Origin of the sequence: Clostridium algoriphilum (assembly GCF_020443705.1) — a bacterium.
Classification (GTDB): domain Bacteria; phylum Bacillota; class Clostridia; order Clostridiales; family Clostridiaceae; genus Clostridium_AD; species Clostridium_AD algoriphilum.
Genome location: NZ_JAIZZK010000015.1, coordinates 1 through 100331 on the forward strand (window position 1 = coordinate 1; position 100331 = coordinate 100331).

Sequence of the window (100331 nt, forward strand, 5' to 3'; positions counted from 1 at the left end):
CTTAATATACTATTTAGTGAAGTTTTAAATGAAGGAGCATAGTTTAGGGACTCCGCCCCCAACCCCTAAGAGTTATAATTATAGTCTTCCGAGTAACGAGTAAAACGGACTACCCGAAGGCTGTCCGTTCCTATACAGATCATCAATTGTAACACGAGTTACATCTTAATACTCGACAAAACAATTATTTAACTAGTATATTAGAAAGTAAAAATGTAAATAATATACTGTGATGCAATGATAAGGTAACATCATTTATCAAACTAAAATAATATCTTATTAAAATTACATAACTCAATTATTTTGCCTATAGAGAGAGAATACACAAAATAATTTACACCCTCCATAAAAGCCATAGCCAAAAAACTTAAGGATAGTATTTATGGCCAATTTAGAACGCTTTCCACTTTTTATATCCTTCGTATACTGTCCATTTAAAAGATAGGCATCCATTTTAGTAGCATCGTTATTTGTTAATGTATACGTTGTTCCATAAAAGACACCACTCCATCCTTTTTTAGAAGCTACAGCTGCATTTCTAATTTCGTGAATTACACAGTGTGATATGTATTTGCCTTTCGAGAGATGCCAATTATAGGCCAATTGGAGGAATGGAAGGGTAGCCCGTAGGGAAGGTCCCATGAGGGAATGCGGTAGTAGCAAGCGGAGGTGGGGTGGTTAAATTTAATTATGAGTACAAGCTATAACTCAAATGAAAATTATGGTTTCAGCCGCATATGCTATGCTTCCTATATTTGATAACAATACGCTTGCGATAATACCATATATTGCTAATTTTTTAATTTTATTAAACAATTAAATCTCTCCTTTTTTTTATCTGAATAAATTACTACCCGAATAAATCTCAAAACATTGTGTTTATTTGCATTCGCTTTAACGGGTGCTTGGACTATTAATATAATAGTCAGGAACAACCAATTTTGTGCATCTTTTATTGGGTTAAATCTCGTCCATTCTTATTGAGACAGTATCTTTCATCACAGAAATTTAATTTGTATAATTTTACACATTTCTTAATATAAAAGCGTAGTATATTAATGGGTATAATTAGGAAACACTGTTTACGAAAATAATATTGAAGATCCGAAAAGGATGAGTTTGAGAAATATTATGATAAAGATTAATAAAATTTTTCGAAAGGTACAAAGGGGTGGAAATATGGCTATAATGTTTTTTTTGGGTGGATTAGTGACTGGTTGTTTTTTAAGTGTAGGTATAAAAAAGATTTCCAGGATGGTTGCTTATAAAAAAAACTCTGAAAAATATATTAATATATTGGATTCGAAAACTAGAAATATTATAGTAATTTTAATTAGTGGTTTATTATTTCTAATTTCGTTTTTACAAATAGGCATAAATGTGATTTTTATAAAAGCCTTAGTGTTAAATTCTATTCTGATTGTTGTTTCTTTTATTGATTTGGAGCATCAAATCATTCCCAACAAAATAATTATTTTTACATTAGTATTTGGTATTTTTTTTTCATTTGTTGATGATGTTTCTTTTATGAGTGCAGTAGTTGGAATGATATTTGGAGGGGGAGTGCTTCTTCTCTTAGCACTTGTACCTGGCGTAATGGGTGGTGGAGACATTAAATTAATGTTTGTGCTTGGGATATTCTTAGGAGCAAAAGGAGTTTTATTTGCACTGTTTCTAGCGTTTGCGATAGCCTCTATCATTAGTATATTATTAATGTTATTCAAAATTAAAAAAAGAAGAGATTATATACCTTTTGGTCCGTTTTTAGCGCTAGGGAGCTTTATTGTTTTCAATTTTTTTTAATGTAATAAAGAAAGTGTTAAATATAACTGATTTTTATTTTTAATGAGACTTTAGTATCGAACATATTGTTCTATTTAGAATATAATATACTGAACTTAAAGAAAGAAAAAAAATTAAAATCAAATATAGCAATAAAGGGGGGATAAATTATTATGCTAATGTATTTTATGAATTTTATAGATATTATATTATTTAAAGTTAGAGAAGAAGAAGGACAAGGCATGGTTGAATATGCATTATTGGTTGGGCTTATCGCAGTAGTCGTGATTGGTGTTCTAGTATTACTTGGGCCAGCTATTGCAGCAAAATTCCAATCTATAATTGATGCACTATAGCTCATAGTATGAAACATGCTTTTTAATATAGAGTTGAGAGCTAAGGTTGATTTTTGCGTTTTTGTCTACTAGAAAAAATTCATTCACTTTAACGCTCAACTCTCAAATATAACAGAGGTGTTAAGTATGGAAAGTTTAAGAAATGAAAAAGGACAATCCCTCGTAGAGTTTGCTATTTTGCTGCCTTTATTAATATTACTATTGATGGGGATTTTAGAATTTGGCATAATGCTAAATTCATATCTGACTATTCATAATTCTGCTAGAGAAGGTGCTAGACTTGGTATAGTAGCAGGTTCTGATATAGAGATTAAGGAATTGATTATTAAGATTTCCCCTAATTTAGACACTGAAAATCTAATGGTAAACATAACGCCATTAGAAGGAAGTAGAAGATCTGGTGATACCATTACAGTAGAAGTTATATATAACTATCATGTAACAATTCCTATAATAAGTAATATCATTCATAATGTGGTGGTATTAAAAGCGCAAACATCAATGAGGATGGAATGAGGTGAGTTCAATGTGGAGATTAAATAATAAAGGAAATGTTGCTATTATCTTATGTTTAGTTTTTACAGCACTTTTGGGTTTTACAGCTTATGTAGTGGATATTGGTTTTGTTTATGTAGAAAAAGTGAAATTATCTAATGCTATTGATTCAGCAGTATTAGCAGCTAGCCTGGAATTACCTACAGATGCTACTAAAGCAAGAAATGTTGCTAGAGAATATCTCCAAAAAAACAATGTTGATTCAAGCAAGGTATCAATTATCATAAGTGCTGATAATAAAAGCATACAAATGGATGGCGTAAAAAATGTCAGTCACTTTTTTGCACCTATAATTGGAATAGATAACAGTAATATAAATGCAAGAACAAAAGCAATTATAGGGCCTGTAAAATCAGTAAAAGGTGGCACTAGACCCTTTGCAGTTGAAAAATATGACTTTTCTTATGGGGATGTGGTAACACTTAAAAGGGGTGCTGGAGATGGCTATCATGGAAATTATGGTGCAGTTGCATTGGGAGGAACTGGGGCAAGTGTATTCGAATCAAATTCACTATACGGGTATAGCGGAACCATAACAGTGGGTGATATGATAAATACGGAGACTGGTAACATGGAAGGTGCTGTTAATAAAATTAAAAACTACATTAATTCAGAAAGTAGTAGTTTTGATAATTTTAAAAGAAATTCTATTAGATTATGGACATTGCCTTTAGTAGATTCTTTAAATGTTGATGGAATATTAGTAGTAGGGTTTGGAGAATTTTATGTGGAAAAAATTATAATAAACTCAGGAAAAATTGAAATTCAAGGTCGCTTTATTAGATATGTATTAAATGGTGAAATTGATATGACGCTAAGTGATACTGGAGCCTATGGCGCAAAACTCGTAAAATAAGATTAAAGAATTAGGAGTATGGGTGGTGTTTTATGAAAAATACAGGAAAAAGATTGATTTTAGTATCATTTGTTTTGGCAGTGGTAAGTAGCGTGTTTATTTTTATATATCTAAAACCTATAAAAACACCAAACACAGCGAATAAGGAACGAACTATTTTAGTTGCTATTGAAACAATAGCACCAAGAACGGTAATAGAGAAAAAAATGGTTAAAGAAATTCAAGTACCTGACAATGCAATATTCGCAGATTACATTGTGGATTCTTCTAATATTGTAGGTAAATATACCAAGGAAACTATTTTAAAAGATGAGGGCTTCCATAAAGATAAGTTGCTAAATGAACTTAATAATGAATTGAGTTTAAAAATAGAAGGTAATAATAGAGGGATTTCCATAAATGTAAATGGAAGTACAGGAGTGTCAGATCTTATTAAACAGGGAGATTTTGTTGACATAATTGTGTATTTAACAGAGAAGAAAGATAGTCAAAAAATTATTAGACCGGATTTATCAAAAATCCTTCTTCAAAATATTCAAGTATTAGCAATAGATAAAGTAATTAATAGAGATGACGTACAAAGAGTAGCTGTACCTACTAATTATTTAGTAACATTATCTGTGCCAATTTTTGATATAGAGAAGTTAACATTAGCGGAAGATACTGGTACGTTAAAACTGGTGTTAAGACCTTTAAAACCAGATTATATACACAAAACAGAAGGTGCGACCTGGCAAGATCTAATTTTAGATAATTCTAAAGAAATGAGAAATTTATTTCCAGAATACAAGATTAAACCAGCAAAAGAGAGCAAAGTTATTATAGGCGATTATAAGTATAAAAAATATGTTTATTATAAGATAAAACAAGGTGACACTTTAAGAAAAATAAGTGAAACTTTTTATGGAGACTCAAAAAAATATGTCTTAATAAAACAAGTTAACGGAATTTGGGAGGAAAGTCTAATTAAAGCTGGAACAGGCATTAAAATCCCGGTACTAGAGAAATAGGAGTGATATTATGAGTAAAATTAAAATAATAATTGCAGATGATATAGAGGAAACCAGAAATGTAATTAAAAAAATATTAAACCTAAAGAATGAATTCTTTGAAATTGTTGGTGAAGCAAGCAATGGAGAAGAAGTTTTAAAACTTATTCCTATGGAAAAGCCAGATATCGTTTTAATGGACATTAATATGCCTGTACTTAATGGGCTAGAAACTACAGATAAAATCACAGATTTATTTCCTTTTGTTACAGTAATTATTATGTCTGTTCAAGCTGAAAGTGAATATTTAAAAAAAGCTATGTTCCATGGAGCAAAAGAATATATTATTAAGCCTTTTGACTATGATGTTTTAGTTAATACTATAATTGCTACCTATGAAAAATATAAGGATAGAGTTGTGAATGGGGTTAACTGTGAAAAAGATCAGATTACTACAAAGCAGGGTAATGCAAAAATAATAACCTTTTTCAGTTCAAAAGGCGGAGTAGGAAAATCAGTTTTAGCACTAAATAGTGCTGTGACTTTAAGCCGCGAGTATCATAAGAAAACGTTACTTATAGATTTAGATTTGCAATTTGGGGATATATCAATGTTAGTGAATCAATATGAACAAAAAAACATTCTTGATGTTATAGAGGATGGACAATTAGATTCTTATGAAAATATAAAACCCTACCTATATAAATTTAATGAAAATCTTCATATCATTTTTGCTCCTACGAAGCCTGAAGCTGCAGAGTATATTGGGAAAGATAGTATTGAAAAAATGATGAAAATTCTGAAGAAACAGTATGATCTGATTATCATTGATACAGGCATTAATTTTAATGATAGCACGCTTTATATTTTAGATCTTTCAGAACTAGTGCTATTTATTGCTACTATGGAAATCGTTGCTCTTAAAAATACTAAATTAGGTCTGGGAGTTATGAAATCCCTTGGGTATGATAAAGACAAAGTGAAATTGATTATTAATAATTTTACTACTAAATACGGAATAAGCAAGGCAGAAGTAGAAGAAGCATTTAGAGATGGTGTTTTTGCTATGATTCCAGAAGATCAAAATACAGTTAGTATTTCTGTGAATAAAGGACATCCGTTCTGTAATAGTCCTAAATATGATAAGCTTAAAATTGGAAAAGCTATTGCAATAATGTGTAAAGATTTAGTAATATAGAGGTGATGATATGTCCCTTATAAAGAGATTAGAAGAGGTAAATTTAAATAAAAAATATAAATTTAATGAAAAAGAAGTAGATCCATATTTTGAATTAAAGATAAAAATCCAAAATATGGTAATAGAAGAGTTGGATATAGATTTTAATGATATATCGGACCAAAATGAAAAATTAAGGGAAGAAATAAATTTTATTATTATGAAGCATATTGAACAAGAATCTCTGAACATGACAAGTGATCAAAAGAAAAAAATAAAGGAAGAACTATTGGATGAAATTATTGGATTTGGGCCTATTACGGCCTTGCTTGCTGATAAAAGTGTAACTGAAATTATGGTTAATGGTCCGAATCATGTTTATATTGAACAGGAAGGCAAACTAGTGCTTACAGATGCTAAATTTAAAAATAATAACCATGTGATGCATGTTATTAAAAAAATTGTAGCTCCTATTGGAAGAAGAATAGATGAGAGTTCTCCTATGGTTGATGCAAGATTACCCAATGGTTCTAGAGTAAATGCTATAATCCCACCTTTAGCTATTGACGGGCCTTCAATTACCATTAGAAAATTTGCTGAAGACCCTTTTAAAATAAAAGATTTAATAAATTTCGGAACCTTGAGCTTAAAGATGGCTGAACTCCTTAAATATTGCGTTGAAGGACGTTTGAATATTGTTGTTTCAGGTGGGACTGGTAGTGGAAAAACCACCACTTTAAATGTGCTTTCTTCTTTTATACCTGATACAGAACGTATTGTTACTATTGAAGATGCGGCGGAACTACAACTTTCTCAAATACATGTTGTAAGACTTGAGGCTAGACCTTCTAACATTGAGGGGAAAGGGGAAGTAAGTATAAGAGATTTAGTTAAAAATAGTTTAAGAATGAGACCCGACAGAATAATCATAGGAGAAGTACGTGCAGGAGAAACCTTAGATATGCTTCAAGCTATGAATACTGGTCATGATGGCTCGTTAACAACCGGTCATGCAAACTCTCCAAGAGATATGTTATCTAGACTTGAAACTATGGTGCTTATGTCAGGAATGAATCTACCTATTAAAGCAATTAGAGATCAAATAGCATCAGCTGTTGATTTGATTATCCAACAGTCAAGACTTAAGGATGGTAGTAGACGAATAACCCATATAACAGAAGTCCAAGGTATGGAGGGAGACGTTATAATCCTTCAAGATATTTTTAAGTTTGAACAAAAGGGACTAGATAATAAAGGGAAAGTAAAAGGAGAATATGTATTTGCAGGAGTCATGCCTAAATTTCTTGAAAAATTCAAAGAAAGAGGTATTAATATACCACCGGGCATCTTTTACTAATAATGTCTAACGTCTAATTCTTCACTAAAAATAAAAAGTGGATGTGATGAAAATGATATATATTATAATGTTGCTTATTTTTTTCTTTGTTTGGTCACTGATAAGTGCAATACTACTAACTATATTCTATAAGGAAAAGATCATTGATAAACTAAAATATTATGATAAAGATTATGTAGTAAAAGAAAAAATTGAAAATAACAAAACAAGCCTTTTGAAAATACTATCAAATTTAATACCCAATATTAAATTTAGTAAAAAACATGATAAAAAATTAGAAAGCGAACTAATGAAAAGCGATATTCCTATTACAGTAGAGGAACTATTAGTGATAAAAATGCTTACATCAACTTCATTTGCTTTCTTAACATTTGCACTTTCAAGGAATCTTATTATTGTATTTTTAATGATTGTAATAATTTGGAACATGCCTAAAGTCATTATATCTCATAGAAAAAAAGAAAGAGTTAAAAGCTTTAATGAACAGCTAAATGAAGGTACAATGATCATCTCAAACTCACTTAAAGCAGGTTATTCTTTTTTACAAGCTATAGCAGCAGTAGCTGAAGAAACGAAAGACCCTTTTGCTAAAGAATTTAAGAAACTACTAAAAGAAATGAGTTTAGGCATTTCTGAAGAAATTGCTTTGCATAATATGCTAAATAGAATGGATTCAGAAGATCTTAGACTAATATTAAATGCTATTTTGATCCAAAAGGACATAGGGGGAAACTTATCAGAGATATTGGATAATATCTCTAATACTATAAGGGAGAGACAAAAGATTCAGAATGAACTTAAAACTTTGACGGCACAAGGTAGATTATCTGGAATAATCGTAATGCTTATTCCATTTTTCTTAGGCATTACCATTTATTTGTTTAATAAAGAGTATATGATGCTTTTGTTTACTACACCACTTGGTCTAGGAATGATAATAACAGCATTTTTAAATCAAATATTAGGTTTGATTATGATAAGAAAAATTATTAAAATTGACATGTAGTGAAAATTAAATAATGGTTGAGGTGATAACATTGCTATATATTTTAGTATTTAGCTGTTTTATAGTTATCTTTATGTTTTCTTATGGAACTATGCTTATTCTAAGTAAAGGTAAGCTAACTATTAGATACAGAATAAATCAAATAAAAAATATCGGTACTGATACTAGCTTAGATATTGATAAAATGTCTTTCTCACAAAGAGCGCTTACACCTATTTATGAAAGAATAAGCAAATTTATATTAAAAGCAACGCCAAGACGCAAAATTATTTTGCTTAAGAAAAAATTAGAAAAGGCAGGATTATTAAAAAGCAACATCCAAGTAAATTGGCTATATACTAGAATTATGATTATGCTGATTTTTTCAATTTTATTCGCGTTATTAATCTATATAATCGAAGCTGATTTTCTTGAATCACTTATCTTTGCATTGCTAATAATGCTACTTATTAGCACCTGCTTTAATTTCTACCTTTCAAAAAGAATAAATACAAGAAAAAAAATGATTGTAAAGGAATTACCCTATACACTAGATTTAATAACGGTAAGTGTTGAAGCTGGATTGTCTTTTGACGGTGCCATGGCAAGGGTGATTGCAAATATAAGTGGAGAATTATGTGATGAATTTGCAAAAACTCTCAAAGAAATACGTATGGGGATACAAAGAAAAGTAGCACTTAAAAATATGAATGAGCGATGTGACGTAAAGGAACTATCTATGCTACTTACATCTTTAATTCAAGCTGATGCTTTAGGGGTTGGCCTTGCACATGTGTTAAGAATTGAGTCCGTGGGTCTCAGAGAACATAGAAAGCAAGTGGCAAGAGAGAAGGCTATGAAAGCACCTATAAAGATGTTATTTCCACTTATATTTTTTATTTTTCCATCAATATTCATTATAATTTTAGGCCCAGCTCTTATCAAAATTTTCAAGATACTCTAGAGGTGATGGTATGATTAAAGTTTTAAAATACAATAGTGAAGCTATAATTAATGTATTTATAGCTGATTCTTTTTCTAAAAGGCTGTTTGGGTATATGTTTAGAAAGGAACCTCATCATGATGCTATTCTGTTAAAACCCTGTGATAGCATCCATACATTTTTTATGAAATTTAACATTGATGTTTTGTTTCTGAATGAGCACATGCAGATTATTAAAAAAATAGAAAGTTTAAGACCAGGACAAGTTGTTACTAAGGTAAGGGGAGCTAAGATAGTCATAGAATCTAAAGAAGGTGTATTTAATAATATTAAAGAAGGACATAGACTTGATATATAAAGGTAAATTGTAAGCTATAAGTATATTTTAAAAGTATTTAATATGATAGACACAATTCTATTGTTCAAAAAATTTGCTTGAAAGCAAAAACCAACATGAGCAGAAATAAAGAATTAAGTAAAATCAGAAATTAAGAACCTATGTGAAAGAGCTCTAATCCTCCACGGAAGATTGTTTTATGAATTATTTTGCTAGATTAGCTAAAACACCTATATAAATTAAATAAAACTCTATCTACAAATTAACCTTATTCCCATACATTACATTCTAAACTTGCTTGAAAATGTTGATGTATGGGATTTTTATTTATCTTTAAAAAAGTTAAATATATTACTACTTATATATAAGATATTTTGCAAGGATATCTTTATTAATTACTTCCATTTTCTTTTTAATTTAAAAAGTTCCTGAAGATATCCCCATACGGAAACTGGCGACATAATCATCTGATAACATAATACGAATATTATAAGTCCTAATAAATTTTTTCTAACTCTCAAATTTAAATTCTTAAACACATGCTCTTGATATTTATAAAGTATGCCATAACTTATAAAGGTTAATGGAGGAACCAGTAATGTCATAGGACCTACTATCCAATATACACCAAACAAAGCCAAGAGTAGGCCTTGAAGCCAACAAAATGTATAGACAAAATCAAGGTATATCAAATTTACACTTGTCAAATACTTAATATAGATTTTAGGTTGTTTCCATGGTTGTATTTTTTTTAACGCCTCAATCATGCCTCTTGCCCATTTTGAACGTTGGCTTGAAAAAGAATATAATTTGGTGGGAACATCAGTAAAGGCTTCTTAGAATTTATTATTTAATGTTTGTTGTTGCTCTTGGCTTAATGTATTTATATCTATAGCAGTATAAATAAGTTGCAGAATAATACCTGGAATTATATAAATAAGCATAGGGCACCATTACAGTGGCACATAAGAGTTGATGTATGTTATAAGATTTTTTGAATGATCTTTTGCTAACTTCACAGTAGCTCCCTCACCTCTTTAATATATAGTTTTATTTGATAAGTTGGTATATTATTTTCTTTTGCAAAACAAACTATCTTTTCTTTATTTTTTTTTTCAATGGTAGAGTTAGTTCAATTTTAAAAAAGGATGTTTCTAGTTAAGTAATAAAAACCTTTACAGAAGAATAATATTGTTGAGAGGTGAAAAAATGATAATTGACAATGAAAGAGAATTTGATACTGCTAGAGATGAATTAATTTGGACTAAAATTATTAGTATTTTCCCGTTAGCTACAAATAACACTAAAAGTACACATTTAGTAAAATATTATAAAACGGAATGTGATAATGAATATTATATATTTGAGTACATTGTAGCTGACAATAATGATTGTTTTGTAAATGATTATAATGGGTATCAATGGAGTGAAATGATAAAACAAATCAATTTTTCAGACCATTGTTTCATCTATTCTCAGAGCATTGTTGATAAGAATTATTTTGGATTAGTTATAATGGGAAGCTCACTTAAGATGTATACACAAGATTACAAAAATGAACAAGAAACAAGAATATATGAGTTAGAGCATCGCAAATGATGTTTTCTCTTTGTAAAAATAGTAAATTATAAAATGGTTTTTAATTTAAATTAAATACTTTTTAAAGGCTACCAATCAATTTGGTAGCCTTATTTATTAAATTGAATGTAGCATTTTGGGCTGTAGCCCCTTTTATTTAAGTAGTTACTGGTAAAATAATAATAATCCACAAATCGTAAAAGATGGACCAAGAATTTATACTATTATAATGCTTTTGTATATAACATTCTCAATATTACTTGTCCACCACATATTAACAATTCAGGGATGGCTTATCAACCATGAATCAATGAACCTTGGACTGCAAATAAAAGGTAAATCTAATAAGGATCCTAAATGAAAAGTAGATATCCGATTGTAATACAGGTGAATTGGCAATTCAATTCCGGGGTTCAAATTCATTTTTCTCCCCAATACCAAAGACTTCATGCAGATTCTAAGGAATCTTATATTGTTTTATAATGTGAACTTGTGAAATATAAGGATATTTTACTCTTATATGTAAAATAAAAAGGAGAACAATAGATCGGAGTAGAAATATGGTAGTGTGGTATTTTAGAAGTATTTATATATTATATCTACAATTAGAAGTTGGAAAAATGAATATTTAATTGATAAGTGTAAGGAATGTAAGAGATATTATAAAATCATATTTTATAAAAATTCCTCTCTGCTAAAGAATAAAGGAGAGATGTGGAACTTTTTTAAAAACCCCATCAAACCTTTATTTATCAGCATTATTTATCTTTAACACTGTTGACGTATAAGCAGGAGTAGATTAAAATTATTGTTGATTAAGGGAACTAGAATCATACGCACTATTTTATAGAATGTTAAGTATAAATATAGAAATATCAACGGGCTGAGATATGGTATGTAGGTTAAATACTAAAGTTGAGTTTTATGGTGGCAATGCCACCCGTTTGCCACCGTTACACAAAATATTATTAGATACAATTAGTTAATATAAAAGCATTGATTAAAAGATACATAAAATTCAATGATGTGGTGTAAATTCCGACCATTTTCCACCGGTCCATAAAATATGATTAGATATAATTAAATAATTTTAGTGCTTAAAAATTATTTTATACCTCATATATGGTATTATATCAATGCTCACAGAGTGTTATAAAATATATATAGATAAGATAAAATACAAAGTATAGACACACCCCTCATATTGAGACGATTGTAGATATAGTCAAGGTAAATCAATAGGCTCAAGGGTTTAGATGTTTGAAACTTAATCAGATTACGAATTCTTCCGACTGTTACTCAAGTTCGTCGGAAACAAGTATATAAACTTTGAATTGTCCATTTGCCACCGTAAATTACCTTATGGTGGCAATTTTATTATGTCGAAGACGATTTTGAATATCTTTTCAAATAGTTTTATAATGAAATTGGTGCGATCTAACCTTCTACATTTAAAAACTATCCCAACAATTTATTTAAAGGAAAACTTTACCTCTTATCACAAACGTAAGAGGCGGCGTAATATTGTAAGGAAGGTATTAATATGAGACTTATAGAAACACATATTAAATTTTGTATTCAAGCCATATTATTCCCCTCGGAGAGCGCATCTTTAAGCAGTAAAGTATAATATGTTATACTTTAAGTAAAGTATGGAGGGATTAAATATGAAATATTCAACAATACCCAAAATAATTAGCATCCCATTATTAAAGTTAGATGGAGAAAATAATTTATCAAATAATGAATATAAAATACATAAAGAACTTATAAAAAAAGTAATTAATGGAGAATTAACTACTAAACAAATAAGAGAAGTATTAAATAAAAAACAAAAATATAAGAAAAATTGAACTATTTAGTGCAAAAATTTAAGCTCAGTGAGGTTAAAGGAATGCAGACATAGGAGCCACCAAGCGCTCAAACTTGATATATCAGGCTCTACAGTGATGTAAAACCTGTTATTTTTTTTATTTTAACACTCTTTTAACACATAAGTTTCAGATAGGTTTAGAATGTTATAACACGTTATGCCCTTGCAAGGTTAATATTAATAAGGTACAGCATAAAGGTATAATTTGTTGTTGGTAAATCATTGAAAATTTAAAATATAAACTAGAAGATTAGAGCTATTATATACTGCAAAGCAAAGGTTAATAAAATCCGATAAAGTGCTTACAAAAACTAAAACAGATCTTTATTGTATAACCAATCCTTAAAAAATACCCCTAGATATTCTTTATTATTAGATATACCATTATCAAGTTCGGTTAGAACCGATTTTATTTTAGCATCAAGTTCTTTAACATTTGCAGCATATATATCTTGCAAGTCATTTTTGAGAATTTACTCTGATTCAAGGTCTATTAAGGTGTACTATCAGTATAAATGTAACTATTTTTATCTGTAATAATTTTAATTATAATATTTCCTCTGTGATTATATTGGTAATTATTAGCACTCTTACTCATTACACTAATAGTAAATTTGGTTCTCTTCAGATATATAAACAATCCATTTTACTAAAGAAATTTTACTATAATTACAGTGGTTTATATCTTATAGATGATTTTAAATCAATGCTTTCAGGATATTATAAAATATATTTAGATAAGCTAAAATACGAGGTATAAACAAACCACTCATATTGAGACGATAGTTAATTTAACCAAGTGATATCAACAGATTTATCGAATTTATAAACTTTAAATTGTCCATTTGCCACCGTAAATTATTTTATGGTGGCAATTTTATTATGTCCAAGACGATTTTCATTAAAAAAATTGCATTAATTGATGGCATAAGAATTGTTCTATTGGTACTTGTAATGTATAAAATATAATAAATTTTTAATTAATATGATTTGTAGATAAGGCGTTTGTTTAGAGTATACCGTAGACGAACGCGAACTAATAGCCTTCAAAGTGGCATTATATGGTGGTGTTTTTATAAAACTCTAATTAATTTATAACTATATTTATAGAATGGCGAGCTCCTTTTCTTTGAGAATAGGATTTCGTTTAAAGATTGTCATATTTTATTTCAAAGGAGATTAGCATGAGCATTAGAGAAAAAAATAAAAAATATTATCGGGATAAAATTCTAGCGACTTCAAAAGAGGTTTTCACATCCCAAGGTTTTGAAAACACCACAATTGAACAAATTGCCGAAAAAGCCGGAATTGGCATTGGTACTGCCTATAATTACTTTAAGTCTAAAGAAGAATTATTTATTCTTTCAATGGCTGAAGACGTAGCAACCAATATAGAAGATAGTTTGGAAGATTTTGAATATACAGAAAGCGATGTATCTGAAATTGTTGCCGAAGCCATATTGAAACATATCAGAAAAATGAATTGGATCAATAAAAAAATCTGGAAAGTAGCTTTCTCAATTATTCTTGGTAGTATGAAATCAGACAAAATGCCTATCAAAGAAGTATTGAGAGCAGACTTCAAAACAATGGATAAAATTAGGGATTTAATCAATCAACTTAAAGTAAAAAATTTACTTACCACTGAATTTGATACAACTACTGCCATAGATTTAATTTTTGGTGCTTTATTTTTACAAATGTCAATGTATGTATATACCGATGATTCAACCTTTGAACAAACTTGCGAAAGGATCAAGACTGACATCCGATTTGTTTTCGATGGAAAAGAACTATAGCTTGGAGTGATTTTCAAAAGAAGGAGTGGGGATATAAAATGTTTATTGAAATAAAAAATGTAAACAAGTCTTATAATACCGGGAAGATATCTTTAGATGCATTAAAAAATGTAAACTTAACAATGAATGAAGGACAAATTGGTGTAATACTTGGTCCTTCAGGTTCGGGTAAATCTACTCTACTAAATATAATCGGTGGAATAGACCATATAGACAGCGGAAATGTTATTGTTGATGGAGTGGATATTGTTAAGTTAAATGATAACAAACTTACTCAATACAGGAGAAATTCAGTTGGGTTTATATTTCAATTTTATAATCTGGTGCCAAATCTTACAGTTTATGAAAATGTAGAAGTGGCTGCCAACATAAGTAAAGATCCTATTAATATAGATGAAGTTTTAAATTCAGTTGGCATGAGTGAATATAAGCATAGGTTTCCAAGAGAATTAAGCGGTGGTCAACAGCAAAGAGTGTCTATTGCAAGAGCAATAGTTAAAAAACCTAAGCTCTTATTATGTGATGAACCTACTGGTGCATTGGATTATAATGCAGCTAAGGAAATTTTAAAACTAATTACACAAGTAAATAAGGAATTCGCTACTACAGTAATTATTATAACCCATAATACCGCAATTAGTGGAATAGCTAATAGAATAATAAAGCTTAGAAGTGGTGAAATAAGTGAAAATGAAGTTAATGAAAATGTATTATCAGCTGAAGGGATTGAATGGTAATGGTTATAAATAAAATGATTAAAAGAACTATATTCCAATACAAGTCTCAATATATAGGTTCAATAATTTTAATAATAATTAGTTGCATGATTTATAGCTCTTTTAACATAGCTATGACAGATGTACAGGATAATCTTAATACATTCAGGATTAATAATAAATTGGAAGATGCAAGTTTTATAATACAAAATCCAATAACAAATATAAATGAACTGGAGAAAAAGTATGATTTGACATTAGAAGAAAGGAAATCAATAGATTATATTAATGAAGATAAATCAGTACTAAGAATATTGGCAAGCACGGATAAAATAGATAAATATGCAGTTATAAGTGGTAAGCCTATTATAGGAGAAAATGAAATATTAATAGATAAAGCATATGCTAGTGCTCATTCATTAGCTATTAATACTGAGTTAAACATTAATAACACTGCTTTTAAAATAGTTGGTTATATGAGTACACCGGATTATGTTTATCCTTTAAAGTCTGAAAGTGATATGCTGAAAAATCCCAAAAACTTTGGAGTAGCAGTGCTATCTAAAAAAGATATTAATAAAATTTGTAAGGGTCTTACATTCTATAGTGTTAAATTCAACAAAAATAATATAAGTGAATTTAAAAGTGATTTAAGTCTTGATAATATACTAATTCAATGGATAAATAAAAAAGATAATAACCGAATTTCTTTTATAGATGGGGATATGAAGGGAGGAGTTATGATTGGCAAAGTAATGCCCATTGCTATTTTTATCCTAACTTGCATACTTATATCTGTTGTGCTATCAAGGTTACTTAAAAGAGAATATTTGGTGATAGGAACTTTATATGCTATAGGAAATACAAAAAAAGAGTTAGTAAAGCATTATCTTAAATACCCGATAGTAATTTCATTAATAGGAAGTGTCACAGGGACAGCAATAGGCAGTTTACTTGTAAAACCATTGCTCTCTACAGTTGCGAAATATTACAATCTCCTTTTAGTAATTGTTAATTCCGATATTAAATATACAATTTTAAGCCTCATACTTCCATTTATATTTTTAATTCCAGTAACTTACCTTGTAATAAACAAAGCTCTTAAATTATCACCTTTACAGCTAATGAGAGGCGGAAATAATAAAACAAAAGTAAACTTTATTGAAAGAAAGCTTAATGTAGATAGGTTTAATTTCAATACAAAGTTTAAAATAAGAGAGTTATGCAGAAGTTTACCTAGAGCAGTTCTCATGATTTTAGGTGTAACCTTTGCCTCTATGCTACTTTTAATTGGTTTTGCAACAAAGGACTCAATGGATTATATGGTAACTAATAGTTATTCAGATATTTATAAGTATAATTATGAATACACCTTTAATGCACTTCAAGTCGGAGAAGTGGACACGGGTGAGAGGAGATCCTTATCAAGTTTTACTAGCAAAATAAATAATAAGGATGAAGATTTCATTATTTATGGAGTGGAAAAAGATTCAAAACTAATTAATTTAGTAGATAAAAATAATGATGTCATAGGATTCGACAAGGTCATCATAACTAAATCCATGAGTGATAGATATGATATAAAAGTAGGTCAAAGTATAAAGGTAAAAAACAAATTGAATTCAAAGGAATTTATCGTAAAAGTAGGTGAGATTGCAAAGGTCTACACTGGAAATATAATATATATGCCACTAAGTGAATTCAATAAGTCAAATGGATATCCGGAAAATAGTTATTTACAAATAGACTCTGCTGATAAATTAAATATTCAGGCGGATAAGCTTATATCTGAGGTAAGTAAGCAAGATATAATTGATGGGTATAATACAATGCTTATGCCTATGAAATACATGATTGGTGGAATTGCAGTTATGGCATTTATTATCGGTCTTATAGTGATTTACGTAGTGACCTCACTTGTAATCGAGGAGAATAAAGCCAATATCTCTATGTTTAAAATTTTGGGGTATAAAAAGAAAGAGATTTATTCTTTAATACTCAGTAGCAATATCATACTTGTCATATTTGGATATATAATATCAATACCTTTAATAATAATGTCAGTAGCAAGTCTTTTTAACGTAATGACAAAGGACATGAATATAACTATTCCCTCTAAATTGAATATTAGTAGTATCCTTATTAGTTTTGTGATTATTATTATAACCTATGAAATATCTAAGTCTTTAAATAAGAGTAAGGTAATGAAGATATCTATGGCAGATAGCTTAAAGGAAAAGAGAGAGTAACTTATAAAAGAAAAAAGAGGTAAATGTAATGAAAATATTAATCTTATATTTTAGTGGAACTGGTAACACGGAGTTTGTAGCTCAATATATAAAAAAACATTTAAGTTGTGATATGTTTGATATAGAGCTTTTCCCATTGGAATTATTTAAGAGTGAAAATATATCAAAATATGATGCTTTGATTTTTGGATTTCCAGTCTATGCATGTGATATACCAGTGTTTATACAGGAATATTTAAAGTATATACCAACTACAAAAACAAAATCAGTTTTCATATTTTGCACAAAAGCTCTTTCTAGTGGAACCTCATTAAAACATGCTATTGAGATATTTAAAAAAGCTGGATATAATCCACTTGGATATGCCGATGTAAAAATGCCAGGATCAGATGGATTAGCCTTTCTAAAGAAAGATTCTTCTATGGCACATAAAATTATAAATATAGATTTTTCAACACTTGAAGGGGTAGATATTCTGGTAAATAGAATAAAAGAAGTAACAAAGTACTTAGAAAATGATGAAGTGGAACGATTTTGTTTAAATGTGAATTCGAACATAGCTAATTCTTTTTTTAGTAGTATTCTGAAAAAGGCATTTATAGTTATGGAGGGATGGTTAAAAAGAAAGTTTTGGGCTGATAGGAATTGTATTAAATGCAAAAAATGCGAAAGGATATGTCCTGCTAATAATATTAAAGTAAATGATAAGGTAAGCTTTGGCAGCAATTGCTATCTTTGTATGAGATGTGTACATCAATGCCCCATGGAAGCTATTCAAATAGGTAAAAAAACAGTTGGTAAATTTAGATGGAGAGGGCCTTTAGGTACATATAATCCAAAACAATAGAGGGTATCAGAGTGGAGACTATAATACTAAATATATTAATAATTTCATGACTCATAATAAAAAATAGACTACCTTCTAGTAGTCTATTTTGGTTTTATTAACTGTTCAATTTCTTGTTTCTCATGCTTGATTTTGTAGAAGCAAGAGAAATTATTGCAATAATACCTATGATTACAAGTAGCCCTATGCGATGGGTTGGATTAAATGTCACTCCAATTAAAGTAAGTATTATAAGTAAAATGCCTAAATATGAACTGTATGGTGCAAACAACATTTTAAATTGTTTTCCTTCGGTGGTACTCTTGATAGAATAATATTTTCGGTTTTTTATTTGTGAAGCTAAAATAATAATCCAATTACTAATCAATAATACACCTGCTGAAGTGGTTAAATATTCGTAAATGGTGTCTGGTAATACAAAAGATAATAGGATGGTTAAAAGTAGACCACTGGTTCCTATTAAAAGTGCGATGACGTTTACACCTCTTTTATTTCTTTTCAATGCGATTTTTGGTGCCTCATGATCCTTTGCAAGGGATAATAATACATTGGTTATTGCAAAAAGTGCACCCACAAAAGTAGAAAATGCGGCGCTTACAATAATAATATTAAAGATCGAACCTATATAAGGCACATGAAATGCTGAAAGTGCTGTAATGAAAGGACTCTTACTTGCCTGAATTTGCTGCCAATGCGCCATTTTAAAAATCATCACAATGGAGGTAATATATAAAAACATTAAAGCCAGCATAAGCGCATTAATAGCTTTAGTAAAGGATTTGCTTTGCTTTAATTCTTTAGAAGCAGCGCCTACCACTGCTACACCAGCGTATGGAAACAGTGCGAAAATCATTGAAGACCATAGTCCTTTTATGCCTTTTGGAAACCAATTAAGAGTTGACAAGGAAATCACTGATGCTCCGGCAACTGACCCCTTAGGAGATGCATACCCAAGGATAAACAATATGCCAAAAATGATAAACAAAGCAAGAGCATTAATTTTTACAATGGCAAAGAATGATTCAATTTCTCCAAAATCCTTCACTCCGAGCAAGTTAATACCGAGTCCTAAGCAGGAGTATATAACAGAAAATGTCCATAACGGAATCTGTGGAAACCAATAGCGTGAAAACACAGATAAGGCAGTTACTTCACTAGACATAATCAATACCCCTGCAATCCAAAACATCCAACCACTAATAAACCCGATACTGTCTCCAAAAGCTCTTCTAGCATAATCCCTAAAAGACCCTGGTTCTAAATCATTAATTTTCATTTCTGCCAGTGAGGTAAAGGCTATATAGGATATTAGTCCAGCAATTAAAAACGCAATAATTACAGAAGGACCAGTTAAACTAATTGCCACACTTGTTCCTAAAAAGAAACCTGCTCCAACGATTGAGCCAATTCCGATGAGACTTAGTTGCCACCAAGTTATTCCTATCTCGCCACTCCGCTTCTTTTCCTTATGATGTTCTGCTACCTGTAATACAACCTTTTCATCATTCATTCTATATCTCCATCCTTTCAATGTCATTGGGGCGCTGGTTATTGCAGTAGGTTAAAAGGAACCCTTGCAGAACTTAATAGCCCTACAAAGGTTTATTTTGCTTCCTCAAGCCGGTGTTGCAATAGGGCTCGCCACTATCGCAATGATAGTAGTACCGGATTATATGAGTTAATTGGACCAGTTGTTACGAAGTTAGTGCTGAAAAAGGCTGAAGAAATAGGGGCAGCGCCAACATTTACAAAACCAACGTTAAGGAATTAAAGGATATGAAATACCAAAAACAACTGTTTCTGGCGCCTTTGTAAAAAAATAAAACAAGAGCATTTATTTACACTACTCTTGTTGATGAACAATATAAGAAAACTGTGAATCATCACTTCTTAGCCTATTTGTATCACATCAACAGGAGCTAAAGAATGACCTAAAGCTAACTAATATCAATACTTATACTAATCAAACATATGTAATGAAAAGGTGTTAATCATCAATCTTAAGAAAAAGAAAAAAGGCATTGCTGCCTTTTGTGTTGGTGTACAATTTAAGAATATTGTAATATAATTCTATTTTTATTAGATGTTATTAATTTTTTATAGCAACATATAATTTTTTAAAACTATCTATGGTAGCAAGGTAAATGTTTGCTATATCATCTACATTATACATGGCAAGATTATTCATAAGCCATTCTTTATCTACTCCTGATTTAATTAAATTTTCTTCAAATAATTTTCCATCATTAATAATAACCAAAGGTAATTCTACTGGTTTAGCTAATAAATTTAAGTCTGTTGGAGTAACTGATCTATGAGCTTCTTTTTTTATAGTACTAAAATGGCCATTAGGTTCTAGAATTACATATTTAACTTCTGACATATTGAAAATGTTCTTAAGCCTTAATTCACTCATGAGCAAATCTACATTTATGAAGTGTTTTTTCAAATTCTTTCTTATTATCTTCCCATCATCTATTAAAATTACGGGTTTGCCATTAAAGAATAAAGATAAAGTTCTATTTTTAAAAGAAATAAAACTGAACATATAATGCCAAAAGAACAAGGTTAACAATGGAACAACTATATATGTAAAGGAGACCTCTCCATCTAATAATGGTGCAACGGTAAGAGCTCCAAGTGTCCATACCAATGCGAAATCATATGCAGTAAGCTGAGCTATGGTTCTTTTTGACACGTACCTTCCTACAAAAAAAGCTATTATACCTACTATAAAGGTTCTTATGATATATCCCATTAGTGAAATATCTTTAATAACACCGAAAACCATAAGTATAAACTCCTTCCTATTGACTTATATATAATTTTTTTTCTGTAGTTAAAAGTCCTAAATAAATATCATTTATATTATCAACATTATTAGCTTTAAGTTCCTTATAAATCCAATCATAATTTAATCTATTCCTTTTAAGAATCTTTTCATCTATTATTCCTTTATAAATAAGAATTTGGGATAAAATATCTTGTGAAGGTTCTATTACCATGTCTATTTTAGTTATAGGAAGATTATTATTATTTACAGCAACACTAAAATCACCTGTGGATTCAGCAATTAAATACTCTACTTTTTCAATATTAGTTGCATCCTTTTGTCTTAATATTGAAATCAAATTATCAAGGGTTAACTTTGCTTTTGAAAGATTATTCTTTATCAGCTTTCCATTCTTAACTAGTATGATAGGTTTTTGGGAAACTATAGATGGAACTTTAAAATACAAATATGAAATAAATAAATTAATTAAAGTGTATACTACAATTATAGGTATTGCATCTATTAATCTTGATTTAGGATTGACCATACGAGAAGCAGCAATGTGACTAATACCTGCAGCCATTAAAAAGTTGTATGAAGTTAATATACCGGGCTGACGAAACCCCATAACCTTAGTCGAACCAAATAACATAAAGTATAAAATGGATGCTCTAATAAATAATTCAAGTATATTTAATGTTTCTCCTTTAAAGAAAATATTATATATATTCATAAAATCACCTCTTTAGTAAATTAATAAGAAGATAAGCTTAATGTTTTTTATTTACCTTATCTTCTTATATAAAATTTTATTTTACATCATACATTCCATGGCTATTCATATAATTAAAGAGTTCTTGACCATGCCTTTGTTCATCTTGTTGAAGATGTTGCATTGCTTGCCTAACTATTGGCTCAGCAGATTCAAAAATATCAATATCATAAGTACCTGAAACATATTTTTCTGTGGATAATAAGTCGGTACAAAGTATTTTATCATGTTGATTATTCATAGCTCTTTGGGGAGTACTTTGAGTGACCGGTTGTTGAGTTTGATTGTGACTTAAATTTGGTTGTTGTCCTTGAAGCATTTCATTAATAATATTCTGGTGGTGTTGTTCTTCACCAGAAAGTTTAGTAAAAAGTTGCTTCAATTGTGCATCTGCTGCTTGCTGGGAATAATCTTTGTATTTTTCAACACAAACTTCCTCTTGAATCTTTCCATCTTCTAAAAACATTCTTTCTTTTTGACTAAGTTGTATTTGCATATTAATATCACCTCTAATGTTTAATTTGACCAAGAAATACTTAAATTATGTATAATTAAAACTATATTTTTAAATAATAAATTTTTAAATAATAAATTTTAAATAATCTACACATACTAATGTTATATTTTGAAGGAGGTACTCAATATGGCTACAGTAAATAAAATTGAAGAAGCTTTAACAAGTGCTCAAGCATTAACTACTCAATTAAAGACATTCTCAATGGATACAAACGATCAACAAGCAAAACAAAGTTTTAAACAACTAGCGCAAACAACTGAAAATATAGCACAGACACTTGAGAGTAGACTTAATTTTGTTAAATCAGAGGAACCACAATATAGAGAATAATATGAACCAACATCGGAGGGAGCTACAAAGGTTAAGCAATTTAAGTTGAATAGTTGAATTTTATGGTGGCAATGCCACCCATTTGCCACCGTTACATAAAATATGATACAATTGGTTAAAATAAAAGCATAAAAATTATTTTGTATCTGATAGATGATTTTAAATCAATGCTTATAGGATATTATAAAATATATTTAGATAAGCTATAATAAGAGATTTAAACAAACCCCTCACATTGAGACTATTGTAGACATAATCAAGGTAAATCGGTAGGTTCAAGGGTTTAGATGTTTAAAACTTAATCAGATTATGAATTTTTCCGACAGTTACTCAAGCTCGTCGGAAAGTATCAGTACATGAATTCTTAAACGAATAAGCAATGAGTAATTGGAAAGATATTACGAAATTAAAATCAGTTAAAGAATACTTAAGAACCATCTGAGCTCCAGATGGTTCTTTCTTTTGGTTCAATATAATTAAAAATACATTGAATGTACATTTCCGACTTATCTATACTACATCACATAGAAATGGCTTAGACAATTGATTTTAATGTTGTTTATATATAAACAATGTAGGGTCTCTATTTATGAGAAAACTGTTCCAAAGTGTGGTAAATTATGATAATATTACATAAAGGGTTACGACGCAGTTGTCTAACATTCGTAAGCTACGTCACAACTGTAAAATTATTTGAAGTAAAGAAAATTTATATTTGACGAGGAGAAATGAAATGCTAAATACAAGGAAAAGTTACAATATATTATTTGTTATATGTACTTATAGTTTGTTTTGGATTTCTATTATGTTGATGGGTGGTACGATATTTATTTTTGGAGAAAAGGCACCAATGGATGCGTTAATGACGTTCAGTTCGTGGACTCCTACAATTGTTTTAATGGTGCTGTTTAAAAAACTTGTTCCTAATACAGCCAGAAAAGACTTTTTTAAAAAACTATTTAGCCCTCACATTAATGGGTGGATGCTACTGACAGTCACTGTAATTCAATTATTAGTATTCATATTGGGTACTTGTATCGTATCATTTCAAAAAGAAATTTCAGTGCTAAGTCTGCTAAATTTATCACTTCCAATGGTTTTATATAGCTTATTTATCAGCTTGATACAAGGAGCTACAGGAGAAGAATCCTGCTGGCGAGGATATCTTTTTCCAGTCATGGCAAAGAAGTCAGGGGTCATCAAAGGTTCTATATTATTGGGACTGATATGGGTCTTTTGGCATACACCTTTATGGTTTTTGTCGTCAGGATACACTGGATTAGATTTGGTTACATATATTACAGCTTTTCTTGTCACTGTTGTTTCTACGTCGGTGATAATTGGTATTTGCTATAATTATAATAGAAATCTTATCGTTCCAATGTGGATACATTTGATGATGAATTTTTCTCTTTCATTGTATGGAGGAAATCTACTCAATTTGTTAATTTACCTTTCACCACTGTATGCGCTCACAGCTTTTGGATTTTGCTTGTGGCATAAGAAAATCTCACAAAAATTCAATAACGATGTGATTTCGGAAAGAATGAGTGAGTAGGGTTATGAACATTATCCTTTGTAAATTAACTATAAAGTTAAGACGCACTCTTCAAAAAGTTTGTCATAAACAAATCTAATAAACTGGACAGGTTATGTCTATAATGGGAAGTTGGAAAAATAAATATTTAATTGATGAGTGTAGGGGAAAAGAATAACAGAGATATGTCGAATATGAAAAATATTTGTTTGCAATAAAGGTAATGAAGATGTTTATAAATAAATAGATAGTAAAGAACTTTGAGAATAATATCTCAGAGTTCTTTACTATTTAATACAAATTTTGAAGGGCAATTGTCAGCCTTTCTTTTAAATAAATGTCACTATCCTCATTTTTTCATCTTTTTTATAATTGTTATTTAAGAATAATTCAATGTCTTTTGCCATGACAGGTCCATAAACAACCTTGAAGCCCGATTCTTGTTTCACCATAAGGGCACTGACTCCCGGAGCTCCAAGCTGTGGAAGGATCAATGTGTTGCGATTGACAATATCTTTTAGATTTACAGCTTTTACTTTTTCAACAATCTCGGCAGTACTGAATTTCCCCATAGCCGCTGCACACCAGACATTGATTCCTTTCGTATCCAGAATCATTATCCAGCATTGCATGTTCCCAAGCTCTTTACGGACAGTATCAAATGTAAGCTTATAATTTGCTATTACCAAAACCGGTGAATTCTCATCAGGATTTCCAACACAGTACAGACCCGGTTCTACTCGACAATTACCACCAAAATTTATCAGACGGGTTTTTATATTGGCGATAATCTCCTTTTTATGAAGCTTGGTTGCTATAACAGGGATTTTGCCCGCTCCAGTTTCCTTAAATCCAGTTATCCAGTATTCGCTTCTGATTATTGTTGTTTGTTTTGTATTAGTCATTGGTTTGTCTTTATACATCATTTCCTTAAATGCTTGAAAAATATCAAAGGTTAAAAGACTCATTGTTTCCATAGTGGGGCTGTAATGTCAACAGTAGGCATTGGACCAAAGCTGGTCACTGAAATTGAGATGTACAAACCTGGACAAGATTCTGTTTCAAAGGATGAAGGTGGGTGAGTTGAATGTAGCCAAAAGGTTGATGTCAAGCGTCGTGAAAAGTAATAAAAACTTTGCTGATGTTGTAGTTTATGATGCTCTTGCCAGTAATATTAGTCTATGTTAAAGTTATTAAAAGCTATATAAATAGAATTGATGTTAGATATCCTATAAGCGAAGAAGTCCAACGTGGTTTATTTGCCACAATTAATATACAGAATAGGAAAAATACTCAATCACTTGCTAAACATCTGAATACTATGAAAGTGATGAAAAGTAACTTTATAAAAAAGAGCAAGTTTAAAAGGCAGTATAAATTTAAAAGGATGGTGTATTAAATGTTAAATAAACGTAGTATAGTAAAAAAACCACAGCAAGAAGAGGAAGTTCACGAAAATATAACATCAGAAGAAACAAGGGTAACAATAACACCAAAAATGATAAAAAAACTATTAGATCAGTCTATAATAGGCCAAGAAGGGGCTAAAATAGAGTTATCTATAGAATTACATAATCATATGATCAGGATTGCAACTGGTATAGATTTAGAAAAGCATAATATATTACTAACTGGACCAACAGGTACTGGAAAAACTTTACTAGCCAAAAAATTATCAGATATTGCCCAAGTACCATTTGTTATTGGTGATGCTACAAGTTTGACCGAGGCTGGATATGTTGGTGATGATATTGAGAGTATGATATATTCACTTTTAGTAAGGGCAGACGGTGATATTGAACTTGCCCAGAAAGGAATTATATTTATTGATGAACTTGATAAGATAGCCAAAAAGGGTGAGACCATGACTATTACAAGAGATGTATCAGGTGAAGGAGTTCAGCAAGGTTTATTGAAGATGGTTGAAGGTGGTATTGTTAGAGTACCAGAAGGTGGAGGTCGTAAAAATCCCACAAGTAAAATGATTGAGATAAATACAACTAATATTTTATTTATTGCAGGTGGATCTTTTGATGGTATTGAAACTATTGTCGAAAATCGTCTTAAATTCAGTCCAAATAATAGATTAAAACAGTTTAGTAAGCCAGGAATTGTTAGATCAGTAGGTTTTGATGTATCTAACACTGCAGAATCAACTGTAAAGAATTATGAAAAAGACTACAAATATACAAAGTATCTTAGATCAAACATAATTAAAAAAGATTTGCAGGAGTTTGGATTAATTCCAGAGTTACTTGGTAGATTTCAAGTATTATCAAATTTAGATCCATTATCAAGAGATAATCTTATTGAGGTACTTAAGCTTGATACTAGTGTATTTGAACAGTATAGAAAGATATTTGCTTATTTGGGTAAAAATCTTGAGTTTAACAATAATTGCTTTGAAGCAATTGCTGATATAGCTATTGAAGAAAAGATGGGTGCTAGAGGATTAGTTAGTATTGTTTCAAGAGTTTTAAGAGATTTAAGATTTGATGCTCCTTCCGAAGACACTAAAGATTACTATGTAGACAAAGACTATATACTTAATGTTTATGCTAAGACAAATAAAGATTTGCCTATAATAACTGACATAGAATGCAAAGTAGAATCATAAGTAGCAGGTGAACCATTATAAGACTCACGGAAAAGGGCAAAATAATATTTCGTGAAGAGAAACAGGAGCAGATATCTAAAAATTATAATATCTAGAACCGATACCGTATGTCATCTATAAAATAGCCCTAAAGAAATGGTGGATAGATTAGTATAAAATTTATCCGCCATCTCTTTATTCTTTTTATCTATAATTATAAAGTACGTTATTTATCTTAAAAACGAACTTTGGCTATATATCTAGCTTTCATGGTATCGCTAAATAATATACGAACTCTACGTTGATGTAATATGAACTTTTACCGTTTTTTCATTCATATTATGATGGTTCTGACTCTTGGATAATTTATTGCCATTAAATGACTATGTGCAAATGACTATGTGCAAATGAATATTTTTAATAAAAATACTATGTAAAGTCAATGGGCTGTTCGATCACTTATTTATTCAGCTGTTAGACTATTTTTATATTTTTTAACTCATGTTAAGGTTAATTAGTAAGACGGGATGTGGCCTCTAAGTAAAATTCATTTTATTAAAAAAATATAAAAGGAAGTGTTTTCTATGTTAGAAGAAACATTATTTACGAGTGAAAGAGCTAAAGAGATTGGTGAAAGTATTGGAATTAATTGGACAAAATTTAATGTAGAACAGTTCAGAATGGGATTGGTGGTTGAGCTTGAACATGGAAAGATATCTCCAGATACAAATGTTTCAGATAATGACCCATTAATTACAGCAAAAATTGCGCTTGCACATTTGGAAGAATTTCCTGACTATTATACTAGACTAGAAAAGATGGAAAATAAAGCTGAAAAATATTGGGATAATCATAATTCCTTAAATGACAAACAAGAAAGTGACGTAAATAGTAAAAATATTTATACTGGGGACAATGATGAGGAGGTTTTAAATTGTGAAGGGAAACCTTGCAATTTTGTATACGATGATGTAAAAGGACAAGAAAAAGAGGATTAGTTAGTTAATGCGTATATTAAAATATAAAATTTTGGAGGTATAATTATGATTAAACTTAAAGAAGTCTATAAATGCGAAATTTGTGGTAATATCGTAGAAGTTTTACATTCAGGTGATGGAGTTTTAGTTTGTTGCGGACAGCCAATGACATTACAAGTTGAAAATACAGTGGATGCAGCAAAAGAAAAGCATGTGCCAGTTATTGAAAAGGTTAAAGGTGGAGTTCTTGTTAAAGTTGGTGCTGTTGAACATCCAATGTTAGAAACGCATTATATTGAATGGATAGAAGTTCAAACCGCAAATAAACTATATAGAAAATATTTAAACCCTGGCGAAATACCTCAAGCTCTATTTATTATAAATGAAGAAGTTTTAAGTGTACGAGAATATTGTAATATTCACAGATTATGGAAACATAGTTTGTAAATTAATTTGATTTATAACGCTTCATGTAGAATGCGGTCATATCGATAAACTGATGTGACTGCTATTTTTTATATTTCTTATATATAATTAATGGTAAAGATAGTATAATTAACTAAATATTTATGTCGTACTCGTACAAAACAACGAACTAAAAATTATTTATATTAGTCGGAGGAAATGATAATGAGCTTTGTTTCAATTAATGAATATATCAACAGTTTAGATGAAAATGCAAAAAAGTATGGTTTTGACTTTGAAAATTTTATGAACACTGAATTCCCTCAGATTGTTCCTAAAATTTGTTTTGCAATGCCAATGTGGTGGGCTGGCCCCAAAATGTATAACGGTTATGTTGCAGTTTCAGCAGCGAAAAAGCATTATTCTATACATTTTCATGACGAAAATTATCTTTACAAGCTGAAAGAGGCGTTGCCAAATTGTACCTTCGGGAAAAGATGCATTAATGTTAAGTATGGTGACGAACATGCTATTTCTATTGTGAAGCAGGCCGTAAGTCAATATTTGAATAACATATTATGAGCATAATCTATTATCGTACTTCTGGCTTGAAGGTGGAGGACGGTACGGTGCACCTTTAAATATATCTTATAAAACAGTGAAGCTCGGAAATAAAGGATTGCTACCTAAACTATCTTTTATAAAGTATACATTTAACATGATTAAAACAATTTTTGGGGTATTAGATATAAACCCATATAGGTCATATTTAAATATGAATATATACGCTATTAAAATTAGTTAATATTCAATATAATTATGTTGGGACGGGAACAGCAGAATAAGATTAAGAATGGGGTGATTCTAATTGAAAATACTAATTATTAATGGAAGTCCACATAAAGGGAATACATGGGTGCTTGTGGAAGTAATAAAAAAACGCATGCAAGAACTTTCAGATAGCGAGATAGCTTTTGACGAGGTACATTTGATGGAAGTAGGACTCCCATTATGCATCGGATGTAGTTCATGTTTAATTAGAGGAAATAAAAATTGCCCTCATCATTTTGAAGTCCAAAAACTTATTGATAAAATTGATCAAAATGATGCGACAATTATAGCGAGTCCTTGCTACGCCAATCATGTTTCGGCATTAATGAAGAACTTTATAGACCATTTGGCATATAACATTCATAGGCCAAAATTTTTCAGTAAGAAAATGTTAGCAGTATCCACAGCCGGTGGGAAGGGCTCTAAAATCTGTACCAAGTACTTACGGGAAACATTTATGTGTTGGGGATTTAATCGTGGATATGAGCTTCCGGTCATATCGAATAGCTACGGAGGATATGAACCTCCTCAGAAAGTGGTTGTAAAATGTGAAAGGATGGCAGAAAAATTCTACATAGATGTTGCTGGTGGGAAGTTGTACTCGCCAACATTGGTAAATTTATTAGTTTATAATCTTTTTCGTGGGATGAGCCATGCTGGAGCTGCAGGTGAGTTTTATGACAATGAGTATTGGAAAAATACCGGGCTGGTTTATGTTGCATATGCCACAGAAACACCCCTTCCTTTGTACAAACGTTTTTTGGGGAATACCATATATTTCTTTGCGAAGCAAATGGGAGGGAATACAAAAATCACATATAGAAAGTGAGCATAATTTTTAATAAAATTACTACACATTCTTTATATATTATACATCAGCACAAAAGGCAGCAATGTCTTTTTCCTTTTTCTTAGATTGATGATAAACTCCTTTTCAATAGATATATTGGATTACCTATGTATTGATATTAATTAGCTTTAGGCTATTTTTTAATTCCTGTTGGTGTGATTCAGAGAAATGTTGGCGAGACCCCTTATAGTTGTATTGTTCAGAACTCCACAGTTAATAGAATATGCAAAGAAACAAAAACAATTAAATTTCAAGTCCGATATTTTTCAGTTAGGATTAGTTTTTGCAGTAATTCTTACTAATAATAATCCACTTATACCAACGGATAATGTACTATCGACCATCGCACTTAATCCAGTAAAGGTTATCCCCATAAAGTACGGAGATGAGATAGTTTAAATAATAAATAACATGATAAGCTTAGAAGAAGAAAATCAAATGCTAATTGATGAAATTGCTAAAAAGTTTAATGATATATATATAAAAGTAATTCAAGAAAATAGCACAATAAATATAAAACTTTATCCCTAAAAAAATATTACGGTTTATTCAGTGTCAGAAAATACACTTGAATATAGTATGAATTATTAGTCCAAGCTTACAAGTCCCATTTAGAATCTTTCTAAATGGGACTTAATTTTTATTTTACTTTATTGGATTTTATATATTTCTTCAAATCATTTTTTATAATTATATAGTAACTAGGAACTGCGTACAATAATATACCTATTTTTAAAACTTCAGGAACATAGCTTCCAAATAACACATCTAATCCATCACCGAAGTAGTATGCACCAAGTCCAATTAAAAATAGATTTAGCGTATAGAATACTACGTTTATATTTAGAGTAGAAAGTCCTCTAGATGCTACATAAACAATTAAAGCTGCGCACACTAACCCGAGTGCGGTTGAACCTGCTAGTAGTAATGGTGAAACTGCTGAGCTAGTTAAAATAAATAATGTTACTTCTAACAATTCTCTAAAAACTGTTATAGCGGCAAGAATAAATACTCCCTTTTGACTTAATGAAATAAATTGTTGATTTGGAACAGTGTCAAAAGATTTATTTTTCCTTAAAAGCACTACACTGTATAATATTAATCCAGCTAATAATATCCCAAGGAGTCCATCAAATAGTTCTCCTGCAGGACCGTTTAATAAAGCAACTTGTGAGAATATTATAGAGCCGGTTATAACTGCAATAACCATTCCCAGAGCACTACCTAGCAATGCACTCTTAGTCATCCCATATAGCTTATTTCTGTTAAAAAAAACTACTAGAGGAATTATAACCAAGAAAATTTCGATACCTTCCCTTAAACTTATTATAAAAGGTGTAAACATTGTTAATCACCCCCTAGTCTCAAATTGTAAGCTTCTGTAGATTATATAATATGATGAATTAAACATTTGGTGTATTTATGCATATACTTTTCATTTAGAATTCAGTTAAAAATAGAATCATATGTTATAAATGGGCTTATTATGAAATGTAATGTAATTGTGAGTTTTAAGAAAAGAGTGGAAATTATGAATATGCAAATAGAATTTATTAGAAATAAATTAGAAAATTTAATAGCGGTTACTGATAGCATTATTCAATATTATTCATGTAAAGTTGAAATACAAATAATAGACACTTCAAAATATAAATATATAGAGCTACAAATGGGTTGAAATTGATAAAAATTAAAAATTAAAATAAAAAATACTGCACTAAGTGAAAATCTCGTGCAGTATTTTTCTAATTAGCTCGTTATTTTTAATAATAAAGGATGGAGATATCTTAATAATAGGCTATTTTGCAAATATTATTCACTTAATTTAGTAAATAAAGGATCTCATTGAAGCAGAGAGCGAATGTTTTAAATAGGACAATACAATTGCACCTTTAAAATTAAAGTGCCGTAAACTAAGTATGAGAGGGAAACATGAAATAATTACTCTATTACTGCTAAAATAGGAACATATTTAAATAAATTCATGATTACTAAATTGTGAAGTATAACTATTAGTCAGAATTATTACGGTGGCAATGCCACCCATTTGCCACCGTTGCATAAAATATTATGAGATACAATTAGTTAAGTTTAGACCCATAAAATTATTATCTACCTGATAGATGCTTTCAAATCAATGCTTTCAGGATAGTATATAATATATATAGATAAGCTAAAATACTAGATATATACAAACCCCTCATATTGAGACTATTGTTGATATAGTTAAGGTAAATCAATAGGTTAAACAAGTTATAGATTTTTGAGTATGTCTAATTGCCACCGTAAATTATTTTACGGTGGCAATTATATTTTCAAATATATCAACACTATCATTTCTTGTCTAATTGTTTTATTTACCAAGTCTACACAATCCCAAGTTAATCCGCATACCTCAGATGATCTCATACCGGTATTAAAAGCAATTTGCAAAGGGATATAAAAGGAAGTGGTGTTGTTGAACCTAGTATCTCAATCTACCTTTCTAGTGGCAAAATATAGGATCCTGTTCCACCTGAAATATTAACAACTTTATAACCTTCATCTGATAATTCCTTACAAGCTCTTTCACTTCTTGAACCCGATTGACAAATTATATGATATTCATTTGATTTATTAATATATTTTCGGGGATTAGCTAAAATCGTACCCAGTGATATATTTTTAGCTGTTGGTACATGACCACCTTCATACTCATAACCCTCTCTAACATCTATTAAATTAATCTTTCCTAGTTTACCATCCAAATCATGAACACTTATTGTATTATATTTTTTGAAAATCGAAAACATTTTAACCCTCCTAAAATCTATCTTCTAGTGGATTAGTAATTTCTTATACAGTAGTATAATTTATAAATATATATTGTATTTATTAAATCCTAATGTTATTATATACCCACCGGGGGTATAATGGCAATGAACTAAATACAACTAAAGCCATGATAAATAATGAAAAGCTATATGCTGAGCTAATTGTGGAAAGATATACGGTAACAAATAAATATTAAAATATGAATAATATAGGTATGAGAGAAATTAATTTATATAAGGAGGTAACAAATGGGAAAACCATCAAGAGAATCTGAACTAACGCTTGGCCAGGTGATGCTTCCTACTCATTCTAATGTAGCAGGTAATGTATTCGGTGGAGAAATCTTAAAAATTATGGATTCGGTTGCTTATGCAGTTGCAATGAAGCATTCAGAAAGTAATGTGGTTACTGCAAGAATTGATGAAATTATGTTTCATAAACCAATTTTTATAGGTTCGGTAGTAAAGTGTAATGGAAAAGTTGTATTTACGGGTAAAAGCTCTATTGAAGTCTATATTACTGTAGACGTGGATGATATACAAAACAGAAAATCATGTGGTAGGGCTCTTTCTGCTTACTTTACTATGGTAGCAGTTGATGAGAATAATAAACCGAAAATTATACCACAGTTAGAATTAATAGATGAAGAAGAAAAAATAGAATTTGAAAAAGGCAAAGAGCGATATGAAAAAAGAAAGTTAAACAAAAAACAAACCGCAGAGGAACGTTTAATATTAAACATTCGCTTACAGCCATCGAATGAATGTTCTGACTATTAGAAAAAAATAAAATAGACCTAATTGCCACCCTTAATTACATTTGGGTGGCAATTTTACTATGTCCAAGTCGATACAATTCCAAGTTAATTCGCATACCTCAGAGGCCCTCATTGCAGTATTGAAAGCAATTTGTACATAAGTCATTGGATTCTCTTTTAATATAAGCTATTCCTTTATATCTAATTTGTTTTTTTTGTTTTATATGATCTTTATAAATAGCTAAAAACACTCTATGATATTTAATTTAAATTAAATGCATTAGATTTTGACATATTAGTTAAACTACGATAGAAAACAATTAATAAATGTAGAGGAGGTTTATATGACTGTTAGCTCTAAAGTAAAACAAACAATAGCAAGCCTTAAGAGGTACAGGGGGCAGTTCATCTAGGGTTACCCCTTTTGATTTTATTTCTTATGTTGTTATTTCTATTATAGCTACTTTAATTTCATTAAATATCATTACCAATATTTACTTTGGACTAACTGCACTTGCTGTCTGGTCATTGATGCCAATTGTTTTAGATTATGCCTCAATGAGAAGTAAATGGATTTACAACATAATAAATGGTAAGGAAAGAGTATTAATTAAAAATGGTAAGGTTATGGAAGATAATTTAGCTAAAGAAAAAATGACTGGTCAAGAGTTTCTACAAGAGCTACGTTCTCAAAAATCATTTAATTTGGCGGATGTTGAATTTGCTGTTATGGAGACAACAGGAGATATAAATGTTAGTTTAAAAGCTGATAAAAAACCCGTTACCTCTTATGATTTAGGAATAAAAGTTGCGTCTAAAAGCGAGCCACAGACAGTTATTTTAGATGGAAACATATTACGTGAAGGACTTACTAATAGTGGATTAAATCAACGCTGGCTTAAAACTGAGTTAGAAAACAAAGGAGTAGCGCTTGAAAATGTTTTTATTGGTCAAGTAGATTCTTCAGGTGATTTATATGTGGACCTATTTGATGATTTAGTGCAGGTCCCGAAATCTCAGGTTAAAGAAATGCTATATGCCAGTATTGAGAAAAGCCAGGCTGACCTTATGTCATTTGCTTTAGAAACAGAAAATAAAGAAGCAAAATCTATGTACTTAAAAGATGCTGATAATTTAGAAAATATCATGAAAAAATTAGAACCATACTTATTACGTTAGAAGGTGAAATAATGTCTAATATGAAAAAGAAAAAACTAACCCCAGCTCAACTTAAATATGGTAAATTAGTTAAAGGTATAGAACCTAAAAGGCCTATCCTAAAAAACTGTATTAAAGCATTCTTTGTTGGCGGTATAATATGCACTATTGGGCAATGCTTACAGTGGGTATTTATTAACTACTTTAACTTTAATGAAAAAACAGCAGTTGGTCCAACTTCAGTAGTTTTAATATTTTTTGCAGCTTTGTTTACTGGACTTGGAATTTACGATCATCTTGGTCAATGGGCTGGAGCTGGTAGCGCTGTTCCAATTACAGGTTTTGCTAATTCAATAGCTTCTGCTGCAATTGAGCATAAAAGCGAAGGATATGTGCTTGGGGTAGCTGGAAATATGTTTAGACTCGCTGGGGCAATCATTGTTTATGGAGTTTTTTCTGCTTTTGTAGTTGCTACGATAAAAATTACACTAAAATGGTTGGGGGCGATGTAGATGCTTAAAGGACATCAAACATGGATTTTCGATTCTAAACCTACAATATTAGGTTCTGCAGCCGTCGGTGGTCCTTTTGAAGGTAACGGTGCTTTAGCTGATGACTTTGATATAATTCATGAGGATTTATGGGTTGGACAGGATAGCTTTGAAAAGGCAGAAAAGGTTCTACTTGAACATGCTTGCGCTAGAGCTATAAAAAAATCAGGTATAAAAAATGAAGATATTAATTTTTTTATAAGTGGAGACTTAATGAATCAGATTACCTCTAGTAGCTTTACTGCACGAACTTTAGGAATACCTTTTTTAGGAATTTTCGGTGCATGTTCGAGTTCAATGGAAGGTTTAGCTATGGCTGCTCAATTGGTAGACAGTAAGTCAGCTGATTATGTTATAGCATCTGCTAGTAGCCATAATGCCGCTGCAGAAAAACAATATAGATATCCTACAGAGTATGGTGGTCAAAAGCCTCCTACTGCTCAATGGACAGTAACTGGTGCTGGAGCTGCGGTGGTTGGCAAAGAAGGGCCGGGACCTAAAATTACGTCGGCTACAATAGGAAGGGTAATTGATATGGGTATTTCAGACCCATTTAACATGGGTGCGGCTATGGCGCCAGCGGCTGTAGATACCATTGAAGCACATTTTAGGGATTTAAATATTGATGCCTCCTATTATGACCTTATCGCTACTGGTGATTTAGGGAAGGTAGGACATGAAATTGCTATTAGTTTATTAAAAAATCACGGTATAGAAATACCATCAGATAAATTTACAGACTGTGGACTTCTAATATATAAAAAAGATCAACCAGTTTTTTCTGGTGGTAGTGGGTGTGGATGTTCAGCTACTGTAACTTATGGGCATTTTCTTAACCGTATGCGACGTGGGGAATTAAAGAGAATACTAATTGTTGCAACTGGCGCTTTAATGTCTCCAATATCCTATCAACAAAAGGAAAGCATACCTTGCATTGCTCATGCAGTTTCAATAGAAATGTAAAAAAGAGGTGTGAGTTTATTTATGGAAAAATTTATTTTAGCATTTGTAATAGGTGGTCTGATTTGTGTGCTTGGGCAGCTTATAATGGATATTTTAAAAATTACTCCTGCACATACTACCTGTACATTAGTTGTAATTGGAGCAATTTTAGGAGGAATGGGTTTATATGATCCTCTAGTAAAAATTGCAGGTGCAGGCGCGTTTGTACCTATAAGCAGCTTTGGGAATACTCTTGTAGCAGGGGCTCTAATTGATGCTGAGCAAACAGGATTTATAGGCATATTTACTGGTATTTTTAAGACAGCAAGTGCAGGTATTTCTGCTGCTATGATCTTTGGATTTATTGGTGCTATAATATTTAAACCTAAAGGTTAAATATATTTGAAGGGAGGTGAAAACTATGACTGTAGGAACTCAAATGCAACAAGCACTTGCTGGAATGCAAAGCGCGTCTGCTACAATGAAGACTTTTTCTCTAGAAACAGAGGATGAACAAGCAAAAAGTGATTTCGAACAAATCGCAGAACAACTTGATTCTACAATAGACGTTTTAAAGGGAAGACAGAAATATATTCAGAAACAAGAACCTCAATATAAATAGTATTAATTAATTTTTAATTGTTATTAAGGATAACAATATTAATGCTAATTAAATAATAAATATGGTTAAAGAATCACATTAAAAAGGGTGTATATCATAAACAACCTTTTTAATGTAATTCTTTAACGTTAATATGTAATGCGATAACCATAAACTAAGAGTCATTACAATAAAAATGGTGATATAAAGAAAAAAATATAATTACATATATAAAGGGGAGGATTTAGTGAAAAACGAGGAAAGTATAAAGGTTATTCCTTTAGGAGGCCTTGGGGAAATAGGTAAGAATATAACAGCTATTGAGTACGATGATGAAATCATTGTTATAGACTGTGGTTTATCATTTCCTGATGAGGAAATGTATGGTGTAGATTTGGTAATTCCAGATATAACTTATTTAAAAAATAATGCAGAAAAAGTAAAAGGCGTTTTTTTAACTCATGGGCATGAAGATCATATAGGAGCATTGCCATACATTCTAAAACAATTGAATGTACCTATTTATGGTACTAAGCTAACCTTAGGAATAATTGAAAATAAACTAAAAGAGAACAATATGCTTTTAGACTGTGAGCTTCACAGTGTAAATGCTGGAGACATAATAGAACTACAAAATCTTAAAATTGAATTCATAAGAGTTACTCACAGCATAGCGGACTCCTGTGCTATTGCAATACACTCACCATTGGGGGTTATAGTACATACTGGTGACTTCAAAATTGATTTTACCCCTATAGATGGATTAGTCATGGATTTAGAACGTATCTCAAATTTAGGTAAAGAGGGCGTAATGCTTCTTATGGCGGATAGCACAAATGTGGAACGGGAAGGGCATACTATTTCAGAAAAAGCTATTGGAAAGACTCTAACTAGAATACTTTCTAGTGCGCAAGGAAGAGTTATTGTAGCCACGTTTGCTTCAAACATCCATAGAGTGCAGCAGATTGCAGATGCCTCTGTAATGTATGGTAGGAAAATTGTTTTTAGTGGAAGGAGTATGGAGAACATATCACAAGTAGCTATGGACCTGGGATATCTTCATATACCAGAAGATCACATTATAAGTATGGATGATATGCGAAATTACTCAAATAAAGACATTACAATAATAACTACTGGAAGTCAGGGTGAACCTATGGCAGGCCTTGCTAGAATAGCTTTTGCCACTCATAGAAAAATTTTCATAGAACCAGAGGACTTGTATGTTATTTCTGCATCTCCAATTCCAGGCAATGAGAAGCTTATATCTAGGGTAATAAATGAGTTATTCAAAAAAGGAGCAGAGGTAATTTATAAGGATTTGGAAGAAGTGCATGTATCCGGTCATGCATATCAAGAAGAATTAAAATTAATTCATGCATTAGTTCATCCTAAATATTTTATGCCAGTTCATGGCGAATACAGACATTTGAGGCAGCATGCTAAATTGGCAGAAAAATTAGGTATGCAAGGCAAAGATATATTTACTATGGAAACAGGTCAGGTTTTAGAACTTACCAAGGAGGAAGCTAAAGTCACAGGACGGGTACAGACTGGATCTGTATTTGTAGATGGACTTGGTGTTGGGGATGTTGGAAGCGTAGTTCTTAGGGATAGAAAACACTTAGCAGAAGATGGCATGCTCACTGTAGTGGTTACATTAGAGCGGGAATCTTATAGTATTATTGTAGGACCAGATATAATAACTCGCGGATTTATATATGCAAAGGAATCAGATGCATTGATTAATGAAGTAAAGGAGATTGCAAGGATTGAACTTAATAAGTGCTTAGATAAAAAAATTATTGAATGGTATGTATTAAAATCTAAAATGAAAAAATCCATGGAAAGATATTTATATGAAAAAACAAAGCGTAGACCAATTATCCTTCCAATTATCATGGAAATATAACAACACTTAAGAAGGTTTTAAATCTAAACTAATAGTAATTATTCATAGAAAACAAAGAACTAACAAAATATAACGATATTTTGTTAGTTCTTTGTTTTTGTTGTTTTATAAAAGGGTAAATATAGTAGCACGAATAATATATTAATACAAATAATAAATAGAGGTACATATACAAAGGGATTAGTAGGTATTTGATTTAATAAAGGGAAATTAGGTTTACACCTTAGATAACTGTAGTTTGATTTAAGTAAATAATTTGTAGGTATAGTGATAATAAAATATATAATTGTCCATTTGAATGTCCGCTTTAATGAAGTTAAGTTTGGGGTGTAATTATGAACAAACATCATGAAAAATATGGATATAACAATACCGCCATGGCATATGAAAAATTGAATAAATACATAGTGTGGAAAAGTATATATAGAAGTGTCATTAAAAAATAAGGCGATACCAGCACCACCTAAGCCCCAAAAATAAACTATATCAAATATATTGTGGCTTTTAGTTATAATCATTAATATGCATAAGATTATTGATAACCTACATAGATATAGTGGTAAACATTCTCTTAAAGTTAATAAGCTATTATCTATATACCAATAATATAAAGAAACTTGATTAACAATTAACGTTGTTCCTAAAATATAAGAATAAATTTTTTCTTTTTTATCATCTTTTAACTTATACTTCAAAATATATGTTAGATAAATTAAGAATGCAATAATAATTAAACTTATAATATGGGCTGTAGGAAAATGTTTTTGAGCAACGCTAGTATAATCAGCTCTCCAGTAACTATAAAAAAATTTCAAAATACTCACCTCATATATATTTTTTAAGTTTATGGGGAATATTATTCACAAATATTTAAAAAACAAAAGATAGAAATTTGATAGAACCAAGGCTTGAGTTTCCTTAGTTCTATTTTTAGTGTGCCCTGAATGGGTATTTACTCTTCGGTGAAAGTAATGTTGCTCATTAATCTTATGTTTTTTAAGTAGGAGACATCACTTGCTTTTCTAAATGCAGAGTTTGACGAAAGTTGCGAGTGAATTATTGTGCTAAAAACACTATAATTAAAAGTAGTTATGGATATTTGTAGAAATATAACTGTATTAAAGATCAGATAGAGTGATCTAATGGTTAGTATTATGATTAAAGCCATTATTTAAATAATTATAAAAAAGGAGATATGCATTATGAAAAATATAATGCCAAATATAAGTATGCATTATAAGAATGATAGTGTTGATAAAAATAAATATATAGGGCAACATGATTTAGAAAAAAAGTTAAATGAAAGAATTATTCAACTTGAAGAGGAGTTACAGTATACCAAGGAATGCCTCCAAACATCAAATGAGGAACATCTTGTTTACAATGAAGAACTACAGAGTATAAACGAAGAATATCAAGCAGTAAATGATGAATTACTAAAAATCAACACCCAGTATCAATATAAAAATCAAGAACTGGCTGATCTATACGATGATATGACAAACTATTTAGACAGTGCAGATATTGGAACCATTTTTCTTGATGAAAATCTTTGTATAAGAAAGTTTACACCGAGTATTACTAAAGAGATAAACCTTAAGGAGCAGGATATTGGGCGTCCTATGAATCACATATCCAATAACCTGATAAATGATGACTTAAATATGGGTGCAAGCGAGGTATTGAACAGTCATATGTCGTATGAGAAGGAAATTCAAAGTAAAAATGGAAGATGGTATTTATTGAAATGCGAGCCATACTGTACAGTTGAGAATTTAATTAAGGGAGTCGTATTATCTCTTGTGGATATAACCAGAAGTAAGCATGCTGAAATAGAGATGGTTAGGAGCAAGGAGAGGTACGAGCAGTTGGTTGAAAATTCTCCTTATTCCATCTATATCATACAGAATGGCAAGTTCTACTTTTCGAATTCAGCAGGAATAAAATTACTGAAAGCAAAAGATCTGAATGAATTAATGTTTATACAGTATGCGTATTATTTTAATATTGATGAAGAAGAACTAATCGATAATGGTGTTAATAGCATTCAAATGCATGAAAAAACTATCATACCAAAAGAGGATAGAATTATTCTGCCCGATGGGACTGTACTCTTAGTAGAAATATCAGCAATGCCACTTCTCTTTGATGGGAGTGCAGCAAAATTATTATTAGTAAGGGACACTTCTTTTCGGATAAAAGAAAGGCTTTTAGAAGAAGAAAATAAAAAAAACAAGAGGTTATTAGATGAAACTATTTTATCAGAAACTTTAAAGACGGAGTTTTTCAGTAACCTTTCCCATGAACTAAGAACGCCCTTAAATGTAATTTTATCTGCCTTGCAGCTTTTGGATACATATGCAAGCGGCAGTGATGTTAATGATAAAGAAATAAAATTTAAAAAGTATAGTAACATAATGAAACAGAATTGTTACAGACAATTAAGACTTGTTAATAATATGATTGATATTACAAAACTTGATGCGGGTTTTTTTGAGTTAACTCTACAGAACTGTAATATCATAAATATTGTTGAGAGTGTTACTATGTCAGTAGCCGAATATATCAAATCTAAATCCATTGAATTGATTTTTGATACTGATATAGAGGAGTGTATAATACCCTGCGATCCAGAAAAGATTGAAAGAGTGATACTAAATTTACTTGCTAATTCAATAAAGTTCACAAAACCAGGCGGAAATATAACAGTAAATATGTATGATAAAGGAGAAAATATTATAATATCAATAAAAGATACAGGTATAGGCATTCCAAACGATAAGTTAGATATTATTTTCGATAGATTTAGACAGGTAGATAGGTCACTTACACGAAACCAGGAGGGCAGTGGGATTGGATTGTCAATAGTAAAATCCCTTGTTGAGCTACATGGGGGTAAAATTTCTGTATTGAGTGAATACGGCAAAGGAACAGAGTTTATAATTGTGTTTCCAGTAATAGTACTGCCAGAAGAGAACGACATATGTGAAGTATTTGAAGCTGAGTCACAAGAAAGAATTGAGAGAATACATATTGAGTTTTCGGATATCTATTCCTTAAATTAGATAGACTCACATATATGTATATGTCATAGTTAAAATAAATTAATAAAAAATAATATAGGAAATTAAAAACTATTATACTCCGTTTATAAATATTTTGTTATAATAAGAAGATAAAATGATGTGTAATTCAATTTGTGAATGGAGGAATATAATGAAGGGGAATAAGAACCTTGACATAAACATAAGGACTAAAAATTCTGGGGGCAATGCTTCTAAAACGGATACCGCAAAAACGGACTTTTCAATCGTTGGCATAGGCGCCTCCGCAGGAGGGTTGGAGGCTCTGTCAGCTTTCCTTCGTAATGTGCCTGAAGATAGCGGCTTGGCTTTTGTTATCGTTCAGCATATGGAGAAGAATAGTAAGCATATTTTGGTGGAGTTACTTCAGAAGGATACTAGTATGAAAGTTGTACAGGCCTATGAGAACATATCTGTTGAGCCTGGTTGCGTATATGTAATTCCGCCAAACAAGAATATGTCTATTAAGCATAATATTATACACCTTTTTGATTTTATTGCGCCCCACGCTCTGCGTATGCCCATAGACTTCTTTTTTTGTTCCCTGGCGAAGGATAAACAGGAGAGGAGTATTGGCGTCATACTTTCAGGTATGGGAAGCGACGGTACAGCAGGACTCAGAGAAATTAAAGAAAAAGGAGGAGGTGTCTTTATCCAGGAACCGTCCTCTTCTAAATATGAAGACATGCCTATTAGTGCCATTGAGGCAGGTTTAGCAGACGTTATATCCACCGTAGAGACTATGCCTTCAAAGATTATTTCCTATCTTGAGCATAAGCCCCATATGGTTATGACTGACAAGGAACATCCAGATAAACTCATGAATTACTTCGACAATATTATAGTCCTGTTACGAAAACATACAGGTCATGATTTTTCTTCATATAAAAAAAACACTATACAACGTAGGATTGAGAGGTGTATGGGTATTCATAAAATTGATGATATAGCCACCTACGCCAGTTTTTTGAAGGGGAATCCTCAGGAACTGAATTTGTTATTTAAGGAGTTTTTAATTGGGGTTACCAGTTTCTTTCGCGAACCGATGGAGTGGAAATTGCTAAGGGACAAAGTTATACCGTCACTCTTAGATTTACGGTCGACAACTGATACGGTTCGAGTTTGGATATCTGCCTGTTCCACCGGCGAAGAGGCTTACTCCTTAGCGATTGTATTCAAAGATGTGATGGACCAATTAAAGCCTTCCAAAGACTTTTCTATTCAGATTTTTGCTACTGATTTGGACAATGAAGCTATTGATAAAGCCCGGGAGGGCATTTTCTCGGTTAATATAGCAAAAGATATGTCGGCCGAGCGCCTGAATAAGTATTTCGTTAAGGTGGATCGGGGTTATCAGGTTGTCAAGGATATTCGGGACATGGTCATCTTTGCTCAACAAAACATGATTAAGGATCCACCATTTACAAAAATTGATATAATGGTCTGTCGGAACCTGCTTATCTACCTGACACCAGAAATCCAGAAAAAGCTCATTCCTCTTTTTCATTACAGTCTTAATAGTGACGGATTTTTGTTTTTAGGAAGTGCAGAGTCAGTCGGAAACTTTACCGATCTTTTTAAACCACTTAATCTTAAATCGCGAATTTATCAGAGGCTCCGGCCTTTAATTCAGAAGGAGCCTATAGAATTCCCCAACTCCTTTGCACCGTATCAGCCTGAAGTGAACCAGCCGTCGGATGATGTTCAGAACATGCAGTCGCTGGCGGATAAACTGATTTTGCAATATTATTCGCCGGCCACAGTGCTCGTCAATGGTAAAGGTGATATCATCTACATTACCGGGCGAACGGGTAAGTACCTGGAACCGGCTGCCGGTAAGGTTAATTGGAATATTTTTGCCATGGCCCGTGAAGGGCTAAACTATAAACTGAATGACACTTTCTACAAGGCTGTTCGGCAAAAAGAGGTGGTTACTTCCAAGGATGCTATTGTGCTAAACGAAGGTGGATCGCTGATGGTTAATATCTCAGTCAATCCGCTCAAAGAGCCGGAGGCGCTGCGAGAGATGGTAATGATTATTTTTACCGACGTGATCACCCCTAAGGTAAGCAAAACAATAAACATAACTGGACAAATCCCTGCCAGTAATAAGCGGGAGGAGGAACTGGAGCGAGAACTACTACAAACTCGCCAAATGTGGCAAGTTGCCGGTGCAGAAATGCAGATATCCCAAGAAGAATTCAAATCCAGCAATGAGGAATTGCAGTCATGCAACGAAGAACTCCAGTCGACAAACGAGGAATTGACCACAACCAAGGAAGAAGTACAGTCCTCAAATGAAGAGCTAAAGACGATCAATTTCGAACTACAGGTCAAGTTAGACGACCTGTCACTAGTCACAAGCGATATGAAGAATCTAATGGACAGCACGAAGATTGCCACCTTATTTTTGGATAACACGTTGCTCGTTAAACGCTTCACAAACCAAATGACTGTAATCTCTAGGTTGATTTCGAGTGACGTGGGTCGACCAATCACTGATATTGCATCAGATCTAATTTATCCTGAATTGACAGAGGATATTAGGGATGTGCAACGTACGCTGATTACTGTTGAAAAACAGGTTATGTCTCGCAATGGGAGTTGGTTTAATGCTCGCATTCTGCCTTACCACACGTTAGAGGACAAAATAGATGGTGTGGTCATCACTTTTATAGATATCACTAAATCCAAAGAGCTAGAGGCAGAGATCAACAAGTCAGAATTAGATTTAAAACAACGCATTGTAGATAAAGATAAAGAGCTATTATTGGTAAATAAAAGGTTGCTTGATGAAGTAGAGCAAGGTCATAGGGAAGTCGCTGCGTCGTTAGATCAGGAGTAGTAAGTTATAAGTATTTCATCCCTCAAGGTATATGTAAAAGGTATTCTACACATACTAATGAAAATATTTACAATGAGGGGTGAAAGTATTGGGTCTAGGTTCATTAATAAAGAAAGTTAAGAAGAGAGAAGACGTTATAGATATCCAGGAGGCATTTAATATATATAGTCTTCTAAGAGCAAGATATGTTAGTACTCAAACAGTTCAATTATTTAAGAACTTTGTTCATGACGTAGGTTGGGAAATAATCCTAAATAAATTTCAAAATAATTTTGAAAATCAAATAGATAATTTAGAGAAATTAGGCGAAAAATTTCGTATCATAATGCCAAACAGACCTCCGGTGGACGTCAAGTTTGCAACCCGTCTTAATGGTGTAACAGATGATTATATATATAAAAAGATATACCATGACCTTGTAGCGCAGCTGATGTCTCTTAACCATGCAGTTCGTTCAACCAGTACGAATGATAATTTAAGACATATTATCATACAAGATTTAATAGGTCATTTTGAGGACTTTGATACTCTTTATAAGTTTGGTAAATTGAAAGGTTGGGAAGAGACGTATCCTACTTACAAGACTGCTATTAGTCAGGAAGAAGAACAGCTTTCCACGTCAGAAGCGTTTCATATTTGGGATCATATTGTTATGAGATATGAACAAATTGAACTTATAGGTATATTCTCAAGTTTTGCTCATGATACTGAGTTTAAAGTAATACTTCAACATGGGTTATATATTTATAACAAGCAGGTTAAAAAGCTTGAACAGTTAGCACTAAAGCTTAATATACCGCTGCCGAACAGATCGGCACTACCAGTAACGGCTCCCATCGATCCTGAAATGATTACGGATAAGTTTATGTACCGAATTATTTTAAGCTGGGAATTAGCCTCCTTAGACGCTCATGTCAGAGCAACCATTGAGACAATTAGGAACGAGCCATTGCGTAAGTTATGGAGCGGGCTCCTTAATTCAGAGTTAGAGTATTACGATAAATATCTGAAGTATGGAAAGATGAAAGGTTGGACAAGAGTAGTCCCAATTTATGGGGAGCCAGTGACATAAATTGAGAAAAAACTATATGCACAATTAATGACTACATAAAGAATGTCTATGCCATACATAACAAGCCTAAGAGAGAAATATGATAGAACTAAGGAGTGAATTTCCTTAGTTCTATTTTTACGCTTTTTCACTGCGGGTTATGGGACGGTAAATAATAAAAGGAAAATATATTTTAAATATAATAAATATTACTAATGTATATTAAATTTTGTTATAATGTAATAAATTTAAAATTAGTAAACATATATATAATATAATTTTGGACAAAAATGCGAGTGTGATTTCAATGAATAATATTATAAAATTTTATGATGAATATTATGAAGACAGTAGACTTACGAAGAATAGTGCAAAAAAAGTTAAATTCAGTGTAATGTTAAACCGTTTAATTAGGGTGAGGAGAATGATATGGAAATATTAATTACTAATAGATTGAACATAAGACTGTGGAGAGAAACTGATAGCAACGATTTATATGAATATGCCAAAAGTGAATTAGTGGGGCCTAATGCTGGTTGGCCACCACATAAAAATGAGCAAGAAAGCAAAGATATAATAAAAATGTTCACAAAAAATAATGATACATATGCTATTGTTTTAAAAGCAGAAAATAAAGTTATAGGTAGTATAGGACTTCATGATAGAAAACCTGATATAACTCTTTCTAACTTAAAACAAAAAGAAATAGGCTACGTTTTAAACCCTAAATATTGGGGTAATGGATTTATGCCTGAGGCGGTAGAGTGTTTAATTAATTATGGATTTAATGAATTAAACCTAGATTTAATTTGGTGTGGACATTATGATTTTAATAATAATTCTAAAAGAGTAATTGAAAAATGTAAATTTAAATATAGGTTGCAAAAAAAGGAGAATGTAAAGTTATTAGATAACAAAGAAGTTACCACCTTATATTATAATATTTTTAAATCATAATATTAATTTGATTATTCAGCAAGATTATAAATTCTAGATATTGTAAAGCAAAAGTAGAATATAATAAAAATTATTAAAGTTAGGCAGAAGATAATATACAGTATAAGTGCGGTATGATGGAATCATACAGTAATATAAAAGAAAAACTATTATATAGTTTGAAGGAGAACTAAGATGAAATTTACAAAAGCAACTGAAAAAGATGTTAACAGTATAATGAATATTATTGAGCAGGCACAAGCTTACTTTAAGGAACATGCAATCAATCAATGGCAGGATAATTACCCTAACCTTGAAACAGTAAAGAATGATATTACTAATGAAAATGGATACGTTTTGTTAAAAGATAATGATGTAGTCGGTACTGTAGTAGTTACATTTGACGGAGATAAAAACTATGAATTTATTTATAATGGTAAATGGACCAGCAATGATAAATATGCAGTAATTCATAGAATGGCTATTGAATCCAAATGTAAAGGAATAGGATTATCATCTGTGATTATTAAAAACATAGAAAGAATTTGTTTGGATATGAGCATACATAGTATAAGAATTGACACACATAAAGAAAATATATCTATGCAGAAGTTATTGCAGAAAAATGGTTTTAAGTATTGTGGAATAATTTATTTAGAAGACAAAAGTAAAAGAATTGCTTTTGAGAGAATGCTATAAAAATATCGAAATATCAAGGCACTTGAATTTCAAAAATTATATGATAGCACATTCTGAAGAAGCAAGGAGATACAGTGAGTTAAAAAGACAACTGGCTATTGAGTTTACGCATGATAATGAAGGTTACTGCAATGGTAAAGATGCTTTTATAAAAGATATTGATATAAAAGCTGAAAGGTGGGCAAAGAAATAATGTTTTAGTATTTACAGATAGTGAGGTACAATAGTAAGCTACTATAAATAATGATCTGGATTTAATGATATAGAACCAAATACCTTTTTTATGATGAGAAAATTAATTATTCTTTATTTCTAATGAGTGCAAGGAAGTATACAAATACTTAGTTGAGCATTAGTACGAAGTAACTTATAGGGGAGATCAAATATGATGAAAAATGTACAAGCAGTATTTATGGATCGAGATGGTACTATGGGGGGAAACAATTGTGTAACATACCCTGATAAGTTTGTTTTATATCATTTCACGGATAAAGCTATAAAAATGTTAAAAAGTAATGGAATTAGAGTACTTGCATTCACAAATCAACCAGGTATATCAGTTGGAGAAGCTACAGAAGAAGATTTTATAGAGGAGTTAACAGGGTTTGGAATTGAGAAAGTTTACTTATGTCCTCATACACCCAATGATAGTTGTAAATGTAGGAAGCCTGAGCCGGGATTGTTATTGAAGGCACAAAAAGATTATGGGCTAGACCTTACAAGTTGTATTGTAATTGGTGATAGATGGAGTGATATGATTGCGGCAGAAAGAGTTAGTATGGGGAAAATACTTGTATTAACTGGAGCAGGGAATGAAACATTTGCGAAATATAGAGATAAGTGGCCAGAAAAGAAGCCAGATTATGTAGCAAATAATGTTTTGGAGGCTGTTGAATGGATTTTATCTACACTACAGTAATTATTTATAGAGGAGACAATTAAATGAGCATAGTATGTATAGGAGATAGCTTAACATTTGGATATGGGGTTAATGATTCAGATAACTGGGTTAGTATAGTTTCTGAAAGGGTTAAAAATAAAATTATTAATAAAGGTGTACCAGGAGATACAACAAGAGGAATGAAAGAAAGATTTATAAATGATGTTGTTAATTATAAGCCATCAAAGGTTTTAATTATGGGAGGAACGAATGATATATTTACAAATACAAGTATGATTACTATTTTAAATAATATAAAAAACATGGTAGAAGTATGTGAAACAAATAATATTGTTCCAATAATATTAACACCATTGCCTGTTAAAGAGAACCTTTATATAAAGCTAATGTTTGTAGATATGAATTATAAAAAGGTTAATGAGCGTCTAGTAGAGTTACGCAAATTATTGCTTCAGTATGGAAAGGATAAAAATATTAATTCTATCGATTTAGGCAACCTTTTACCTAAGAATATAAACTTAGAAGAATACTTTTTAGAAGATGGAATACATGTATCAAAAGAAATTCATAAAGAAATGGCTGAAATAATATATAAAGGCATGTTATCATTATAGTTAATGAACAGATGCAAATAGTATTACAGAAAAATTACTTTTACATTCTAATATAACTTAATAAGATATGGATCATAAGAAAGATGGTATATCTATTTAAAAAGCCTATAATTAATATAGGGTGTCCAGAATTGATATTATCTGAATATTAAGATATAATACTTAATATGAAATAATATAAAGTATTATATTCAAAATGTAGAATTCGTATAGGGTTAACTAAAAGCAATTTTTTTTAAAAGTGTGTTTCTATCGTATTTTTATCGAATATTTTTAATTATAAATGAAACCGTTTTAGAAATGTTGTAGCTTTAGAATATTACTATTCACATGAAGTAATAAATCAGATAATAATTCAGAAAAAATACATCATACATATAGATATTAAAGATTCATAAAATATTAGGAAATTTATAACTATCATTATTATAAAACAAAGCAATAAACAAGTTAGGGGGATATTATGAATATATGTATAGTAGAGAAAAGTAAAAATGAACTTAAGCTTATGAAGCCATTTTGGATATTGCTTAATTCTATCCGTTTTAATAAATCAATCTACTTTAAGAAGGATTATGAGGAACTTAAATTTGAAAAAAGAATGGAAATTATTTATGAAAAGGCACAGAAAGGTAAAATAAAATTTAATATGCTATTAGATAATAATAACGGAAAATACATAGGATATTCTTTAAGTTCAATAGAAAATAATTTAGGTGAAATAGAGTCTATTTATATAGATGTTAAGTATCGTAGGATTGGTTTAGGTGGTAAAATCATGAGGGATGCTTTAAATTGGTTTGAAGTAAATTCAATAACAGATATTCAAATGAATGTAGTTTATGCAAATGTTGAAGCATTGCTTTTTTATGAACGTTATGGATTTTATATAGGAAATTATATTTTGAAAAGGAAATCATATTTAAATCATAAATCATAAATTCTAATTATAATGATAAGTAATTATTCAAGATAGGTTAAAATAATACTTTAGATAATTTAGAATTAATATGTTAATATTTACCGGGAAATAAGTGCAAAATTATAATGAAAATTGTAATTCACAAAATAGGTTTATTGTTATATAATTAAAAAGATGACATAGTACATGGAGCGAAGAGTTGTAGAAGCTATAATATAGTTTCTATTTTTTTGCATATTACATAGAGTGAAAATAAGATAGCCTATACTATTTTTCAATATTGTAGCAAGTAAATCGTTAAATAAAAAAGCTACAGTGGAGAAACAAAGTGAAATAGAGACAAGCATTAGACTAACAATAATTATTTTAAGAATTTAATAATTTAGTTAAAAAATGTACCCTTTTTTATTTGAGTAGCATATAAAGTAGTATAAAATCAAAAAAGGAGGGTACGTGATGGTAGAGATAATTATACAATATGTATTAATTGTGCTTTTAGTAACAGGCCTTGGTTATTTAGCTTATTTGTTAAAAGAGAAAGACATAAATATTAAGGATGACTATTTTGGGTTTGCTTATGTAATACTTGGTTCATTATCTTCTAGTGAATCTACGCCTGAAAATGCAAAGATAATTCTTAGAATCGTTTCAAAAGCAGTGCAATATGTAGAAACTAACTATAAAAATAGCGAGAATACCCTTAAAGAAGAAGAAGCTATTAAAATATCAAAAGATGCTGTTAGTACATTAAGTTTTAAAAGTAATATAGATAATGAGAGCCTAAAATATCTAATAAGAGTAGCTGCGGCATTATTGCCACCAACTAATAAAAAAAAGATTGAGTGATTTGACACTAAAAACAGAGCCGATTACAGTGTTGGCCGGCAGGAAAGGTCTATTTTGCCGGTTAATATTTATATAGCATATTGGGTAAAATTAATATGAATAAGTTGAAATTTGCTAAAAAACAGAAACGAATGTTCTGATTTTTTATTTATTTCGCTTTACCTTTTGCAAAGAAACATATAAAATAGCAAATGTATGATAAAATTTTACTGGAGGATTTTTATGAGTTTTGATAATGAAGAAATTCAAACATATGATGTAACGGACTTAACTTCTCTAGAAAAGCTAGAGCCTGTACGAATAAGGCCTGGTATGTACATAGGGTCCACAGGAAGCAAAGGCCTGCATCATTGTATATGGGAGATTTTAGATAATTCCATAGATGAAATAGCTAATGGCTATGGCGATAAAGCTGAAATAATATTAAATAAAGATAAAAGTGTTACTATTATTGATAATGGTAGAGGAATTCCTACAGGAATACACCCAATTAAAAATAAATCTGGTGTGGAAATGGTATTCACTGAACTTCATACTGGTGGAAAGTTTAATAATAAGAATTATAAGACTTCAGGAGGGCTTCATGGTGTTGGAGCAGCTGTTGTAAATGCATTATCAGAATGGTTACTAGTCGAGATAAAACAAAAGGGGAAAATTTTCACTCAAAGATTTGAATATGCCTATGATAAAGAGCTTAAAAGACTTATGCCAGGTACACCAGTTGGCAAGCTTGAGATAGTTGGAGAAACAAAACAAACGGGTAGTAAGGTTACTTTTATGCCTGATAAAAATGTGTTCACTACTTTGGAATTTAGTTCTGATTTTATTGATGAAAGATTACAAGAATTGGCGTTCCAAAATAAAGGAATTACTTTGGTTTTTGATGATAGAAGAAAAGAAGGAAATGTCCCAAAGGAGTATCACTCTGAACGTGGCCTTCTAGATTTTATAGATTATCTAAATGAGAGCAAAACACTTCTTCACAAAGAGCCTATATTCTATCAAGGTGAAAAAGAAATAAATGGATTACAATTATTTGGAGAAGTATGTATGCAATTTACTGACTCTACAACAGAATACATTGCAAGCTATGTTAACAATATACCTACTACAGAATCAGGGACTCACGAAACAGGATTTAAAACAGGGATGACAAGGGCTTTTAAAGAAGGGGCTAGAAAGCTTAATCTTTTAAAAGAGAAAGATAAGGAATTTGAAGGTGACGATTTAAGAGAAGGAATGACTGCAATAGTTAGAATTAAAATAAGTAATCCAATCTTTGAAGGGCAAACTAAAAGTAAGCTAGGTAATAATGAGGCTTATAGCATAATGAATGAATTGAGTTATGTGAAAATACTAGAATGGATAGAAGACAATAAAGAAATGGCTACAAACATTATAAATAATGCCGTTTCTGCTGCTTCAAGGCGAGATAAAATAAAAAAAATCAATGAAGCCGAAAGAAAAAAGATAGGTAAAGGAGCTTCTCCTCTTGCTGGGAAAATTGCAGTATGTACTCTTAAAAATTCAGAGTTTACAGAGTTCATAGTGGTTGAGGGAGATTCGGCTGGTGGAAGTGCAAAACAAGCTAGGGATAGAAGGTTTCAAGCTATAATGCCATCAAAGGGCAAAATTATGAATACAGAAAAACAAAAGCTTGAGAATGTATTAGCTAGTGAAGAACTTAAAATATTTAACACTGCAATTGGAACAGGAGTTTTAGATAACTACAATGAGAAAAGTTTAAAATATGGTAAGATAATTATTTTAAGTGATGCAGATGTTGATGGATATCATATTAGGACATTATGGATGACTTATATTTATAGATATATGAGGCAGTTGATTGCAAACGGTCATCTTTACATGGGAATGCCTCCACTTTATAAGGTTTATAAGCAAACTAAAAATGGAGAAGTGGCAAAGTATGCATATAGTGATGAGCAATTAGAGAAGACTAAAAAAGAAATTGGAAAAGGTGCTTTTATTCAAAGGTATAAAGGTCTTGGAGAAATGAATCCAGATCAACTTTGGGAAACTACACTAAACCCTAATACCAGAACCTTGCAGCAAGTGACTATAGAGGATGCAGCAAAGGCAGAGAAGATGGTTTCACTTCTAATGGGGGATGTGGTTGCACCTAGAAAAAGTTACATGTATAAATATGCAGAGTTTTAAGGAGGTTTTATTAAATGGCAAAAGTAATTGACATACCTAAAGATAATAATATAATAATGACACCAATTGAAGAAGCAATGCCAGATAACTACCTTCCTTATGCTGTGGAGGTTGCAAGAGAAAGGGCACTGCCAGACGTAAGAGATGGTCTAAAACCAGTACATAGAAGAATTCTTTATGGTGCATATATGCTAAAAGCATTTCCGGACAAGCCATATTTTAAGTCAGCAAGAATTGTAGGAGATATTCTTGGTAAGTACCATCCACATGGAGATAGCTCTGTTTATGGTGCAATGGTTATCTTAGCACAGTCTTTTGCAACAAGAAAACCATTGATAGATGGCCATGGAAATTGGGGAAGTCAAGATGGAGATAACGCAGCTGCTATGCGTTATACTGAAGCAAGACTTTCTCCTATTGCTCTTGAAATGATAAGAGATATTGATAAAGGCGTCGTGGAAATGGTAGATAATTATTCGGACACAGAGAAGGAACCATCGGTTTTGCCATCAAGATATCCAAATCTACTGGTAAACGGAACCTTTGGTATAGCGGTCGGAATAGCAACAAATATACCACCACATAATCTAGGAGAAGTAATTGATGGATTTCTAGCTTATGCTGACAATAAAGAAATTACAACAAAACAACTTATGAAATATATTAAAGGACCAGATTTACCAACCGGTGGTGTATTAATAGGTAAAAATGCAATAGAAACTGCCTATGAAACTGGAGAAGGTAGGGTAACTCTGCGCTCTAAAATGAAGATAGAAATGCTAGAAACTGGACGCCTTGGCATAGTAATTACAGAGTTTCCATATAGAAAAAATAAGGCAAAATTACTTCAATCTATTTCTGATATGACGGCCGAGAAAAAACATTTAAGAGCCTTAGAGTCTATTATAGATATAAGAGACGAATCAGATAGAAGTGGACTTAGATCGGTTATTGAATTTAAAAAATCCACGGATAAGGATACTGCAACAAAGGTATTAAAATATTTAATGATGAAAACAGAGCTTCAATGTAATGTAGCTTTTAACATGGTAGCTTTAGCAAATGGTAAACCTCAAACTATGGGGCTTAAAACTATATTAATGCATTACTTAAATCATCAAAAGGATGTTGTAACCAAAAGAACTCAAAGGGAACTAGATGTTGCAGAAAATAGATTTCATATTGTAGAAGGATTTATTAAAGCGATTGATGTAATGGATGAAATTATTATAACTATTAGAAAATCAAAGTCTAAAAAAGATGCTGGGCAAAATCTTATAGCCCAATTTAATTTTACAGAAATTCAAACAGAGGCAATACTTGAACTTATGTTATATAGGCTAACAGGACTCGAAATAAAGATATTCACAAAAGAATATAAAAAATTAGAAATACTAATTAGGGGGTATAAAAAAATTCTTGGAAGTGAGCATGAACTTCTTAAAGTAATAAAATCTGAAATACTCGAGATAAAAGAAAAATATGATGATCCAAGAAGAACGGAAATTATAGAAGATGATAGTCAAGCAAAAATAGATGTGGAAGATATAATAGTTTCGGAAGACATTATGATAACTTTATCTAACGAGGGTTATATAAAGCGTGTCCCTATGAAATCTTATAATAGATCTAACATTAACATAGATGATATAGAGTATAGAGAAGGCGACTTTAATACATATTTGCTTCATACAAATACTAAGGATTCATTAATGATATTTACTGATATTGGAAATGTATATCAATTAAGAGGAGACTTAGTGCCAGAATATAAGTGGAGAGAAAAGGGCGAAAGACTAGATGCTCTTATGAGAGGTATAGATCTAACAAAAGAAAAAATAGTGGCTACTTTGTTACTAGGAGATTTATCTAATAATAAGGAATTTATATTCTTTACGAGTAAAGGAAATATAAAGAAAACACACCTCGATAAATTTATTACAAACTATAATAGATTAACTGCTTTAAAATTAAGAGAAAACGAAAAGTTACTTGACGTTAGGTTAAATGATAAGGAAAGGCAAGAAGCATTTTTAAAGATTTTTACTAAGGAAGGCCTTGAATTTTCTGTAGAAGAACCAGTACTTGAGGCTGTAGATAGAAATATTGTCGGAACTCAGCTATTTAATCTCACCCTTAATGATGAGGTTACTGGATTAGAATTTGCCGAAGGATATGATTACAAAGAGTTTAATATTAGTGTAAATACTAAAGGTATCATAAAAATATCTGGGAAAAAAGTAAATTCTCGCGTTAGTACATATACTAAATCCACATCTATGCTGCTTATTTTTACGCAACATGGATTAGTTCATAAATTACCTGGTTATATGGTTCAGAATGTCAATAAGAAAGGTACATGTATTAATACATTGCTAGATGATTTTAATCTTAATGATAAAATAGTTGAAATTATATCTGTTGACGATTTCAATGAAGAGAGTAGTATTTATTTCTTTACATCAAAAGGATTTACAAAGCGATTAAAACTTTCTCAATTAGACGGAGACTTCTGCTGGACTTTAGCTTATAAACTTAAAAGTGAAGATGATAAGTTAAACTTTGTAAAAATCAACAGGGATAATGTGGATAAAGATGCATTAATTATTACAAAAAAGGCTATGTGTATAAGGTTTAATGCAAGTACTATTAAGTTTATGGGAAAAGGTGCATCAGGGGTAACCGGAATAAGCTTAAAAGAAAATGATGAAGTTATATTCGTAAGTATGGTAGAGGTAAAAATAAAAACTAAAGAAGATTCTAATAAAGCCAATTCTGCGATTAATGAGAATATAAGTTTAACAGTCAGTTCATCAAAAGGTGAAATAAAGACTATTGAATTAGATGACATAAATGTTCAAAATAGAGCAGGTAAGGGTAAAAGCTTAGCAACTTCACTACAAGATGATTATGTGGAGAATGTTATAATAAAGTAAAAATAAAAAAGACATAGACTAAAAATTAAATAAAACTTAATTTTAGTGTGTCTTCTTTTTATTAAAAATAAAAAATTTATTGACTAAAAATCCAAGTATGCCTAAAACAATGGAATTTATTATCATGGATATGTTGAGCCATAGGTGATTTAAATTCATTATATGTCTTTGGTTATGAATAAGATGATTATGCATAAGATGGATTAAAGGATTTCTACTTGTTAACAGAACCAATAATAAGCTATTCAAAATCATAGTGAAAAATAATACAGAGGCATATTGCAAATAAGCTCCTTTAGGAGAAGTTTCTCTAAAGGTGAATTTCTTATTTAAGTTATAACCACAGACAGAATAAATTGAAAATGCTATCATATTAAAGAAAAATAAAGTTATTCCATGAGTTATGCCAGTGGTATATGACAAAATGTTTAATATTGAAATTTCTATTAGAGTATTGGAAGCACCAACTACACTATACTTAACAAATTGAGCTAAGGACTGTTTTTTTTTATTTTTATTATTCATAAAATTTCATTCTTAAATAAAATATGTTTAAGAAATTAGTCACCAACCTTTCCCTAAAAGTATATTAAAATTTGTCAACATGTAATAGTGTACAACAAAATAAAATAAAATAATACAAAAATATTTCCATCTATTATAGTATATTTGTATATATTGTTATAAAAAAATATAAGAATTATGCGATGAAGATTGTAGTAGCTAGAAAGTAATTTGATATAATATGAATTCGAAGGTGATTATATGGAAAAAATAATATTGGAAAATGGGATAAAGTTATTATATAAAAAATCAGAAAATAATCTGACTTCTTTTACCATAGGGTTTAATGCAGGTGCAAATCAAGAGGATAACGAACATCTAGGAATTGCTCATGCAGTGGAACATATGATTTTTAAGGGTACAACTTCCCGTAGTGAGTACGAGATAAATAAGTTATGTGATGAAACCTTTGGTTTTTGTAATGCGATGACAAACTATCCCTACGTAGTATACTATGGCACCACTTTAGATGAAGAGTTCGAAAAGGGGTTTGAAATTTATGCGGATATTCTTCTAAACCCAATTTTTCCTGAACAAGGATTCAAGGAGGAAATAGATGTGATCGACGCTGAACTTAAAGAATGGAAAGATGATTTATATCAGTTTTGCGAAGATTCCATGTTTTATAATGCGTTTGATAAGAGAAGATTAAAGAACTTAATTATAGGTACGCAAGAAAGCATCCATGATATTACAATAAAACAGATAAAAAACTTTTATGAGCAAAATTATACTTCAAATAATTGCGTAATAAGTGTAGTGTCGTCTATGAGCCTACAGAAGATTTTAGATATAGTGGAAAAACATATGGGTAACTTTAATACTAAATTAATCAATAACAGTAAGAATATTCAAGAAATAAAAGAATATACATATGAATATAATAAACCTGGCACATATTATGAATATAGAGATGACTTGCAAGGTGCTAAAATTCAATATTGTTTTACAATACATGATTTAAGCAGGAGAGAGATAAGCGCTTTAAAACTATTTAACTTAGTTTTCGGAGATGGAACAAGTAGTATATTGTTTGATGAAATTAGAACTAAGAGGGGACTTGTCTATGATATAGGAAGTTTTATTAAAAATGAAACAGGAATTAAACTTTTTACTATATCCCTTGGAACTTCATATGAGAATGTTTACAAAACTATAGAAATCATTGATAATGAAATAGAAAAAGTTAAAGAACTCAAGAGTTTTTTTGATCAAAAGAGTATTTTAAAATTATGTAAAAGTTACAAATTGAGAAGAATGATAGCACTCGAGAAATCAATACAGACTAGCATGAGTTTATGTGTATATGAAATCATGTATTACGATGGTGAAAGTATTTTTTCGGAATTTGATGGAATGAAAAACATTACAGAGGAAGAAATAATGAAAGTAGTAAACAAAGTTTTAGTGAATGCTACAATACAAGTATTGATGCCAAATGCAGGAAGTAGGAGATAGATATGGAGAAAAAGTGGTTACTAAGAAATACCTCTAAAGATATTTGTTCTTTAGCAAAAAACTCAGGTGTAAGTGAGGTTATAGCTAAGATTTTAATTAATAGAGGATTTGATAATGCATTAGATATTAAAAAATTTATGAGAGCTAGTATAGATGATTTATATGATCCATTTTTGATGAAAGATATGGAAAAAGCTACAAGTTTAATCCAATTAGCTATTGAAAATAAAGAAAAAATCGTAGTATATGGAGATTACGATGCAGATGGAGTAACTAGCACTGTTATAATGTATAAGGCATTAAAGATATGCGGTGCGAATGTAGAATACTATGTCCCAGATAGAGAACATGAAGGTTATGGCATAAATAGTGATAGGATAAGGAAATTAAATGAAGCTGGGTTTCAAGTTGTTTTAACTTGCGATAATGGAATTGCTGCTATGCAGCAGGTTACATTAGCAAAAGAATTAGGGATGACTGTTATAATAACTGACCACCATGAACTCCAATTTGTAGAAGATAGTGAAGGGGTTAGAACTTTTAAAATACCTTCAGCAGATGCAGTAATTAATCCGAAACAAAAAGCATGTAATTATCCCTTTAAGCAATTATGTGGTGCAGGTATTGCTTTTAAGTTTGTACAAGCACTATACATGAAATGTGGAATCAAAAATGAAAACGTCAAGGAATTTTTAGAAATAGCAGGAATAGGTACTATTTGCGACGTAGTGGATTTAGTTGACGAGAACAGAATAATTGCTAAAAATGCATTAGAGATGTTAACCAACACAAAAAATCTTGGCTTAAAATGTCTAAAGGAAATATTAAGCATTAATGATAAAGAGATAAAGTGCTATCATGTTGGCTTTCAGATTGGGCCATGCATAAATGCTACCGGAAGGTTAGAATCTGCAGCTATATCGGTTGAATTGCTTCTATGTGAGGATGAGAATAGAGCAAAGGAACTAGCCAAAATATTATTTGAACTTAATAAGAAAAGACAAGAGATGACTACTGAAAATGTGGAAGAGGTAATAGAGGTAATACAAAATTCTACTTTTAAAAATGATAAAGTATTGGTAATCTATAAAGATACTATTCATGAGAGTATAGCAGGAATCGTAGCAGGACGCGTTAGAGAAACTTTTAATGTGCCAACAATAATATTAACTAAAGGAAAAGAGAACCCAAAAGGTTCAGCAAGATCTATTAACGAATATAATTTATTTGAAGAATTAATAAAATGTAGAGAGTTACTCGAAAAATTTGGAGGTCATCCAATGGCTGCTGGTCTTTCTATAAAAGAAGAAAATATAGAAAAGTTAAGGCTAAAATTAAACAGCATCTGCAGCTTAACCGATGATGATATTAAGCCGAAAGTAAGAATAGATCAGCGAATGCAACTAAATAAGATAAATTATGAAATGATTTATGAGCTCGAATTGTTAGAGCCCTTTGGTAAAGGTAATTCAACTCCATTACTTGCAGAAAAGAATATCTCAATTTTAAAAATAGATATTTTGGGGAAAAATGCTAATACATTAAAGATAAAATGCATGATGCCTGGAGTAAGTAAAACGATTGATGGAATTTGTTTTAACAGAGTTGATGAATTTATTGAAATGCTTAACGATAAATATGGTGAAGATCATATGAATTATATTGAGAATCCACGAGGATTAAAATTAGATTTAATTTTTTCGCCTCAGATTAATGAATATAATGGACGTAAATCCATCCAATTAAAAATCTTAGAATTCAAGCTTAGCTAAGTTAAAGGCACATAGACTTATATCTATGTGCCTCTATTTATATCATTTTCGTATTATAAATTTCTTTCATATTGTTCTACCATTTTTTTTACCATTTGCCCACCAACAGAACCACATTGTCTTGAAGTCAAGTTACCATTGTAATCTGTGAAAGGTACTCCTAATTCTTTTGCAGTCTCCATCTTAAATGAATATAATCCTGCTTTTGCTCCAGGTACTAATTGTCTGTTTGCCATTTGTCAATCACTCCTTCTATAATTTATTTTGGTATGATAGTATTTTGTGCAGATATTTTAATTATATAACAGCAAATTAGAGGGAAATAAGACAAGTAAAACATTTTAAATTACTAACTTCCATCATATGAAAGGTTTCAATGAAATTCATACTAATTACATAAATTAAAAAGAGTTTTATTATTTTTTTATAAAACCATGATTAAAAAATACTTATATGGAATAAAAAAATCATAAAGTAAAGAGGTATATGTCTCGCATATACCTCTTTACAAAATTTAAATTTAAAATTATAAGTTTTTCTCGTATTGTTCTACCATTTTCTTTGTCATCTGTCCGCCAACTGATCCGTTTTGTCTAGATGTAAGATCGCCGTTATAACCATCTTTTAAATCTACTCCAACTTCTTGAGCTGCTTCCATTTTAAATTTGTTTAGTCCTGCTCTTGCTTCTGGTACTAATGTTCTATTTCTGCTTGTCATAATAAATCACTCCTTCTTTAATTTATTTATACTACGATAGTATTTTGTGCAGATATTAAAAATATATAACTGAATATTGGAGGATAATAAGGAAAGAATATCATTTTAATTATAAATTTTTCTCGTACTGTTCTACCATTTTTTTTGTCATCTGTCCGCCAACTGATCCATTTTGTCTTGAAGTAAGATCGCCATTGTAACCATCTTTTAAATCTACTCCAACTTCTTTAGCAGCTTCCATTTTGAATTTGTTTAATCCTGCTCTTGCCTCTGGTACTAATGTTCTGTTTCTATTTGTCATTATAATTACCTCCTTTTTTGTAGATTATTTGTTACTAGTAGTTTAACCGTATAATTCTTTATTATTTTAGTGAATTGAAGGGTAGTTTTGAAAATTATATAGTCTTTAGAAGATTATGGAGAATTTAATTTTTTGTTAAATGACGAACTTTTCACGTTCATTAGTATATAATGATGTAGAATATATTGAGTAAAGCTGTTTTTAAAAGGAGTGTTAATGTGGGAAAACACAAAATAATAATGACTGGTGGAGGTTCAGCGGGGCATGTAACACCAAATCTTGCGCTTGTACCAAAACTTAAAAGTTTGGATTATGAAATAGAATACATTGGAACAAAAGAAGGAATTGAGAGAAAGATAATAGAGGGCGAGAATATAAAATATTTTCCTATATCCAGTGGAAAATTACGAAGATATTTTGATGTAAAAAATTTTACAGACCCTTTAAAAGTAATTAAAGGTATTTTTGACGCAAAAAAAATTATAAAAAGACAAAAACCTGATATAGTTTTTTCTAAAGGGGGGTTTGTTTCCGTACCTGTAGTGCTTGCTGCATTTTTTAGTAGAGTGCCAGTGATTGCTCATGAATGTGATATTACTCCAGGACTTGCTAATAAATTAGCAGCTCCTTATTGTACAAAGGTATGCGTAACTTTTCCAGAAGCATTAAAAGAAATAAAAAATGGAAAAGGAGTTGTAACAGGTAATCCTATAAGACGCGAACTATTTGAAGGAAGTAAAACAAAAGCATATGAAATATGTGGTTTTAAAAATAAAAAACCAGTATTAATGATAATAGGTGGAAGTTTAGGATCTAAAGTTATAAATGAAGTTATAAGAGCAAAACTTGAAAAATTAGTTTTAGAGTATAATATTATTCATATTTGTGGTAGTAATAATATTGATAAATCACTTCTGGATAAAAATGGTTATAAACAATTTGAATATACAAAAGATGAATTACCTCATTTATTGGCAAGTGCGGATATTGTGGTGTCTAGGGCAGGAGCAAATGTAATTTTTGAACTTTTAGCACTAAAAAAACCAAATTTGTTAATTCCATTATCAGCTAAAGCCAGTCGTGGTGATCAAATACTTAATGCAAAATCATTTGAAAAAAGTGGATATAGTATGGTTATTCAAGATGAGGAGCTAACTCCTGATAATTTAGAAACAAAAATTAAAGAATTGTACACCGATAGATATAAATATATTGAAAATATGAACAAAAATAACACAGAAAAAAGCATTGATTTAATAGTAGATTTAATAGAAAAATATAGGAAAAGATAAAGAAATTTAAATTTTTTATCTTTATATTTTTTTATTATAATAATACAAAATATTACATTTTAAGTTAAGATTATATAAATTTTTATTAAAAAGATATATTTTTCCTTATTAAAGGTGTAAACTAGGACTATAAAAATATATTTTTAATCATAATAATAGTAGCATAAAATTAAAAACTTAATTAATAATATACATTATTTATAATAAAAAACTTGAATATATATAGTTTTGATGTATAATTAAAATGTAACTATAACTATCTATTAATAGAGAAAGTATGAGGTGATGGCAATGAAAAAATTGACAATAATTTATTTGAGTAATGGTGGAAATGTTGAAGTTTTAGCTAATCACATAGCTAAAGGTGCAAAAGATGCAGGTGCTGAAGTACTAATTAAATTAGTTAGTGAAGCAACTATGGAAGATGTAACTGGTGCAGATGCAGTTGCGTTTGGAAGTCCATCGATGGATAATAATAGAATTGATCAAAAAGAAATGCAGCCTTTTATCGACAAATTTAAGTTAGCTCCTGTTAATAATAAAACCACAGGTTTATTTGGTTCTTATGGATGGGATAATGGAGAATTTATGAACAAATGGATTAGTCTAATGAAAGAATACGAGTTCAATGTTACACAAAATCTAACTGTTAATGAGGCTCCTTCTAATGAACAATTAGCTGAAGCTGAAAAAATGGGAAAAAGTTTAGTTAAATAACTTTCAATTACAATTACATAGATTATAAAGTCTATGATGACTAGCTAACGCTGAAAGGTGTTAGCTAGTTTTGTATAATAATTATAAGATAGTTACTGGTATTATTAGGAGTTATTGTTTTTAATTGTAGAGTTATTTTTATTGAAATACTCTTGTTTACAATTTAAATAAAAACTTGGGACATATTTTTATAATAAGAATAAAGAAAGAAGGCCTATTAAATGAGAAAAATGAAAACTATGGATGGAAACACAGCAGCAGCACACGTCGCGTATGCATACACAGACGTTGCAGCAATTTACCCAATAACACCATCTTCAACAATGGCAGAGTATTGCGATGAATTGGCAGCTAAAGGAACAAAGAATGTATTTGGTCAAAAAGTTAAACTTATGGAAATGCAATCAGAAGCAGGAGCTGCAGGAGCTGTACATGGTTCACTTCAAACAGGAGCTTTAACTACGACATTTACATCTTCACAAGGTTTACTTTTAATGATTCCAAACATGTATAAAATAGCAGGAGAATTATTACCAGGAGTATTACATGTAGCAGCTAGATCACTTGCTACTCACGCTCTAAATATTTTTGGAGATCATCAAGATGTAATGGCTACAAGACAAACAGGATTTGCTTTACTTGCATCTGGTAGTGTACAGGAAGTAATGGATCTTTCACCAGTTGCTCATTTAGCAGCAATTGAGGGAAAAATTCCTTTTGTAAACTTCTTTGACGGATTTAGAACTTCTCATGAAATACAAAAAATTCAAGCATGGGATTATGAAACTCTAGGATCTCTTGTAAATCAAGAATCAGTAGAAGCATTTAGAAGTCATGCAATGAACCCAGAACACCCAGTAACTCGTGGAACAGCACAAAACCCAGATATATATTTCCAAGGAAGAGAAGCTCAAAACAAATTTTATGATGCTCTTCCAGAAAAAGTTGAAACATATATGGGAAAAATAAACTCATTAATTGGAACAGACTACCACTTATTTAATTACTATGGTGCAGCAGATGCAGATAGAGTAATAATAGCAATGGGATCAGTTTGTGATACAGTTGAAGAAACTATAGATTATTTAAATGCAAAGGGAGAAAAAGTTGGAGTACTTAAAGTTCATCTTTACAGACCATTCTCATTAGACCATTTCTTTAAATACATACCTGCTACAGTTAAGAAAATAGCAGTACTTGATAGAACAAAAGAATCAGGATCTAATGGAGAACCATTATACCAAGATGTCAGAAATGCTTATTTTGATATAGAAAACAGACCAGCTATAATTGGCGGAAGATATGGTTTAGGTTCAAAAGATACTACACCAGCTCAAATTGTTGCTGTATATGATAATTTAAAAGCAAAAACTCCTAAAAATGGATTTACTATAGGAATAGTAGATGATGTTACTAATTTATCACTTCCAATGGGAGAAGAAATAACAACAACTCCTGAAGGAACTAAAGAATGTAAATTCTGGGGACTTGGATCAGATGGTACTGTTGGAGCTAACAAGAGTGCTATTAAAATCATAGGTAACCATACAGAAATGTATGCTCAAGCATACTTTGCATATGATTCTAAAAAATCAGGTGGAATAACAGTTTCTCACTTAAGATTTGGTAAGAAAGCTATAAAATCACCTTATTTAATTAGTTCTGCAGATTATGTTGCTTGTGGTAACCAATCTTATGTAACTAAATATGATGTTGTAAAAGGGATTAAAGATAATGGAACATTCTTATTAAATTGTATATGGAATATGGATGAACTAGAAGAACATTTACCAGCTTCCATGAAGAGATATATTGCTAATCACAATGTTAACTTCAATACAATTAACGCAGTTGCAATTGCTTCTAAAATAGGTCTTGGCGGAAGAGTTAACATGATTATGCAATCTGCTTTCTTTAAACTCGCAAACATTATACCAGTAGAAGATGCAGTTAAATATCTTAAAGCAGCTGTTATTACTTCTTATGGTAAAAAAGGCGAAAAAGTTATCAATATGAATAATGCTGCAATTGATGAAGGTGTTGAATCAGTTGTTAAAATCAATGTTCCAGAAAGCTGGAAAACAATTGAAGATGCAAAAGTTACAGAAGATTCTAGACCAGATTTCATTAAAAATATAGCTGATGTAATGAACAGACAAGAAGGAGACTCTTTACCTGTTAGTGCATTTGCTGGAATAGAAGATGGATCTTTAGTGTCAGGAACAGCTGCATTCGAAAAAAGAGGAATTGCTGTTAATGTACCAGAATGGCAAGTAGATAAATGTATACAATGTAATCAATGTGCATTTGTATGTCCACACGCTGTAATAAGACCTTTCTTAACAAATGAAGAAGATCTTAAAAATGCTCCAAAAACTTATGAAAGTAAAAAAGCTATAGGTAAGGGACTGGAAGGTCAAACTTTTTCAATAGGTATAAGTAACGAAGATTGTACTGGTTGTGGTAACTGTGCAGAAGTATGCCCAGCTAAAGAAAAAGCTTTAATCATGAAACCTTATGCATCTCAAGAAGCTAAAATACCAAACTGGAAGTTTAATATAAACTTACCTAAAAAAGAAAATCCATTAGGAACATCAACTGTTAAGGGAAGCCAATTTGAGCAACCATTAATGGAATTCAGTGGAGCTTGTGCTGGATGTGGAGAAACACCATATTCTAGACTTATTACTCAATTATTTGGAGATAGAATGTTAATTGCTAACGCTACAGGATGTACTTCAATCTGGGGCGGAAGTTCACCAGCTTCACCTTATACAGTTAATAAATGTGGTAAGGGACCAGCTTGGGCTAACTCATTATTCGAAGATAATGCTGAATTTGGATTTGGTATGTTCCTTGGAACTACTCAATTAAGAGATAAAGTTGAAATACTTGCTAAACAGGCATTAACAATGAATACAAGCGAAGTATTAAAAACAGCTATGAATGAATGGATTGAAAACAAAAATGATGGAGAAGGATCAAAAACTGCTACATCTAAATTGTTACCATTATTAACTGCTGAAAAAGATAATAACGAAGCTTTAAAAGAAATATTTAGTAAAAGAGATCATTTAGTTAAAAAATCTCAATGGGTATTTGGTGGAGATGGCTGGGCTTATGATATCGGATATGGCGGAGTTGATCATATATTAGCATCTGGTGAAGATGTAAATGTATTTGTATTTGATACAGAAGTATATTCAAATACTGGTGGTCAGGCTTCAAAATCTACTCCAACTTCTGCTGTAGCAAAATTTGCAGCAACAGGAAAGAGAACTAAGAAAAAAGATCTTGGAATGATGGCAATGACTTACGGATATGTTTATGTTGCTCAAATAGCAATGGGTGCTGATAAAGCTCAAACTCTAAAAGCTATAAAAGAAGCAGAGGCATATAAAGGACCATCACTTATAATGGCTTATGCACCATGTATTAATCATGGTCTTAGAGTTGGAATGGGTTGTACACAACTTGAAACTAAGAAGGCTGTTGAGTGCGGATACTGGGCTAATTACAGATTTAATCCAGACTTAAAAGAAGCAGGAAAGAATCCATTTATATTAGATTCTAAAGAACCAACTGCTTCATTTAGAGATTACTTAATGGGTGAAGTAAGATATTCTTCACTTGCTAAAGTATTACCAGAACTTGCAGAAGAACTATATGTTAAAACAGAAAATGATGCTAAAGAAAGATTAGCTGGTTACAAAAAACTTGCTAGTGAAAAATAGTATTTAGAATTAAAAAGTAAAAGGAAGATGGATTAATTTTCATCTTCCTTTTACTTTACAATAACTTAATAAAAAAAATGCAAAAAAGACTTTTAATATTATATGATTTAGGGTAGAATTAAACTATACTGAAAGTAGGAGGTACTACATTATGAATGAAGAGAAAAAAGCATCTTGCGGATGTGGAGGTCATGAACATGACCAAGTAAATGAAGGTTGCGGATGCGGTGGCCATGAACATGATGAAAAGAAAGAAAGCTGCGGTTGTGGATGTGAAGGTAATGAAAATGAACACGAACATGAAGGCTGTGGATGTGGTTGTGAAGAAGGCGAAGCTTTAACAGTAGATTTAGAAGATGAAAATGGGAACGTTGTTCCTTGCGAGATAGTAGATGGATTTACTTATAAAGAAAACGAATATGCACTAGTTCAAAATCCTGAGGATGATTCAATTTACCTTTTTAAAGTAATTGGAGACGACGAAACAGGCGAATTAGTTATTCCCGAAGATAAAGAATTTGCAGAAGTAACTGCATATTACGAAGAATTAATCAAAAGCGAGAAATAATGCTAAAAAAGAGTCGTTGCTAATGCATCGGCTCTTTTTAATTTTATATAGCATTAATAGTCACCCTGTGGTAATAATATTAATAGGAAATAATGGAGGTTAAGTGATGACAGAAAAATTAGCTATTTTTGATATAGATTACACTTTAACAAAGCGAGAGACTTTAGTAGAGTTTTATTTTTTTATGATGAAAAAGAATCCACATTACATAAAATATTTACCTAAAAGTATATTTTCATCTATCTTTTACGTTTTTAAGATATATGATGCATCACAAGCAAAGAAAACTTTTATAAGATTTATTGATGGTATAGAGGAAAACGATATGAAACAAATAGTCAAAGAATTTTATGAAAAACGATTAAGTAAAATATTATATAAAGATGCTATTGATATGATAAAGAAAATGAAAAAGGAAGGTTATAAAATTTATCTAATTTCAGCTTCCGCTGAATTCTATTTAAGTGAGTTTTATAATATAAAAGAAGTAGATAAAATAATAGGAACTCGTTTTATTAAGGAAAATGGGTTGCATAGAAATAAAATGCTAGGTGAAAATTGTAAAGGTGAAGAAAAAGTAAAAAGACTAAAAGAAGTCTTAAAGAAAGGAAACATAGAAGTGGATTTTGAGAATTCATATATGTTTTCAGATTCTCTATCAGACTTACCTCTTTTTAACTTAGTAGGGCATCCTTACTTAGTAAATTTTAAAAAAACACATGATAAGATTGAAATTTTAAAATGGAAGTAGTAGAAAAATAAAGAGGGGGATATTATGGATAAGTGTGTAAATGCATTTTTTTTACATCAAGATGAAATTAAAGTAAGCGAAGAATTTGAAACTTACAACACAAGTGAAGGGAAATCATTATATGAAGTTATAAGGATAAGTGATGGAATTCCTATTTTTCTTATGGATCACTTAGAACGTCTTCAAAATTCTGCGAGTATTATGAAATATAATATAAGTATTACAAAAAATGAAATTATAAATAGAATTCTTAAACTAATAGAGAAAAATAATGTGCAGGTTGGAAACTTAAAATTAGTTTTTAATTATAGTAGGAGTGATGAGAGTAAAGCAACTACTAATGCTATAAACGAACGGTTTTTAGCTTACTTTATACCACATAAATATCCTTCAGATCAGCAATATGCAGAAGGAGTAAAAACTATTATTTATCACGGAGAGCGTTGTAATCCAAATGCTAAAGTTATTAATAATAGCTTTAGAGAAAAAGTAAATGAGCAAATCAATAATAATAACGTATATGAAGCAATTTTAGTGGATAATGATGGATTTATTACTGAAGGAAGTAAATCTAATATTTTTATGGTTAAGGGATCTACAGTTGTAACCTCAAGCGTTATTAATGTATTGCCAGGTATTACAAGACAGTTCATTATAAAAACTTGTGAAAAGCTAAATATAAAGTTTGAAGAAAAAAATATTCAGGAAAAAGATCTTAAATTCTACGATGGTTTGTTTATTTCAGGAACTTCACCCAATGTATTACCAATAAAAAGTGTTAATGAAGTTTCTTTTAATTCATCAAAAAATTCAATAATAAATTCAATAATGGAAGGATTCAATGTTGAATTAAAAGATAACAAACAGAAATTTGTAAAGTATCTTGAAAATAATACGATAAATAGATTAAACGAATGATTTGTAAAAGATAGAATAGATAAGTTATGTGATCATTTCCCTTTAGAAAGAGGTGGTAAGAGTGGAAGGTAAGGTGTGCACCCTAAAATTCGAAGGAACTAATGTTCAAGAATGTTTGAAGAGTGCAAGTGTAAGTTTATGTATATCTGAAGAAAAAATTAAGTTCTTAGTATTAGAAGAAAAAAAAGGATTGTTTAAGAAACATGCTATAATTTCTACCGATGTTGTAGAAGTTTTAAATAATGAGTATGTTCTTAAAGATGAATATATTTTAAAAGATGACATTAGTACTGAGACTCTAGAAGTAGAAATACAAAATGAATTAGATGGAAGTATAGAAATTAAGCAGGGCAAAATTGTAATTAAAAATCCATGCGTGGGTGGAAAACCAGCAATACTTTTTACAAATAAAAATGCTACATTAACTGTAAACGATGAAAAAGTTAGTTTAAGTGCAACTGTATATGAGGAAAGTATTATTGATGTTTCTTTTAGGGAGGATGAAGCTAAAAGGTATATTACTTTAAGAACAAGTTCAGATAAAATGGAAGCATATATTAATATTAAATATGAACCTACTACTACTTATAAACTAAAAGATTGTAAGCCTAAAAATTCAGCTCTAATAGAGCTTGAAGTTAAAGAAGAAAAAATGCCTCCAAAGTTTACGGAACTTGAAATTAATAAAGAGTTATTAAATAATAATATTAAATATGGCATATTAAAGATGAATGTTATGAAATGTGCAAAAACTTATGAAATGAGAGAATTACTTATTGCAAGTGGAAAGAAAAATATAGAGGCAATAAATGATAGATTAGAAATAAAATACAATATCGATGATCATCAAAAGAACAAGGAGTATGATGATGAACAGGTTATAGATTATAAAGCTATAGGTTCGGTCCAAGGAGTAGAAGAAGGACGAGTTCTAGCTATTAATTATATGGGCAAAAATGGGATTGATGGAATAGATATAACAGGTAAGAATATAGTAACAAAAATAGCAAGAAGAGTAATATTAGGTATAGGAGAAGGTTGCAAAATTGAAAATGGAAACACAGTTGTTGCAACTACTAAGGGTAGGCCTTCATCAAGAGGAAGCACTTTTTTCGTTTATAAAACTCACAAAATAACTGGGGATGTAGACTTAAAAACAGGTAATATTCAATTTGTGGGAGATATAATTATAAGCGGAAATGTGAACGAGGGCATGAAAGTAGAAGCAGGTAATTCTATTTTAGTTAAAAACAACGTGGCAGAAGCAGAAATTACTGCCAGTGGTGACATTGTGATTAAGGGGAATGTAATTCATTCAGGCGTCTCAGCTGGAAAAGAGGATGTAGTAATTTTAGAGTATTTAAGTAATTTAAAGAGCATGAAAATTGATCTCTCTAAATTAATAGAATCGATTACACAACTTAAAGAAATGAACCTTATAAAAAGAGGTACAAGCGATGGTGAGCTTGTTAAAATCTTACTTGAAACTAAATTTAAAAAACTCCGCAAAACATCGATTGATATAGCTAAGAAAATACTGCAAAAGCAAGATGCAGAAGATGAATTATTATTTATTATTAAAAATAAAATACTTAATGTTGGTTCATCAAACATAAAGGACTACATTGAGCTTAATGATGCAATTATACTTATTGATAATAAAATATTAGTATTAGATATGGATCTAACTCTTCCTGTAAATGTAATGTTAGATTATTGTCAAGATTCAGTAATTAAGAGTTCAGGGAATGTTATTCTTACTGGTAAAGGTGAATATGTATCACAAATAGTCGCAACTGATAGTATAATATTTCTAAAAGATAAAAGTTTAGCTCGTGGCGGAGTATTGAAAGCAGGTAAAGAAATTAAATGCAAAATAGTTGGAGGACTCGGAGGAGTATCAACTAAACTTATAGTAGAAAAACATGGCCAAATATGGGCAGACATTGCTTATCAAAATACTAGTTTTATTATAGGGGATAGAGAATACGTTATTGATGTTCTAAGCAAAAATGTTCATGCGTATATAGATGAAGCTAGAGAATTTATTGTTGATAAATTACAATTGTAGGAGGAACACATTATGAAGGAACAAGATATTAAAATATTGGTTTTTAAAATAAGTGATGAGTATTATGCCACTAATATCATTGAAGTTGAAAGAATATTGGGATATGAAAAGACAACTAAAATTCCTGATTCACCAGAATTTGTTGAAGGCGTTATAAATTATGAAAATAACATTCTACCAATTATATCACTCTCAAAAATATTTAAGTTACCTTCATCTGTTGTTGGAGAAGAGTCTAAGATAATAGTAGCAAAGCAAAATAATGGTAAAATAGGCATAATAGTTGATTTTGTGTCAGAGGTGAAGGATATACAGACAAATAACATAGAAGAATCACCAAAGATAATTAGAGGAATATCAAAAAGATATATAAAAGGTCTTATCAAAATTGATGGTAAAATAATTATATACTTGAATATTTCAGCTATATTGACAGATAAAGAACAAAACCAAATATAATAAAATAAGGTGTGATTATGGAATATATTGAAATAAAAGTAGGAATTGCAGATTTAAATGTAGCGTTTTCTCCAGATAAATTGATTACTGTGGGACTTGGATCTTGTGTGGGCATTGCAATTTATGACAGATGTATAGGATTTGGAGGATTGGCACATATAATGCTTCCAGATAGCAATCAATTTAATAAAGTAACTAACGTAGTTAAGTTCGCAGATTTAGCTATACCATTATTAGTTGAAGATATGATAAAAAAGGGCGCAAAATTAAGAAACATGAAGGCTAAAATAGCAGGAGGAGCATCAATGTTTAACTTCTCAGATAAAAGCATAGTGATGGACATTGGAAACCGAAATAGTATAGCGGTAAAAAATGCTCTAAAAATCCTGTCTATTCCGATAGTTGCAGAGGACATTGGCGGTAATAAAGGTAGAACATTGATATTTGATACAACTAGTGGGGTACTGTCTATTAGAACTGTAGGTATGGGGATTACGGATATTTAGAAATACCACAACGCTTAAGGGGTGATATGTAGTGCTAGAAAAAATTAAAGTGATTGTAGTAGATGATTCAGCATTAATGAGGAAGATTATTTCTGATATTATTAATTCACAATCAGCAATGGAAGTTATAGATACAGCAAAAAATGGAGAAGAACTATTAGTTAAAATATCGCGAAATAAACCTGATATAATTACCTTAGATATTGAAATGCCTAAAATGAATGGCATGGAAACTTTAAAGCAGTTAAAAAGAATGAATATATGTATACCAGTTATAATGCTAAGCAGCATTTCAAAATCAGGAACAGAATCAACTATGGAATGTCTTGAATTAGGAGCTTTCGATTTTATAGCAAAACCATCTGGAGCAATATCACTAGGCCTTAATAAAGTCAAAGATGAATTAATTCAGAAAATCAAACTGGCTTTTATGCAAAACAGAAGCATGACTAGATTAACACCTGAAAAAAACTCAAGAGTAGTGAGAGAAATAACTAATAAGATAACACCAAGAGCAGGAAATGTACAAGGTAGAAGCATAGAGGCTGTGGTTATTGGCGCATCAACTGGGGGTCCCAAAGCGTTATACCAGGTGATAACAGCTCTGCCCAGTGATATAGGGGTACCTGTTTTAGTAGTGCAACACATGCCCGTAGGTTTTACAAAGGCCTTTGCAGAAAGACTTAATACAAACAGTAAAATAAAGGTTGTAGAAGCTAGTGATGGTGATTCAATCCAAAAGAATGTAGTTTATATTGCCCCTGGTGGATATCATATGGAAATAACAAGTAACAAGAAAATACATCTAAATACTGAACCTACTATTTGGGGAGTGAGGCCTGCAGTAGACAAACTATTTGTATCTGCAATTAAAGTTTATGGAGCTAATCTGTTAAGTGTTATACTTACTGGAATGGGCCGCGATGGTGCTAAAGGTACAGCAGCTATTAAGGATAATGGAGGGATTACTATGGCTGAACATGAATCTACCTGTGTAATATATGGCATGCCAAAGGCTGCTTTTGAAACAGGTAAAGTAGATGAAATTGTTCCCCTACAAAATGTTGCACAAGAAATCAAGAAATTTGTGATGGGGAGATGAGTAAACGCTAATGGATTTAATATATTTTCAGCAGTGGGTTTTAAAAGAATATAATATAGATTTGTCAGCTTATAAATCTAATCAATTGCATAGAAGAATTTTAAGTTTAATGTCAAGAGTTGAGGTTAATTCTGTAGAGGAGTATATTAAGTTACTAAAAAAAGATCCTGCCCAAAAGCAGAAATTTTTAGACTTTATTACTATAAATGTAACAGAATTTTTTAGAAATCCTGAAATATTCGATGAATTATCGAAAAAAATTAAATCTGAACTTCCATATAATCAAGGACTTAAAATTTGGAGCGCAGCATGTTCTATTGGAGCTGAACCTTATTCCTTAGCCATGATTATGGATAACCTAAATTCAAGAGCAAATCATAAGATTATAGCTACAGACTTAGATAGTACAATACTTCAAAAGGCAAAAAATGGTGAATATGTTTTATCCGAAGTTAAAAATGTACCAAGACAATTTTTACAAAAATATTTTGAGGTAATTGGCGATAAATACTTAATTGATTCTAAAATTAAAAAAATAGTAGAGTTTAAGAAACATGATCTTATTTTAGATAATTATGAAAGTAATTTTGATTTAGTAGTTTGTCGGAATGTAGTTATTTATTTTAATCAAGATGTTAAGGATAAAATATATAAAAAAATGGCAGCATCATTAAAAAAAGGTGGATTATTGTTTGTAGGCGCCACCGAAAGTATATATAACTATAAAGAGTATGGATTTGAAAAGGCATCTACATTTATTTATAAAAAAATATAAGGTGGATAACAATTAAGGCGGAGGGGAATAAAATGGATACATCACAATATATGTCAATGTTCTTAGAAGAGTCTATGGAAAATTTACAGACACTGAATGAATCACTTCTTGAGCTTGAACAAAGACCTGAAGATATAGATAAGTTAAATGAAATATTTAGGGTAGCTCATACCATAAAGGGAATGGCTGCAACTATGGGATTCAGTCAAATGGCTGAATTAACACATAAAATGGAAGACATTTTGTCTGAATTTCGTGAGGGTAAACTTAAAGTAACAGAAAAGGTTGTAACTGTTTTATTCAGATGTCTAGATACTCTAGAAAGAATGGTAAATAACATATCAGAAGAGAATTCTGAAGAATTTCCAATTGATGATATATTACATGATTTGCATTCCATGGCTGAGGTCGGTCATAATCCTGAAGCCTACGAAAAAGATAGTAACACAAGTGAAGAAATCAATTATAATATTAATGAAAAAATTATGCTTAATGAATATGACATTAATGTTGTTAAACAAGCCATTGATAAAATGTTTAATGCATATGAGATAAAAATTGAACTAAGTGAAAACACACTTCTTAAGGCAGCAAGAGCATTTCTTATTTTTAAGAGTCTAGAAGAATGTGGTGAAATAATTAAATCCATACCAGGACCCGAAGACTTAGAAAGTGAGAATTTTGAATTCAAAATAAATTTGGTTTATATCACGAATAAAGAAAAAGCTGAAGTTATTGATATGCTTATAAATATATCTGAAGTAAAAGAAGTAACTGTAGAACCAGTTGATGTTAAAAATAATCTAGACAACTTAACAGAAAAATTAGGAGACTTTAAGGAAATAGAAAAATCTCCTGAAGTTAAAGCAAAAGTTGCTAAAAAGAATGATTCAGCAGATATTAATAAAGAAGCAGTAGTTCATAAAAAAGCTCATCAATCTGTGAGAGTTGATTTAGAGAGATTAGATAAATTTATGAATATGGTTTCAGAACTTGTAATTCATAGAACAAGACTTGAACAAATTAGTAGTGTTCATAAATTAACTGATTTAAATGAAACATTAGAACAAGTAGCTAGAGCAACCTCAGAACTGCAAGAATTAGTAATGAAGATTAGAATGCTTCCACTCGAAGTAGTATTTAATAGATTCCCAAGGATGATAAGAGATCTATCAAAGGAACTTGATAAAGAAATGGAGCTTATAATTCAAGGACAAGAGACAGAAATTGATAGGACTGTAATAGATGAAATAGGTGAACCACTACTTCATTTGCTTCGTAATGCAGCAGATCATGGTATTGAACCTAGTGAAGTGAGAATTGCTAAAGGGAAAAGCCCTATTGGTAAAATCAAACTTATAGCTTATGCTGAAGGTACTAAAGCTATTATAAAAGTGATAGACGACGGAGTAGGTTTAGATGTTGAAAGAATTAAGGTAAAAGCTAATGAAGTTGGCATTAATACTGAAGGAATGACAGATTCAGATGTAAAGAATTTAATATTCGCACAAGGATTTAGCACTAATGAGAAAGTAACAGATATTTCTGGACGTGGAGTTGGCATGGATGTTGTTAAAACTAAAATTGCTGCACTTGGTGGAACAGTAGATGCTATAAGTGAAATTGACAAAGGTACATCTTTTATTATAACATTACCATTGACACTTCAAATTATCCAAGCATTATTAGTTAAAATAGGTGATGAAACTATGGCTATTTCTTTAGGCTATATTGATAGAGTAATAGACTACAAAGCCGAATTAATAAAGAAAACAAATAATAAAGAGGTTATTGTTTACAATGACAGTATAATTCCACTAGTAAGAGTTAATAAAAGAATGCAAATAGAAACAAGCGAGATTGCGAAGAAATACATTGTAATTGTAAAAGTCGGAGAGAAAATAGTAGGACTTTTAGTAGATTCGCTGCTAGGACAACAAGAAATTGTTATAAAGCCCCTAGGAAAAACACTACAAGGATTAAAAGAATATATAGGAGCAACTATATTAGGAGATGGCTTAGTTACATTGATACTGGACGTTGCTGCTTTAGTGTAAGGAGAGTATAATATGGATTATTCTGAGCTTAGTTCTATTCAATTAGATGTATTACAAGAAGTAGGCAATATTGGTGCAGGAAATGCAGCTACTGCATTATCAGAGTTATTAAATGAAAAAGTAGATATGTCCGTGCCAGCAGTAAACATTATTCCCTTTGATGATATCTTTTCTGAAATAGGAGTTGAGAAAGTAGTAGTTGGTGTTATTGTACGAGTAATTGGAGATATACCAGGCAATATACTTTTCACCTTAGATAAAGACGTTGCAATAAATATTATTTCAAGTCTTTTAGGTGAGGAGCAGCAGCAGATAACAGAACTTGGAAACTCAGCATTATGTGAAATAGGAAATATTATTTCAAGTTCCTTCATCAATGCAATAGCAAAACTCACGAATCTTACAGTTAGGCCTTCTGTGCCAGCTGTTGCACTAGACATGATGGGTGCAATATTATCAACAACTTTTATTGAATCAGGTCAATTTGATGAAAATGTACTTGATTTAGAAACAAGTTTTTTACAGGAAAATGCAAAAATAAGTGGGCATTTCTATTATATACCAATGCCTGGATCACTTGAGAAGATATTAAATTCATTAGGGGTAAATTAATTGGAGGTTATATTAAATGGCTAGAGTACTAATTGTTGATGACGCGGCATTTATGAGAATGATGATAAAAGATATATTAGAAAAAAATGGATATGAAGTTGTGGGTGAAGCAAGTAATGGAGCAAAAGGTGTAGAGTTATATAAAGTAGAAAGACCAGATATTGTTACAATGGATATTACTATGCCTGAGATGGATGGAATTGAAGCTGTTAAAGCAATCAGAAGTTTTGACCCTGCTGCTAAAATAATTATGTGTAGCGCTATGGGTCAGCAGACAATGGTTATGGATGCAATAAGGGCTGGTGCAAAAGATTTTGTTGTTAAGCCATTCCAATCAGATAGAGTACTTGAATCAATAAAAAAAGTTTTAGGTTAGGAGGAGTATGTTATGCAAGTAGTTGTATTTAAAGTTAATGAAGAACAGTTTGCAGTTGAAGCATCAAAAGTTCAAAGCATTAATGATATGATGGAAATAACAAAAGTACCTAAGTCTGAGGAATATATAAAGGGCTTAATTAATCTAAGAGGAAATATAATTTCTCTCTTAGATATAAATCTTCTTTTAGATATTGATAAAGGTACTGAATCCCAAGAAAATATAATTATATTAAATCTACAAGAAGAGTCTGTTGGAGTAACTGTAGACCAAGTTGATGAAGTTTTAGAAATTGAAGAAGATTTGATTGAAAAACTTGAAACTGATAGAAATAAAGCCTATATTAAAGGGGTTATAAACTTTAAAGATAGAATAGTTACATTAATTGATATTGCTAAACTTATTGAAAATTAATTGGATACGCTGTGAAATGCAATTTTAGTAATCATACCATGCACAGAGAGATGAGGTTAGAATATGGCAGAGGTATTATCGCAAAGTGATATAGATTCACTTTTATCTGCCTTATCATCTGGGAAAATAGAACCTGATGAAATCCCAGTTGAAGAGGAAAAGCATAAAATTAAATTATACGATTTTAAGAGTCCGCAAAAGTTTTCAAAGGATCATTTGAGAGCCCTTGAACTCATTCATGATAATTATGCAAGATTGATGTCGAGTTATTTATCTGCACAGCTAGGAAGTAATATAAAAGTACAGGTGGAAACTACTGAGCAAATAACTTATGATGAATTTATTCATTCAATTCCTAATTCCACCATTTTAACTATATTTAAAATGCCACCTTTAAGCGGTTCTATATTATTTGAGACTAATCCACAGTTCTCTTTTCAAATATTAGATATACTTTTAGGAGGAATGGGAAGTAGAACGGTTAAAATTAAAGAATTTTCTGAGATAGATAAAAATATCTTAAGAAGTGTTAATGAGGGGCTTTTAGCTAATCTAAAAACTGCTTGGCAGGATGTCCTAGAAGTTGAACCAGAGATTTTGGCACTCGAGACTAACCCTGCACTTAATCAAACATTAGCTCCAAATGAACCAGTTGCCTTAATTACTTTTTCGGTAGAAATGAATAATAGCAGTACGTTTGTGAATATTTGTATACCTTATCTAAGTATTGAAAAAGTAATGGATAAGCTAGTGGTTCAATATTGGTTTAGAGATAATGACGAAGAGATTGTAAGTGATTCTAGAAATAAATTAAAGGATAGATTAAATATAGTAAGCGTTCCTTTAACAGGAGTGCTCGGAAGTACAAATATTACTGTAAATGAATTTCTACAACTAACTGAAGGGGATGTAATAACACTCGATAATTTAAGTGATAGCCCAGTTAAAGTATTTGTGGAAGGGCAGTTGTGTTATACTGGAAAACCTGGTAGCATAGGTAAAAAAAGGGGAATTCAGATACTAGATATAATAGATAAGGATGTGGAAAATTATGAGTAACGGCTTTCTTTCACAAGAAGAAATCGACGCTCTCTTAAATGGAGATGGAATTAGCGCAGATAATGACGTAAGTGCAGGCCAAGACATTAGATCTAAGCTTATACAAGAATTTGAGTTAAGTGATAGTGATAAAGATTTGCTAGGGGAAGTTGGAAATATTTCTATGGGTTCAGCATCAACAGCTCTTTCCACAATAGTTGGTCAACCAGTGAATATTGCAACGCCAGTAGTTACGATAAGTACACTAAGAAAATTAAGCAGTACATTTGCAGTTCCAAACATTGCTTTAGACGTGAAATTCACAAGTGGTATTTCAGGTGGCAACCTATTAGTAATGAAGAATACTGATGCAGCGGTTATAGCTAGTTTAATGATGGGTGGAGATGGCAATATAGAAGGAAAGCAAGAGCTTTCAGAAATTGAAATTAGTGCTGTATCAGAGGCTATGAATCAGATGATTGGATCTGCTGCAACATCTATGGCAACAATGTTTGCAAGGGAAGTAAACATATCACCACCTCAGTCAAAAATATGGGATGATAGTACTTCACCTTTAAGTGATAGTATAGATGAGAACGAGCAAGTTGTTCAAGTAGCGTTTAGAATGACTATTGGTGATTTAATTGATAGTGTTATAATGCAAATACTCCCTATACAAACTGCTAAAAAGATAGTATCTATAATGATGGGAACAGAAGAAATTATAGAAACTCCCAAAGTAGCTACTGTGAAAGTACCAGAAGCAAAACCGGCAAATACTGATAAAGGACCACAATATGCACCGATTAATGAAAAGGTAGAAGCGGAACCTGAGTATTACTCAAAACCAATTGATAGGCCAGAGCCACAAGTCGATGTTCGTAAGGCATCTTTTCAGCCGCTAACAAAGTCTCCAGTTTATAATAGTCCTAGAAATATTGATTTAATATTAGATGTCCCACTTGAAATTTCTGTAGTACTTGGAAAAACTAAAAAGAACATTAGGGATATATTAAATTTGGGAACTGGATCTTTAATTGAACTCGATAAACTAGCAGAAGAGCCAGTAGATATATTAGTAAACGGAAAAAAAGTAGCATACGGCGAAGTAGTAGTTGTAGATGAGAATTTTGGTGTTAGAATAACTAGTATAATTAGTGGAGAAGATAGGGTCAAAACTTTATCAGAATAATATGATTTACGTAAGAAGCGAAAAGGGATAAATTGCATTTATCACTCTTGTTGAGGAATAACTTTTCTTTATCCCTCTTGATTGAGGAATAAAGAAAACTTATTCCTTTTTTGTTTACTCTCTAAACTTTAGAGAATTATATACGATAATACTAATAGATGAATAAAATCGAGGCTTAAAGATAAAAAGGCTAGGGGTGGATATAAATGAAAATAGATGGAGTAAAACATAATGTGATTATGTATAAAAAAAACACAGTTAAAATAGAACCAAAGGTTAATGCTGTAAAAAAAGATACTGTAGAGTTATCGCGTGAAGGAAAAAAATTAAGTGAATTATCATTAAATGACAATTCAGTTAATTCTAAAGAAAAGATTGAAGCTATTAAAAATAAAGTACTACAGGGTACTTACAAGGTCGATTCAAAATTAACAGCTAAGAGAATTATTGATATTATGAAAGGAAGAGATGTTTAGTTATGATCGAAGAGCTAAATATGGTTATGGTGCAGGAAACAGACACCTTGAAGAATCTTTTACTTGAACTTGAAGAGCAACACAGATGCATAATTGTTAATGATATTTTTGGATTGGAATCTTGTGTAAATAAAGTCAAAATAGCTAATAAAAATATAGCATATATGGAAGTCGAAAGGCGAAAACTTACTGAAAATAGACCTATGATGGAGATAATTGACGAAGCAAAAGATGCAGAACTTTTAAATAATTATCATAAAATAAAGCAGTTATTACACGAGGTTGTACTGCAAAAGGATACAAATGAGTTGCTTTTAAGACAAGGACTTAGTTTTACAAATAGGATACTAAATGTATTAAACCCAGCAAAAGAAACAGCAACTTACAATTCATATGGTAAAGTAAAAAATAGTATGAGGTGAATGAAATGTCGGGATTATTTTCAACTTTTAATATAGCTACAAGAGGTATGAGTGCTCAACAAAAGGCTCTTGATGTAACTAGTCACAATATAGCTAATGCTAATACAGATGGATATTCAAGGCAAAAGGCTAATTTAGAGACTACAAGACCATTTGATATGCCATCTATGAACAATGCTATGGGATCAGGACAATTAGGTACTGGTGTTCAGGTTTCTTCTATAACAAGAATCAGAGATAGTTATTTAGATTACCAGGTAAGAACGCAAAATGGAACTAAGGGGTCATCCGAGGGGCGTGAAAAATTTCTAACAGAAATTGAGGGTGTTTTTAATGAACTGAGCGGTACGGGAATATCAACATTAGTTGATAATGTCTTTAACTCTTGGCAAGCACTTTCAGGAAGTCCTGAAGTTGCAAGTACAAGAAACGTAGTAGCACAGCAATCCAAAGCATTAACTGATCAGTTAAATAGTACCTATAATCAGTTAGTAAAATTAAAAGGGAACAGTCAAGATGTAATTAAGCAGGATGTAGTGGATGTAAATAATATGCTTAATCAAATAAATGAATTAAATAAACAGGTTATAGGCGTAAAAGTCGGTGGAAATGAACCTAATGATTTAATGGATAAAAGGGATTTACTAATAGATCAGCTAAGTGTAAAATTTGGTATTACAATTGATAAAAAATCCTTATCAGGAGAGGACCTTAAACCGACTGATATTGGAGACATGACGAATGCATATCTTGTAAAATCTGATCCTAATGATAAAGTAAGCAGATTTTCTTATGTTAATAGTATAGTTCCCAAAGCTGTACCACCAGCATCAACTGTTCAAAAACCAGGTGATGCTGGAAGTTATGATGTAACTTACTATAAAAATGGAGATACGTCAACGGATGCAAATAAAGTAACTATTACTATGGATTTAACAAGTGCTCAATACACAAGTTTAGATCAAAGCAGAGTTCTTTGGGCAGATAGCGACGGTAATGCTATTAAAACAGACGGTAGTTTAATTGTAGCTGGTGATGCATTTAATGATTTGGCACTATTTATTCCAAAAACGGGAGAACTAAATGGATATATGTCTGTACAAGCGGATATAGATGTGTATATAGATCAGCTAAATAGTTTAGCAAAGGGTATTGCATTTTCAGTCAATGCGGTAGAAAGTGGTGAAAGTGACGCAAGTAATGATACACTTGAATTTTTTGTTAACGGTGAGGATAAGACTAAAGAGCAAGATATAACGGCAGGAAACATTACAGTTAATCAAGATATAATTAATGATGTTATGAAAATAAAGGTTGGAGTAAATGATACTACAGGATCAACTGATGGAAATAGAGCATTGGCTATTGCTGATCTTAGGGATGTGAAATTAGATATTCAAAGTATAAAACCCACAACTACGAGGGCCGAATTTTTATCCGGGAAATTCAATGTTGATGCAACTTTAGGAGTTAGTACAATTAGTTCATCTTCAAATGGAATGACTATTGGAGGTTATTTTACAAATACAGTAAATGATTTAGCTGTTAAGACACAAACGGCAACAAGAAATGTAACGAACAATGAATCACTACTGGCAAGTTTAGAAGAGTCAAGAAGCTCCATTTCAGGTGTATCATTAGACGAGGAAATGGCTAATATGATTCAATATCAACATGCTTATCAAGCTAATGCTAAGATTATTTCAACTGTTGATGAACTCTTAGATTTAATTATTAATGGATTAAAAAAATAAATACAATTTTTATGTGTTAATAAAGGGGTGAGAATATGAGAATAACAAATAAAATGCTTTCAAATAATTTTTTAAATGATATGAGAACAAACCTAAGTAATTTAAACACTATCCAAGGTCAAATCACTTCTGGTAAACAAGTAAGAAAACCTTCGGATGACCCTGCGAAAGCTTCTAAAATAATGCAAATAAATTCTGATATAGGTGCAAATAAACAATATAACACTAATATCAAGAACACAACTAATTGGCTTGATGTAACAGATACATCATTAGGGCAGGTAGGAGATGCGGTTTCTAAAATTCAAGATCTTCTACAAAGTGCTGGAAATGGTGGGTATACTAGTGATGAATTGACATCTATTAAAGATGTAATAAATCAAAAGGTTGGTGAACTTTCTCAAATACTTAACACAAGTTTTGATGGTAAATATATATTTGGAGGAACAAGTGGAACAAGTAAACCTGCGGATACAAAGATTGTAGGTAAAAATACTGAATTGACTATGGCGTCGAGTCAAGGATCTAACAAGTTATTAGTAGAAGTATCCCAAGGTGTAACTATGGATTATAACATTACAGCATCGCAAGTTATAAATTATGGAACGGGTGATAATAATCTTATGAAACTACTTTCCAATATTACTAGTCATCTTGATTCTGGTGATACAACTGCTTTGACAACTACGGATTTAACAGGTATTAAAGATGCTATGACTAATGTATTAAGTTTACGTTCAGAGGTTGGAGCTAAGCAAAATAGAATGGAAAGCGCTCAAGCAAGAAATGAAGATCAAAATTATAATATGACAGAAATACTGTCCACAACACAGGACATAGATATTACAGAAAAAGCAATGGAGTATGCTACTATGCAAACTGTATATACTGCATCGCTACAAACTAGTGCTAAAGTACTTCAGCCTACGTTACTTGATTATTTATAATAGAAATTAGAGTTAAAAGTCAAATGATTATAAAGAAAATGATTATTACTAAAGGAGTTGATTTGTAATATGGAGCTAGTCACTAAGTACCATGGAGTTAGAGAATATAGTGATGATGATGTTATAGTGTTTAAAAAAGGCCTACCGGGATTTACGGAATTAAAAAAATTTATAATCTTCCCACTAGAAAGTAATGAAGTTTTTAGTATATTATACTCAATCGAAAATATTGAAGTTGGTTTAGTTATGGTATCTCCATATACCGTAAATCGAGATTATGAATTTAAAATACCGGACGCTTTTGTGTTAGAACTTGAGATAGATAAGCCGGAAGAAGTGTTAGTATTAACCACAGTAACTTTAAGTTCAAGTATTGAGAATATGACTACTAATTTAAAAGCTCCAATCATTATTAATATAAAAGAAAAATTGGGTCAACAATTAATATTAGATAATGATAAATACAAAATAAAAGAACCTCTATTTAACGACATTTCAGAAGGAAAGTCCTCCACCAATATAAGTAGTGGGCACATATTATAATAAGGAGAAAACTTTAGTGGGTGTGTAAACCTCCTTCTGAAGTCGTTAATATTGCAGCTTCGAAGAAGATGATTAAGGATAGTAACAATTAATAAGTGTTATTTATTCCAGAAAGAAGCAAGGGGGAGGTCTAAATGTTAGTAATAGGTAGAAAAAAAGGTGAATCCCTATTAATAGGTGATGATGTAGAAATAACTATAATTAAGGTTGAAAATGGATCTGTAAAAATTGCTATAAATGCACCAAGGGAAATCAGTATTTTAAGGAAAGAACTCTACAAGGAAGTCACAGATGAAAACCAAAGAGCTATGGTTTTTGATGCATCGGCTTTAGAAAAATTAAAGAAATAAATTGGAGGGAAATCATGGAGATTGGTGGTAATTATAATAATAAAACCACAGATTTAGTTAAATCTTATAAAGTTTCTGAAAATGACAAGGTTTCAAAGCCTACTGAAAGCAATAATCCAGTAGACGAAAAAGAAAATAGTGAGATAGAAATTAAAAATGCAGTAAGTAAAATAAATAAAATCTTAGAGGGGGAAGGTACCCACCTTCTATATGAAAAACATGATGTTCTTAACCAAATGATTATAAGGGTCGTTGATAACAATACAAATGAGGTAATAGAAGAAATTCCCTCAAAAAAAATATTAGATATGGTAGCTAAAATGTGCAAAATGGCTGGTATTTTAGTGAATAAAAAGGCTTAACCTTTTGAAAAAAGGATTAACCTTTATTATTAAAAGCCGTAACCCACTAGGATAAAGAGGGGAGGATAATTATGGAATTTAAATTAAACAAAATTGATGTTGAAATACGACAGAGAGTTAAGGATACAACAAAATCGGGTGTAGTTCATAGAAAAGATTCAATAACAGTAAACAAAGACAGAGATGCTAAAGATAATTCGAAGACTTACGAAGAATTTAAGGGAAGGATTAAAAAATATAAGAAAAAGCATAAAATAACTGTGGGAGCATTTAAAAATGTTCAATATGAGGTAGAGGTTTTTAAAGAGACTTTAGAAAAAGAGCAAAAAAAAATTGGCGATTTTATAGATATTAAAAAGTAGAGGTGGGGAAATATGGCAATGAACGCTTATGGAAATGCATTTAACACTTATAAAAGTAATAGCGTAAATTTCGCATCGAAGGATCAATTACTTTTGATGTTAGTAGAAGGAGCTGCAAAATTTTCAAAAATAGGTAGACAGGCCATAATAGACAAAGATGTTAAAAAGGCTCATGAAAACATTGTAAAGGCTCAAAATATATTTTATGAGTTAATGGCAACTTTGGATGTGGCAAAGGGCGGCGAATGGGCACAAAGTTTAATGAAGGTTTATGAGTTTATAACACGCAGGCTTACAGATGCTAACATTAAGAAGAGCGAAGAAATTATGAAAGAGGTAATCCCGCTGATTGAAGAGGTTAGAGACACTTGGAACGAAGCTTATAAGAAATCCAAAGGTGGAAAATAAACTAGGTGGTGATTATAAATGACAAGTATTTATCCGAGTAGTACTAGCACAAGTAGCGCTGCTTCAAGTGCTAAGTTATTAAGAATATCGGGTATGGCATCTGGTATTGATACAGATGCAGTAGTTAAGTCTATGGTTTCAAACTATCAAGCGAAGATAGATAAAGCAAATGGAGCCAAGCAGACATTACAATGGCAGCAGGAAGGGTATAGAGAGATTATTAAAGGCATAAAAGGACTACAGGATTATTTTGATCCACTTTCAACTAAATATATGTTATCTGGTAAATCTTTTAACATTAATACGGCTGCAAGTGATAATTCTTCTATAGTTTCAGCAACATCAGGATCAACAGCTAAGTCTGGAACTTATAAGGTGAATGTAAGTAAGCTGGCAGAGCAGGCGAAGATTGAAGGAGATTCTAACAATTCACTTGTAACGGTAACGGATTTATCAAAGTGGAAGATTGGTGAAAAATTAGATTTTGGAGTAATAAATGGAAGTATAATTTTAAGTGAAACTTCTAGTTCAATGTCTGATTTAGTAGTTGACATAAATAAACAAATTGCTAATTCTAGCAGCTTAAATGGTAAAATTTCAGCCTCTTATATAAATGATGGAACTACTACTAATTATATTAAGTTTACAAAAGCCACGTCTACAGCAGATGACATTGTATTGAGTTCTACAGGTGCAACTACTATTTCTGATATCACGAGCTTTGCTAGTGATTTAACCATTAATAGTGGAATATCTTCAAGTTCCTTATTAAATAGTTTAGGATTTGCGAATGGACCTATTGATTTTAAACTGATTAATGGTACTACTTCTTCGGATGTTAAATTGACAGTTGATGCTTCATCCACAGTTCAGGATTTAATGGATCAAGTTAATAGTGTAACTGGTGGTGAAATAGCAATGAATGTAGATGATACTACAGGTAAAATCTCATTTCAATCAAAAAAATACGGATCTATTTCAAGTATTAAGATAACCGATGTAAGTGCAAGTAATAACGTAATAAGTAAATTTAATATATTAACGACTACTAATACAGGTAAAGATGCAATAGTAGCTATTACTGCTCCAGGACAATCTCTAGCTACAACCACAACTCAAAGCTCAAATAAATTTACAACTAATGGAGTTGATTATAATCTTGTTAGCACAGGTATTGCTAATTTAACTGTTAGTAGTAATTCGGATACGGTTGTTACTAATATGAAAAAATTCGTCGAGGATTATAATACCATAATATCAACAATTAATACAAAATTAACAGAAAAAAAAGATAAGGATTATGCTCCATTAACTGATGAACAAAGAACCAGTATGAGTGAGACTCAAATTACTACATGGGAAACTAAAGCAAAGGTCGGAATTCTTAGAAAAGATGATTATTTAAGTAGTTTATTGACGCAACTAAGAGGAACACTTTATTCACCTGTATATAGTAGTTATGATAGTACAAGTACTGGCACTGGAAAAGTATCCTTAAGTTTTGGTAGTTTCGGTACTGGATCTATAGGTATAGAAACATCAGAAGATGTTACAGATGGTGGTAAGCTTGTGATTAAAGATGAAGTGAAATTAAAGAATGCAATTGAAAATAACATGGATGACTTTAAAAAGTTATTTATTGGAACTTCTAGTAGTGATTTAGACACAAATAAAGCTTATATAGGCTCAAAACAATATAACGAAGATGGAATATTTAAAAGAATGGACAACATAATGAGAGATTATGTTGCATCACCTGGACTAGGTAAAGATGGTACTTATACCTTAAGTGGATATATGAATATATTCATAAATAAACAATATGATTTCAGTAGTTCTGGTTCAGCAGGTAAAAATACACTACCTGACCAAGTATATAGTAAAACTCTAAGTGTTACTAAATTTCAGACTCAACTTGCAAATGCGCAAACTAGGTATTATGCTAAATTCACTGCACTAGAAAAGGCTATGAGTACTTTGAATTCACAACAGAGTGCACTCACATCTATGTTAGGAACAAGCTCATAGAAGTAATTAATAATTTATAATAATTATTGTCAATTTTTAAATTAAAATAGAGTGGGTGATAAATTGAATTTAGAAGAAGATTTCATTAAATACAAAGATATCACTTTGATTATTATTGAAATAGTTAAAGCAGAGGAATACGAAAAGCTAGATGATATTTTTCAACAAAGGCAATTAATTTTAGATGATATGAATAAAATTAATTCTTCTAAAGAAGAATTTAAAAAAATTTATTTACAATATGAAATAGAAAATTTTGAAAAAAAATTAGCTGCTCAAATGAGAGGTAAAAAAGAAAATCTATTAAAAAAAATGAAAGAAAACGAAAAAAGACAAGTAGGAATGGCGGGTTATAATAATATATCTGCTAAAGCGATATTTTTAAGCAAAGAAATTTAATAAAGAAACCATTCATCTAAAATATATTTCAAAAAAGGTATAAAGTTATTATTTATTGTAGCGATATATATATTAGAAACAAAAATAAAAACGAATAAACTTTGAAATTAAATAATTGAGGTTAGAAGGTTGCCCAACTGTCGCAAGTCAACTTGGTGTTGAAAAGGCAATGAAAGCCTTGATATCACAGGATGATGAAATTCTGCAAAGAAGCAACAATGACAAGCTGAAAAGTAACAGTTCAACAATTTAGTTAGTATGGCTCGCAACGAGCTTAACTATAAATATCAAATAGAGGACAAGGATGTCCTACTAAAAATTCAAGGAGGAATATATAATGATAATTAATCACAATTTAGGTGCAATGAACGCTAACAGAAACATGGGTATTAATGCAGCCAATGCTAACAAATCAATGGAAAAACTTTCTTCAGGTTTAAGAATTAACAAGGCAGGAGACGATGCGGCAGGTCTTGCTATATCAGAAAAAATGAGAGGGCAAATCAGAGGTTTAGACCAAGCTGGGGCTAATGCTCAAGATGGTATTTCAATGGTTCAAACAGCAGAGGGTGCTTTAAGCGAAACTCATAGCATACTTCAAAGAATGAGAGAGCTTGCAGTTCAGTCAGGTAGTGATACTAACGTTGGTGTTGACCGTACCGAAATCCAAAAGGAAATGAACCAGTTATCATCAGAAATAAACAGAATTGGTAATACTACAGAGTTCAATACTCAAAAAGTATTGGCAGGGGATGGTAAAGTTAATTTAGCTGAGACTGCAAAGACTACAAATGCTAGCTTAACTGGTGGAGCTGTAAATACTACGCAAGCAACTCAGACAGCAACACTTACTGCTGCTGCAATAAATGGAAGTACACAAGAATTCACGTTAAATGGTCAAAAGATAACTCTTACTTTTGCAACTAACCCAGGTGTACTTGCTGACGAAAATACATTAGATGGTAAATCTTCTAATGTTACAGGCACTAGTGCTACAATATATCTAAATAATGCTTCAGCAACTGCTCCTGTTGGGGATTCAGCTACTACAGCAGCAGCAGCAATAACAGCCGCTTTAAAAGAAGTAATAGCTAAAAATGATTCATTAAAAGGAAACTTCACCTCTAGTTCACTTGCAGGTGCAATAACAGTAGCTGCCACTGCTACTGGATTGGCTAAAGGAGCTGATGGTAACATTGCTGTATCAGCTGGTACTATTGCTGGTGGAGCAACTGGAGCCGCTTCAGTAGGAGTAACTACAGCAGTAAAAGCAGCGGTAGCTGACGTAGTTGATTTCAGCGGAGTTACAACTTCAGCAACAGCATTGGCTTTTGCTGGTAAAGGATTTACAGTTGGAGACAAACAGATAGAATTCTACAATGCTGATAAAGGAGCATACACAGGAACTGCAATAGGTGTTAATATCAGTGGAGTTACAAGTGGCCAAGGCATGATAGATGCTGTAGTTGCTCAAGCAGGCCCTGAGGTAAGTGATGTAGTATTCTCAGAAGGAACAGCAGATAAGCTTACAGCAACAGCAACTGTTGGTGGCACAGCAGGAAACAGTATTCGTGTAACTGATGGTGGAGTTCAAAAGAGTTTTGAAGCAACATTACAAGTAGGAGCAAATCAAGGACAACAATTCAAGATTGATGTTAATGATATGAGAGCAGCAGCAATAACTGTTACTTCTACAGCTGGTGGAACAGATGCAGCTACTGGAGCAAAATATACTGCTTCAAATTCTGTAACAAATGGTACAGATTCAACAACAAGAGAAGCTGCTCTTGATGTATCAACTGCTACAAATGCAACAAATGCAGTAAAAACTTTAAATAATGCAATTGAAAAAGTTTCATCAGAAAGAAGTAAACTAGGTGCATTCCAAAACAGATTAGAGCACACAATAGCTAATTTAGGAACTTCGAGCGAAAACTTAACTTCAGCTGAGGCAAGAATTAGAGACGTAGACATGGCTAGAGAAATGTCTACATTCTCAAAAAACAACATTCTTAATCAAGCTGCTCAAGCTATGCTTGCTCAAGCTAACCAACAACCACAACAAGTTCTTGCATTATTACGATAATTGAAGAACTTATAAATTAAAATTAAGGAGTCAGGGTGAAAACTCTGGCTCTTTTCTCTAATCTGATATATTATCGGGAGGGATATTTTCATGGAAGAAAGCGATACGAAAAATCTAGTGGAATTAATGAAGTATAAAGATTTAATTGATACTGTGATAGAGGGGTTTAATTATGTAAATAGTAAACTTAAAGTTGGGGAATTTAACAAAAGCATTGAAATCTTCGCTGAAATGATTACAGGGATTAATGCTGTAGTAAGTGGGCTTGGGAATAAAATGAATGCAAACTCACAGGGAATGAAAGAGCATAAAGATAAAATAAATGAGTATTTAGAATTGCTTGTTTCAGCTTACGAACAAAGAGATACTAACAAAATAATGTTTGTTATAGATACAATGGTAATACCATGTATGAAAGAAATACAAAATTATTGTTATTAAATTGGAGGTGATTATATGGATATAGCAGCACTATCAATGGTAATGAGTCAATCAAGAGTACAACAAGATGCTGGTATAGCAGTAATGAAGATGGCTATGGATATAGGGAAACAAAATGCTACTCAGATGACAGATATGATGAAGAATATCTCAGTAGACCCTAATGTAGGTCAGAACTTGGATACTTGGGCATAGAAATGAATGAAAAGGAGAACTAAAGAAAGAGTTGCAGTGGGTACCGTATATACAGAAGATGCTGGGCATTATTTAGAAGGAAACCTACTGCAAATAAAACAGATATCATAACAAGCTAAACAGGCTCATCCAACTAGAGTAACTTCGACCTGTGAAAAATAGTAGATAGGAGGTAATCATATGGAAATAGCACCACTATCAATGGTAATGAATCAATCAAAGGTTCAGAAACGCGATGATATTGTAGCAGGGGAGACGGCTATGGATACAGTGAAAGAAAATGTTAACACAATGATAGAAAAAATACATAATATTTCAATAGATCCGAATATCGGACGGAACTTAGATGTAATTGCAGATAAGCAGATGGATAAGAAGGAAGAACTACATAAACAGTTGCAACAGGAAATGAAGTGGGCGCAGGACAGACAGAAGATGCTTAACGTCAAAGAGGTAAAGCTACTACAAATGAGAGAGATAGCGGAACAGGGTAAGCAAGCAGCAGTTACTCCACAAGAACTAAAAAAGTTGGATGATAGGCTAGACAAATTGGCAGCACAGGTAAGTGCAATAGATAGTGAAAGTAGAAGAACAAAAGATGGGAAAAAATTGGAATGAGCATCAGTGGCTATATAATTAGCTGCTGGTGCTTATTTGCTATAGTGGGTATATTGTTGGGCAAAAAACTTTTATAAAAATTTATATAAAGTTATTAACTCTTTAAACGAAGTATTAAGAGAGATAATAAATTAAACATATCAAAGTAGATAGTAATAAAAAAACTTTAACGGAGTTGATTTTATGATAGTAAATAAGAATATAGCATCTTTAAATATATATAGGGAGTATAGTAAAAATATTACTAAGCAGAGTTCGGCCTTACAGCGAATATCTTCGGGAATTAAAATAAATAGTGCAAAAGATAATCCTAATGCAATTGCTCAAAGTGAGAGATTTCAAATGCAGATAAGAGGGCTTCAAATGGCGGGTCAGAATACTCAAGATGGGGTTAGCATGCTTCAGACTGCAGATGGTGGTGCTGGAGAGATTACAAGTAGCTTGCAGAGGGTTAGGGAGTTATTAGTACAAGCCGGAGGAACTACAACTGATTCTGATAAAGAAGTCATTCAAAAGGAAATAAACCAAATGTTAGATGGAGCAGATGATATGGCAAATAATACTGAGTTTAATGGAGTTAAGCTTTTAGCGGGTGGAGCAAACGATGGCAGTGTTAATATAGAAATGCTTACAGGTGCTAATGTGGGAGAAAAAATTGATATACCAAAATTCAATTTAACTACAAAAGGGTTAAACCTAAAGAGCGAAGACGGTGTAGTCAATGTAGATATCAATAATATAGATAATTCTCTAAAACTTGTAGACAGTGCTCTTCATGACATTACGGGTGCGAGAAGCAAAATTGGAGCCTTAGAGAATCGGTTTGAAAGTACCTACAATTCTACAATGGAAATATCAGAAAAAGTAGAATTCGCTGATAGTGGAATAAGAGATTCCGATTTGGCTGAGGAAATGATGGAATATTCTAAGGATGATATTCTTATACAAGCTGGAAATGCAATGATGGCCCAATCAAACAAATTGCCACAGGATGCATTAAGAATACTAGAAAATGTTAGAAGTAGATAAGGAACTCAGTTTTTGAGTTCTTTATCTACTTTTTGTTAGACACATTTTTAAGACTAAATCATAAAATATACTAGAGACATTAATTGCTTTGTATTACCATGGAATAATTTAATAAATTGATAGACAAAATACAACAATAATGTATAATATGTAAACAAGTCATGAACATCATACTATTTACTAGTAAACAAACATAACATTAAGAATAGTCATTATAACAGTGGATTATGGTACTTTAATTTAAAAATTCATTATGCTAACAAAAATTAACATGAAAAAAATATTCACTAAGATATATAAATAGTATATAATAATATCTATACAATGGAATATATTAGTTAGAGCGATAAAATTTTGATTTTATGTCTAATTGATACATTGAGGGAGATGATGAATGTGAATGTAACTGGGACTTCCGGCGACGATACTTACAGCTTATTGAAAAAGAGTATGGAAGCTTCTGCACTAAGAAGTAAAGTTAGTGCAAATAACATTGCAAATATTAATACGAAAAACTATAAAGGTCTCTATGTTACATTTGAGGATACCTTAAATGACAGCATGGCTGCAGATACAATGAAAACTGATGATAGTAAACATATACAAGCGACTAATAGCAATGGAGAAATAACAGTGAACAGAGATGAGAGTACTAGCGCGAGACAGGATGGTAATAACGTAGATATAGATCTTGAAATGACTAATCAAGCAGCGAACACTTTAATGTATGATGCTCTGGTTACTCAAGTTAATAGTAAAATTTCACTTACAAGTTATACCATAGGGGGAGGGAGATAGTATATAATGAATGATGCATTTATGGGAATGAGAATAAGTTCTAGTGGATTAACAGCAGAAAGACTAAGAATGGATACAATATCTTCAAATGTAGCAAATGCAACTACTACTAGGGGAGAAAATGGACAACCGTACATAAGAAAAATAGCTGTATTTCAAGAAAATTTACAACAAGAAATAGATAAAACTACTGGTACATACAAAACAAGTTTCAAAGGTGTTAAGGCTGTTGGCATTGTGAATGATACTTCACCTTTAAGGCGTGTTTATGATCCAACACATCCAGATGCAGATAAAGACGGATATGTTACTATGCCTAATGTAAATATTATGAATGAAATGGCGGATATGATTGCTTCTACAAGAGCATATGAGGCAAATGTAAGTGCTATGACTGCTGAGAAAAGTATGTTTTCTAAAGCTTTAGAAATAGGTAAATAGGAGAGTGTTTTATGATTATTAATACAAATGTCAACAGTGCAACAATACCTAATGAAGTTAAAACAAATGCTGTAACAGGGGGCGATAAGAGCACTAGTTTTTTAGATACTTTAAAAGAAAAATTAGATGAGGTTAATACTAAACAAATAGAAGCAGATGATATTACTCAAAAGTTTATAAAGGGTGATGAAACAGACGTACAGAAGGTTATGTTATCTACAGCAGAAGCTAAACTGTCTTTAGAAACGGCAGTACAAATTAGAAATAAACTTGTAGATGCTTATAATTCATTCAATAGTATGCAGATATAAGGAAGGGAGCTAGCTAGATATGAATAAGCTTCTTGAGATGAAAAATAAGCTATTGCAAGGCTGGGGTAGTTTAAGTAAAAATAAAAAAATTGCCTATAGTATACTTGCGGGAGTAATTATAATAGCTCTTACATCTTTTTTAGTATCAGCATCTACAACTAAATATGATGTGTTGTTTTCAAATTTATCAACAGAGGATTCTGGTGCAATGCTTGCAAAATTAAAAACAGATAAAGTTAGTTATAAGGTAAGTGGTAACAATATATTAGTACCTAAAGCACAAATTGATTCACTTAGAATGCAACTTATGTCAGAAGTTAATCTTACTGAGGGAAGTAAGGGTTTTGAACTTTTTGATACCAGTAAAATGGCGCCCACTGATACAGAAACTAAAATTATGTACCAAAGAGCATTATCTGGTGAGATTGAAAGAGCTATTAAGTCTTTCCCAGAAGTAGAAGGAGCTAAGGTTAATTTGGTTTTACCAGAAAGTACCGCTTTTGTTAAAGAAATGGACCCAGCTACAGCATCCGTTGTATTAAAACTTAAATCAGGTACTAAAATGAATGATGAACAGGTAAAGGCAATAGTTGCATTGTTAACTGGAGCAGTTCAGAATCTTCCGAAAGAAAATGTGAGTATAGTCTCTGATGACTTCAAACTTTTAACTGAGGGATTATATGATAAGGAAAAAGATACTATAACTGATTCTACTGATGAGCAACAAGCATTAAAAGCACAAGTAGAAAAGGCTTTTGAAGATAAAATAATGAAGGTACTCGAGCCTGTATATAAAGATGGCGTAAAAGTCTCTGTTAATTCAGAACTTGATTTTGATGCACTTACAAGGAACTCTACTACTTATGGTACAAAGGGAATAGTTGTAAGTTCACACGATATTGAGACATGGAACGGAGGTGCTAGCACTGGGTTATCCACTAGTCCTGTAGATGCAGCTACGCAAAATACTTCACCTACAAATACTAAAGATGGAACTATTGTGAACAAAGAAAGTACAAAAAATTATGATATTTCAAAAACAGATGATGTTATAACGAAGGCACCTGGAGCAATTAAAAAACTAACTACTTCAGTTGTACTAGATGGTAATTTGGATCAAGCAACTAAAACTTCCGTAAATAATTTAGTTGCGCAGGCTACGGGATACTCTGGAGCTAGAGGAGACACAATAAGTGTAGAAGGTTTGTATTTTAATACTGATGCTAAAAAAGCAGCTCAGCAAGCACTTCTTGACATAGCAAATGCCGACAAAGCAGCTGCAGCGAAAGTACTGTATACTCGCATTGCATATGGAGTATTAGCTATAATAGCATTTATTCTACTGTTCGTTGTAATTCGTAGGACTAGTAAGAAGACAGAAACAATATCAGAAGGATTTGATAAGATGATTGAAGATAACATTGTTCCAAAAAAGCCAGAACAATTTCCACCTATTGAATTTGAAACTAAAACTAAAAAAGTCCATATAGAAAATGAAGTTAAGAAGTATGCCGCAGAAAAACCAGAACAAGTTGCGGATATAATTAAGTCCTGGCTAACAGATGATGAGAGGTGATAAATAGTGGCTAAAAGTGAAAAGCTTACAGGGATTCAGAAATCAGCTATATTATTTATTACCTTAGGCCCGGATGCTTCAGCGGCTATATTGAAGAAATTACCAGAAAGAGATATTCAAAAGATAATATATGAAATTGCTAATATAACTTCAGTTAAGGCTGACCAAAAACAAGCAATTTTAGACGAATTTATGGAAATGAACAAAGCAAAGGATTTTCTTTTAGAAGGTGGAATGGAATACGCAAAGAATTTGCTCTCAAAAGCACTTGGTGCACAGAGGGCTAAGGGAATACTTGACAAGGTTATGGAAGAAACACAACGATATAGACCTTTCTCCATTTTAAGGAAAGCAGATGCAAATCAACTTTTAAATGTTATTGTTAATGAACATCCACAAACAATTGCGCTTATTATGTGTTATATGCAGGCTGATAAAGCTGCTCAGATAATGGCTGCTTTGCCATTGGATTTGCAAAGTGAAGTATCTTTTAGAATCGCAACTATGAGCAATATTTCTCCAATGGTTATTAGAGAAATAGAAAAAGTTTTAAATGGAAAATTATCCTCTGTTATTAGAACTGATACCACTGTAGTTGGTGGAATTGACTCTCTTGTGGGTATTCTAAACCAAGTAGATAGAACAACAGAAAAGAATATAACAGAGGGCCTTGAAAGAGAAGATGTAGAACTTGCAGAAAAAATTAAAAATTCTATGTTTGTATTTGAAGATATTATCACATTGGATGATGTTTCTATACAAAGATTTTTGAGAGAAATAGATGTTAAGGATTTATCACTTGCATTAAAGGGGTGTTCAGAAGAAGTTCAAAATATTATATTTAAAAATCAATCTAAGAGAGCAGCAGCATCACTTAAAGAAGACATGGAGTTCCTTGGGCCAGTTAGGCTTGTGGATGTTGAGAAATCACAACAAAAAATTGTTGGTATTTTAAGGCGTTTAGATGAGGCTGGTGAGATTGTAATTTCAAGGGGTGGTGAGAATGCAATTGTCCTTTAATGTTATAAAAAATTCAAGAGTTATAGAGCAGGGAGATAAGAAGATTGACACCCAGCTAATTGAAGTTCCTGTGGTTGTATCCATGGATGAGCATTATGGCATTAGTAATTCTAATATGGAAAGCTATGAAACCATTGCATGTAATATATTAGATGGAGCAAAGCGAAAAAGCGAAGCAATTATATCAAAAGCTTACATTGATGCAGAAGAGGCAAAAGCACAAGCAGTTAAAGAAGGATACGAGAAGGGCAGCAAAGAAGGTTATGAAACTGCTTATAATGAAGCTCTTAGTGGGGCAAGGGATGATGCAAAGCAAATGAGAGAACAGGCTGACTCCATACTTGTGGCTGCAAAAGTTGAGTACAATGATTATTTAGTAGAAAAAGAAAAGCATATAAAAGCATTAATTGTAAGTATAGCTGAAAGCATATTAAAAAAAGAAGTAAAACAAACAGATGCACTAAATGAAATGATATTTAATACTATAAAAGCGGAAAGAGATATAAAATTTTTTATTATAAAAAGCAATAATACCCATTTTAATATGATAAAGAGTCAAATTGAAATATGGAAAAGTAAATTTGCGTTCCAAGGCGACATATTTGTAATAGAAGACAACTTTTTAGATGATGGAATAGCTGTTATTGAAAAGGAAACAGGTAAAAGTATTGTAAGTATAGATTATGGGATAGAAAAGATAGTGGAAATATTTAAGGAAGAGCAAATATAAATAAAGAAAGGGCCGAAAATATTATGATAGGTCTAAATTTTGAGTATTTAATGAGTAAAATTACAGATATTAATTACACTTATTCAGAAGGTGCGGTAAAAAATGTTATAGGACTTACTATTGAAGTTCAAGGAATAACAGCTTTTGTTGGTGAAGTGTGTAATATTTATAATAAATTAAACGAAGAAATTCCTTGTGAAGTTGTTGGATTTCGTGATAAAGATGTAATCTTAATGCCACTTGGAGAACTAGTAGGCATATCACCGGGGTGTAGAGTAGTACCAACAGGAAGCCCATTAAATGTTAAATGCTCTGATGATTTGTTTGGAAAAGTTCTAGACGGTTTGGGTAATCCACTAAATGGTGGAGAAATAACAAGCTATACAACTTATTCACTAAATGCATCTCCACCAGATCCTTTAAAGAGACGTAGGATAACAGAAATTTTGCCTACAGGAATAAGAGCAATAGATGGTTTTTTAACTTGCGGTGAAGGTCAAAGAGTTGGTATCTTTGCAGGCAGTGGAGTAGGGAAGAGTACAACTCTTGGAATGCTTGCAAGAGGAGCAAAAGCAGATGTAAATGTTATTGCGCTTATCGGAGAAAGAGGACGTGAGGTACGCGACTTTCTTGAAAAGGATCTAGGAGAAGATGGAATGAAAAAGTCTATTATTGTATGTGCAACTTCTGACAAACCAGCACTAGTAAGATTAAAGGGTGCATTTACAGCTACGGCTATTGCGGAATACTTTAGAGATCAAGGGAAAAAAGTAATCTTAATGATGGATTCAGTAACTAGATTCGCTATGGCACAGAGGGAAATAGGGCTTGCTATTGGTGAACCACCAGCTAGTAAAGGATATACTCCATCAGTGTTTGCAATGTTACCTAAATTAATGGAGAGAAGTGGGATGTCAGATAAGGGATCTATTACAGCTTTTTATACGGTTCTTGTAGATGGTGATGACTTTAATGAACCAATAGCCGATGCAGTTCGTGGAATACTAGATGGGCACATAGTTTTGTCTAGATCTCTTGCTGCAAAAAATCATTATCCTGCTATTGATGTCCTTAGTAGCGTTAGTAGATTAATGCCAGAAATTACTACGGTAGAGCATAAACAAGCTGCATCTTTAGCAAGGGATTTAATGGCAACTTATAAAGATTCTGAAGACTTAATAAATATAGGTGCCTACGTAAAAGGTAGCAATTATAAAATTGATAATGCAATTAAGTACAATGATAGTATAGAAGCTTACTTAAAGCAGGGTATGAAGGATAATACTGACTTTAATGATAGTTTAGATATGCTAAAAAACATGTTCAATTAAAGGTTCTTGGGAGGGGTTATTGATTGGCCGATGTATACAAGTTTAGATTACAAAAGCTTCTTGATATTAGAAAAGATTATGAAGAAAAAAGTAAAATACTATTCAAAGAAGCGCAAAGAGAAAAAGATCTGGTAGAAAACGAGCTAAATAAATTAAAAGAAAAATATAAGGATCATAAAAATATAGATGCATATGAATCAATAGTTCAACAGAAAATAAAACAAAATTATTTAAATGCTCTAAATTATGCAATTGATAAGAATACAATAGTACTTGAAGATAAAGCCAAGATATTAGAGCAAAGAAGACAAGAATTGAAAAAGTGCCAAGTTGAAAAAAAGACTGTTGAAATTTTAAGGGAAAAGCAGAAGATTGCATTTCTAAAAGAACAAAATTTAATAGAACAAAAAGCTAATGATGAGTTTGCACTTTTTGCTTTTATTAGAAATAACTATAAGTAAAGGAGGTGAAAAAAAATGAATGTAAATGTTAATACAATTAATTCTCCAACTATTAAGAAAAATCATACTACAAAACAATCAAATGAAAAAGTAGAATTTAAAAAGTTTTTAGACAACAATCAATTGAATTCAAAGAATTTTATAAGTGCAAATATCTATAGAAGTTATACTGAAAACCAGAATTCAAATGGAACGAATACTAAAAATCCTGACAAATCAATAAACGAAAATCAGAGCGATAATGCTGAGAAAATAACTGATAAGTCGTTAAATGAATTCGTAGACACAGATAAATCTACCAAGGAAATGTTTCAAATTGAGCAATTATTACAATCCTTGAAATCTATAATTGAAAGTGTAGACGACACAACGGTTACTAATAATGTTGATCCACCAAAAATACTTGATGTACTACAGAAACTAACTACTCAAGTTAATGAGGTAAAGGGATATTTTAGCTTATTAAAAGTAGTTAATAAAAAAAATACATCAGAACAATTGGTAGGGAATGATAAATCTACTGAAAAAGTGGCACAAATTCAGCAAGTATTACAATCTTTGAGCTTTATGCTTGAAAGTGTAGAAAGAGCAACCACCACTAATAATGGCAAAAATGAAATTAATTCAATTAGCTTAGAACAATTGGTAGGAGTAGAAAAATTAGCACCTGAGACGAAAACCTTGCTAAAAAATAACCTTAATGAAATAGTAGATTTAATTGAAAAATCAAAAGGTAATAATGTTGTTCCACCAAAAATACTTGATGTATTAAAGAAGCTGACTACTCAAGTTAATGAGGTAAAGGGAGATTTTAGCTTATTAAAAGTAGTTAATGAAAAACCCATAGTGGAAGATAAACCCTCTGTAGATTTGAATAAATCTTTAGATAACAATAAATTAAGATCCAAGGTAATAAATTTTGTTGAGTTAGATGTTGACTCACTAAAACAAAATACAGATAAACCGTCAGAACAATTGGTAGGGAATGATAAATCTACTGAAAAAGTGGCACAAATTCAGCAAGTATTACAATCTTTGAGCTTTATGCTTGAAAGTGTAGAAAGAGCAACCACCACTAATAATGGCAAAAATGGAATTAATTCAATTAGCTTAGAACAATTGGTAGGAGTAGAAAAATTAGCACCTGAGACGCAAACCTTGCTAAAAAACAACCTTAATGAAATAGTAGATTTAATTGAAAAATCAAAAGGTAATAATGTTGTTCCACCAAAAATACTTGATGTATTAAAGAAGCTGACTACTCAAGTTAATGAGGTAAAGGGAGATTTTAGCTTATTAAAAGTAGTTAATGAAAAACCCATAGTGGAAGATAAACCCTCTGTAGATTTGAATAAATCTTTAGATAACAATAAATTAAGATCCAAGGTAATAAATTTTGTCGAGGTAGCTGTTGACTCACTAAAACAAAATACAGAGAAACCGTCAGAACAATTGGTAGGGAATGATAAATCTACTGAAAAAGTGGCACAGATTCAGCAAGTATTACAATCTTTGAGCTTTATGCTAGAAAGTGTAGAAAGAGCAACCACCACTAATAATGGCAAAAATGAACTTGATTCTATTAACTTGGAACAATTGGTAGGAGTAGAAAAATTACAACCTGAGACGAAAACCTTGCTAAAAAATAACCTTAATGAAATAGTAGATTTAATTGAAAAATCAAAAGGTAATAATGTTGATCCACCAAAAATACTTGATGTATTAAAGAAGCTGACTACTCAAGTTAATGAGGTAAAGGGAGATTTTAGCTTATTAAAAGTAGTTAATGAAAAACCCATAGTGGAAGATAAACCCTCTGTAGATTTGAATAAATCTTTAGATAACAATAAATTAAGATCCAAGGTAATAAATTTTGTTGAGTTAGCTGTTGACTCACTAAAACAAAATACAGATAAACCGTCAGAACAATTGGTAGGGAATGATAAATCTACTGAAAAAGTGGCACAGATTCAGCAAGTATTACAATCTTTGAGCTTTATGCTAGAAAGTGTAGAAAGAGCAACCACCACTAATAATGGCAAAAATGAACTTGATTCTATTAACTTGGAACAATTGGTAGGAGTAGAAAAATTACAACCTGAGACGAAAACCTTG

General features: G+C 31.2%; 103 protein-coding genes and 1 pseudogene. 89 read left to right on the forward strand and 15 right to left on the reverse strand.

Annotation, left to right across the window (positions count from 1 at the left end):
- Positions 1-294: 294 nt before the first annotated feature.
- On the reverse strand, positions 295-603 hold the full coding sequence (locus LGK95_RS11815) for a hypothetical protein (RefSeq protein ID WP_226124994.1): 309 nt from the start codon (positions 601-603) through the stop codon (positions 295-297).
- A 576-nt stretch (positions 604-1179) separates the two neighbouring features.
- Here LGK95_RS11815 and LGK95_RS11820 point away from each other — a divergent pair.
- From LGK95_RS11820 to LGK95_RS11875, 12 genes are all read left to right on the forward strand, one after another.
- Positions 1180-1803 (forward strand): prepilin peptidase, encoded by a 624-nt coding sequence (locus LGK95_RS11820; RefSeq protein ID WP_226124995.1) that lies wholly within the window; start codon positions 1180-1182, stop codon positions 1801-1803.
- 152 nt (positions 1804-1955) lie between these two features.
- Positions 1956-2138: a Flp family type IVb pilin gene (locus tag LGK95_RS11825; RefSeq protein ID WP_319001923.1), complete on the forward strand. Its 183-nt coding sequence runs from the start codon at positions 1956-1958 to the stop codon at positions 2136-2138.
- Between the two features lie 126 nt (positions 2139-2264).
- A complete protein-coding gene (locus LGK95_RS11830; protein WP_226124996.1) occupies positions 2265-2654 on the forward strand; it encodes a TadE/TadG family type IV pilus assembly protein in 390 nt (129 codons plus the stop codon).
- Positions 2655-2664: 10 nt separating this feature from the next.
- Entirely contained in the window at positions 2665-3549 is an 885-nt protein-coding gene (locus tag LGK95_RS11835; RefSeq protein WP_226125093.1) for a pilus assembly protein TadG-related protein, read from the forward strand.
- Between the two features lie 32 nt (positions 3550-3581).
- Positions 3582-4559 (forward strand): Flp pilus assembly protein CpaB, encoded by a 978-nt coding sequence (gene cpaB / locus LGK95_RS11840; RefSeq protein WP_226124997.1) that lies wholly within the window; start codon positions 3582-3584, stop codon positions 4557-4559.
- A gap of 10 nt (positions 4560-4569) precedes the next feature.
- Positions 4570-5736: a response regulator gene (locus LGK95_RS11845; RefSeq protein ID WP_226124998.1), complete on the forward strand. Its 1167-nt coding sequence runs from the start codon at positions 4570-4572 to the stop codon at positions 5734-5736.
- Positions 5737-5746: 10 nt separating this feature from the next.
- Positions 5747-7072, forward strand: coding sequence for a CpaF family protein (locus LGK95_RS11850; RefSeq protein WP_226124999.1), 1326 nt, complete (start codon positions 5747-5749; stop codon positions 7070-7072).
- 52 nt (positions 7073-7124) lie between these two features.
- On the forward strand, positions 7125-8078 hold the full coding sequence (locus tag LGK95_RS11855; RefSeq protein ID WP_226125000.1) for a type II secretion system F family protein: 954 nt from the start codon (positions 7125-7127) through the stop codon (positions 8076-8078).
- 31 nt (positions 8079-8109) lie between these two features.
- On the forward strand, positions 8110-9021 hold the full coding sequence (locus LGK95_RS11860; RefSeq protein WP_226125001.1) for a type II secretion system F family protein: 912 nt from the start codon (positions 8110-8112) through the stop codon (positions 9019-9021).
- Between the two features lie 10 nt (positions 9022-9031).
- A complete protein-coding gene (locus tag LGK95_RS11865; RefSeq protein WP_226125002.1) occupies positions 9032-9358 on the forward strand; it encodes a DUF192 domain-containing protein in 327 nt (108 codons plus the stop codon).
- Between the two features lie 1188 nt (positions 9359-10546).
- Entirely contained in the window at positions 10547-10936 is a 390-nt protein-coding gene (locus LGK95_RS11870; RefSeq protein WP_226125003.1) for a hypothetical protein, read from the forward strand.
- A 1646-nt stretch (positions 10937-12582) separates the two neighbouring features.
- The gene (locus tag LGK95_RS11875; protein WP_226125004.1) at positions 12583-12768 is read left to right on the forward strand and encodes a hypothetical protein; all 186 of its coding nucleotides are present in this window, start codon (positions 12583-12585) and stop codon (positions 12766-12768) included.
- Between the two features lie 331 nt (positions 12769-13099).
- On the opposite strand, the gene LGK95_RS11880 is transcribed toward LGK95_RS11875, so the two are convergent.
- On the reverse strand, positions 13100-13246 hold the full coding sequence (locus LGK95_RS11880; protein ID WP_226125005.1) for a hypothetical protein: 147 nt from the start codon (positions 13244-13246) through the stop codon (positions 13100-13102).
- Positions 13247-13972: 726 nt separating this feature from the next.
- On the opposite strand from LGK95_RS11880, the gene LGK95_RS11885 reads away from it, so the two are divergent.
- From LGK95_RS11885 to LGK95_RS11900, 4 genes are read left to right on the forward strand one after another with little or no spacing between them, the layout of a single operon-like run.
- Entirely contained in the window at positions 13973-14587 is a 615-nt protein-coding gene (locus LGK95_RS11885) for a TetR/AcrR family transcriptional regulator (protein ID WP_226125006.1), read from the forward strand.
- A 38-nt stretch (positions 14588-14625) separates the two neighbouring features.
- Entirely contained in the window at positions 14626-15324 is a 699-nt protein-coding gene (locus LGK95_RS11890) for an ABC transporter ATP-binding protein (RefSeq protein ID WP_226125007.1), read from the forward strand.
- Positions 15318-17552, forward strand: coding sequence for an ABC transporter permease (locus LGK95_RS11895; protein WP_226125008.1), 2235 nt, complete (start codon positions 15318-15320; stop codon positions 17550-17552). The genes LGK95_RS11890 and LGK95_RS11895 overlap by 7 nt, the downstream gene beginning before the upstream one ends.
- A gap of 28 nt (positions 17553-17580) precedes the next feature.
- Positions 17581-18399, forward strand: coding sequence for an EFR1 family ferrodoxin (locus LGK95_RS11900; RefSeq protein WP_226125009.1), 819 nt, complete (start codon positions 17581-17583; stop codon positions 18397-18399).
- A 97-nt stretch (positions 18400-18496) separates the two neighbouring features.
- On the opposite strand, the gene LGK95_RS11905 is transcribed toward LGK95_RS11900, so the two are convergent.
- From LGK95_RS11905 to LGK95_RS11920, 4 genes are all read right to left on the reverse strand, one after another.
- Positions 18497-19909, reverse strand: coding sequence for an amino acid permease (locus LGK95_RS11905; protein ID WP_226125010.1), 1413 nt, complete (start codon positions 19907-19909; stop codon positions 18497-18499).
- Positions 19910-20488: 579 nt separating this feature from the next.
- Positions 20489-21190, reverse strand: coding sequence for a YetF domain-containing protein (locus tag LGK95_RS11910; protein ID WP_226125011.1), 702 nt, complete (start codon positions 21188-21190; stop codon positions 20489-20491).
- Between the two features lie 16 nt (positions 21191-21206).
- Positions 21207-21905 (reverse strand): YetF domain-containing protein, encoded by a 699-nt coding sequence (locus LGK95_RS11915; protein ID WP_226125012.1) that lies wholly within the window; start codon positions 21903-21905, stop codon positions 21207-21209.
- Between the two features lie 76 nt (positions 21906-21981).
- Positions 21982-22440, reverse strand: a complete 459-nt coding sequence (locus LGK95_RS11920; RefSeq protein WP_226125013.1) for a spore coat protein — start codon at positions 22438-22440, stop codon at positions 21982-21984.
- Positions 22441-22587: 147 nt separating this feature from the next.
- On the opposite strand from LGK95_RS11920, the gene LGK95_RS11925 reads away from it, so the two are divergent.
- Complete coding sequence (locus LGK95_RS11925; RefSeq protein WP_226125014.1) at positions 22588-22791, forward strand: DUF1657 domain-containing protein; 204 nt, start codon at positions 22588-22590, stop codon at positions 22789-22791.
- Positions 22792-23524: 733 nt separating this feature from the next.
- A complete protein-coding gene (locus LGK95_RS11930) occupies positions 23525-24349 on the forward strand; it encodes a CPBP family intramembrane glutamic endopeptidase (protein ID WP_226125015.1) in 825 nt (274 codons plus the stop codon).
- A 308-nt stretch (positions 24350-24657) separates the two neighbouring features.
- Here the strand turns inward: LGK95_RS11930 and LGK95_RS11935 are convergent, their stop codons facing one another.
- Positions 24658-25305: a hypothetical protein gene (locus tag LGK95_RS11935; RefSeq protein ID WP_226125016.1), complete on the reverse strand. Its 648-nt coding sequence runs from the start codon at positions 25303-25305 to the stop codon at positions 24658-24660.
- A 422-nt stretch (positions 25306-25727) separates the two neighbouring features.
- Here LGK95_RS11935 and clpX point away from each other — a divergent pair, with 422 nt between their 5' ends.
- The 6 genes from clpX (at position 25728) to LGK95_RS11965 (ending at position 30386) form a co-directional block, all read left to right on the forward strand.
- Positions 25728-26945, forward strand: coding sequence for an ATP-dependent Clp protease ATP-binding subunit ClpX (gene clpX, locus LGK95_RS11940; protein ID WP_226125017.1), 1218 nt, complete (start codon positions 25728-25730; stop codon positions 26943-26945).
- Positions 26946-27508: 563 nt separating this feature from the next.
- Complete coding sequence (locus LGK95_RS11945; protein ID WP_226125018.1) at positions 27509-27922, forward strand: DUF5661 family protein; 414 nt, start codon at positions 27509-27511, stop codon at positions 27920-27922.
- Positions 27923-27967: 45 nt separating this feature from the next.
- A complete protein-coding gene (locus LGK95_RS11950) occupies positions 27968-28348 on the forward strand; it encodes a desulfoferrodoxin (protein ID WP_226125019.1) in 381 nt (126 codons plus the stop codon).
- 183 nt (positions 28349-28531) lie between these two features.
- Positions 28532-28888 (forward strand): DUF1801 domain-containing protein, encoded by a 357-nt coding sequence (locus LGK95_RS11955; RefSeq protein ID WP_226125020.1) that lies wholly within the window; start codon positions 28532-28534, stop codon positions 28886-28888.
- A gap of 286 nt (positions 28889-29174) precedes the next feature.
- Complete coding sequence (locus LGK95_RS11960; RefSeq protein ID WP_226125021.1) at positions 29175-29966, forward strand: NAD(P)H-dependent oxidoreductase; 792 nt, start codon at positions 29175-29177, stop codon at positions 29964-29966.
- Positions 29967-30155: 189 nt separating this feature from the next.
- Complete coding sequence (locus LGK95_RS11965) at positions 30156-30386, forward strand: hypothetical protein (RefSeq protein ID WP_226125022.1); 231 nt, start codon at positions 30156-30158, stop codon at positions 30384-30386.
- 241 nt (positions 30387-30627) lie between these two features.
- Here the strand turns inward: LGK95_RS11965 and LGK95_RS11970 are convergent, their stop codons facing one another.
- Positions 30628-31332 carry an FTR1 family protein gene (locus tag LGK95_RS11970; RefSeq protein WP_226125023.1) on the reverse strand — a complete coding sequence of 235 codons (705 nt, stop codon included), beginning with the start codon at positions 31330-31332 and terminating at the stop codon, positions 30628-30630.
- A gap of 141 nt (positions 31333-31473) precedes the next feature.
- Between LGK95_RS11970 and LGK95_RS11975 the strand changes: the two genes are divergently transcribed.
- Positions 31474-31665, forward strand: coding sequence for a hypothetical protein (locus LGK95_RS11975; RefSeq protein ID WP_226125024.1), 192 nt, complete (start codon positions 31474-31476; stop codon positions 31663-31665).
- Positions 31666-32312: 647 nt separating this feature from the next.
- Here the strand turns inward: LGK95_RS11975 and LGK95_RS11980 are convergent.
- Positions 32313-32453: pseudogene (locus tag LGK95_RS11980) on the reverse strand (tyrosine-type recombinase/integrase); the annotation flags it as partial.
- A gap of 11 nt (positions 32454-32464) precedes the next feature.
- Complete coding sequence (locus LGK95_RS11985; RefSeq protein ID WP_226125025.1) at positions 32465-32779, reverse strand: rhodanese-like domain-containing protein; 315 nt, start codon at positions 32777-32779, stop codon at positions 32465-32467.
- 270 nt (positions 32780-33049) lie between these two features.
- Between LGK95_RS11985 and LGK95_RS11990 the strand changes: the two genes are divergently transcribed.
- From LGK95_RS11990 to LGK95_RS12020, 7 genes are all read left to right on the forward strand, one after another.
- Positions 33050-33580, forward strand: coding sequence for an acyl-CoA thioesterase (locus LGK95_RS11990; RefSeq protein WP_226125026.1), 531 nt, complete (start codon positions 33050-33052; stop codon positions 33578-33580).
- A 410-nt stretch (positions 33581-33990) separates the two neighbouring features.
- Complete coding sequence (locus LGK95_RS11995) at positions 33991-34737, forward strand: DUF421 domain-containing protein (protein ID WP_226125094.1); 747 nt, start codon at positions 33991-33993, stop codon at positions 34735-34737.
- An 11-nt stretch (positions 34738-34748) separates the two neighbouring features.
- Complete coding sequence (gene spoVAC, locus LGK95_RS12000) at positions 34749-35228, forward strand: stage V sporulation protein AC (RefSeq protein WP_226125027.1); 480 nt, start codon at positions 34749-34751, stop codon at positions 35226-35228.
- A complete protein-coding gene (gene spoVAD, locus LGK95_RS12005) occupies positions 35229-36230 on the forward strand; it encodes a stage V sporulation protein AD (protein ID WP_226125028.1) in 1002 nt (333 codons plus the stop codon).
- 21 nt (positions 36231-36251) lie between these two features.
- The gene (spoVAE, locus tag LGK95_RS12010; protein WP_226125029.1) at positions 36252-36605 is read left to right on the forward strand and encodes a stage V sporulation protein AE; all 354 of its coding nucleotides are present in this window, start codon (positions 36252-36254) and stop codon (positions 36603-36605) included.
- A gap of 25 nt (positions 36606-36630) precedes the next feature.
- Positions 36631-36831: a DUF1657 domain-containing protein gene (locus LGK95_RS12015; protein ID WP_226125030.1), complete on the forward strand. Its 201-nt coding sequence runs from the start codon at positions 36631-36633 to the stop codon at positions 36829-36831.
- A 226-nt stretch (positions 36832-37057) separates the two neighbouring features.
- A complete protein-coding gene (locus LGK95_RS12020; protein WP_226125031.1) occupies positions 37058-38722 on the forward strand; it encodes a ribonuclease J in 1665 nt (554 codons plus the stop codon).
- 83 nt (positions 38723-38805) lie between these two features.
- On the opposite strand, the gene LGK95_RS12025 is transcribed toward LGK95_RS12020, so the two are convergent.
- Positions 38806-39546: a YwaF family protein gene (locus tag LGK95_RS12025; RefSeq protein WP_226125032.1), complete on the reverse strand. Its 741-nt coding sequence runs from the start codon at positions 39544-39546 to the stop codon at positions 38806-38808.
- Positions 39547-39924: 378 nt separating this feature from the next.
- On the opposite strand from LGK95_RS12025, the gene LGK95_RS12030 reads away from it, so the two are divergent.
- The 12 genes from LGK95_RS12030 (at position 39925) to LGK95_RS12085 (ending at position 55733) form a co-directional block, all read left to right on the forward strand.
- Positions 39925-41787, forward strand: coding sequence for a sensor histidine kinase (locus LGK95_RS12030; protein WP_226125033.1), 1863 nt, complete (start codon positions 39925-39927; stop codon positions 41785-41787).
- 151 nt (positions 41788-41938) lie between these two features.
- Positions 41939-44650 carry a chemotaxis protein CheB gene (locus tag LGK95_RS12035; protein WP_226125034.1) on the forward strand — a complete coding sequence of 904 codons (2712 nt, stop codon included), beginning with the start codon at positions 41939-41941 and terminating at the stop codon, positions 44648-44650.
- A gap of 88 nt (positions 44651-44738) precedes the next feature.
- Positions 44739-45722 carry a DUF3231 family protein gene (locus LGK95_RS12040; protein ID WP_226125035.1) on the forward strand — a complete coding sequence of 328 codons (984 nt, stop codon included), beginning with the start codon at positions 44739-44741 and terminating at the stop codon, positions 45720-45722.
- A gap of 408 nt (positions 45723-46130) precedes the next feature.
- Positions 46131-46658 (forward strand): GNAT family N-acetyltransferase, encoded by a 528-nt coding sequence (locus tag LGK95_RS12045; RefSeq protein ID WP_226125036.1) that lies wholly within the window; start codon positions 46131-46133, stop codon positions 46656-46658.
- Positions 46659-46832: 174 nt separating this feature from the next.
- A complete protein-coding gene (locus tag LGK95_RS12050; protein WP_226125037.1) occupies positions 46833-47336 on the forward strand; it encodes a GNAT family N-acetyltransferase in 504 nt (167 codons plus the stop codon).
- Entirely contained in the window at positions 47320-47529 is a 210-nt protein-coding gene (locus LGK95_RS12055; RefSeq protein WP_226125038.1) for a GrpB family protein, read from the forward strand. The genes LGK95_RS12050 and LGK95_RS12055 overlap by 17 nt, the downstream gene beginning before the upstream one ends.
- A 192-nt stretch (positions 47530-47721) precedes the next feature.
- Positions 47722-48255 carry an HAD-IIIA family hydrolase gene (locus tag LGK95_RS12060; RefSeq protein ID WP_226125039.1) on the forward strand — a complete coding sequence of 178 codons (534 nt, stop codon included), beginning with the start codon at positions 47722-47724 and terminating at the stop codon, positions 48253-48255.
- Positions 48256-48278: 23 nt separating this feature from the next.
- Positions 48279-48851 carry a GDSL-type esterase/lipase family protein gene (locus tag LGK95_RS12065; RefSeq protein ID WP_226125040.1) on the forward strand — a complete coding sequence of 191 codons (573 nt, stop codon included), beginning with the start codon at positions 48279-48281 and terminating at the stop codon, positions 48849-48851.
- A 463-nt stretch (positions 48852-49314) separates the two neighbouring features.
- Entirely contained in the window at positions 49315-49791 is a 477-nt protein-coding gene (locus tag LGK95_RS12070; protein WP_226125041.1) for a GNAT family N-acetyltransferase, read from the forward strand.
- 438 nt (positions 49792-50229) lie between these two features.
- Complete coding sequence (locus LGK95_RS12075; protein ID WP_226125042.1) at positions 50230-50619, forward strand: hypothetical protein; 390 nt, start codon at positions 50230-50232, stop codon at positions 50617-50619.
- 222 nt (positions 50620-50841) lie between these two features.
- Positions 50842-52797: a DNA gyrase/topoisomerase IV subunit B gene (locus tag LGK95_RS12080; protein WP_226125043.1), complete on the forward strand. Its 1956-nt coding sequence runs from the start codon at positions 50842-50844 to the stop codon at positions 52795-52797.
- Between the two features lie 14 nt (positions 52798-52811).
- The gene (locus tag LGK95_RS12085; RefSeq protein WP_226125044.1) at positions 52812-55733 is read left to right on the forward strand and encodes a DNA topoisomerase IV subunit A; all 2922 of its coding nucleotides are present in this window, start codon (positions 52812-52814) and stop codon (positions 55731-55733) included.
- 42 nt (positions 55734-55775) lie between these two features.
- Here LGK95_RS12085 and LGK95_RS12090 read toward each other — a convergent pair whose 3' ends face one another.
- Positions 55776-56258, reverse strand: a complete 483-nt coding sequence (locus LGK95_RS12090) for a GtrA family protein (RefSeq protein ID WP_226125045.1) — start codon at positions 56256-56258, stop codon at positions 55776-55778.
- Positions 56259-56498: 240 nt separating this feature from the next.
- Between LGK95_RS12090 and LGK95_RS12095 the strand changes: the two genes are divergently transcribed.
- Both LGK95_RS12095 and recJ read left to right on the forward strand, forming a co-directional pair.
- Positions 56499-57755 (forward strand): M16 family metallopeptidase, encoded by a 1257-nt coding sequence (locus LGK95_RS12095; RefSeq protein ID WP_226125046.1) that lies wholly within the window; start codon positions 56499-56501, stop codon positions 57753-57755.
- A gap of 2 nt (positions 57756-57757) precedes the next feature.
- Positions 57758-59527 (forward strand): single-stranded-DNA-specific exonuclease RecJ, encoded by a 1770-nt coding sequence (gene recJ / locus LGK95_RS12100; protein WP_226125047.1) that lies wholly within the window; start codon positions 57758-57760, stop codon positions 59525-59527.
- 53 nt (positions 59528-59580) lie between these two features.
- On the opposite strand, the gene LGK95_RS12105 is transcribed toward recJ, so the two are convergent.
- The 3 genes from LGK95_RS12105 to LGK95_RS12115 form a co-directional block, all read right to left on the reverse strand.
- Entirely contained in the window at positions 59581-59763 is a 183-nt protein-coding gene (locus tag LGK95_RS12105; RefSeq protein WP_226125048.1) for an alpha/beta-type small acid-soluble spore protein, read from the reverse strand.
- 290 nt (positions 59764-60053) lie between these two features.
- Complete coding sequence (locus LGK95_RS12110) at positions 60054-60245, reverse strand: alpha/beta-type small acid-soluble spore protein (protein ID WP_226125049.1); 192 nt, start codon at positions 60243-60245, stop codon at positions 60054-60056.
- A gap of 109 nt (positions 60246-60354) precedes the next feature.
- Positions 60355-60546 (reverse strand): alpha/beta-type small acid-soluble spore protein, encoded by a 192-nt coding sequence (locus tag LGK95_RS12115; protein WP_226125050.1) that lies wholly within the window; start codon positions 60544-60546, stop codon positions 60355-60357.
- 218 nt (positions 60547-60764) lie between these two features.
- On the opposite strand from LGK95_RS12115, the gene LGK95_RS12120 reads away from it, so the two are divergent.
- From LGK95_RS12120 to LGK95_RS12330, 43 genes are all read left to right on the forward strand, one after another.
- On the forward strand, positions 60765-61838 hold the full coding sequence (locus LGK95_RS12120) for an undecaprenyldiphospho-muramoylpentapeptide beta-N-acetylglucosaminyltransferase (RefSeq protein ID WP_226125051.1): 1074 nt from the start codon (positions 60765-60767) through the stop codon (positions 61836-61838).
- Positions 61839-62129: 291 nt separating this feature from the next.
- On the forward strand, positions 62130-62555 hold the full coding sequence (locus LGK95_RS12125; RefSeq protein WP_226125052.1) for a flavodoxin: 426 nt from the start codon (positions 62130-62132) through the stop codon (positions 62553-62555).
- Between the two features lie 221 nt (positions 62556-62776).
- Positions 62777-66289, forward strand: coding sequence for a pyruvate:ferredoxin (flavodoxin) oxidoreductase (nifJ, locus tag LGK95_RS12130; protein WP_226125053.1), 3513 nt, complete (start codon positions 62777-62779; stop codon positions 66287-66289).
- A 151-nt stretch (positions 66290-66440) separates the two neighbouring features.
- Complete coding sequence (locus tag LGK95_RS12135) at positions 66441-66857, forward strand: DUF1292 domain-containing protein (protein ID WP_226125054.1); 417 nt, start codon at positions 66441-66443, stop codon at positions 66855-66857.
- 106 nt (positions 66858-66963) lie between these two features.
- Entirely contained in the window at positions 66964-67608 is a 645-nt protein-coding gene (locus LGK95_RS12140; RefSeq protein WP_226125055.1) for an HAD-IB family hydrolase, read from the forward strand.
- Between the two features lie 24 nt (positions 67609-67632).
- Positions 67633-68526 carry an aminotransferase class IV gene (locus LGK95_RS12145; RefSeq protein ID WP_226125056.1) on the forward strand — a complete coding sequence of 298 codons (894 nt, stop codon included), beginning with the start codon at positions 67633-67635 and terminating at the stop codon, positions 68524-68526.
- A 61-nt stretch (positions 68527-68587) separates the two neighbouring features.
- On the forward strand, positions 68588-70597 hold the full coding sequence (locus tag LGK95_RS12150) for a flagellar assembly protein A (protein WP_226125057.1): 2010 nt from the start codon (positions 68588-68590) through the stop codon (positions 70595-70597).
- Between the two features lie 12 nt (positions 70598-70609).
- Positions 70610-71056, forward strand: coding sequence for a chemotaxis protein CheW (locus LGK95_RS12155; protein ID WP_226125058.1), 447 nt, complete (start codon positions 70610-70612; stop codon positions 71054-71056).
- A 17-nt stretch (positions 71057-71073) separates the two neighbouring features.
- Positions 71074-71562 carry a chemotaxis protein CheD gene (locus tag LGK95_RS12160; protein WP_226125059.1) on the forward strand — a complete coding sequence of 163 codons (489 nt, stop codon included), beginning with the start codon at positions 71074-71076 and terminating at the stop codon, positions 71560-71562.
- A 76-nt stretch (positions 71563-71638) separates the two neighbouring features.
- Positions 71639-72664, forward strand: coding sequence for a protein-glutamate methylesterase/protein-glutamine glutaminase (locus LGK95_RS12165; protein ID WP_404814435.1), 1026 nt, complete (start codon positions 71639-71641; stop codon positions 72662-72664).
- Positions 72665-72674: 10 nt separating this feature from the next.
- The gene (locus LGK95_RS12170; protein WP_226125061.1) at positions 72675-73439 is read left to right on the forward strand and encodes a CheR family methyltransferase; all 765 of its coding nucleotides are present in this window, start codon (positions 72675-72677) and stop codon (positions 73437-73439) included.
- Positions 73440-73471: 32 nt separating this feature from the next.
- Entirely contained in the window at positions 73472-75496 is a 2025-nt protein-coding gene (locus LGK95_RS12175; protein ID WP_226125062.1) for a chemotaxis protein CheA, read from the forward strand.
- 12 nt (positions 75497-75508) lie between these two features.
- Entirely contained in the window at positions 75509-76108 is a 600-nt protein-coding gene (locus tag LGK95_RS12180; protein ID WP_226125063.1) for a chemotaxis protein CheC, read from the forward strand.
- A 16-nt stretch (positions 76109-76124) separates the two neighbouring features.
- Positions 76125-76484: a response regulator gene (locus LGK95_RS12185; protein WP_226125064.1), complete on the forward strand. Its 360-nt coding sequence runs from the start codon at positions 76125-76127 to the stop codon at positions 76482-76484.
- Positions 76485-76496: 12 nt separating this feature from the next.
- Positions 76497-76898, forward strand: coding sequence for a chemotaxis protein CheW (locus LGK95_RS12190; RefSeq protein ID WP_226125065.1), 402 nt, complete (start codon positions 76497-76499; stop codon positions 76896-76898).
- Between the two features lie 63 nt (positions 76899-76961).
- On the forward strand, positions 76962-77957 hold the full coding sequence (gene fliM / locus LGK95_RS12195; RefSeq protein WP_226125066.1) for a flagellar motor switch protein FliM: 996 nt from the start codon (positions 76962-76964) through the stop codon (positions 77955-77957).
- Positions 77950-79128: a flagellar motor switch phosphatase FliY gene (gene fliY, locus LGK95_RS12200; protein ID WP_226125067.1), complete on the forward strand. Its 1179-nt coding sequence runs from the start codon at positions 77950-77952 to the stop codon at positions 79126-79128. The genes fliM and fliY overlap by 8 nt, the downstream gene beginning before the upstream one ends.
- A gap of 206 nt (positions 79129-79334) precedes the next feature.
- Entirely contained in the window at positions 79335-79604 is a 270-nt protein-coding gene (locus LGK95_RS12205) for a flagellar biosynthesis anti-sigma factor FlgM (RefSeq protein ID WP_226125068.1), read from the forward strand.
- A gap of 2 nt (positions 79605-79606) precedes the next feature.
- A complete protein-coding gene (locus LGK95_RS12210) occupies positions 79607-80026 on the forward strand; it encodes a flagellar protein FlgN (RefSeq protein ID WP_226125069.1) in 420 nt (139 codons plus the stop codon).
- Positions 80027-80031: 5 nt separating this feature from the next.
- Positions 80032-81780: a flagellar hook-associated protein FlgK gene (gene flgK / locus LGK95_RS12215; protein ID WP_226125070.1), complete on the forward strand. Its 1749-nt coding sequence runs from the start codon at positions 80032-80034 to the stop codon at positions 81778-81780.
- A 35-nt stretch (positions 81781-81815) separates the two neighbouring features.
- On the forward strand, positions 81816-82727 hold the full coding sequence (gene flgL, locus LGK95_RS12220; RefSeq protein ID WP_226125071.1) for a flagellar hook-associated protein FlgL: 912 nt from the start codon (positions 81816-81818) through the stop codon (positions 82725-82727).
- Between the two features lie 69 nt (positions 82728-82796).
- On the forward strand, positions 82797-83270 hold the full coding sequence (gene fliW / locus LGK95_RS12225) for a flagellar assembly protein FliW (RefSeq protein ID WP_226125072.1): 474 nt from the start codon (positions 82797-82799) through the stop codon (positions 83268-83270).
- A 134-nt stretch (positions 83271-83404) separates the two neighbouring features.
- Positions 83405-83620, forward strand: coding sequence for a carbon storage regulator CsrA (gene csrA, locus LGK95_RS12230; RefSeq protein ID WP_226125073.1), 216 nt, complete (start codon positions 83405-83407; stop codon positions 83618-83620).
- A gap of 14 nt (positions 83621-83634) precedes the next feature.
- A complete protein-coding gene (locus LGK95_RS12235; protein ID WP_226125074.1) occupies positions 83635-83982 on the forward strand; it encodes a flagellar protein FlaG in 348 nt (115 codons plus the stop codon).
- 71 nt (positions 83983-84053) lie between these two features.
- Positions 84054-84344 carry a hypothetical protein gene (locus tag LGK95_RS12240; protein WP_226125075.1) on the forward strand — a complete coding sequence of 97 codons (291 nt, stop codon included), beginning with the start codon at positions 84054-84056 and terminating at the stop codon, positions 84342-84344.
- Positions 84345-84356: 12 nt separating this feature from the next.
- Positions 84357-84752, forward strand: coding sequence for a flagellar export chaperone FliS (fliS, locus tag LGK95_RS12245; protein WP_404814433.1), 396 nt, complete (start codon positions 84357-84359; stop codon positions 84750-84752).
- 18 nt (positions 84753-84770) lie between these two features.
- Positions 84771-86780, forward strand: a complete 2010-nt coding sequence (gene fliD / locus LGK95_RS12250) for a flagellar filament capping protein FliD (protein WP_226125076.1) — start codon at positions 84771-84773, stop codon at positions 86778-86780.
- Between the two features lie 63 nt (positions 86781-86843).
- Positions 86844-87179, forward strand: a complete 336-nt coding sequence (locus LGK95_RS12255) for a hypothetical protein (RefSeq protein WP_226125077.1) — start codon at positions 86844-86846, stop codon at positions 87177-87179.
- 115 nt (positions 87180-87294) lie between these two features.
- Positions 87295-87432 carry a hypothetical protein gene (locus LGK95_RS12260; protein ID WP_226125078.1) on the forward strand — a complete coding sequence of 46 codons (138 nt, stop codon included), beginning with the start codon at positions 87295-87297 and terminating at the stop codon, positions 87430-87432.
- An 84-nt stretch (positions 87433-87516) separates the two neighbouring features.
- Positions 87517-89265: a flagellin N-terminal helical domain-containing protein gene (locus tag LGK95_RS12265; RefSeq protein ID WP_226125079.1), complete on the forward strand. Its 1749-nt coding sequence runs from the start codon at positions 87517-87519 to the stop codon at positions 89263-89265.
- A 90-nt stretch (positions 89266-89355) separates the two neighbouring features.
- A complete protein-coding gene (locus tag LGK95_RS12270) occupies positions 89356-89706 on the forward strand; it encodes a hypothetical protein (protein WP_226125080.1) in 351 nt (116 codons plus the stop codon).
- A gap of 15 nt (positions 89707-89721) precedes the next feature.
- Entirely contained in the window at positions 89722-89901 is a 180-nt protein-coding gene (locus LGK95_RS12275) for a YjfB family protein (protein ID WP_226125081.1), read from the forward strand.
- Between the two features lie 180 nt (positions 89902-90081).
- Positions 90082-90519, forward strand: coding sequence for a YjfB family protein (locus LGK95_RS12280; protein WP_226125082.1), 438 nt, complete (start codon positions 90082-90084; stop codon positions 90517-90519).
- Positions 90520-90702: 183 nt separating this feature from the next.
- Positions 90703-91548: a flagellin N-terminal helical domain-containing protein gene (locus tag LGK95_RS12285; RefSeq protein ID WP_226125083.1), complete on the forward strand. Its 846-nt coding sequence runs from the start codon at positions 90703-90705 to the stop codon at positions 91546-91548.
- Positions 91549-91938: 390 nt separating this feature from the next.
- Positions 91939-92346 carry a flagellar basal body rod protein FlgB gene (flgB, locus tag LGK95_RS12290; protein WP_226125084.1) on the forward strand — a complete coding sequence of 136 codons (408 nt, stop codon included), beginning with the start codon at positions 91939-91941 and terminating at the stop codon, positions 92344-92346.
- 6 nt (positions 92347-92352) lie between these two features.
- Positions 92353-92787, forward strand: a complete 435-nt coding sequence (flgC, locus tag LGK95_RS12295; protein ID WP_226125085.1) for a flagellar basal body rod protein FlgC — start codon at positions 92353-92355, stop codon at positions 92785-92787.
- A gap of 11 nt (positions 92788-92798) precedes the next feature.
- Entirely contained in the window at positions 92799-93098 is a 300-nt protein-coding gene (gene fliE / locus LGK95_RS12300; RefSeq protein WP_264174543.1) for a flagellar hook-basal body complex protein FliE, read from the forward strand.
- A gap of 19 nt (positions 93099-93117) precedes the next feature.
- Complete coding sequence (fliF, locus tag LGK95_RS12305; RefSeq protein WP_226125086.1) at positions 93118-94674, forward strand: flagellar basal-body MS-ring/collar protein FliF; 1557 nt, start codon at positions 93118-93120, stop codon at positions 94672-94674.
- A gap of 6 nt (positions 94675-94680) precedes the next feature.
- Positions 94681-95694: a flagellar motor switch protein FliG gene (fliG, locus tag LGK95_RS12310; RefSeq protein ID WP_226125087.1), complete on the forward strand. Its 1014-nt coding sequence runs from the start codon at positions 94681-94683 to the stop codon at positions 95692-95694.
- A complete protein-coding gene (locus LGK95_RS12315) occupies positions 95678-96424 on the forward strand; it encodes a FliH/SctL family protein (protein ID WP_226125088.1) in 747 nt (248 codons plus the stop codon). Before fliG ends, LGK95_RS12315 begins: the two co-directional genes overlap by 17 nt.
- 23 nt (positions 96425-96447) lie before the next feature.
- On the forward strand, positions 96448-97755 hold the full coding sequence (fliI, locus tag LGK95_RS12320) for a flagellar protein export ATPase FliI (protein ID WP_226125089.1): 1308 nt from the start codon (positions 96448-96450) through the stop codon (positions 97753-97755).
- A 23-nt stretch (positions 97756-97778) separates the two neighbouring features.
- Positions 97779-98216, forward strand: coding sequence for a flagellar export protein FliJ (gene fliJ / locus LGK95_RS12325; RefSeq protein WP_226125090.1), 438 nt, complete (start codon positions 97779-97781; stop codon positions 98214-98216).
- Between the two features lie 15 nt (positions 98217-98231).
- Positions 98232-100331 (forward strand): hypothetical protein (locus LGK95_RS12330; RefSeq protein ID WP_226125091.1); only part of this gene is annotated, 2100 nt, incomplete at its 3' end.

Bases quoted from the DNA above. Each gene is read 5' to 3' on its own strand.
- LGK95_RS11820 (WP_226124995.1), top strand. From the start codon at position 1,180: ATGGCTATAATGTTTTTTTTGGGTGGATTAGTGACTGGTTGTTTTTTA.
- LGK95_RS11825 (WP_319001923.1), top strand. From the start codon at position 1,956: ATGCTAATGTATTTTATGAATTTTATAGATATTATATTATTTAAAGTT.
- LGK95_RS11830 (WP_226124996.1), top strand. From the start codon at position 2,265: ATGGAAAGTTTAAGAAATGAAAAAGGACAATCCCTCGTAGAGTTTGCT.
- LGK95_RS11835 (WP_226125093.1), top strand. From the start codon at position 2,665: ATGTGGAGATTAAATAATAAAGGAAATGTTGCTATTATCTTATGTTTA.
- cpaB (WP_226124997.1), top strand. From the start codon at position 3,582: ATGAAAAATACAGGAAAAAGATTGATTTTAGTATCATTTGTTTTGGCA.
- LGK95_RS11845 (WP_226124998.1), top strand. From the start codon at position 4,570: ATGAGTAAAATTAAAATAATAATTGCAGATGATATAGAGGAAACCAGA.
- LGK95_RS11850 (WP_226124999.1), top strand. From the start codon at position 5,747: ATGTCCCTTATAAAGAGATTAGAAGAGGTAAATTTAAATAAAAAATAT.
- LGK95_RS11855 (WP_226125000.1), top strand. From the start codon at position 7,125: ATGATATATATTATAATGTTGCTTATTTTTTTCTTTGTTTGGTCACTG.
- LGK95_RS11865 (WP_226125002.1), top strand. From the start codon at position 9,032: ATGATTAAAGTTTTAAAATACAATAGTGAAGCTATAATTAATGTATTT.
- LGK95_RS11870 (WP_226125003.1), top strand. From the start codon at position 10,547: ATGATAATTGACAATGAAAGAGAATTTGATACTGCTAGAGATGAATTA.
- LGK95_RS11875 (WP_226125004.1), top strand. From the start codon at position 12,583: ATGAAATATTCAACAATACCCAAAATAATTAGCATCCCATTATTAAAG.
- LGK95_RS11885 (WP_226125006.1), top strand. From the start codon at position 13,973: ATGAGCATTAGAGAAAAAAATAAAAAATATTATCGGGATAAAATTCTA.
- LGK95_RS11890 (WP_226125007.1), top strand. From the start codon at position 14,626: ATGTTTATTGAAATAAAAAATGTAAACAAGTCTTATAATACCGGGAAG.
- LGK95_RS11895 (WP_226125008.1), top strand. From the start codon at position 15,318: ATGGTAATGGTTATAAATAAAATGATTAAAAGAACTATATTCCAATAC.
- LGK95_RS11900 (WP_226125009.1), top strand. From the start codon at position 17,581: ATGAAAATATTAATCTTATATTTTAGTGGAACTGGTAACACGGAGTTT.
- LGK95_RS11905 (WP_226125010.1), bottom strand. From the start codon at position 19,909: ATGAATGATGAAAAGGTTGTATTACAGGTAGCAGAACATCATAAGGAA.
- LGK95_RS11910 (WP_226125011.1), bottom strand. From the start codon at position 21,190: ATGGTTTTCGGTGTTATTAAAGATATTTCACTAATGGGATATATCATA.
- LGK95_RS11915 (WP_226125012.1), bottom strand. From the start codon at position 21,905: ATGAATATATATAATATTTTCTTTAAAGGAGAAACATTAAATATACTT.
- LGK95_RS11920 (WP_226125013.1), bottom strand. From the start codon at position 22,440: ATGCAAATACAACTTAGTCAAAAAGAAAGAATGTTTTTAGAAGATGGA.
- LGK95_RS11925 (WP_226125014.1), top strand. From the start codon at position 22,588: ATGGCTACAGTAAATAAAATTGAAGAAGCTTTAACAAGTGCTCAAGCA.
- LGK95_RS11930 (WP_226125015.1), top strand. From the start codon at position 23,525: ATGCTAAATACAAGGAAAAGTTACAATATATTATTTGTTATATGTACT.
- LGK95_RS11935 (WP_226125016.1), bottom strand. From the start codon at position 25,305: ATGGAAACAATGAGTCTTTTAACCTTTGATATTTTTCAAGCATTTAAG.
- clpX (WP_226125017.1), top strand. From the start codon at position 25,728: ATGTTAAATAAACGTAGTATAGTAAAAAAACCACAGCAAGAAGAGGAA.
- LGK95_RS11945 (WP_226125018.1), top strand. From the start codon at position 27,509: ATGTTAGAAGAAACATTATTTACGAGTGAAAGAGCTAAAGAGATTGGT.
- LGK95_RS11950 (WP_226125019.1), top strand. From the start codon at position 27,968: ATGATTAAACTTAAAGAAGTCTATAAATGCGAAATTTGTGGTAATATC.
- LGK95_RS11955 (WP_226125020.1), top strand. From the start codon at position 28,532: ATGAGCTTTGTTTCAATTAATGAATATATCAACAGTTTAGATGAAAAT.
- LGK95_RS11965 (WP_226125022.1), top strand. From the start codon at position 30,156: ATGTTGGCGAGACCCCTTATAGTTGTATTGTTCAGAACTCCACAGTTA.
- LGK95_RS11970 (WP_226125023.1), bottom strand. From the start codon at position 31,332: ATGTTTACACCTTTTATAATAAGTTTAAGGGAAGGTATCGAAATTTTC.
- LGK95_RS11975 (WP_226125024.1), top strand. From the start codon at position 31,474: ATGAAATGTAATGTAATTGTGAGTTTTAAGAAAAGAGTGGAAATTATG.
- LGK95_RS11985 (WP_226125025.1), bottom strand. From the start codon at position 32,779: ATGTTTTCGATTTTCAAAAAATATAATACAATAAGTGTTCATGATTTG.
- LGK95_RS11990 (WP_226125026.1), top strand. From the start codon at position 33,050: ATGGGAAAACCATCAAGAGAATCTGAACTAACGCTTGGCCAGGTGATG.
- spoVAC (WP_226125027.1), top strand. From the start codon at position 34,749: ATGTCTAATATGAAAAAGAAAAAACTAACCCCAGCTCAACTTAAATAT.
- spoVAD (WP_226125028.1), top strand. From the start codon at position 35,229: ATGCTTAAAGGACATCAAACATGGATTTTCGATTCTAAACCTACAATA.
- spoVAE (WP_226125029.1), top strand. From the start codon at position 36,252: ATGGAAAAATTTATTTTAGCATTTGTAATAGGTGGTCTGATTTGTGTG.
- LGK95_RS12015 (WP_226125030.1), top strand. From the start codon at position 36,631: ATGACTGTAGGAACTCAAATGCAACAAGCACTTGCTGGAATGCAAAGC.
- LGK95_RS12030 (WP_226125033.1), top strand. From the start codon at position 39,925: ATGAAAAATATAATGCCAAATATAAGTATGCATTATAAGAATGATAGT.
- LGK95_RS12035 (WP_226125034.1), top strand. From the start codon at position 41,939: ATGAAGGGGAATAAGAACCTTGACATAAACATAAGGACTAAAAATTCT.
- LGK95_RS12045 (WP_226125036.1), top strand. From the start codon at position 46,131: ATGGAAATATTAATTACTAATAGATTGAACATAAGACTGTGGAGAGAA.
- LGK95_RS12050 (WP_226125037.1), top strand. From the start codon at position 46,833: ATGAAATTTACAAAAGCAACTGAAAAAGATGTTAACAGTATAATGAAT.
- LGK95_RS12060 (WP_226125039.1), top strand. From the start codon at position 47,722: ATGATGAAAAATGTACAAGCAGTATTTATGGATCGAGATGGTACTATG.
- LGK95_RS12065 (WP_226125040.1), top strand. From the start codon at position 48,279: ATGAGCATAGTATGTATAGGAGATAGCTTAACATTTGGATATGGGGTT.
- LGK95_RS12070 (WP_226125041.1), top strand. From the start codon at position 49,315: ATGAATATATGTATAGTAGAGAAAAGTAAAAATGAACTTAAGCTTATG.
- LGK95_RS12075 (WP_226125042.1), top strand. From the start codon at position 50,230: ATGGTAGAGATAATTATACAATATGTATTAATTGTGCTTTTAGTAACA.
- LGK95_RS12080 (WP_226125043.1), top strand. From the start codon at position 50,842: ATGAGTTTTGATAATGAAGAAATTCAAACATATGATGTAACGGACTTA.
- LGK95_RS12085 (WP_226125044.1), top strand. From the start codon at position 52,812: ATGGCAAAAGTAATTGACATACCTAAAGATAATAATATAATAATGACA.
- LGK95_RS12090 (WP_226125045.1), bottom strand. From the start codon at position 56,258: ATGAATAATAAAAATAAAAAAAAACAGTCCTTAGCTCAATTTGTTAAG.
- LGK95_RS12095 (WP_226125046.1), top strand. From the start codon at position 56,499: ATGGAAAAAATAATATTGGAAAATGGGATAAAGTTATTATATAAAAAA.
- recJ (WP_226125047.1), top strand. From the start codon at position 57,758: ATGGAGAAAAAGTGGTTACTAAGAAATACCTCTAAAGATATTTGTTCT.
- LGK95_RS12105 (WP_226125048.1), bottom strand. From the start codon at position 59,763: ATGGCAAACAGACAATTAGTACCTGGAGCAAAAGCAGGATTATATTCA.
- LGK95_RS12110 (WP_226125049.1), bottom strand. From the start codon at position 60,245: ATGACAAGCAGAAATAGAACATTAGTACCAGAAGCAAGAGCAGGACTA.
- LGK95_RS12115 (WP_226125050.1), bottom strand. From the start codon at position 60,546: ATGACAAATAGAAACAGAACATTAGTACCAGAGGCAAGAGCAGGATTA.
- LGK95_RS12125 (WP_226125052.1), top strand. From the start codon at position 62,130: ATGAAAAAATTGACAATAATTTATTTGAGTAATGGTGGAAATGTTGAA.
- nifJ (WP_226125053.1), top strand. From the start codon at position 62,777: ATGAGAAAAATGAAAACTATGGATGGAAACACAGCAGCAGCACACGTC.
- LGK95_RS12135 (WP_226125054.1), top strand. From the start codon at position 66,441: ATGAATGAAGAGAAAAAAGCATCTTGCGGATGTGGAGGTCATGAACAT.
- LGK95_RS12140 (WP_226125055.1), top strand. From the start codon at position 66,964: ATGACAGAAAAATTAGCTATTTTTGATATAGATTACACTTTAACAAAG.
- LGK95_RS12145 (WP_226125056.1), top strand. From the start codon at position 67,633: ATGGATAAGTGTGTAAATGCATTTTTTTTACATCAAGATGAAATTAAA.
- LGK95_RS12155 (WP_226125058.1), top strand. From the start codon at position 70,610: ATGAAGGAACAAGATATTAAAATATTGGTTTTTAAAATAAGTGATGAG.
- LGK95_RS12160 (WP_226125059.1), top strand. From the start codon at position 71,074: ATGGAATATATTGAAATAAAAGTAGGAATTGCAGATTTAAATGTAGCG.
- LGK95_RS12165 (WP_404814435.1), top strand. From the start codon at position 71,639: ATGAGGAAGATTATTTCTGATATTATTAATTCACAATCAGCAATGGAA.
- LGK95_RS12170 (WP_226125061.1), top strand. From the start codon at position 72,675: ATGGATTTAATATATTTTCAGCAGTGGGTTTTAAAAGAATATAATATA.
- LGK95_RS12175 (WP_226125062.1), top strand. From the start codon at position 73,472: ATGGATACATCACAATATATGTCAATGTTCTTAGAAGAGTCTATGGAA.
- LGK95_RS12180 (WP_226125063.1), top strand. From the start codon at position 75,509: ATGGATTATTCTGAGCTTAGTTCTATTCAATTAGATGTATTACAAGAA.
- LGK95_RS12185 (WP_226125064.1), top strand. From the start codon at position 76,125: ATGGCTAGAGTACTAATTGTTGATGACGCGGCATTTATGAGAATGATG.
- LGK95_RS12190 (WP_226125065.1), top strand. From the start codon at position 76,497: ATGCAAGTAGTTGTATTTAAAGTTAATGAAGAACAGTTTGCAGTTGAA.
- fliM (WP_226125066.1), top strand. From the start codon at position 76,962: ATGGCAGAGGTATTATCGCAAAGTGATATAGATTCACTTTTATCTGCC.
- fliY (WP_226125067.1), top strand. From the start codon at position 77,950: ATGAGTAACGGCTTTCTTTCACAAGAAGAAATCGACGCTCTCTTAAAT.
- LGK95_RS12205 (WP_226125068.1), top strand. From the start codon at position 79,335: ATGAAAATAGATGGAGTAAAACATAATGTGATTATGTATAAAAAAAAC.
- LGK95_RS12210 (WP_226125069.1), top strand. From the start codon at position 79,607: ATGATCGAAGAGCTAAATATGGTTATGGTGCAGGAAACAGACACCTTG.
- flgK (WP_226125070.1), top strand. From the start codon at position 80,032: ATGTCGGGATTATTTTCAACTTTTAATATAGCTACAAGAGGTATGAGT.
- flgL (WP_226125071.1), top strand. From the start codon at position 81,816: ATGAGAATAACAAATAAAATGCTTTCAAATAATTTTTTAAATGATATG.
- fliW (WP_226125072.1), top strand. From the start codon at position 82,797: ATGGAGCTAGTCACTAAGTACCATGGAGTTAGAGAATATAGTGATGAT.
- csrA (WP_226125073.1), top strand. From the start codon at position 83,405: ATGTTAGTAATAGGTAGAAAAAAAGGTGAATCCCTATTAATAGGTGAT.
- LGK95_RS12235 (WP_226125074.1), top strand. From the start codon at position 83,635: ATGGAGATTGGTGGTAATTATAATAATAAAACCACAGATTTAGTTAAA.
- LGK95_RS12240 (WP_226125075.1), top strand. From the start codon at position 84,054: ATGGAATTTAAATTAAACAAAATTGATGTTGAAATACGACAGAGAGTT.
- fliS (WP_404814433.1), top strand. From the start codon at position 84,357: ATGGCAATGAACGCTTATGGAAATGCATTTAACACTTATAAAAGTAAT.
- fliD (WP_226125076.1), top strand. From the start codon at position 84,771: ATGACAAGTATTTATCCGAGTAGTACTAGCACAAGTAGCGCTGCTTCA.
- LGK95_RS12265 (WP_226125079.1), top strand. From the start codon at position 87,517: ATGATAATTAATCACAATTTAGGTGCAATGAACGCTAACAGAAACATG.
- LGK95_RS12270 (WP_226125080.1), top strand. From the start codon at position 89,356: ATGGAAGAAAGCGATACGAAAAATCTAGTGGAATTAATGAAGTATAAA.
- LGK95_RS12275 (WP_226125081.1), top strand. From the start codon at position 89,722: ATGGATATAGCAGCACTATCAATGGTAATGAGTCAATCAAGAGTACAA.
- LGK95_RS12280 (WP_226125082.1), top strand. From the start codon at position 90,082: ATGGAAATAGCACCACTATCAATGGTAATGAATCAATCAAAGGTTCAG.
- LGK95_RS12285 (WP_226125083.1), top strand. From the start codon at position 90,703: ATGATAGTAAATAAGAATATAGCATCTTTAAATATATATAGGGAGTAT.
- flgB (WP_226125084.1), top strand. From the start codon at position 91,939: ATGAATGTGAATGTAACTGGGACTTCCGGCGACGATACTTACAGCTTA.
- flgC (WP_226125085.1), top strand. From the start codon at position 92,353: ATGAATGATGCATTTATGGGAATGAGAATAAGTTCTAGTGGATTAACA.
- fliE (WP_264174543.1), top strand. From the start codon at position 92,799: ATGATTATTAATACAAATGTCAACAGTGCAACAATACCTAATGAAGTT.
- fliF (WP_226125086.1), top strand. From the start codon at position 93,118: ATGAATAAGCTTCTTGAGATGAAAAATAAGCTATTGCAAGGCTGGGGT.
- LGK95_RS12315 (WP_226125088.1), top strand. From the start codon at position 95,678: ATGCAATTGTCCTTTAATGTTATAAAAAATTCAAGAGTTATAGAGCAG.
- fliI (WP_226125089.1), top strand. From the start codon at position 96,448: ATGATAGGTCTAAATTTTGAGTATTTAATGAGTAAAATTACAGATATT.